Consider the following 111,254-nt stretch of genomic DNA (forward strand, 5'->3'; position numbering starts at 1 on the left):
GCCACTTCGACCGAGCCTGTTCCGCTCACGACCATGGGGCAGCCCTTGGCCATCTCGGTCGCGGCATCGATGCTGTCGGCCTTGATGACGGTAAAGCCCGAGGCCGGGTTGGCGCCGCCATTGTCGACAACGCCACCGGAACTGACCGTATAGGACTGACCCACCGGATTGCCGGGGATGTCCAGCGCGTCGCCCATGTTCTGGAACCACGCGCCCCAGGCGGCCATGGTTGCTTCGATTTCGGCAGGATCGGTGGGTGTGTGACCGCCGTGATAGACAAACAGAAATTGGGGCATTTCTCTTCCTCCGTGATGAATTTCTTAAAACTGAGCTTCCAATTTGCGTAGCGACGAGGTCCAGCCTTGGTTGTGGTTCGCTGCGATCTCATCATCGCCCAGATCGCGATGATCCAGGATCAGGCGCGCGCCCTCGCCAGCCGGTTCGACGGTCAGCGTCACATGGCTTTCGGCACCGCGCTGGTCCTGATCATCATGCCAGCCCCATGTGAACCCGACCGAGTTGGGCGGATCGACATGGGTGACCTGCCCCGAGACTTTGTATTGCTGGCCTTCGGCGTTCTGCATGACCGAATACCACGGTCCAAGTCGCGAGAAATCCAGATCATGCTCGGGCACATGCATCCCTTCGGGTCCCCACCACTGCAACAGCTTTGCACCGTCACTGATCCAGGCAAACAGGTTTTCCGGTGCGGTCGGGAACTCACGTTCCAGTTTCAGGTCGGCCATGAATTCTCCCTTTCAATCAAGTCGTTCAAACGGTCGAGGCTGCTCTCCCAGAACTGCCGTTTCGAGATGGTCCACTCGGCAATCGCCCGCAGCCCTTCGGGCTGGATAGAATACATCCGCTGGCTGCCCTGAACGCGTTGCCGCACCAAGCCAGCTTCGCGCAGCACCTTCAGATGGCGCGAGATCGCGGCACCGGACATGCCGCGCCCTTCGATCAGGTCACCGGCGGGCAGTTCTCCGTCCTGCATCAACTGCTCGACGATCGAGAATCGGGTGGCATCGGACAAGGCCGAGAATGTGGTCAGAAGCGTGTTCATGACCATCGTTTAACATTTTTGTTAAATGAAGGGAAGCCCTAGACGTAAGCCCCTTGCGGTCAGACGTCGGCAAAGGCCGCGCGGGAATAGCCCTGCAGGTACAACAGCGCCGTCAGATCCCCGAAATTGACCCGAATGTCGCATTGCTGCGCGACCGAGGGCTTGGCGTGCAGCGCCACACCAGTTCCGGCCCGGCCCAACATGCCCAGATCATTGGCCCCATCGCCCACGGCCAGCACGTCAGCCTCGGACAGGCCCAGCCGTTTGGTGATCTGTTCCAGAGCGTTCACCTTGGCCTGCTTGCCCAGAATCGGGCGCTGTACATCGCCGGTCAGCTTGCCGTTCTCGGCCAGCAGCGTGTTGGCGCGGTTTTCGTCAAAGCCCAGCTGCTCAGCCACTTTTGAGGTGAACGCCGTAAACCCGCCCGAGACCAAAGCCGCATAGCCGCCGTTCATACGCATGGTTGCAACCAGCTCGGCCCCGCCGGGCATCAGCGTGATGCGTTCCTCAAGCACCTTGTCGATCACCGCCTCATCCAGCCCTTTCAGCAAACCGACCCGTTCAATCAGCGCACCCTCGAAATCCAGCTCGCCATTCATCGCCCGCGCCGTGATGTCTTTGACCCGGTCGCCGACGCCGGCCTCGTCGGCCAGTTCGTCGATACATTCCTGCCGGATCATCGTGCTGTCCATATCGGCCAGCAGCATCAGCTTGCGGCGCTTTCCGAGGGGCTGCACGATCAGGTCGATCTCCAACAGCTGCAGCTCGGCCCAGACCACCTCTTGATTGTCGGTCAGGGCCGGGAACCTGAATTCGGCGGCCTCATTCTCGCTCAGCCAGACTGGATCCGACCCGCCCCAGGCATTGCAAAGCGTCTCGACCACAGCCTCGTCCAGCTTTGGCAGATTCGGGTTGGTCAACAGAGTGGCTACGTACATGGTCGGTCTCCTGCAGGCTGTTCTGCGCATATCGCAGAGACAGCCAATTCACCAGAGACCTTATGCGTTTACCCCAGGATGCCGGGCAGGCGCAGACCATGTGCGCGGGCGCAGTCCTTGGCGATCTCATACCCCGCATCCGCATGACGCCACACGCCTGAGGCCGGATCGTTCCACAGAACCCGCTCCAGCCGTCGGGCGGCGTCTTCGGTGCCGTCGGCGCAGATCACCACGCCCGCGTGCTGGCTGAACCCCATACCGACCCCACCGCCGTGATGCAGCGATACCCAGGTCGCCCCGCTGGCGGTGTTTATCAACGCGTTCAGCAAGGGCCAGTCTGAGACCGCGTCCGAGCCGTCCAGCATCGCCTCGGTTTCGCGGTTGGGGCTGGCGACCGAACCGCTGTCCAGATGGTCGCGACCAATGACAACCGGCGCTTTCAGCTCGCCATTGGCGACCATCTCGTTGAAGGCCAGCCCGGCACGGTGACGATCCCCCAGCCCGATCCAGCAGATACGCGCGGGCAGGCCCTGGAACGCGATCCGCTCCCGCGCCATATCCAGCCAACGGTGCAGGTACTCGTTCTCGGGGAACAGCTCCTTCATCTTGGCGTCGGTCTTGTAGATATCCTCGGGGTCGCCGGACAGGGCGCACCAGCGGAACGGGCCAATCCCCTTGCAGAACAGCGGGCGGATATAGGCCGGAACAAAGCCGGGGAAGGCAAAAGCGTTCTCCAACCCTTCATCCTGCGCCACCTGCCGGATGTTGTTGCCGTAATCCAACGTCGGAACGCCCGCATTCCAGAAATCAACCATCGCAGCCACGTGCTGTTTCATCGAGGCACGAGCGGCCTTTTCCACTGATTTAGGGTCTGTTTCCCGCTTTTCACGCCATTGCGCCATAGTCCAACCCAAGGGCAGATAACCGTTGATCGGATCATGGGCACTGGTCTGGTCAGTGACGATATCGGGGCGCATCCCGCCTTCGGCCATGCGGCGGTAAATCTCGGGGAAAATCTCGGCGGCATTGCCCAGCAGCCCCACGGACTTCGCCTCGCCCGCCTTGGTCCAGCGGTCGATCATCTCAAGCGCTTCGTCCAGCGTTTCCGCCTTTTCATCGAGGTATTTGGTCCGCAGGCGGAAATCGATGCTGTCCGGGTTGCATTCGACTGCCAGACAGCAAGCCCCGGCAAAGACGGCGGCCAGCGGCTGCGCGCCGCCCATGCCACCCAGGCCACCGGTCAGAATCCACTTGCCGGTCAGGTCACCGCCATAGTGCTGACGCCCGGCCTCGGCAAAGGTTTCATAAGTGCCCTGAACGATACCCTGCGTGCCGATATAGATCCACGAGCCAGCGGTCATCTGGCCGTACATCATCAGGCCCTTCTTATCGAGCTCGTTAAAATGGTCCCAGGTTGCCCAGTGGGGCACAAGGTTGGAATTGGCGATCAGCACCCGCGGCGCATCCTTATGCGTGCGGATGATCGCAACGGGTTTACCGGACTGAACGATGAGGGTCTCATCCCCCTCCAAATCCTTCAAACCGGCCACGATAGTATCGAAATCCTTCCAGGTGCGCGCCGCGCGACCGATGCCGCCATAAACCACCAACTCATGCGGGTTTTCGGCCACATCGGGGTGCAGGTTGTTCATCAGCATCCGCAGCGGGGCCTCTGTCATCCAGCTCTTGGCATTCAGCTCGGGGCCGGTCGGCGGAAAGATGTCGCGGGTGTTCTTGCGAGGGTCGGTCATTGCGTAAGCTCCAATGCGGTGTCTTGGATGGCATCCAGAATATCGCGCAGCCAACGGCGCAGGCGGTCGGCTTTGGCGGCGTCATAGCTCCACGGGGCAGCCTCGGTGGACAGGTAGGTAGACTGCGCCAGTTCCATCTGAACGGCGTGTATGCCTTCGGCCGGGCGACCATAGTGTCGCGTGGTCCATCCGCCCCGGAACCGGCCGTTCAAAACGGTGCTATAGGGGGAGGACCCTGCAAATTTCTTTGCAACAGACTCTATTTTTGACGAGCAAGTCGCCCCGCCATCCGTTCCGATATTCATATCCGGCAAAGTGCCGTCGAACAGGTAGGGAATGTGGCTGCGGATCGAATGGCAATCGAACAGGACCGCCACACCATGACGGTCGCGCACGCGCTGCAACTCATCGGCAAGTGCCGCGTGATAGGGCGCGTGATAGGCCTGCCGTCGCAGGCCGATCTCGTCGACTGAGGGTTCCTGGCCATCCAGCCAGATCGGGTGTCCGTCAAAATCGGTCAGAGGCACCAGCGTCGTTGTATTCTGGCCGGGGTAAAGCGACACCCCTTCGGGATCGCGATTGGCGTCGATGACATAGCGATGGACATGGGATTGCACCACGGTCGCATCGGCCAATATCCCTTCATAGAGCCTGTTTATATGCCAATCCGTGTCCGCCAGCGCATGCCCTGTGTCGTTGAGACTGGCCGCGAGGTCTTCGGGCACGAAAGTCCCGCCATGGGGCTGGCCCAGCACAATCGGGCTGTCCCCGCGCTGTACGCTGACCACCTGCATCACGTAAGCTCCGGCATTGGGGTGCCCACGGCCCGTAGGATTGCACCGTCGGCAACCAGTTGTTTTGCGGCCTCCAACTCGGGCGCCAAATAGCGATCCTCGGCCAGCGCGGGAATGTCCGCCCGCACACGGGTGATCACCTGCTGCAACGGGGCGCTGGTGCCGAGCGGTGCGCGAAACTCGACCCCTTGCGCCGCGCAGAGCAGTTCGACCCCAAGAATGTAAGCCAGGTTCTCGACCATGCGGGTCAGACGCCGCGCGCCATGTGCGGCCATCGAGACGTGATCCTCCTGATTGGCCGATGTTGGGGTGCTGTCGGTGACGCAGGGATTTGCCAGATGCTTGTTCTCGCTCATCAACGCAGCTGTGGTAACCTCAGCGATCATCAGACCGGAATTCAGCCCCGGATCGGGGGTCAGGAAGGGAGGCAGGTCAAAGCTGAGCGTCGGATCCACCATCAGCGCGATGCGGCGCTGGGCGATGGCCCCGATCTCGGACAGGGCGAGCGCGATCATGTCGGCGGCGAACCCCACCGGCTCGGCATGAAAGTTGCCGCCCGATACGATCCCATCTTCTAGGACCAGCGGGTTGTCAGTGGCGGCGTTGGCCTCAATCTCAAGCGTCGCGGCCGCCTGGCGCATCACATCCATGGCCGCCCCGGTGACCTGCGGCTGGCAACGGATGCAATACGGGTCCTGCACGCGCGTGTCGCCTTCCCGGTGACTTTCCCGGACTTCCGACCCGGCCAGAACGGCGCGCATGGCGTTGGCAGCCTCGGTCTGGCCGCGATGGCCGCGCAGAGTGTGGATTTCGGGCCGCAGAGGCGCAGTGGATCCCATGATCGCATCGGTCGACAGGGCCGAAATGACCAACGCATTCTGCCCCACCCGCCAGGCCTCGAACAATCCGGCCAGCGCATAAGCGGTAGAAAACTGCGTGCCGTTGATAAAGGCCAGACCTTCCTTGGGACCCAGTTGAATCGGCTCTAACCTGACCGAATTTAGCGCCTGAGCGCCCGGCAGGATGTCTCCGTTCACCTCGGCCTCACCCGCGCCGATGATCACTGCGGTCATGTGGGCAAGCGGCGCCAAATCGCCAGACGCACCCACGGACCCCTGCGCCGGGATCACCGGTGTGACGCCGCGGGCCAGCATCTGCTGCAGCAGCTCGACCAACTCCCAGCGCACACCCGAGGCGCCGCGGCCAAAAGACAACAGCTTGAGCGTCATCATCAGCCGGGCCACGCGGCGGGGCACGGCCGGGCCAACACCGCAACAATGGCTGAGGATCAGGTTGCGTTGCAGGGTCGAGGTATCTTCGGGCGCGATCTTGTGACTGGCCAGTTTGCCGAAGCCAGTGTTGACACCATACACCGCTGCCTCGCCCTGAGCGGCGGCCTGTATGCGCCGCGCCGCCGCCTCGACGGCGGGTTTGCAGCCAGGGTCCAGTGTGGCTGCCGGTTGGTCCCAATATATTTCGGCCAATTGAGCCAACTTCACCTGACCGGGTTGCAATGACAGTGGCATCATTCCCGCCCTCCAAATAGTCGTTTGTGCAGGGGATTGAAGCCGACGCGATAAGACAGCTCGGCAGGATGAGCGATATCCCAGACCGCCAGATCCGCCCGCTGGCCCGAAGTGATCTGACCCGCATCACTGACCCCCAGCGCGCGCGCGGCGTTGCGGGTGACACCAGCCAGAGCCTCCTCGGGCGTCATACGGAACAACGTGCAGCCCATGTTCATCGTCAGCAAAAGCGAGGTCAGCGGAGAGGAACCAGGATTGCAATCCGTCGCCAGCGCCATCGGAACCCGATGCTGGCGCAGCACGTCAATCGGAGGCACCTGCGTTTCGCGCAGGGTATAGAACGCACCTGGCAGCAGTACCGCTGCGGTGCCCGCCTTGGCCATGGCCGACACGCCTTCGGCATCCAGATACTCGATATGATCCGCCGACAAAGCCCCGTAAGAGGCCGCCAGCCGGGCGCCACCCAGATTGGACAATTGTTCGGCGTGAAGTTTCACCGGCAGGTCGAGGTCTTGCGCCACATCGAAAACCTGCGCGATCTGGGCGGGGGTAAAGGCGATCCCTTCGCAGAACCCGTCCACCGCGTCCACCAACCCTTCGGCATGGGCGGCGCGCAGGGTTGGGATACAGACCTTGTGGATGTAGTCATCGGCCCGGTCGGCATATTCGGGCGGCACTGCATGGGCACCCAAAAAGCTGGTTCTGACCCGGATCGGGCGGGCTTCGCCGATCCGGCGGGCCACGCGCAGCATCTTCAACTCGGTTTCCGTATCCAGCCCATAGCCGGATTTGACCTCGATCATGCACACGCCCTCGGCCATCAAGGCATCCACCCGGGTCAGAGCATCGGCAAGCAATTCCGCCTCACTTGCCGACCGCGTGGCATTAACCGTGGACAGGATGCCGCCGCCCGCGCGGGCGATCTCCTCATACGAGGCCCCGTTCAGGCGCATCTCGAACTCGGTGGCGCGGTTGCCGCCGAACACCACGTGGGTATGCGCATCAATCAGGGCGGGCGTGATCAGGCGCGCGCCGAAATCCTCAACCGGCCAAGCGGTGTATTCAGCGGGCAGGGCCTTTTGCTCTCCGGCCCAGACGATATCTGCTCCATCAATGGCAATCGCCGCATCCCGGCAGAGCCCATAGGGCGTATCCCCTTCGGACATCGTGGCCATCACGGCGCTGGTAAGGACCGATTTTCTGGTCATGGCGATTCTTTTCGGCTCCCCTCTTGCTTGATTTTTTTCGTATACTTATAAAAATATAAAGTCTACACAAATTGGAGCCGAAATGCCGATCCATGCAAAAACTGCCTTATTAGGCTCTGATTGGGCTCATGATGTGCGGATCGCGGTCAATCACGGGCGCATCAGACACATACAGACACAGGCCATCGCCGAGCCCGGGGACGAGCGGGTGGATGTGCTGTTGCCGGCCATGGGGAACCTGCACAGCCACGCTTTTCAGCGCGCCATGGCCGGGATGACCGAAACCCGTGCGGCCGGGCGTGAGAGTTTCTGGACCTGGCGCAATCTGATGTACCGCTTTTTGGACCGTCTGACGCCGGAGCAGATCGAAGCCATCGCCGCGCTGGTGTTCATGGAGATGCAGGAGGCCGGGTATGCCTCGGTTGGTGAGTTCCACTATGTCCATCACCAACCCGGCGGTGCGCCCTATGACCAACTGTCCGAACTCAGCCAGCGCATCTTTGCCGCCGCGCAGCAAACGGGGATCGGTCTGACCCATCTGCCTGTGCTCTACACCTATGGCGGCGTCAAACAAGAGTCCCTCTCGGGCGGGCAGCTACGCTTTGGCAATGATGTGGAGCGGTTCCTCGAACTGGTCGACGATTGCCACACAGCATTACCTGAAACAGACTCTAAATTGGGGGTTGCCCCACATTCTTTGCGCGCGACTTCCCCGTCGGACCTGACCGAGCTGCTGAGGGCCGCACCCGAAGGCCCCGTGCATATCCACATCGCCGAACAAGTGCAGGAAGTCCGCGATGTTCAGGCCGTGCTGGGTCAGCGCCCAGTGGCCTGGCTGCTGGACAATGTGCCGGTAGACGCACGGTGGTGCCTGATCCACGCAACCCATATGACTGACGCCGAAACGGCCGCCCTGGCCCGGTCGGGGGCCGTCGCGGGCCTGTGTCCGATCACCGAGGCCAATCTGGGTGACGGTATATTCAACGGCGCTGTTTACACCGCTGAGGGCGGGCGTTTTGGCGTTGGATCAGACTCTAATATCAGAATTTCTTTGCCCGAAGAGCTGCGCACACTGGAATATTCACAGCGCCTGCGCGACCAGCAGCGGGCCGTTCTGGTCAGCGAGGGTTCGGTTGGTCACGCGCTATACACACAGGCAGCACTGGGGGGGGCGCAGGCCCTTGGCCGCGACGCGGGTGAGATTGCCGAGGGTAAACTGGCCGATCTGGTGGCAGTCAACCGCAACCACCCGACCCTCTGCGCGCTCAGCGATGATCAACTGCTGGACGGGCTGTGTTTCGCCGCACCAGACGGGCTGGTCACCGATCTGTGGTCTGCCGGGCGGCATAGGGTGAAACAGGGCCGTCATGTTGCCCGCGACCAGATCATTCCCGCTTACCGATCCGCGATTGCGGACCTGCTGGCCTCGGTCTAAAGCTGCGCCATGCCTCAATCCAGTGACACCACCGGTTACAAAGACATCAAACAGACCGTGCTGGCGCGCATCCGGTCCGGCGAATGGCAGCCCGATGCGCTGCTGCCCAACGAACAGGAACTGGCCGTCGAGTTCTCCTGCACTCGCACCACGGTCAACCGGGCGCTGCGGGAGCTGGCCGATGAAGGTTATCTGGAGCGTCGCCGCAAGGCCGGTACCCGCGTGGCAAGCGCACCGCAACGGCAGGCACGCTTCACCATCCCTATGGTCCGGGATGAGGTCGAGGCACTGGGCGGCACCTATCGCTATGCGCTGGTTTCCTCCAAATCAGAGCCTGCACCCGAGTGGCTCAGCGCCCGCCTGGCCCTGAAACCGGGGCAAAACGTGGTGCATGTGCGCTGTATGCATTTCAATGGCAATACCCCGTTTCAGTACGAGGACCGGTGGATCGTTGCCGACTCGGTGCCGCAGGTGGAACAGGCGGATTTCTCTCAGATCGGCCCGAATGAGTGGCTGATCCAGACCGTGCCCTTCACCAATGTCGAGCTGAGCTTTCTGGCCAGCCGCGCCGATGCTACGGTCGCCGGGTTTCTGGACGTCCCAGAGGGCGAGCCGGTCTTTACCGGCGAGCGGATCACATGGCTGCAGGGGGAACCGGTGACCTTTGCCAAGATGTTCTTTGCCGCGGGCTACCGGATGACCACGGAATTCTGATCCCCGGCCCGATTTCCACTTTACCGCCTACCAATTCCGGGACAGATTCGGCCCGGTATTGAGCAGGCGCAAAGGAATAACGACATGGGCAACCCGCTTTATGACCGGCTGTTTGGCATTCACGCGGGCAAGGACACCCCGTTTCTTTACCTGCCCGATGGTCAGACCCTGACCCATGCCGCCTTTCTGGATATGGCCGCGCAGATCGCCAACGCCCTCAACGGGTATGAGCTGGGCCCCGGCGAGCGGGTGGCCGTACAGGTTGAAAAATCACCCGAGGCGCTGGCGCTCTATGCCGCCTGCGCGCAGACCGGGCTGATCTTTCTGCCGCTGAACACCGGCTACACCACGGCCGAACTACAGTATTTCATCGAAAACAGCGGCGCCAAGCTGGTCGTCTGCGACGATGCGAAAGCTGATGGTCTCGCCCCCATCGCCGCTGCCCAAAGCGCAAGGTTAGAGACGCTGAACGCCGATGGGTCCGGCAGCCTGATGCGGCGGTCCATGGGCATGTTGCCCGCGTTCGAGCCTGTTCGCCGCACCGAAGACGATCTGGCCGCGTTCCTTTACACCTCGGGCACCACAGGGCGATCCAAAGGAGCGATGCTGACACAGGCTAATCTGTTGTCGAACGCCGAGACGCTGGTGCAGGAATGGCGGTTCACAGCCGATGACGTGTTGCTGCACGCCCTGCCGATCTTTCACACCCACGGGCTGTTTGTGGCGACGAATGTGGTGCTGGCCTCGGGCGGGTCGATGATCTTTCTGCCGAAGTTCGATCTTGAGGACATGTTGCGCCTGATGCCGCAGGCCACCTCGATGATGGGGGTGCCGACTTTCTACACCCGCCTGCTGGACGATGATCGCTTCACCGGCGATCTGACGCAGCATATGCGGCTGTTCATCTCCGGCTCGGCCCCGTTGCTGGCGGAAACCCATGAGCGGTTCCAGGCCCGCGCCGGCCACCGCATCCTTGAACGCTATGGCATGACCGAAACCAACATGAGCACCTCGAACCCCTATGACGGCGAACGTCGTGCGGGCACAGTTGGCTTCGCCCTGCCGGATGTGGACCTGAAGGTCACCCATCCCGAAACGGGTGAAACCCTGCCACAGGGTGAGATCGGCATGATCGAGGTGCGCGGCCCCAACGTCTTCGAGGGCTATTGGCAGATGCCCGAGAAAACCGCCGCCGAACTGCGGCCAGACGGGTTCTTTATCACCGGAGACCTAGGGCGTGTGGACGAAGACGGCTATGTCCACATTGTTGGCCGCGGCAAGGACCTTATCATCTCGGGCGGCTACAACATCTATCCCAAAGAGGTCGAACTGGTATTGGATGATCAGCCCGGCGTGTTGGAAAGCGCGGTGATCGGCGTGCCACACCCGGATTTCGGCGAAACCCCGGTGGGTATTCTGGTGCCCGAACCGGGACAGTCCCCGGACCCCGAGGCCATTCTGGCCAATGTGCAGGACGCCTTGGCCCGGTTTAAACATCCCCGCAAGCTGATCGTGCTGGATGAATTGCCGCGCAACACCATGGGCAAGGTGCAAAAAAACGTCCTGCGCGAAGACTACAAGGACCTGTTCACCAAGGGTTAGGGGTCAGCGGCACCCGCCCGGCCTCGGTCAGCAGCCAGCAGTCCCGGCCTTCGAATACCGCAGTGGCCAGTGGACGGCCATAGCCCGCACCCGCGTCCAGATTGATCCGGGTACCGCAATGTTCGGCCCGGTCCACCGGTGTGTGCCCATGCACCACCAGCCATGGATGCGGGCCGGGGTCACGCAGAAACTCATGGCGTATCCAGACCAGATCATCCTCGGCCTGTTGTTCCAGCGGAATGCCGGGGCGGATGCCGGCGTGGACGAACAGCAACTCCCCTTCCTGATGGTACAGCGGCAGCGCATTGATGAAATCGATATGCGCGGGTGGCACCGCGGCGCAGGCGCGTTCATTGACCTGAAAGATGCGGTCTTCATCCACGACCTCAACACCGTATGAACCCAGCGTTTCCCGCCCGCCCAGACGCGGGTGAAGCCAGCTGAGCGTGATGGGCAGGCGATTGTCGGCAATCTCACAATCCTGCACGAACCGGGCCATCATCCGGTCGTGGTTGCCCTTGACCATCACCCAATTCCGACCCGCGCGCTGCCCCTCGATCAACAGGTCCAACACACCACAACTGTCGGGGCCACGATCCACGTAGTCCCCCAGAAACACGACGCGCGCATCCGGCCCGCCATCCTTCTCGATGAGGCGCAGCGCGTTTTCCAGCATCGCAAGCTGACCGTGAATATCGCCAACGGCATAGATGGGCGCGGTCATGAAAAATCCTTGGGCAAAGTGAGTACCCTGCTTTTGGCGCGTTTCCGGCCGCTGGGAAAGAAAATACCCGCGCCTTGAGTGGCGCGGGTACGGATTGTCTCAGAAATTCAACACCGCTCAGGCGACATCGAACTCCAGCGGTTTGATCTGGGTGAACAGCCCGGTTTCCGCCAGCTTGGCGCGTGCTTCGGCCGGAACCGGCTCATCCACATAAAGCAGCGCAATGGCCTCACCTCCGGCCTCGGACCGGCCAAGGGTAAAGTTGGCGATGTTCACGTCATTCTCGCCCATGGTCTGACCCAGAGTACCAATGATGCCCGGCACGTCTTCGTTGGTGGTATAAAGCATGTGCGCGCCCACCTCGGCGTCGATATTGATGCCCTTGATCTGGATGAAACGCGGTTTGCCATCGCTGAACACGGTACCGGCGATCGAGCGTTCTCGCTTGTCGGTGACCACGGTGACCTTGATGTAGCCGTCAAAGACTCCGGTCTTGTCCTGATTGGTGGTAGACAGCTGAATCCCGCGCTCTTTCGCGACAACCGGGGCCGACACCATATTCACTTCCGGGTTGAACTTTTTCATGATCCCGGCAACGACGGAACAGTTCAGGGCGGCCAGGTTCATCTCGGCTGCGACACCGTCATAGAGGATGTTGATCGCCTTAACCGGCTCATCTGTCATCTGACCGATGAAGCTGCCCAGATGACCGGCCAGCTTGATCCACGGCCCCATGACCTTGGCCTCTTCGGCGGTGACGCTGGGCATGTTCAGCGCGTTTTCCACCGCCCCGGTCAGCAGGTAGTTCGAGATCTGCTCAGCCACCTGCAGCGCCACGTTCTCCTGCGCTTCGGTCGTCGCTGCACCAAGGTGAGGCGTGCAGACCACGTTCGGCAGGTTGAACAGGGCGTTGTCCTTCGCCGGTTCCTCGCTGAATACGTCAAAGGCCGCGCCCGCAACATGACCGGAAGTCAGCGCCTCGGCCAGCGCCCCTTCGTCGACCAGACCCCCACGGGCGCAGTTGATGATACGCACGCCCTTCTTGGTCTTGGCGAGGTTCTCACGGCTGAGGATATTGCGGGTTTGATCGGTCAGCGGCACGTGCAGGGTTATGAAATCGGCGCGCGACAGCAGCTCGTCCAGTTCGACCTTTTCGACGCCCATCTTGGCGGCTTTCTCTTCGCTCAGATAGGGATCATAGGCGACCACTTTCATTTTCAGGCCCAAGGCACGTTCACAGACGATACCGCCAATGTTCCCGGCCCCGATGACGCCAAGTGTCTTGTTGGTCAGCTCGATCCCCATGAACTTGGACTTTTCCCACTTGCCCGCATGGGTCGAGGTGCTGGCCTCGGGGATTTGCCGCGCCACGGCGAACATCATTGCAATTGCATGCTCGGCCGTGGTGATCATGTTGCCAAATGGCGTGTTCATTACGATCACGCCTTTCTTGGACGCAGCGTCCTTATCGACGTTATCGGTTCCGATCCCGGCGCGGCCGATGACCTTCAGGTTGTCGGCTTTTTCCAGCAGAGTCGGCGTGACCTTGGTGGCCGAGCGGATGGCAAGGCCGTCATACTGGCCGATCACCTCGGCCAGCTTGTCCTTGTCCTTGCCCAAATCGGGCATGAAATCCACGTCGATGCCGCGATCGCGGAAGATCTGCACGGCGGTTTCGCTGAGCTTGTCAGATACGAGTACTTTGGGGGCCATATTCTCTGGTCCTTGAATTGTAAGAGAAGCCGGGCCTGAAGAGGCCCGGTGAAAAAAGGTCAGGCAGCTTCGGTTTGTGCTGCAATCTCGGCCTCGTAGGCCCAGGCCAGCCAGGGCAGCATCGCCTCAATATCCGAGGTTTCGACCGTACCGCCGCACCAGATGCGCAGGCCCGCAGGCGCGTCGCGATAGGCGCCGATGTCCAGCGCGATATTCTCGACCTCCAGCCGTTTGGCCACGGCCTTGGCGAATGTCGCACCATCCTGAATGCGCGGATCGGTGAATTTCAGGCAAACAGATGTGTTCGACTGCATCGCCGTGTCCTCGGCCAAGTTGGCGATCCAGTCGTTCTGATCGCAGAACGCGTGCACCGCCCCGGCATTGGCATCGGCGCGAGCGATCAGGCCTTGCAGACCACCGACCGAGCGCGCCCAGTCCAGCGCGAAAAGGTAATCTTCGACCGCCAGCATCGACGGCGTGTTGATGGTGGCCCCGGTGAAAATGCCGTCGATCAGCTTGCCGCCTTTGGTCAGGCGGAAAATCTTCGGCAGCGGCCATGCGGGTGTGTAGCTCTCCAGCCGCTCCACCGCGCGGGGGCTGAGGATCAGCATCCCGTGCGCAGCCTCACCGCCCAGCACCTTCTGCCAGCTGAACGTGGTCACATCCAGCTTGTACCAGGGCAAATCCATCGCAAAGGCTGCACTGGTCGCGTCGCAAATCGTCAGACCCTGGCGGTCATCAGCGATCCAGTCGCCATTCGGAACCCGCACGCCCGAAGTCGTACCGTTCCATGTAAACACAACATCATTGGCGAAATCGACCGAGGCCAGATCCACGATCTGCCCGTAATCTGCCGTCTTCACCTCGGCATCGATTTTCAGCTGCTTGACCACATCGGTCACCCAGCCCGAGCCAAAGCTTTCCCAGGCCAGCATCTCGACCTTGCGTTCGCCCAACAGCGACCACAGGGCCATCTCGACCGCGCCGGTGTCCGAGGCGGGAACGATGCCGATCCTGTAATCCGCCGGAATGCCCAGCACTTCGCGCGTGCCTTCGATGGCCGCCTTCAGCTTATCCTTGCCGACCGCGGCACGGTGCGACCGGCCCAGCGCGGCATCGGCCAGTTTGGTCAGATCAAATGTGGGGGGTTTGGCGCAGGGGCCCGAGGAAAAACGCGGATTCGCCGGCCGCGTTGCCGGTTGTTCGATAGTCATGTGTATTACCCTTCCAGATACACGCCCCTCGTTGGGGAGGGGTGTCCCACCTCAACACCTAGAAAGCCCGCCGCGGTGCAGCAAGCAAAAAAGACGCTTTGGAAGCAAAAAACGACGACTTCATTCGTGCCGCTTGCGGTCACAAGTTTCCGATAGGCGGCAAATCGATGCCTTCCGAATGCCACGCCCTAGGCATTTGACTGTTTTTTAGGCAGTGCAGGCGAGACATGGACAGAATCGCGCCCGATCCCTTGTGAACAAGCAACGCGCCGGTGAAAAGAAGCCATGCCAGACACGCTGACCATTGTCGTTGTTGAAGAAGACCGCGAACGCGCGATTGCCATCGTCGACGCGCTCAAGACGTCCGGGTCTTATGATGTGCATGTGATCGGCAATGTCTCGAGCCTGGCGCGGAAGATCGCGGCGCTGGTGCCGGATGTGGTGCTGATCGATATCGACAATCCCACTCGTGACATGCTTGAGGAACTGACGCTGGCCTCGGGCCCCTTGGAGCGCCCGGTGGCGATGTTCGTGTCGGGCGCGGCGGGGGATCTGGCCTCAACCGCGATCGAAGCCGGGTTGTCGGCCTATGTGGTCGACGGGATGCAGCCCGACCGGTTGAAACCGGTGTTGGACGCCGCCATTGCCCGCTTTCAGATCGTCCGCCAGATGCGCCGTGAATTGGCCGAGACCAAACGCGCGCTGGAAGAACGCAAGGTGATCGACCGCGCCAAGGGGCTGCTGATGAAGGCCCGCGGGATCGAGGAAGAAGAGGCCTATGCCCTGCTGCGCAAGGCCGCCATGGATCAGGGCCGCCGCGTTGCCGACGTGGCCGAAGCGCTGGTGACGGCCTCGGGGTTGCTGTCATGAACGCGGTCACCCTGCCCGTCGCCTATGTGCCTTTGGTCGATGCCGCCCCGTTGATCGTGGCGCATGAGATGGGCCTGGCCCGCGCCGAAGGGGTTGAGCTGGAGCTGATTGCCGCGCCCTCCTGGTCATCCGTTCGCGACATGCTGGCCTTTGGCCGGGTGGATGCGGCGCATTTATTATCACCGGTGCCGGTCGCCATGGCGCTTGGACTGGGTGGAGTGACTCAGCCCTTGTCCGCAGTCTCGGTCCTGTCGGTGAACGGCGATGTCATCGGGATCAGCCGGGCACTGGAAACGCGACTGCGTGAGACGGGCTACGGCTTCGACTTCCATGACCCGTTCAAGGCCGCCACTGCGTTGGCTTCGGTTGCGGATCGGCCTTTGGTGTTTGGCGTGCCCTTCCCGTTCTCGCTACATGTGGAACTGCTGCATTGCTGGCTTGAGGCCACCGAACTATCAGCGGTCGGGATCGAGGTACGCACCATTCCCCCGCCATTGATGGCGCAGGCGCTGGCCGAAGGGGATGTGGACGCGTTCTGCGTGGGCGAGCCCTGGGGCTCGGTCGCGGTGGAATCGCAGGCGGGGGCGCTGTTGTTGCCCGGTCAGGCGATCTGGGCCTTTGCCCCGGAAAAGGTGCTGGCCGTGCGCACCGAATGGGCCGAGACCGAACCGCACCTGCTGGGCAAGCTGATGCGGGCTGTCTGGCGGGCCGGTCGCTGGCTGGGCCAGCCGGGCAGCCAAACCGCCGCCGCAGAGATACTGGCGCGCGATACCTACCTGAACCTGCCGTCGGAGTTGATTGACCGGGCCTTGTCGGGTCGCTTCACCATCTCGGGGCAGGCGGAACAGCGCAAAGTTCCCGGCTTCCTCGAATTCCACGACGGGGCGGCGAACTTTCCATGGCGCAGTCAGGCCAAGTGGATCGCCCAGCGTCTGGCCGCACGGTACGGTCTGGACCCACATCTGGCGCGGGCGCAGGCAGGGAGCGTATTTCGCAGCGACATCTACCGCAATCAACTGGCCGATATCGGGGCCGACCTGCCCGGTGCGTCGGAAAAACTTGAAGGCGCGATTCGGGAAACCACCCCGGTCGCCTCGCATAACGGGCAATTGTCACTGAAACGGGACGCGTTTCTGGACGGGCGCATTTTTGACCCTCAGGATATCTGACGCCTAAAAATTAGGCAGCCTCCAGCGCCATACAGCGCAATCGCAGAAAATTACGCTGCATTGCAGCAAAATTGCTTGAGCCGCGCCCTGGTTTCTTCGAACCTGATCCCAACGGCACGCAATGGCGTGTGTCGATGAAATTCTTCCCGAAGTTTGGGATCGACTGAGCAAAGCCGCTCACACTCTGACCACGTCCTCCCGGTCAGAGCGTGCAGCGGCTTTTTTTGTTTTTCACCCCCGGTGACCCGGGAACATACGCAAGGGACAGACCCACATGAACAGACTGATTGCAGGCCTTGTCGCCACCACCGCCCTGATTAGCCCGGCCATGGCCGAGACGCTGGAACTGGAAAAAGACGAACTGACCTTCGGCTTTATCAAACTGACCGACATGGCCCCGTTGGCCGTGGCTTATGAGAACGGCTATTTCCTGGACGAGGGCCTGTTCGTGACGCTTGAGGCGCAGGCCAACTGGAAGGTTCTGCTGGACGGCGTGATCGACGGGCAGCTGGACGGCGCGCATATGCTGGCCGGTCAACCGCTGGCCGCGACCATCGGCTATGGCACCAAGGCGCATATCGTCACCCCTTTCTCGATGGACCTGAACGGCAACGGCATCACCGTGTCGAACGCGATCTGGGAAGAGATGAAGCCGAACATCCCGGTCATGGATGACGGTCGTCCACAACACCCGATCTCGGCCGAAGCGCTGGCCCCGGTGGTCGAGAAGTACAAATCCGAAGGCAAGCCGTTCAACATGGGCATGGTCTTTCCGGTCTCGACCCACAACTACGAGCTGCGCTACTGGCTGGCCGCCGGTGGTCTGAACCCGGGTTATTACAGCCCCGAAGACGTGACCGGCCAGATCGGTGCGGACGTGTTTCTGTCGGTCACCCCGCCGCCGCAGATGCCTGCGACGCTCGAGGCTGGCACCATCTATGGCTACTGCGTGGGTGAGCCGTGGAACCAGCAGGCCGTATTCAAGGGCATCGGTGTTCCGGTGATCACCGACTATGAGCTGTGGAAGAACAACCCCGAGAAAGTCTTCGGCATCACCGCCGAGTTCGCCGAGGAATACCCCAACACCGCCCGCGCCGTCACCAAGGCTCTGATCCGTGCCGCGATCTGGTTGGATGAAAACGACAATGCCAACCGCCCCGCCGCGGTCGAGATGCTGAGCCAGCCGGAATATGTGGGCGCCGATTTCGACGTGATCGCGAATTCGATGACCGGGACCTTTGAATATGAAAAGGGTGACAAGCGTGATGTGCCCGATTTCAACGTGTTCTTCCGCTATAACGCGACCTACCCGTTCTATTCGGACGCCATCTGGTACCTGACCCAGATGCGCCGCTGGGGCCAGATCGCCGAGCCGCAGACGGACGCGTGGTATGACGAGGTCGCCAAGTCGGTCTATCGCCCCGACATCTATCTGGACGCCGCGCGGATGCTGGTGGACGAGGGTCTGGCGAACGAGACCGACTTCCCCTGGGACAGCGATGGTTACAAAGCCCCGACGCCTGCCGAGGATATCATCGACGGCATTCCTTATGACGCCCGCCAGCCCAACGCCTACCTGCAAAGCCTGCCGATTGGCCTGAAGGGCGAGCAGGTCGTCGTTGGAACCGAAGTTCAAGGCTAAGGCTTTCTCCCCGGCCTGTGTGGCCGGGGTCTTCCACATCAACAGAATTCCACCCCGCCCGGACACCGATCCGGGCCAGGAGACCGCAAGATGACCGCCATCGACCACGACACGCTATCAAATGAGGCTGAACGCGAGGCGCGCCGTGCCCGCCTGTTCACCCGGATCAATGCCGCCGACAAATGGTTTCAGGTTCTGGGCCTGTCCTGGATCACCCCCGTCCTGCGCGCCGCCGCAGGAGACAATCCCCGCGCCCAGATGGGTGAAATCTGGCGCCTGCTGGCCGTGCCTTTGCTGGCCATCTGCGCCTTTTTGCTGCTGTGGGGCACGCTGTCGCCCAAGGTGCAGACCTCTCTGGGGGCCGTCCCCGGACCGGCTCAGGTCTGGTCCGAAGCCGTCAGCCTGCATCAGGACGCACAGGCCAAAGCCGCCAAGAAGGCCAAGTTCGAGGCGATGGTCGAAAAGCGGAACCAGAAATTCATCGACGCAGGTCAGCCTGAGAAGGTCAAAGAGGTCGCCTATACTGGCGCGCCGAGCTATTACAACCAGATCTGGACCTCGATCAAAACCGTCTTCTTCGGTTTTCTGATCGCCACCATCGTCGCCGTGCCGCTGGGCATTGCTGCCGGCCTGTCGCCCACTGCAAATGCCGCGCTGAACCCGCTGATCCAGATTTTCAAACCGGTCTCGCCACTGGCGTGGCTGCCGATCGTGACGATGATCGTCTCGGCCGCGTACGTCACCAATGACGGCTGGTTCGCAAAGTCCTTCCTGATCTCGGCCATCACCGTGACTTTGTGTTCGCTGTGGCCGACGCTGATCAACACCTCGCTGGGTGTGGCCTCGATCGACAAGGATCTGGTGAACGTCTCCAAGGTTCTGAAAATGAACACATACACCAAGATCACCAAGCTGGTACTGCCCTCGGCCCTGCCGTTGATCTTCACCGGCCTGCGCCTGAGCTTGGGTGTCGGCTGGATGGTTCTGATCGCAGCCGAGATGCTGGCGCAGAACCCCGGTCTGGGCAAATTCGTCTGGGATGAGTTCCAGAACGGCTCCTCCAGCTCGCTCGCCAAGATCATGGTGGCCGTCTTCACCATCGGCATCATCGGCTTCCTGCTGGATCGCGTGATGTACGCGCTGCAGTCGCTGTTCACCTTCTCGAACAACCGGTGATCGACATGGCTGTGATGGAATTCAAAAACGTCAGCAAATCCTTCGGCACCGGTACTGCTGCGACGGATGTGCTGAAAGACATCAACCTCTCGGTTCAGGAAGGCGAGTTCGTGGTGCTGCTAGGCTTTTCCGGCACTGGCAAAACCACGCTGATCAACCTGATGGCGGGGATCGAATTCCCGTCAAAGGGCAGCGTCACCTTCCGCGGCGCCCCCATCACCGGCCCCGCGCCGGAACGGGGGGTGATCTTCCAGAACTACTCGCTGATGCCGTGGCTGACGGTGACGGGCAATGTGCGGCTGGCCGTGGATGCGGTTTTCCCTAGGATGCCCAAGGCCGAGAAAGAGGAAAAGGTTGCGCATTACATCCGCATGGTCGGCCTCAGCCACGCCGCCACCCGCCGCCCCGCCGAACTGTCGGGCGGGATGCGGCAGCGGGTGAACGTGGCCCGCGCTTTGGCGATGGACCCCGAGGTTCTGTTGCTGGACGAGCCGCTCAGCGCGCTGGACGCGCTTACCCGCGGCAATCTGGCGGAAGAGATCGAAAAGATCTGGGAAGAGAACCGCAAAACCTGTGTCCTGATCACCAATGACGTGGACGAGGCGATCCTGCTGGCCGACCGTATCATCCCGCTGAATCCCGATGGCACTTTGGGGACCGAATTCAAGGTCTCGATCCCCCGCCCCCGCGACCGCTCGGCCATGAACCATGACGAGACGTTCAAGACGCTGCGTGGTGAGGTCACCAAATACCTGATGGATGTGGGCATCGAGGCCAAGGTCGAAGGTACCAAGACTCTGCCCGATGTGACCCCTATCCACGGTGTGCCTGCTGCGGTGAAAGAGGCGCAGACGGGCCTGATCGACGAGCGCTATCTGGATTTCAGCCAGTTGCACAAGGTCTACCCCACGCCCAAGGGCCCGCTGACCGTGGTCGAGGATTTCAACCTCAAGCTCAATCGGGGCGAGTTCATCTCACTGATTGGTCACTCGGGCTGTGGCAAGTCCACGGTACTGACCATGGCCGCCGGTCTGAACGACATCTCAAACGGCGCGATCAAGCTGGATGGCCGCCATGTCGAAGGCGCAGACCCCGAACGCGCCGTGGTGTTCCAGTCGCCCTCGCTTTTCCCATGGCTGACCGCCAAGGAAAACGTCTCGGTCGGTGTGGATCGCGTCTATCCGCGCGCCAGTCAGGCTGAACGTCAGGATGTGGTGGAATACTATCTGGAGCGGGTCGGTCTGGCCGATGCGATGGAAAAATCCGCCGCTGATCTGTCGAACGGAATGCGCCAGCGCGTCGGCATCGCCCGTGCCTTTGCGCTCAGCCCGAAACTGCTGTTGCTGGATGAACCCTTCGGGATGCTCGACAGCCTGACGCGATGGGAGTTGCAGGAGGTTCTGATGGAGGTCTGGTCCCGCACCAAAGTGACCACCATCTGTGTCACCCATGACGTCGATGAGGCGATCCTGCTGGCCGACCGTGTGGTGATGATGACCAACGGCCCGCAGGCCACGATCGGCAAGATCACCAATGTCGATCTGCCGCGCCCGCGTACCCGCAAGGCGCTGCTGTCCCATCCCGACTACTACAAATACCGGCAAGAGGTGTTGGATTTCCTCGAGGAATACGAGCACGGCGCAAAGCCCAAGCCCAAGACCCCTGCCCCCAAAGCCATTGCCGCGGAGTGAATGACATGAAACAGAAACTAGTGGTCATCGGAGCCGGCATGGCCTCGGGCCGGGTGCTGGAGCATCTGACCGACGCCGCCCCCGATGCGTTCGACATCACCCTGTTCAACGCCGAGCCGCGCGGCAATTACAACCGCATCATGCTCAGCCCGGTTCTGGCCGGTGATCAGACCTATGAAGAGATCGTGACCCATGACGACGCCTGGTATGCCGAACGTGGCATTACCTGTCGGTTTGGCGAGAAAGTGGTCAAAATCGACCGCGAGCTCAAAGTCGTCGAGGGCGAAAACGGTCATGTGCCTTATGACAAGCTGATCTTTGGCACCGGCTCGAACCCGTTCATGATCCCGATGCCGGGGCATGATCTGGATGGTGTGATCGCCTATCGCGATCTGGAAGACACGCAGCAGATGATGGGCATGGGCGCGGGCAACAAGGTCGTCGTGATCGGTGGCGGCTTGCTGGGCCTTGAGGCCGCGGCAGGCATGGCCGCGCGCGGTGCCGACGTGACCGTGGTGCATATCATGGGCCACCTGATGGAGCGTCAGCTGGACCCCGCCGCAGGTTACCTGTTGAAGAAATCGCTGGAAGAAAAAGGCATCACCGTTCTGCTCAACGCCAAATCGACCAAGATCGCTGGCAAGAACGGCAAGGCCCGTGCGTTGCTGCTGGACGATGGGACCGAATTGCCCTGCGACCTGCTGGTAATGGCGGTGGGCATCCGCCCGAATACCGCACTGGCGCAGGACACGGGCCTTGCCGTTGGGCGGGGCATCCATGTGGACGATCAGATGATCACCTCGGATGCCGATATCTATGCCGTCGGCGAATGCGTCGAACATCAGGGCGAGGTTTTCGGCCTTGTCGCGCCGCTCTACGATCAGGCGAAAGTGCTGGCGCAAACCCTGCTGGGAGAAGAGGCCGCGTTCAAACAGCGCTCGCTGTCCACCAAGCTGAAGGTCACCGGCTGCGACCTGTTCAGCGCCGGTGATTTTGCCGAAGGCGAGACCCGCGAAGACATCGTTTTCCGCGATCCGGCCCGTGGCGTCTACAAACGGCTGGTGCTGGAGGACGACAAGCTGGTCGGCGCGGTCATGTACGGCGATACCGGCGACAGCAACTGGTTCTTCGGCCTGATCCGCGATGGCGAAGACGTGTCCGAGATGCGTGAGACGTTGATCTTTGGTCCGGCCTATCAGGGGGGCGGCTCTGCGGACCCTCTCTCAGCCGTTGCAGCATTGCCGCCTGAGGCGGAAATCTGTGGCTGTAACGGCGTGTGCAAATCCGACATCACCGCAGCCATTGAAGGCGGCGCCGAAGACCTGGGCGCTATCCGCGCGACCACCAAGGCCAGCGCCTCCTGCGGGACCTGCACCGGGCTGGTCGAACAACTGTTGCAGGTCACGCTGGGCGACGATTTCCAGATGCCCATCGCGCAGCCTATCTGCGGATGCTGCGATCTGACCCACGAAGACGTCCGCCGCCTGATCAAATCGCAAGAGCTGAAAAGTCAGGAGGCCGTCTGGCAAGAGCTGGGCTGGAAGACGCTGAACGGCTGCCATGTCTGCCGCCCGGCGGTGAACTTCTATCTGCTGGCGGACTGGCCGGTGGAATATCAGGACGACCCACAAAGCCGTTTCGTCAACGAACGCAAACATGCCAACATCCAGAAGGATGGCACGTTCAGCGTGGTGCCCCGCATGTGGGGCGGTATCACCAATCCGGCCGAGCTGCGCGCCATTGCCGATGCGGCCGAGAAATACGACGTACCCACCGTCAAAGTCACTGGTGGCCAGCGGATCGACCTGCTGGGCGTGAAAGGGTCCGACCTGCCCTATATCTGGTCCGATCTGAACAAGGCCGGGCTGGTCTCGGGCCATGCCTATTCCAAGGGGTTGCGCACGGTGAAAACCTGTGTGGGCACCGATCACTGCCGGTTCGGCACGCAGGACAGTACCGGGCTGGGCGTGAAGCTTGAGAAAATCCTGTGGGGATCGTGGACGCCGCATAAGCTGAAGCTGGCGGTTTCGGGCTGTCCACGCAACTGCGCCGAGGCAACCTGCAAGGATATCGGTGTCGTCTGCGTGGACTCGGGCTATCAGATCAGCATCGGTGGTGCTGCCGGCATGGATGTGAAGGAAACCGAACTGCTGGTGCAGGTGCCGACCGAGGACGAAGCCATCGAGGTCGTCATGGCCATCACTCAAGCCTATCGCGAGGGCGGCAAGTATCTGGACCGTCTTTACAAATGGATGGTCAAGGTTGGCCTAGACTGGATCAAGGAAACCGTGGTGGATGATCTGGATAACCGCCGCGCGCTGGTCGAGCGGTTCGAGCTCAGCCAATCCATCTATCGCAAAGACCCATGGGCCGAGCAGGCCAAAGAGGCCCCGCGCTTTGCGCCACTGGCCGATCTGACACTGGAGGCCGCAGAATGAGCTGGATCGACATCGGACATATCAACGACATCCCCCTGCGCGGCGCGCGGGTTGTGAAAACCCCGGTGGGTTGCATCGCCCTGTTCCGCACGGCAGAGAATGAGGTCTTTGCCGCCTCGGACCGCTGCCCCCATAAGGGCGGCCCGCTGTCCGAAGGCATCGTGCACGGGCAGTCCGTCACCTGCCCGCTGCACAATTGGGTATTCGACCTGAACTCAGGAAAGGCCCAAGGCGCGGACGAAGGCCAGATCGCCACCTATCCGGTGCAGCTGGACGGCGACCGCATCCTGCTCGACAGCACCTCGCTGGGGCAAAGGAGCGCCGCGTGAAGGACCTGACCGCCTGCGCCAAGCGCTCGACCTGCCCCTATTGCGGGGTCGGCTGCGGTGTTCTGCTGCAGCCGGACAGTGCCGGGGGCCTGACGGTCACCGGCGACCCGGACCACCCGGCCAATCAGGGGCGACTCTGTTCAAAGGGTTCCGCGCTGGCCGAGACCATCAGCCTGTCGCACCGCCTGCTGGCCCCCCGTGTGTCGGGCGTCGAGACCGGTTGGGATGACGCGCTGCGATTGGTCGCCGACCGGTTCCGCGACACCATCTCGGAACACGGGCCGGATTCGGTGGCCTTCTATGCCTCGGGCCAGTTGCTGACCGAGGACTATTATGTCGCCAACAAGCTGATGAAAGGCTTCATCGGGTCGGCCAATATCGACACTAACTCGCGGCTTTGCATGGCCTCGACCGTGGCGGGGCACAAACGGGCTTTCGGCACAGACACCGTCCCCGGCACCTATGAGGATATCGACGAGGCCGATCTGGTGGTTCTAGTCGGGTCCAATCTGGCGTGGTGCCATCCGGTTCTGTATCAGCGTCTGATGGCTGCACGGCAGGCACGCGGGACAAAGATTGTGGTGATCGACCCACGTCGCACGGCCTCCTGCGACAGCGCCGATCTGCATTTGCCACTGGCAGCGGGCAGCGACGTGGCGCTGTTCAACCACCTGCTGGCTCAGATCGACGCACGTGGGCTGGTGGATACGAATTTCCTGCCGCATACCACCGGCTTTCATGCGGCGCTGGACAGTGCAAAGGCCGACGATGTGTCGGTCACCGGGCTGGCCCCGGAAGATATCGCGACGTTCTGCGACATGTGGACTGGCACCGAAAACGTGGTGACCATTTTCAGCCAGGGCGTGAACCAATCGACTGCGGGCAGTGACAAGGTCAACGCCATCCTCAACTGCCATTTGGCGAGCGGCCGGATCGGCAAACCGGGCTGTGGGCCGCTCTCGGTCACCGGGCAACCCAACGCCATGGGCGGGCGCGAGGTCGGGGGTCTGGCCAATATGCTCGCCTGCCATCTGGACATCGAGAACGCCGACCACCGCGCCGCCGTGCGCGATTTCTGGTCGGCGCCGAGGATACCCGAAGCCCCCGGCCTGAAAGCGGTGGACATGTTCCGCGCCATCGGCGACGGGCAGATCAAGGCGCTGTGGGTGATTCATACCAACCCCGCCGTGTCGATGCCCGAGGCTGATGCGGTGCGCGACGCCATCGCAGCCTGCCCGTTCACCGTGGTCTCGGACATCACCGACCGCACCGATACGGCACGGCTGGCCGATGTGCTGCTGCCCGCCGCGGCCTGGGCCGAGAAAGAGGGCACCGTCACCAATTCCGACCGCACCATCAGCCGCCAGCGTGCGGTTCTGCCCGCCCCCGGAGAGGCCCGCGCCGACTGGGACATCCTGTGCGAGGTCGGGCGGCGGATGGGCTGGGCCTCGGTCTTCGATTACCAAAGCCCCGGCGAGATTTTCCGAGAACATGCGGCGCTGTCAGGCGTGGCGGCGCGGTTCGGCAAGGATTTCGATATTTCGGGCCTCGCCGATCTGAACGCCGCGGGTTATGACGCGCTGGAACCGACGCGCTGGCCTGTGTCAACCACAAGGCAGGGTGGGCGGTTCTTCGCGGATGGGCAGTTCTTTCACCCTGATGGCAAGGCCCGGCTGTTGCCTGTCAAATGGCGCCCCCCGGCGGCGCAGACCGGTCCGCGCTATCCGTTCTGGCTGAACACCGGCCGGCTGCGCGACCAGTGGCACACGATGACTCGCACCGGGCTATCTCCCCGCCTGTCGGCGCACCTGCCCGAGCCATTTCTAGATATCCACCCGGACGACGCCCGGGTCCACAAGATTTCCGCCGCCGATCTGGTCGAAGTGACCAGCCCCCATGGCAAAGCCATTCTGCGCGCGCGGATCAACAGGGATGTCTCTCAGGGTCAGGTTTTCGCCCCGATCCATTGGACCGGAGAAATCGCGCCCTCGGCCCGCATCGACGCGGTAGTGGCGGCGGCGACCGACCCAGTTTCAGGCCAGCCAGAAAGCAAGGCATCGGTCGTGAATGTCACCCGGTTCAACGCTGTATGGTACGGCTTTGCGGTTTCCGACCGGGAGATGAGCCCAAGCTGCGACTACTGGGCCCAAAGCCCGACGAAATCCGGTTATCGCGCAGAACTGGCGGGGCTGCACCCCGTCGAAGACTGGCACGCCGCAGCCCGAGACCTGTTCGGGTTACCGGATGCCGAAATCACTGCGGTCGAGGACCCGGCCCGAGGCGTGGCCCGTCTGGCCTGCCACCAAAACGGACGGCTGGTTGCGGCGCTGTTTGTCTCGCCCCAACCGGTCGCGGTGATGCGCGACTATCTGGCGACACTGCCACAGGTGCCCAATCTGGGCCTGCTTTCGGGCCGCGCCCCGGCAGACATGCCGGACCCGGGGCCAATCCTGTGTTCCTGCTTTGATGTCGGGGTGAACACGATCCTGACAGCGATCGAGACCCAGAGACTGATCTCGGTCGAAGCCATTGGCGAGGCACTGCAGGCCGGAACCAATTGCGGATCCTGCCGCCCGGAACTTGCCACGCTTCTGGCCTCGGCCCAACAGAAAGAGGCCGCCGAATAGAAAAACCCCCGCCTTGGCGGGGGTTTTGATTTGGAGCTTTTCACTCGGCGGCGTCTTGGTATGCGTCCATTGGGGGGCATGTGCAGACGAGGTTTCGGTCTCCGTATGCGTTGTCGACGCGGTTGACGGGGGACCAGTATTTGTCGACGCCCATGGAGCCCGGCGGGAAGCAGGCCTGTTCGCGGGTGTAGGGGCGGTCCCAGTCGCCGACCAGATCGCGCACCGTGTGGGGGGCGTTTTTCAGCGGGTTGTTTTCCGCGTCGATCTTGCCGTCGATGATGTCCTGCGCTTCCGCCCGGATCGACAGCATCGCGTCGCAGAAGCGATCCAGCTCGGCCTGCGGCTCGGACTCGGTCGGTTCCACCATCAGCGTGCCCGCCACCGGCCAGGACATGGTCGGCGCGTGGAAGCCGCTATCGACCAGTCGCTTGGCGATGTCGTCGACGGTGACATGCGCCTCGGCGTCCAGCGGACGGGTGTCGAGGATGCATTCATGCGCCACGCGGCCCGACTCGGAAGTGTAGAGGATCGGGTAGGCCTCGCTCAGACGTGCGGCGATGTAGTTGGCGTTCAGGATCGCCACCTTGGTCGCCTGCGTCAGACCTGCACCACCCATCAGCAGCACATAGGCCCAGCTGACTGGCAGGATCGAGGGCGAACCGAAGGGCGCCGCCGAGACCGGACCCACGGCGGTGCCGTATTCCGGGTGGCCGGGCAGGTGTTCCTCGAGATGCGCCTTGACGCCGATCGGACCCATGCCGGGGCCGCCACCGCCATGCGGGATGCAGAAGGTCTTGTGCAGGTTCAGGTGGCTGACGTCGCCGCCAATGTCACCGGGACGCGACAGACCCACCATGGCGTTCATGTTGGCGCCGTCGATATAGACCTGGCCGCCGTGATCATGGGTGATCTGGCAGACCTCCTGCACGGTGGTTTCGAACACGCCATGGGTCGAGGGGTAGGTGATCATGCAGGCGGCCAGATGGTCGGAATGCTTTTCCGCCTTGGCACGGAAATCCGCGATATCGATATTGCCGTTCTCATCTGATTGCACCGGCACAACCTGCCAGCCCACCATCTGCGCCGAGGCCGGGTTGGTCCCGTGCGCCGAGGTCGGGATCAGGCAGACATTGCGGTGCCCTTCGCCGCGGGCGAAGTGATAGTTGCGGATGGTCAGCAGGCCTGCATATTCGCCCTGCGCGCCCGAATTGGGCTGCTGGCTGATCGCGTCATAGCCGGTGATCTGGCACAGCTTGTCGTTCAGGTCGGCAATCATCTCGTGATAGCCCTGCGCCTGATCTTCGGGAACGAAGGGGTGCAGGTTGCCGAACTCGGGCCAGGTGACCGGGATCATCTCGATCGTGGCGTTCAGTTTCATGGTGCACGACCCCAGCGGGATCATCGCCCGGTCCAGCGCCAGGTCGCGGTCGGCCAGACGGCGCATATAGCGGGTGATCTCGGCCTCGGCCCGGTTCTGGTGGAAGATCGGGTGGGTCAGATAGGGCGTCTCGCGCAGCGCGTAATCCGGCAGGCGGTATTGTTTGTTCGAGCTGTCATCCTTGCGGTCGATGCCGAAGGCACCCCAGACGGCCTCGATGGTCTCGGGGCGGGTCTGTTCGTCGAGGCTGATGCCCACGCGGCTCGTCCCCACCTTGCGCAGGTTGACGCCACGGGCCACGGCGGCCTCCATCACCACGGTCTGCAGGTGGCCGACCTCAACGGTGAGGGTGTCGAAGAACACTTCCGGTTCGACCGAGAAGCCCGCCTCTTCCAGACCGGCGGCCAGGCGCGAGGTCTTGCGGTGCACCGATTGCGCGATGGCCTTGATGCCGTCGGGGCCGTGATAGACCGCATACATCGAGGCAATCACCGCCAGCAGTGCCTGCGCGGTGCAGACGTTCGAGTTCGCCTTCTCGCGCCGGATATGCTGTTCACGAGTCTGCAGCGACAGGCGGTAGGCCTTGTTGCCGCGGCTGTCGATGCTGACACCGATGATCCGGCCGGGCATCGACCGCTTCAGCTTGTCGGTGGTCGCCATATAGGCGGCGTGCGGGCCACCAAAGCCCATCGGCACGCCAAAGCGCTGGGTCGAGCCGATGGCGATATCCGCGCCCATCTCACCCGGCGACTTCAGCAGCGCCAGCGACAGGATGTCGGCGGCGACGATGGCAATCGCCTTATGTTCGTGCAGCGCCGCGATCTCGGCGGTGTAGTCGCGCACATGGCCGTGGGTGCCGGGGTACTGGAAGATTGCGCCAAAGACGGCACCGGCGTCGAGGCTGTCGGGATCGCCCACCTGCACGTCGATGCCCAGAGGCTCGGCGCGGGTTTTAATGACCGCGATGGTCTGCGGGTGGCAGTTGCGGTCGACAAAGAAGGCCGCGTTATTGGCCTTGGACCGGCCGCCGCGCTTGGCCATCGCCATGGCTTCGGCGGCGGCGGTGGCTTCGTCCAGCAGGGATGCGTTGGCCACGTCCAGCCCGGTCAGGTCGCTGACCATGGTCTGGAAGTTCAGCAGCGCCTCAAGCCGGCCCTGGCTGATCTCGGGCTGATAGGGGGTGTAGGCGGTGTACCAGGCCGGGTTTTCCAGGATGTTGCGCAGGATCGGCGCCGGGGTGGTGGTGCCGTAATAGCCCTGACCGATCAGCGAGGTCAGAACCTTGTTCTTGCCCGCCACCTGCCGCATGTGAAAGAGCGCGTCGCGTTCGGTCATCGCCGGACCCCAGTCCAGCGGCTCTTTCTGGCGGATCGCAGGGGGAACGGTGGCGTCGATCAGTTCGTCCAGCGTCTTGAAGCCGATCACCTTGAGCATGTCGCGCATCTCGGTGGGCGACGGGCCAATGTGGCGGCGATTGGCGAAGTCATAGGCTTCGTAGTCGGTCAGTTTGAAGGCCATTGCAGCGCTCCTGTCGAATAGGTCAGGTCCGGCCGGGCAGGCGGGTGCCTCCGGCGGGGAGTGAGGGCCGTCCCGGAACCTGTCCGGTGGACAGGTTCAGGCCCGAACGGGCGGAGCCCCAGATCGGAAGCCCCAAGTGAAGGGGCGGATCCGCGCCGGGACCCGCCCGCAAGAGTTAACCGATGAAAGCCTTGTAGCCGGCCTCGTCCATCAGGTCTTCCAGCTGCGCGGCGTCTGCGATCTTGATCTTGTAGATCCAGGCTTCGCCTTCGGGATCGTCGTTCAGCGCGCCGGGATTGTCGGCCAGCGTCTCGTTCACTTCGACGATCTCGCCATCCACCGGCGCATAGAGCTCGGAGGCCGCCTTGACGGATTCGATCACGCCGATCTCGCCGTCCTTCTCGAACTCGTCGCCCGCTTCCTGCTGCTCGACGAAGACCACCTCGCCCAGCTGTTCGGCTGCGTGTTTGGTGATGCCCAGAGTGGCCACGTCCCCTTCGACGGTCAGCCATTCATGCTCTTCGGAATAATAGGTTGCCATGTCTCTCTCTCCTGACTTCAACGCTTGTAATTCTGTGTGACGAAGGGCAGCGCCACGATCTCGGCCGGTTGCGCCTTGCCCCGGATGATCAGGTTCACCTTCTCGCCCGGCGCGCCATGGCCTTTGCTCACATAGCCCATCGCCACCGGTCCGCCGACCGTGGGGCCAAAGCTGCCCGAGGTGATCTGGCCAATCGTATTGCCTTCAAGGCATTGCACTTCGACACCCTGACGGGCGGGCGCACGGCCTTCGGGCTTGATGCCCACCAGCTTGCGTGCGGGGCCTTCGGCCAATTCCTTCTGCACCCGCTCGGCGCCCGGAAAGCCGCCCTCTTCCTTGCGGCGCTTCTGGATCGCCCAGCCCAGCGAGGCCTCGATCGGCGAGGTGCTCTGGTCGATATCATTGCCATAAAGGCACAGACCCGCCTCCAGCCGCAGGCTGTCGCGCGCGCCCAGACCGGCGGCTTCGCAATCCTCATGCGCCAGGAAGGCGCGGGTGATCTCGATGGCCTTGTCCTCGGGGATCGAGATCTCGTACCCGTCCTCGCCGGTATAGCCCAGACGCGAGATGCGGCATTCCACGCCGTTGATATCGGCCACGGTGGTTTCCATGAACTTCAGGTCACGGGCCGCAGGGCACAGCGCGCCCACCACATCCTCGGCCTTGGGGCCCTGCACCGCCACCAGCGCGCGGTCGAAGATCTCGGTCACTTCGACGCCGTCCAGATTGGCCTGCATGTGCGGAATGTCCTGATGCCGCAGCGCTGCGTTCACGACGACGAAATAGTGATCCCCCGCGTTCGACACGATCAGGTCATCCATGATCCCGCCTTCCGGGTTGGTGAAAAACCCATACCGCGCCTTGCCTTCCTTCAGCGTCGCATAGGCCTGCGGGCAGATCGCCTCGAGCTTCTCACCCACATTCTCGCCCCGCAGGATCACCTGACCCATATGAGACACATCAAACACCGCCGCCTTCTCACGGCACTGCTTATGCTCCCCCATGATCCCCAGCGGATACTGAACAGGCATCTCCCACCCAGCAAAATCAACCATCTTACCGCCCAACTCAACATGCAAGTCATACAACGGTGTGCGCTTAATATCGGTCATGGGTCCAACCTTTCTTAGGTCATAATCTCTGAATGTCGCACTTGTTCGCCCTACGTCCAAACTGTTTGCCGCCCAGATTCTCACGACTGTGTCGCAAGTCAACAGTCATGGAACTTTGATCTGTGTCAGAGCAGACCCCTGAGAGCCGGGTAAAGAGTATACGCCCGTATGCTGTATTCGTGTTTCTGATAGGAAACTTTTCCCCCTTAAGCAACATCAAAATGACAATCACCGACAGCTCGCCCAAGCACGCGCCATAAGTCGCTGACATTTTTGCCGGATGCCCGCGCAACACCTCTGGTCCCTGCCTACAACCTGCCCTAAGACTCCGCCCGAGAGGGACCGCCATGTCACATATAACACTGGTTCGCCACGGCCAGGCCAACACCGATGCGCGTGATGAGGAGAGCTATGACAAGCTCAGCGATCTGGGTCACCAGCAGGCGCGCTGGCTGGGTGACCATCTGCAATTCACGCGGACCAGCTATACGCGGGTCTATTGCGGCACCCTGACCCGACACATCGAAACCGCGTCCAGCATGGGACTGGCGGAACCGATCCGCGACCCCCGCCTGAATGAGGTCGAGTACTTCACCATCGCCAAGCTGTTCGAAGAGCAGCACGGCGTGATAGTCCCGACCGACCGCGAAGGCTTTGTGGAACACCTGCCCCGCACATTTGCTGCTTGGGCCAAGGGCGAGATCAGGGACACCCCCGAGACCTTCGAAGACTTCGAGGCCCGTGTCTCTGGTGCGTTGCGCGATATCGGTACCGAGGGCGGACCCGCGATTGTGGTGACCTCGGGTGGGTTGATCTCGATGGTGGTGCGGCAGGCGATGGGGTTGGACATCCCGTCGATGGCACGGGTGGCCCTTGCCATCATGAACACGTCAATGCATCGTCTGCACCCGATCGGCCCGCAACTGAGTCCGGTCCTGTTCAACGCCGTTCCGCATCTGGAAGCGCCCGAGCGCCAATACGCCCAGACCCATCTGTAACCCCGGAGGCCCTCTGATGCAGCTTTACTATGCCCCCCGGACGATCTCGGTCGCCGTTGCCATTGCCTTGGAAGAGGCCGGACTGGAGTTTGAAGCGATCCGGCTGGACTTTGCCGAGGGTGAGCAGACAAAACCGGCGTACAAGCAGATCAACCCCAAGGGCCGCGTTCCGGCGTTGGTCGTAGAGGGCGGCATTCTGACAGAAACCGGGGCTCTGCTGGAATATATCGCAGCGAAGGCCCCCGAGGCCGGGCTGGTGCCTGCCGATCCGGTCTTGGCTGCCCGCATGCGTGAAGTGATGTTTTACCTCGCCTCGACCATGCATGTGAACCACGCCCACAAGCTGCGCGGGCCGCGTTGGGCCGACAAGAAATCCAGCTGGAAGGACATGAAAGACAAAGTTCCCCAAACGATGACCGCGTCCTGTGGCTATATCTCGTCCAACGGGCTGCGCGGGCCGTTTGTGCTGGGTGAGGCGTTCTCGCTGGCCGATGCCTATCTGTACGTGGTCTGCAGTTGGCTGGAAGGTGACGGCGTAGATGTCTCGGCCTTTCCAAAAATTCTCGCCTTCCGTGAGGCGATGGAGGCTCGGCCTTCGGTTCAGGCGGTGCGCGCTGCAGGAATGCTCTGACAAAAGGAAGTACGATGACACATCTCTGGGTCCGGGCAGAACAGCGCCCGAACGAAGAACGGGTGGGGCTGACCCCCGAAGGCGCCGCCGCGCTGATCGCTGCGGGCATCCGCGTGACGGTCGAGGAAAGCTCGGTCCGTGCCATTCCGATTGACGGCTACAAGGATGCGGGCTGCGAGATCGCGGCTGAAAACTCCTGGCCCGAGGCCCCGCTGGATGCAATCATCTTTGGCCTGAAGGAGCTGCCCGAGGATGGCACGCCACTGCCCCACCGCCACATCATGTTTGGCCACGCCTATAAAGGCCAGCATTCCGGCCGCGCGCTGCTGGAACGGTTCAAGGCTGGCGGCGGCACGCTGTATGACCTGGAATATCTGGTGGACGAAAATGGCCGCCGCGTGGCTGCCTTCGGCTATTGGGCCGGGTACGCGGGCGCTGCCGTGACGCTCAAGACATGGGCCGCGCAGCAACGCGGTCAGGAATGCCCGCCGGTTGGTGTCTATCCCAGCAAGGACGCGCTGAATGCCGAGTTGCTGTCCGAGGTGGACGCGACCGGAGCCGAGCGCCCCCGCGCCATCGTTATCGGCGCTTTGGGCCGTGTCGGAACCGGGGCTGCGGACCTGTGCGAAGCGATGGGTGTCAGCGTCACCAAATGGGACATGGCCGAGACCGCCAGAGGCGGGCCATTCCCGGAAATCCTCGACCACGACCTGTTCCTGAACTGCATCTTTGCCCGCCCCGGCACCCCGGTCTTTGTTCCGCAAGCGGCGCTGACCGCCCCGCGCAACCTGACCGCTATCGGCGACGTGGCCTGCGACCCGGACAGCGATTACAACCCGGTGCCGGTCTACGACCGTGCTACCACTTGGGACGCCCCCGCCCTGCGCGTCGCCACCGACCCGGTGATGGACGTGATGGCAATCGACAACCTGCCGTCGATGCTGCCGGTCGAAAGCTCGGAAGATTACGCCGCGCAACTGCTGCCTTCTCTGCTGACCCTGACCAATCTGAACAGCGGCGTCTGGGGCCGGGCAGAAGCAACCTACAAAACACATATCGAAGGGATCTGAGCGATGACGATTCACTGGTGTGGCACCGGCCTGTCGGCCATCCCCGGCCTGCGCCGCCTGATCGAAGGCGGGCACAAGGTCACCGTCTGGAACCGGACCATCGACAAGGCCAAGGCCGAGATCGGAGACCTGACCGACGACATCCGCGCCTTCGACATCGACGCGCTTGGCACAGTGCTGGAAAAGGGCGACGTGATCGTGTCGATGCTGCCGGGTGATTGGCACGTGCCGCTGGCGGAACTGGCGATCTCGAAAGAGGCCAACTTTGTCTCATCGTCCTACATCGCGCCCGAGATGCGCGCGCTGGACGACAAGGCGCGTGAGGCCGGCGTCGCGCTGGTCAACGAGGTCGGGCTGGACCCGGGCATCGACCACCTGATGGCGCACGCTCTGGTCGCCGACTACCGCGCCTCGGATGCGTTCGATCCGCAAAACCACCTGAGCTTTATTTCGTATTGCGGCGGCATCCCCAAAAACCCGAACCCGTTCCGCTATAAATTCAGCTGGTCGCCTTTGGGTGTGCTCAAGGCGCTGCGCTCGCCATCGAAATCAATCCGCGATTACGCTCCGCTGGACGTCGCCCGCCCTTGGGACGCGATCACCAGCTATATCGCGCCGCTGCCAACACCGGAAAGCTTTGAGGTCTACCCGAACCGCGACTCGATCCCTTTCATGTCCGAATACCAGTTCGAGGAACACTGGCCGGTCAAGGAGTTCGTCCGCGGCACCCTGCGGCTGAACGGCTGGGCCGACGCATGGTCGGACGTGTTCACCGAGATCGAGACCCTGTCGGGCCCCAAAGGTGACGCGCGACTGAAAGAGATGTCGGATCAGTTCTGGGCCGACAACGCCTATAACGAGGGCGAGCCGGACCGCGTGGTTCTGTGCGTGGGCCTGAAGGCAGAAAAAGACGGCGTCCCGGTCTGGAACAAGACCTATGTGATGGATGCCTGGGGCGATGCACGTGGCACCGCCATGGCGCGCCTGGTGTCAATTCCAGTCTCGTTGGCAGTCGAGGCCGTTCTGAACCGCGCCATCCCGGCCGGTGTCCACGCCGCCCCCAGCGACCCGAAACTGGTGCAGGACTGGATGGCCGAGATCGACACACTGGCCCAGCATCTGCAGGTGGTGGATCACTTGGGCTGAACGATTGGCACCGCCCTTATCAAGACCAGGGCGGTGTCATCAGTTCAATGCGGTCTGCGCCAGATCAACAAGGTTGTGGCGCAGTTGCGGGCTGAAGATATACTCATTTGTGTATTTCCACCCCGCTTCATTTTCTTGTTCAAACCCCTCATAATAAGAAACTTTGCCGTCATTCACGCATTCAAAAACGCGATGATGGATCAAGAACCGGGGAGCATGTTCCAATGATTTGTTCGGCCAGTCGACCCCTCCCAGAAAGGCCCACTGAAACACCTGTTTGGATTTCCAATCGTTCCGCTGAACCAATTCTGTAAGGGTTTTAGCGCCCGTGTCCCGCAACGCTTTTTCGCGCCGTTCCGGGTTAAACTCCGCCCATTTTTTCAATGCCTCATCGCAGCTTAAATCCGGATAGTCGGAGCGGTGCTCGGGAAATAGGGGCGGGCAGTCAGGTCCTGCAAACATACACGCTTCAAAAAAACCTTCCGCCGTTTGATCGTGTGTCAAATCCAACCGATACGCTTCTCTGAATGCCTCTGCCGCTGGCCCATACTGCTTCAATTCAAGCCGCATCCGCCCAAGTTCGCGTGGCATCCATAACAAGCGCTCATCTTCCGCAGCCGGATATTTCTCCATCAACCGAGTATAATATGCATCGGCCTCTTCGTATCGCTCCAACTTTTTCAAAAGGCGAAAACGCTGTTGCATCGTGTAGGTGTTCGCGGGGCCCAGACGATGGGCCTTTTCGATAGCGTCAAACGCGGCCTCATCATCCCCTAATTCGCCCAGTACAAAACTGAACCACTGCCAGGCCTGATGTTCATCTGCGTTGATAGCTGCGGCGGTATTGAAGTCCTTCAACGCGCGCGGCAGGTCCTCATTTTCCACGTAAGCCCGCCCGCGATAGATATGGAGGACCGCCAACTCCCTTGGCGTGTACTTTGCGGTTTCCAACAGCCTGCTGCAGCCCTGAACAGTCGTCTCTGGCGCGGCTTCTGGGCTGTGGCATCCCCCCGCAAGCATATCTGCGGCCAAATCATTACGTTGATTTTGCTGATGCAAAATAAATGCAGCGGCCAAAATCAGGCACGCCGCTGCCAGCCTCACAAATCGCCAACTCAATTGCCTGCCCCTACAATGCGCCAATCAACTTTAACGCGTTCTTTCTGGCATAGCTTCTTATGAGTGGCCATCTACCTCTTCGCAAATCGGCTGACAAAAAAGCCATCCCGAAATGTCGGAATGGCTTTGTCTCAGGCCCTGATCCGTCAGATATAGCGTTCGATCACGTCGTCGATATCGCTGCGGTTGATGCCCAGCTCGGCCAGGTCCTGATCAGATAACCAATTCAGTTCCTGCGCGGCGCGCACGATATCCGATCTGATCGCCTGCAGCCGCATTGCCCTGTCGAACAACAACACGGAACTGGCGTTGACCGACGGTTCGCGGTTTGGTTTTGAATCCAGCATCCTCTCCTCCATGTTTGACGCCCGGCACGGCGCCTGGATCACTGCACGTGACGGTTAAAGGGCTGCTTGTGGTAGACGCTTTCATAGGCGCGTCGATTGATGTCACTGCGCGGAATGCCGATGTCTTCCAGCTGCCTGTCGGTCAGGTTTTCCAGTGACCGGACGGTTTTGGCATAAATCCCGCGGCGGAAATGCTCGACCCGGGCTTCGGCGTAATTCGAAAACAGACCGAAGAAGAGCCCCTTCTGCGGAGTAACTGTTTGTGCGTATCCCATGACTTTCTCCTTTTACTCTGAATTGCGTTTGTCGTTGCTGAAACAGATAAAAGAAGCCCGCGTTAACGCGGCCAGAGGATTGGATTAAGACTGGTTAATGTGTTGGGTCAGGGCGCGTTGCTGGGTGTGTTCAGGTACACATAGGCCAGATCGAGCAGGTTTTGGCGCAGTTCCGGATTATACAATCTTTCCGCTTCGTTCCGTAGCTTTTCCGCCGAAACTGCACCACCTTCTGGAAAGTGGAATATGCCCCCGGACACGCACTCGAACACCCGGGCCTCGACCAATAGCCTGCTTGCCTTTTCCGGCGTAGCATTCTGAGCAAACGAGAAAATGGCCGTCGTGTACACAAACTGAAGCAGCAAATCTGCTGTTCGGCCTTGTCCTTCAGCCGGTTTACTCAATGTCAACTTGCCAGCGTCTTCAAAAAGTAGTTCAGCCAGGTTCGGATGCAGGGTCGCAAACTCGGCACCTGCCTGATCACAGCTTATGGAAGGGTAAGCTTCGCGTGCCTCGGGAAACAACGCCGGGCAGTCCGATCCGGCAAGACCACAGGTTTCAACGAATTGTCTGCGCGCATATGCATCCTTGGGATCTTTTCTGAGAGCTTGAGCAAACGCCTGTGCGGATGATGCATACTCATGGGCCTTCAACCGGAAGAAACCAGCATATTTCCAAGCCCATGGCCCAACTTCATAGTGCTCTACCGCGTATTCCACCAAAGGTTCAATTTCATTCAACCTCTCCAACGTGCGCAGAAGTTTGGCCTTGGTCTCCAGCGAATAGTCATTCCCCGGGGCGACTTTCAGCGCGTCATCTATCACTGTCAAAGCCTGCGGATAGTCTTCGCTCCTGATAAAAATCATGGCCTTCCACTGCAGCGGCACCTCGCTTTCGGGGTCGGCTTCAACCGCCAGATCGGCCTCACGCTTTGCGGCCTCCCAATCCTTCACCCCCATGTAAAGCCGCATTTTGTTGCGATACGCCAAAGACCGCTCAGCCGGGTCGAAGACGGCCCAGTCCAACAGCAGGTCGCAGGCATCGAGGGTGGTCTGCAGGTCGCCCTTATCTGAGCTACAGATATCAACCAACGTGTCATGCTTTTTGCGCAAAATCGGCAGCGCCACGAGGCACAGCACGACCAGAATAATGGCCACGCGGACAAATGTCAGTTTGCGTTTCGGGGGATCAACAGAAATGTCTGCGTTCATTCAATCAACCAGAAGTAAATTCTGTCGAACTGAACCAAACCTGCACGGGTTTGTAAACGGCCTTCAAAACAATGCCCGCATATATCGCGGGCATCGTGTTTACATCAGATCGTTTTCCACGTCCTCGGCTGAAATTCCCAGCGCATCCAAACCGTTCTCAAGATGGTCCGACAGGTGCGGCGTGCCGATCAGATAGTCGGCGCATGGGGTCGAGGCCTCGGATTTGGCGGTTGCAATTGCTTCGGCCAGATCCTCGGCGAAAAAGCTCTCGCGCCCGATCCACATGACAGCAACCAGCTCGGCCTGCTCATCCTCGCCCATACGGTCTATGAAGGCGCGCAGCTCGCCCTCGGCGCGGTTCAATTCGCGCCCCATCATGGCAACCTGAGCGATTTTTCTTGCCGAGATTTCCAACATGACCAACTCCTCGTGTTCGCGGTTTCCATCCTAGCACAAACATTCTGAGGTGCCCGAGTCTTTGATCTTACGCAAACAAAGATGCTTTAGGGCTCGCGGATGCGGGAAACCGGATGATCGGGAATAGGGGCAGTGCGAAACGGGCGGAACCTGGCTTTTTTGACCCACAATTTAAGGGCCTGCCACAGGATCAGAACAAACGCGCGGCGGGCGCCAAACGGGCGGCGCAGCAGCGACCACAGGATTTTGCCGTCACTCAGCGGCGCACGCGGCCCGGTCAGCGTTGCAATCAGGCCGCCGCCCTCGCGCCCGTAATCGATCCAGACGCCCACACGGTCGGGGCGATAGTCGAACCGGAAGGTATAGGTCCCTTCGATCTTCTGAAACGGAGAGACATGCATCAGCTTGCCCGCCACGATCCGGTCCGAGGGCTGGATCGGCGCGAAGTCGGGATTGTGGCACAGGTAACTGTGGCGCGTGCCATAGGTATTCGTGACCTCGGCCGCGACTGCATAAAGCTGCTCTTCCGTGTCGAAACAGAACCAGAAGCTGACCGGGTTGAAAACATGGCCGAATACGCGTGGCTGGGTCAGAAGGGCAATCCGGGTAGGTTGGGTAACCCTCATCTGGTCGAACTGCTTCCGCAGCCAGACCGCACCGTGCCCCTGCCCCGGCTCGCCGCCGTGGTCGCGATCCCGCCAGTTGGTGACATTGGCACGGTTCAGGGAAAACAGCAGCGGAGTGCTCGGGCAACCTTCGGGGTCCAGCAGGATGTAGTCGACGGAATAGCGAAAGGCGTTTTGCACGGTCCCTTTCCGCCCGTGAAAAGTGTGGCCCGCAATATGGTCGATCCTGTTCACACCGCTTTCCCCGATCTTTCTGTAAGCCGTTTAAACGGCATTCTTTTCCTAGTCAGCTTGTACCAGATGATACGCAAGCTAGCCCGAAACGGATCAAAAACCGCAAACAAAGTGATCCGCCTTTGGCTGGCCCGCGTATTGTGGTTATGTTTACCGAGATCGATACCGTGACCTTGGATGAACCGGCGGCCGAAGGGCCAGCACTCAGACCTTGGCGCGCACAGAAACGCACCAGGGGTAAGCCGGTGAACAAAGCGGATGGCAGTTGCGACACCAGAACTGAGTGGGTGAGCCACGTCAGACGCATTCGGGACGCGCAGGATCAGGCGGCCTTTGCCGAGCTGTTTCAGCATTTCGCGCCACGGATCAAGGCGTTCCTGATCAAGTCGGGGGCAGATGCGGCGCTGGCCGAGGAATGCGCGCAAGAGGTGATGGCGACCTTGTGGCACAAGGCGCATCTGTTCGATCCCGCCCGCGCGACCGTCGCCACCTGGGTGTTCACGATCGCAAGGAACAAGCGCATCGACGTCCTGCGCAAACAACGCCGCCCCGAGCCCGAGGACCTGGGATGGGGGCCCGAGGCGGAACCGGAACAGGACGACGTGATCGCGCTGCAACAGGAAACCGCGCAGTTGCGCGACGCCATGTCGGCGTTGCCCGAGGCGCAAAGGGAACTGATCGAAAAGGCCTATTTCGGCGATCTCAGCCACCGCGAGATTGCCTCTGCAACCGGATTGCCGCTGGGCACGATCAAATCACGTATACGGCTGGCGCTGGACCGCTTGCGCCACGCGATGAACTGAGATGATGACGATGAGCAACAAGATCAAACATCACCTGACAGACGACCTGCTGATGGCCTATGCCGCCGGCAGTCTGCCCGAAGCGTTCGACCTGATGGTCGCCACGCATCTGTCCCTGTGTGACCACTGCCGTGCACGGGCCGAAAGCTTTGACGCCGTTGGTGGCTGTGTTCTGCAGGATCAGGACACTTCGGCCAGCATGAGCGATGGCGCTTTGGCCGCAACCATGGCGCTGATTGCCCAGAGCGCGCCGATTGCGAAACCGGCCCGTCCGGGATGTTCGGTGCTGCCTGCGCCTCTGCAGGATTATGTGGGCGGAGATGTAAATGACATCAAATGGCGTTCCATCGGCATGGGTGTGAAACAGGCGATCCTGCCGACCACACGCGAGGCCACCGCGCGCCTGCTGTTCATCCCCGCCGGTGCCGCGGTGCCCGACCACAGCCACAACGGCATCGAACTGACGATGGTCCTGCAAGGCGCGTTCTCGGACGAGGTGGACCATTTCGCCCGCGGCGATGTCGAGATTGCGGATGAAGACCTGCACCACACGCCGACGGCGGATATCTCGGAAGATTGCATTTGTCTGGCCGTCACCGACGCGCCGCTGAAGTTCAACAAGCTGATGCCGCGTCTGTTCCAGCCTTTTCTGCGTATCTGAACCACCTGGACCATCTGTGGTACACTGCCCCGACACCCTGATAGTTGGAGTATTTTGTCATGAAGAATATTCTGGTCTTTGTCCTCATTCTGTTTGGAATTTCCTCACTAGCCTCTGCGCAACAGACGGCAGATGTAAAATTCGAACCGGGCAACTATGGCACGATGGTCAGCGGCACGGTCACTGGCGACGAGTATTTTGACTACAAGCTGGGCGCGTCGTCAGGTCAGGAAATGTTCGCCGAGCTTCAGGTCAGCGACACCAACGGCAACGGCGTGATCTATTTCAACATCCTGCCGCCGGGTAGCGATGGCGTCGCAATTTACAATGGCTCAATCAACGGCAACACCGCCCGGATCGACCTGCCCGAGGACGGAGATTACACGATACGGGTCTATTTGATGGGCAATGACCGCGATACCGGCAAGACGGTCGGTTACAATCTGGACCTGTCGATCCAGTAGGGTTCAGGCTTCGGATTTACCCAGCGGCACCACGTTGGGGTGTTCGTCCGGGGCCAGTTCCTCGAAATCGAAATTGTCCAGCCGCTGCGCCCGGCGCCCCGCCTTTTCGGCGCTGATCTTGATTTCCGAGATGTCCTTGGCCGCCTGCCCGAAATGACGGTCAAGGTTCGAGACACGATCGCCCAGACGCTCCACATCCTTGTGCAGCAAACCCAGTTCCTTGCGGATCGCGCCCGCCTGCTCGCGCATCCGCGCGTCTTTCAGGATCGCGCGCATGGTGTTCAGCGTCGCCATGCAGGTGGTGGGCGAGACGATCCAGACGCGTTTGCTGAAACTTTCCTGCACCAGTTCGGGGAACTTTGCGTGCAACTCGGCATAGACCGCCTCGGAGGGCAAAAACATCAGCGCGCCGTCCGCGGTTTCGCCATCCAGAATGTACTTCTCGGCAATGTCGTTGATGTGCTTGCGCACGGTGCTGCGGAACATCTGCACCGCTGCTTTCAGTTCGGCATCATTGGTCGAGCCGATCAGTGCCTCATACGCTTCCAGCGGGAATTTGCTGTCGATCACGATTGGGCCCGGCGGGTTCGGCAGGTGGATCAGGCAATCCGCGCGGCGCCCGTTCGACAGCGTTGCCTGTAACTGAAAACTGTCCGAGGGCAGTGCCTTCGACACGATATCGTTCAGCTGAATCTCTCCAAATGCCCCGCGCGTCTGCTTGTTCGACAGGATATCCTGCAGCGACAGCACATCGCCGGACAATTTGGTGATATTGTCCTGCGCCTTGTCGATGGCGGCCAGCCGTTCCTGCAACTGCGTCAGCGAGGTCGCGGTCTGTTTCGACGAGCCATGCAGCGATTCCTTCATCCGCTCCTGCATCTCGGCCAGCGCACGCGCCGACTTCATCGCGTTGTCGGCCAACCGGTCGTTCATCTGCTGCTGCACCGAGGACAGGCGCGATTCGACCGTCTGGATCACCTGCACCTGCGCATTCGCCTGCGTGTCCGAAACATGCTGCAATCCGCCGCGTAGCTGCTCCTGTCCTTGCCCCAACTGCTGCACATGCTGGCCCAGATGCGCCATCTGCCGGGCCAGAGGTTCCGCCATCCGGGCCGAGCGCTGCGCCGCCCGCATGGACATCAACAGCAGCAACAGGATCAGCGCCACCACTCCGCCGCCGATCAGGATCACGGGGTCGTTCAATGCAACTTGGGTGCCAGCAATCTCGATCATGTCGCCTCGAATGTTCTTGTTTTATTCTTCATAACCCGGCAGAGCCACCGGATCAACTGCGGCCGAACAGACGCTCGATATCGCTCAGCTTCAGTTCTACGTAAGTCGGCCGCCCATGGTTGCACTGCCCGGAATGGGGTGTCGCCTCCATCTCACGCAGCAGGGCATTCATTTCCTCGGCCCGCATCCGGCGGCCCGATCGGACCGAACCGTGACAGGCCACCCGGCTGAGGATCGCTTCGATCCGCGCCTGCACCGTCTGGCTTTCGCCCTGATCGGCCAGTTCATCAAGGATATCCAGGATCATCGCACGGGCATCGACCTCCCCCAGAATGGCTGGGGTCTCACGCACGGCGATGGCGCCGCCGCCGAAGGGTTCCAGCGTCAGTCCAAGGCGTGACAGGTCGTCGGCCACGGTCATCAGGCGCGCGCAGTCGCCTTCTGAAAGCTCGACAATTTCAGGGATCAGCAGCGCTTGTGCGGCGACGCCATTCTCGGCCATCTGGGTCTTGAGCTTCTCATAGACCAGACGTTCATGCGCCGCGTGTTGATCGACGATCACCATGCCGTCGGCGGTCTGGGCGATGATGTAATTCTCGTGCACCTGCCCGCGTGCCGCGCCCAAGGGCAGGTCCTGCGGTGCAGGCTCTTCAACCGCAACCGGAGCCGCCGGGGCGGGGTCAACAACACTGCCGCTATAATCCTGGGACAGCTCGGCAAAACCCGGGGCCTGCGCGCGATACACAGCCTGACGCGTGGCAGGCGATGGCCGGTCCATCTGATACACCCGCGCAGGTGCAGGCTGCGCCGGTTCGGGCCGCATCGCGCCCAACGTGGCATTGGCGACGGTCGTTGAGGCCCGGTGACCCGCCTCGGCCAGCGCGTGACGCAGCGCCGAGACGATCAGCCCACGCGCCACGCCGGGATCGCGAAACCGCACCTCGGATTTGGCCGGGTGGACGTTCACGTCCACCAGCGTCGGGTCACAGTCGATGAACAGCGCCGCCGCCGGGTGGCGGTCACGGCTGAGAAAATCGAAATAGGCCGCCCGCAATGCACCGGTCAGCATCTTGTCACGCACCGGGCGGCCATTGACGAACAGGTACTGTGCCACCGCCGCACCTCGGGAATAGGTTGGCAAGGCGGCATAGCCATAGAGCCGGATGCCCTCGCGCGTGGCATCGATCTGCAGCGCGTTCTCGGCAAATTCACGCCCGATCACCCGGGCCAGACGGGCGTGCAGCGCGTCGAACAGATCACCATTCTCGTGGTCGGCACGGAAGGTCACGCGGCCCTCGCCCCCGCCCGAGACATCGCGCAGAGAGAAGGTGATGGCGGGCTCGGCCATCGCCAGACGTTTGACCGTATCACCAATCGCCTGTGCCTCGGCCCGGTCGGTGCGCATGAATTTCAGCCGCGCAGGGGTGGCAAAGAACAGATCGCGCAGCTCCACCACCGTGCCTGCGCGCAATGCGGCGGGCTTCACCGCCTCCATCTTGCCGCCGGCCACGTGGATCTGCGCCGCATCCGCGCCCGGCACCCGACTGGTGATCGTCAACCGACCCACCGCGCCCAGTGACGGCAGCGCCTCGCCCCGGAACCCGAACGTGTGGATGTTGAGCAGATCCGAGCCATCAATCTTCGAGGTCGCATGGCGCGACAGGGCCAGCGGCAGGTCCTGTGCCGAAATCCCGCAACCATCATCGGTAACGCGAATCAACGTTTTGCCGCCATCAGCAATATCGATGGCAATCCGCGTCGCACCGGCATCAACGGCGTTTTCCACCAGTTCCTTGACTGCCGAGGCCGGGCGTTCCACCACCTCACCCGCTGCAATACGGTTGATAGCAGCATCATCCAGCTGTCGAATTACGGGTGGATTTTCGCTGATATTGGGGTGTGTCTGCGCCATACCACCAGACCTAGCACAGGCGCGCACGATTCTGCCACCGGTTTGGATCTATCAATTTTAAGGAGGGGGCGTTCGAACAATCGCGCCGAACCGATGCTGTCACACGGCAAACCGGATCGCGATTGTCCGAACGATCCGAAGTGAGTGGTGGTCATTCAGAAAAATCTGGCGAGGGCTTAGCACGATTAAAGCATTGAAAGTCATTAACTCTGCCCGCGCAGGAATTCTGAGCGAGTTTCAGCCGACCGCTCGCAGACAGGGGTGGCGGGAACACGCCGTGTCAAGAGGCCTGGGGCGCTCCGGCGCGGGTTCGGCACGGTCCCCATAGCGCGGCAGCGGCCAGGATCAGGCCGGACATGGTGGCAATCATGCCTGCCGCGCTGACAGCGTCCGCTCTGCCCAGCCACAACGGCCCATATCCCGCCAGCACATAGCCCGACACCGCCGAGACGGTGGCGAAGACAACGCTCCACGTGATCTGGGTTTCCAGCCGGTTGGTCATCAGGCGCGCGGCAGCTGGCGGGCAGATGAACATGGCGATCACGATGATCGACCCCACCGCGTCAAAGGCTGCCACGGCGGAAATCGCCGCAACGATCACCAGCGCCATGCCCAGCGCGCCGGTGCGAATGCCGATGGTGCGGGCAAAGCCCTCGTCAAAGGTAGAGATTTTCAGCGGGCGCCAGAACAGCCAGATGAACAGGATCACCCCCGCCAGCGTCAGTGCAATACGCGGCAGTTCCGGTGGCAAACCAGCCAGGGCCGTCAGGTCCAGCACGGATGACCAGCCCGCCGCATCCAGCCAAATCAGGCTTTCCAGATTGCCGTAAAGCGCATGTTCCACGTCCAGATGCACGGTCGAAGTGTCGGTCTGTTCCAGCAACAGCACACCGCCAGCGAACATGGTGGTAAAGACCACCCCCATCGCAGCGCCGGGTTCGATCTGTCCCAGCCTCCGGATCGCCTCGATCATCACCACGGCCACAATCGACGCACCCGCCGCGCCCAGCATCATCGGCCAGGTCGAGATCGCTCCGGTCAGTATAAAGGCCACCACGATGCCCGGCAGCACCACGTGGCTGATCGCGTCGCCGATCAGGGCCTGTTTGCGCAGCACCAGAAAGTTGCCGGGCAGCGCGCAGGCAATTGCCGCAAAAGTGCCGATCAGCAAAGGCGTCAGAGACAGGGGGACAAACTCTTCACCGCTCATGAGGGCACCCCCTGCGGGCCGCCGATCTGGCGGTCGATCTCGGCGATCTGGTCACGCGTCAGCACCGTTTCGATATCGCGCAGCCCGTCATAGAGCGCCGCCGTCGCCTCGTGCGCCTGATCGGCACGGACCACTTCCCACCGTTTTTCATCGCGCAGGGCCTTGGCGGCGCGGGCCTTGCCGGCCTCGGTCGCGACGCCGTCGGCGCGGGCCAACCCGGCGCGTTTCAACAGGCGCAGAGTCAGCGGTTCATAGATTTTCTGATCCTGAGCCAACGCCAACAGACCCTGCCGGATGTGGACGCGGCGCTGGAAGCGCAGATGTTTCAGCACCGCCGCCAGAACACCCCGCACCGGAGCCAACAGCAGGGACAGGGCAAAGAACCCAAAGCTGACCAGCACGATGATCGGACCGGTGGGCAGGTTTGGGGCCGAGGCCGACAGCGCCGCCCCCAGATAGCCCGCCAGACCGCCCGCCAGACCGGCCAACAGGACAACCCGGTCCGACCGCTCGGTCCAGAACCGGGCCGTGACGGCGGGAATAATCAGCAGTGCCACGATCAGAATCAGCCCGACGACTTTCAGTCCGACCACAGTGACGGCCATCACCAGCCCCATCATCGCCAGATCGATGCGATGCACCGGCAGCCCCCGCGCCGCGGCGTATTCCGGATCGAAGGCCACCATGGTCATCGGGCGCCGGATGATCATCACCAGAGCCAGCGTCGCAGCACCTCCAATCGCGATGATCAGCGCATCGGCCCAGAGCATCCCAGCGGTCGAGCCCAGCAGGAACCCCTCCAACCCGGCCTGCCGCCCGACGCCCATGGTCTGAATGACGGTCAGCAGCACCACACCAAAGCCGAAAAACACCGAAAGAACCGCCCCGATGGCCGCATCTTCGGCCAGTCGAGTGCGGCGGGTCAGCCAGTTCATGCAGAGCAGACCGATCCAGGCCGAGATCGCCGATCCGGCCAGCAGGCCGATCAGATTGCGCCCATCGCCGCCAAAGGCAACCAACACCATGAAGGCCAGGCACACGCCCGGCAGTGTCGCGTGGCTGATCGCGTCGCTGACCAGCGCGCGCTTGCGCAGAAACAGGAACGTGCCGGTCACCCCGGCCGAAATGCCAAGCAAGGTCGCACCGATGGCAACCAGCGTGGCGTTATAGCCAAGCTGCAGGGTCAGAGCATCCCAAAGCATGATTTACCCCAGTGCGCGCGAAATCTGGTCGATCTGGGCGGTGGCCAGACGGCCTCCGTAGGCCGATTGCAGGGTCTCGGCGGTGAAGGCTTCGGCCACCGGTCCCTCGGCCACTTTGCGGGTGTTGATCAGGAAAACGTGGTCGAAATAGTCGGTGACGGTTGCCAGATCGTGGTGCACGACGACAACGGTCTTCCCGGCCTCTCTCAGCGATTTCAGCACCGCGATGATGGCTTTCTCTGTGGCCGCGTCGACCCCGGCAAAGGGTTCGTCCAGAAGATACAGGTCAGCCTCTTGCGCCAACGCACGCGCCAGAAACACCCGTTGCTGCTGACCGCCGGAAAGCTGGCCGATCTGACGGTCCGCGAAATCGTGCATTCCAACGCGGTTCAGGCACTCCATCGCCCGAGCCATGTGCCGGGCGCGAATACGCCCCAGCAGGCCCAGTTCCCGCGACAGGCCCATCAGCACCACGTCAATCACACGGGTCGGGAAATCCCAATCCACACTGGCGCGTTGCGGTACATAGGCGATGCGGGCGCGTTGCTGCTCCAGCGGCTTGCCGTAGACGGTGACCTGCCCGGACAGCGGCGTCACGATCCCCAAAGCAGCCTTGAGCAGGGTCGATTTCCCGGCCCCGTTCGGACCGATAATCGCAGTCATCGCGCCGGGCTGGACGGTCATGTCCACCGAGAACACCGCTGGCTTCTGGCCGTAGGAAACCGTCAGGCCACGAATGGCCAGAGGGCTGTCATCCAGGCTGTTCTCAGCAACCGCAACACCCTGATTTGTGGCCAGCTCCAGCATCACTTAAAACCCCGCCGACAATTTGCCGTTCATGCCGCGATCGGGCACTTCCGCGCCCAGCGCGCCTGCGATGACGGTGATGTTGTGGTCCAGCATGCCGATATAAGTGCCCTCATAGGTGCCCGGTTCGCCCATGGCGTCGGAATACAGCTCACCGCCGACACCCACATCATGACCTTTGGCCGCAGCACCTTCGATCAGCGCGCGCATCGACCGGTCGGAAACCGAGCTTTCAACAAATACCGCCGTCAGCTGTTGATCGACCAGCGTATCCACCAGCTCTCCGATCCGGTTCAGCCCGGCCTCGGACTGGGTCGAGATGCCCTGAATGCCCATCACCTCATAGCCGTATGCCGCGCCGAAATAGCCAAAGGCGTCATGCGCGGTGACCAGCACGCGGTTGCTTTCAGGAACGGAAGCAAGGGCCTGAGCGGCATAACCCTCCAACTGATCGATCTCGGCCAGATGCGCCTGCGCGTTCGCAGCAAAGATGTCGGCTGCGTCAGGGCGCGCTTCGGTCAGCGCCTCTTGCACTTCGACCACCACATCGCGCCACAGGGCCGGGCTCATCCACACATGCGGGTCGTATTTGTCGGCATAATCGTCATGGGCGCGCAGTTTCGACGTGTCGATCCCTTCGGCCACGGCCACCACCGCCCGCTTGCGGCCCAGATCGTGGAAGAAGTCTTCCATCTGCGCTTCAAGATACAGACCATGCCACAGGATCAAGTCCGCGCGGGTCATGGCAACGATATCGCTGCGGGTCTGGCGATAGGCATGCGGATCGACGCCGGGACCCATCAGGCCCTTCACCTCGACCTGATCTCCACCCACCTGACGCGCGGCATCGGCGATCATGCCGGTGGTGGCAACCACCTTCAGCGGCGCCTCGGCCCAGGCCGTCAATGGCAATGCAACGGCAAAGGCCAATGCTGCAAGAAAGCTGCGACGAATCATTTCAGACCCCGATTTGGTAAACTGTTAAGAATGAATATGCGAACCATTCGCAACTAAGTCAACGCTCTTGCGAATTATTCGCAAGAAAATGCCAATTTTGTCCATTTGGTCAAAAAATATACAGCCGCAGCTCCTGTATGCCTTCCATTTATGCGCAACCCGTGCGAATTTGGCGCAAACCTCCCAAAGGATGTGATTATGGAAACGCAGAGCTCAGACAGCCCCGTGCGCACCGCGCATCTGCCGCAAGTGACCGAGCCCAGAAACCCCGGTATGGACCTTGATCTGGACTGGGTGCGCGCCGTGCAGGCCAACACTTCGGCCATCGAACGCCGCTCGGCGACCCTGCCCGGTCGGCGGTCGGTGAAGAAAGACTATCAGGCCGCGTGGCTGCTGAAGGCGGTCACGATGATCGACCTGACCACACTGGCAGGTGACGACACCGTTGGCCGCGTGCGCCGCTTGTGCGCCAAGGCCCGCCAGCCTGTCACACCCGCTTTGCTTCGGGCGATGGACATGCCGCCGATCACCACTGGCGCGGTCTGCGTCTATCACGACATGATCGAAACCGCGGTTGCGGCGCTGAAGGGCACCGGCATTCCAGTGGCCGCCGTTTCCACCGGGTTCCCCGCGGGCTTGTCTCCGTTTCACCTGCGCGTGGCCGAGATCGAGGAAAGCGTGAAGGCCGGGGCCGAGGAGATCGACATCGTGATCTCGCGCCGCCATGTGCTGTCGGGTGACTGGCAAGCCCTGTATGATGAAATGAAAGCCTTCCGCGTGGCCTGCGGCGATGCCCATGTCAAAGCCATTCTGGCAACCGGCGAACTGGGCAGCCTGCGCAATGTCGCCCGCGCCTCGCTGGTCTGCATGATGGCCGGGGCGGATTTCATCAAGACCTCGACCGGGAAGGAAAGCGTCAACGCCACCCTGCCCGTGTCGCTGGTGATGATCCGCGCGATCCGCGACTATTATGACCGTACCGGGTATCGGGTGGGTTACAAACCTGCGGGTGGCATCTCAAAAGCCAAGGACGCGCTGGTTTACCTGTCGCTGATCAAGGATGAGCTGGGCGACCGCTGGCTGGAGCCGGACCTGTTCCGCTTTGGCGCGTCGTCGCTGCTGGGCGATATTGAACGGCAGTTGGAACACTATGTGACGGGCGCGTATTCCGCCGGTTACCGTCACTCCATGGGCTGAGGGCAGAACAATGACAGTCAAAGAAATCTTCGAAACCATGGATTACGGCCCCGCACCGGAAAGCGCAGCCGAGGCGCTGGCCTGGCTGGTCGATCAGGGCGACAAGTTCGGTCACTATATCGACGGCGCCTTTACCAAGCCCGGCAAAGGGTTTGACAGCCGCAACCCGGCGACCGGAGAGGTGCTGGCCAAGCTGACGCAGGCGAAACAGGCTGACGTGGACGCTGCCGTTTCCGCCGCCCGCAAGGCGCAGCCGAAATGGGAGAAGCTGGGCGGCGCAGGCCGTGCGCGGTACCTTTATGCCATTGCGCGCCTGCTGCAGAAACACGCGCGGCTGTTTGCGGTGCTGGAAAGCCTGGATAACGGCAAACCGATCCGGGAATCGCGCGACATCGACATCCCTCTGGCGCAGCGGCACTTCTACTACCACGCCGGAATGGCGCAGTTGATGGAGAGCGAACTGCCCGACGCGCAGGCATTGGGTGTGTGCGGCCAGATCATCCCGTGGAACTTCCCGCTGCTGATGTTGGCGTGGAAAATCGCGCCGGCAATTGCGATGGGCAACACGGTGGTTCTGAAACCGGCCGAGTACACCTCGCTGACCGCGCTGCTGTTCGCCGATATCTGCTCGCAGGCCGGTTTGCCCAAGGGCGTGGTCAACATCGTCACTGGCGATGGCGCCGTGGGCGAGATGATCGTGTCCTCGGACGTCGACAAGATCGCCTTTACCGGCTCGACCGTTGTCGGTCGTCGTATCCGCGAGGCGACCGCAGGTTCGGGCAAGGAGCTGACCTTGGAACTGGGTGGCAAGTCCGCCTACATCGTGTTCGACGACGCCGATATTGATTCAGCTATCGAAGGGCTGGTCGATGCGATCTGGTTCAATCAGGGTCAGGTCTGCTGTGCAGGCTCTCGCCTGCTGGTGCAGGAGGGCATCGCCGATCGCTTCCACGACAAGCTGCGCGCGCGGATGGACAAGCTGCGCGTCGGTGATCCGCTGGACAAATGCATCGACGTGGGTGCGGTTGTGGACCCGGTCCAGTTGCTAACCATCAAGGGCATGGTCGAAAGCAATACCGCAGGTCATGTCCATCAGGCCGCGTGCGAGCTGCCTGAAAACGGCTGCTACTACCCGCCGACTCTGATCTCGGGCCTAGAAACCTCCGATCCGCTGATGCAGGAGGAGATCTTTGGCCCGGTTCTGGTGTCCTCGACCTTCCGCACCCCGGAAGAGGCAGTTGAGCTGGCCAACAACACCCGCTACGGACTGGCCGCGACTGTGTGGACCGAGAACGTGAACCTCGCGCTGGATATCGCGCCCAAGCTGGTTGCCGGTGTGGTCTGGGTGAATGCCACCAACCTGTTCGATGCCGCTGCCGGGTTCGGCGGCGTACGCGAAAGCGGCTTTGGCCGTGAAGGCGGCTGGGAAGGGCTGAGCGCCTACACCAAGCCCAAAGGCAAGGCCAAGCCGCTGACCAAGGTCGAGGCGACCATGGGCGAAGGTGCTCCGGTCGATCCCATTGACCGCACCGCGAAAATGTATGTGGGCGGCAAGCAAACGAGGCCCGACAGCGGCTATTCCAAGCCGGTCTGGGGCAAATCCGGCCTGCTGGGCCATGTCGGCCTTGCCAACCGCAAGGACGTGCGCAACGCGGTTGAGGCCGCGGCAGGTGCCAAAGGCTGGTCCAAGACCACCGGCCATCTGCGCGCGCAAATCCTGTACTACATCGGCGAGAACCTCTCGGCCCGTGCTGAAGAATTCGCCGCCCGTATCGACACCATGACCGGCAAGAAGGACGGCGCAAAAGAGGTCGAGGCCTCGATCCAGCGCCTGTTCACCGCCGCCGCCTGGGCCGACAAGTATGACGGTCAGGTGCATGGCGTTCCGATCCGGGGCGTTGCCATTGCCATGAAGGAACCGGTCGGCGTGATCGGTGCGCTCTGTGCGGATGAGGCACCTCTGCTGGGTCTGGTCTCGGCCATGGCTCCGGCGATTGCGATGGGCAACCGGGTGGTGCTGGCAGCAAGCGAGCCCTATCCGCTGGCAGCCACGGATTTCTACCAGATCCTCGAAACCTCGGACGTGCCCGCAGGTGTGGTCAACATCCTGACCGGCAGCCATGCGGAACTGGCGAAACCTCTGGCCTCTCATCTGAACATGGATGCGGTCTGGTCGTTCTCGTCCACCGATCTGTCGAAAGAGATCGAGGTCGTCTCGGCCGGGAACCTGAAACGGACCTGGGTCAATAACGCGACGGCATTTGATTGGGGCGTGGACCATTCCCGCCGCTTCCTGCAGGCTGCGACCGAAATCAAGAACATCTGGGTGCCCTACGGCGAGTAGGGCTCCCGCATCACGGGAGGCCTACATGGATTTTGCAAACAAAACCGTCATCGTCATTGGCGGAACCAGCGGTATCAATCGCGGCATTGCCGAGGCCTTTGCGGCCTCGGGTGCCAAGCTGGCCGTCGCCAGCCGGTCACAGGAAAAAGTGGATGACACTGTCGCCGCGTTGAAGGCTGCGGGCGCGGCTGACGCCATTGGTGCCGCCTTTGATGTGCGTGACCCCGAGGCTGTGGCCGAGGGCCTTAAGCAATTCCACGACGCATTCGGTGACTTCGACGTTCTGGTGTCTGGCGCGGCAGGCAATTTCCCGGCACTGGCGGCCGAGATGTCGGTCAATGCGTTCAAAACGGTTATCGATATCGACCTGATGGGCACCGTCCACGTGATGAAAGGGGCCTATCCGTACCTCAAACGCCCCGGTGCCAGCATCATCAACATCTCGGCGCCGCAATCCTATCTGCCTTACGAGGGGCAAGCCCATGTCTGCGCCGCCAAGGCGGGCGTTGATCAGATCACCCGCACCCTGTCGATGGAATGGGGTGTCGAGGGCATCCGCGTGAACTCGGTCGTGCCGGGCTTCATCGAAGGGACCGAAGGCGCGAAACGTCTGGCCCCCACCGAAAACGCCCATGAAGAACTGCGCCGCGATGTGCCTTTGGGCCGCTGGGGTCAGCCGCAGGATGTGGCCAATGCCTGTCTGTTCCTCAGTTCGGACCTGGCCAGCTATATCAGCGGCACGGTACTGGCCGTGGATGGCGCGCTGTATCAGCGCGGGTCAGGCAAATTTGGTCAGATGATGGGGCAGATGCTGCGCAGCGCGGCGGGGAAAAAGGGCTGAGGCGCACTCAGCCCCCTTTCATCAGTTGGTGGTTTCCAGACCTTCGGGTTTACCGACAACGGTGAAATGCAACCCCTCGGGGTCGAGCAGTTCACCGGCCACACGGTTCACATCTTCCAGCGTCACCGCGTTCACCTTGTCGTTGCGGGTGGTGATATAGTCGATGGGCAGATCATCCATCTGCATCCCGACCATGATCCCGGCGATCTGCCCGTTGCCATCAAACCGCAGCGGGTAGGCCCCGGTCAGATAGGTCTTGGCATCATCCAGTTCCTTCTGCGTCACGCCCTCGGACGCGGCCCGGGCCCATTCGTTGCGGATCACCTCGACCGCTTCGGCGATGCGGTCATTGCCCGAGGACACTGAGCCCAGATAGACCGAGGCCAGATCCTTGGGCACCAGATAGGTCGCCACACCATAGGTCAGGCCGCGCTTTTCGCGCACTTCCTGCATCAGGCGGCTTTCAAACCCACCACCGCCAAGAATGTGGTTCAGCACAAAGGCGGCAAAGAAATCGGGATCATGCCGGTCAATGCCCGCATGGCCAAACAGGGCCACCGATTGAGGCGTGTCGAATTCAACCACGCTGACCCCGCCGGGGATACCTACGTCAGCACGATCCGGAATGGGCTTGCCGGTCTCGGGCAGATCGGCCAGCAGCTTGTCCAGCAACGCGCCCAGTTCCTCGGGTGTGATATCGCCCACGGCACCGACATAGAGCCGATCCTTGGCAAAGACATTGTCATAGGCGGTCACAACATCGTCGCGGCTCAGCCCAGAGACGCTTTCGATCGTGCCCTTACCTTCGGTGCCATAAGGGTGGTCACCATAGGCCATCCGCGCGAAATTGCGGCTGGCTATGTCGTTGGGGTCGGTCTGATCGGACCGCAGCCCGGACATAATCTGCGCCTTCACCCGTTCCACCGCGTCCTCGTCAAAGCGCGGCTCGTGAATGGTGGTACGCAGCAAGTCGATCACCTCATCGCGGTTCTCGGTGAGGAATTGCGCTGAGATCGACATCGTGTCGTCAGACGCGTTGTAACTGAACGAGGCCGCCAGCGATTCCAGCTCGCGCGCATAAGTGCGGGCATCCATGTCGCCTGCGCCCTCTTCGATCAGGCCGCTCATCAGGTAGGTGGCGCCACGCTTGCCGGGCTCGTCCAGCGAGGTACCGCCGCGAAAGCGCAGCTCCAGCGCGGTGAAGGGGATCGAGTGATCCTCGACCAGCCAGGCGGTGATGCCGCCGGGCGAGGTCACCTCTTCGATCTCGATCTCGGCCCAGGCGGGCAGTGCGATGACGAAAGCGATCAGGGTTGCGAATATGCGTTTCATTGCGTCACCTCATCGTCGCGCATCAGCCATCCGGTGACCGACGCCTCGGGTTGCAGCACCTCGCGGGCGGCGGCGATGATCTCATCCCCCGTCACGGCCTGCAGGATATCGGGCCAGGCCTGCACATCCTCGACCGTCAACCCGCTGGTCAGGGCGCGGCCATAGCGGTTGCCGATCCCGTCCACATTATCGCGGGCATAAGTCTGGGCCGCGCGCAGTTGCATCTTGATGCGGTCGAGATCTTCTTCGTTCACACCTTCGGTGATGAAATCGGCCACCGCCTGATCCATCGCGTCCTCGGCCTCTTGCAAAGACACGCCCTGCGCCGGAACAACCAGCAGATCGAAGGTCGTGTCGTCCAGCGAAACGCCGCGGTAGAAGGCCCCGGCATAAACGACCATTTGCTGCTCGAACTGCAGCTTTTCGTTCAGGTACGACGTGGTGCTGCCACCCAGCAGCTCGGCCAGAAGGAACAGCGCTGCGGCTTTCTGCTGCTCACCCGGATCGCGTTCGGGCGCCAGATAGCTGCGCTGAACATAGGGCTGCGACACCCGCGCATCCTTGAAGGTCAGGCGACGTTCGGAAGTCTGCGGCGGCTCTTGCGAGCGCACCCGTTCGGGCAGGTCCGGGTTGGCCGGGATGACACCGTAATACTGCTCGGCCAGTGCTTTGACCGCATCGGGCTCCACATCGCCGGTCACCACCAGAATGGCGTTATTGGGCGCGTAATGGGTCTGGTAGAAGGACAGCGCGTCCTCCATGTCCAGCGTCTCCATCTCGTGCCGCCAGCCGATGATCGGCACGCCATAGCGATGGTTAAGATATTGTGACGCGCCCATCTGCTCGCCGAACAGGGCGCGGGGGCTGTTGTCGGTGCGCTGGTTGCGTTCCTCAAGGATCACATCGCGTTCGGTGACGATGTCCTCTTCGCTCAGGCGGATGTTGCGCATCCGGTCCGCCTCCATCCGCATCATCAGCTCCAGCCGGTCGGCGGCGACGCGTTGGTAATAGGCAGTGTAGTCATAGGACGTAAACGCATTGTCATTGCCGCCATTGGCCGCAACGGTGGCCGAGAACTCACCCGGGGCCAGCGTATCGGTGCCCTTGAACAGAAGGTGTTCCAGAAAATGCGCCACACCGGACGATCCGACCGGCTCATCCGCTGACCCGGCCCGATACCAGACCATATGCTGCACGACCGGCGCGCGGTGATCTTCTACCACAACGACATCCATGCCGTTATCCAGCGTGAAGGTTGTGACCGCCTCGTGCCCTTCTTTGGCAATCAAGGGGGTGGCGGCGACAAGGGCGGCAGACAAGGCCAGAGCCCGAACCATGGGGCGTCCTCCGTTTCGTTCAATGGTGTTCAAACTACGGTGGTGCAGCGCAGGTTCAAGGCCGATGACGGAAAGTTAAGATTTATTCATCCGCCGGAGGCGCCGATGGCGTCTCAATCCCTGCGCGGCGCGCCGCTTCGTTTTGCGCATCGGCATCAAGCGCCTGACGGTCGTATACCTGCGAATAGCGGTCCACCTTGAACAGGCGCAGACGGGTCAGGCGGCCCTGCTTTCTGCGGAATTCGGCGTCTTCGGCTTCAACCACCTGCCGCGTGTTGGACGGCACGCCATAGCGGCTGGATGCAGTCACAAGCGCCGCGTCGGAGGACGGGATGGCGGCATTCGGATTCAACGCCGCCTCACTGCCGCCCAGTGCCACAATTGCATCCGCCTTCGGATTCGGGTCGGTCAGGTTTGTCCCGCCCGGCGTGGGGGCAGGCAGAAACTTGTAGTCTTTGGGCTGCGTCAGCGGTTCCACTGGCATGACCGAGAATTCATCTGGCCCCTGTCCCGGCGCCTCAAGGTGGCGCAGACCGACATCGGAACATCCCGCAACCGCAAAGGCCAATGTCACAACAAGTATGGAACGCGGCAACCGCATCAGAGTCTCCAGCCAGTTTCAGGCGCTTGTATCGCATATCACCCGGCGCGTCACGAGGGCTTTTTGCCCTCGAACAGCACAAGCCCGATGGCGCCTGCAAAGATGAACACATCGGCCAGATTGAACACAAACGGGTTGTTGATGCCACAGCAGGACATGTTCAGGAAATCCAGAACATAGCCATAGATCACCCGGTCCAGCACATTTGCCAGCGCCCCGCCGATCAGCAACCCGCCGCAGAACAGCATCAGCTTGGACGGGGTCGTGCGGATCAGCCAGATCAGCACGCCGATCGAGATGGCCAGCGAGATACCGATCAGCACCCAGCGGGCGGCGTCGGTATCACCCTGAAACAAACCAAAGTTGATGCCCCGATTCTCACCGTATTTGAACACCAGCAAGGGCGGCAGTACGTCGATAGTGCCCTCGGCCACGCGCATCACGTGAACGACCAGATACTTGCTGACCTGGTCGATCAGAAACGCGGCCAGCGCAGCCCAGAGCAGAAGGCGATAGCGCATCAGTGACGGAAATGGCGCATGCCGGTGAAGACCATGGCCAGACCGGCGTCATCCGCAGCTGCAATCACTTCGTCGTCGCGCATCGAGCCGCCGGGTTGGATGACGCAGGTGGCCCCCGCCTCGGCGGCCTCCATCAGACCGTCGGGGAAGGGGAAGAACGCGTCAGACGCCACGGCCGAGCCGATGGTCAGCGGTTGGGCAAGGCCCAGCGTTTCAGCCATGCGTTCGGCTTTTTTGGCAGCAATAAGCGCCGAGTCCACGCGGCTCATCTGGCCCGCACCTACACCCACGGTGGCGCCGTCCTTGACGTAAACGATGGCGTTGGACTTGACGTGTTTCGCCACTTTCCACGCAAACAGCAGGTCGCGCATCTGCTCCTCGGTCGGGGCCTTCTTGGTGACAACTTTCAGGTCATCCATACCGACAAAGCCGTTATCCTTGTCCTGTACCAGCAGGCCACCGGCCACCTGACGCACGGTTTTGCCGCCTGCGGTCACGTCCGGCAGGCCTTCGGTGGTCAGCAGGCGCAGGTTTTTCTTGGCGGCAAAGATCGCCTTGGCCTCGTCCGATGCGCCGGGGGCGATCACGACCTCGGTAAAGATCCCGGTGATTTCCTGCGCGGTTTCAGCGTCCAGCGGCTGGTTCAGCGCGACGATGCCACCAAAGGCCGAGGTACGATCGCAGTCAAAGGCCGCTTTGTAGGCCTCCAACAGAGTCGCGCCTTTGGCTACGCCACAGGGATTGGCGTGTTTGATGATGGCACAGGCGGCGCCTTGTGCCGGGTCGAACTCTGCCACCAGCTCAAACGCCGCATCGGTGTCGTTGATGTTGTTGTAGCTCAGCTCCTTGCCCTGATGCTGTACGGCGGTCGCAACGCCGGGGCGGTTGGTGCCATCGGTGTAGAAGGCAGCCGACTGGTGGCTGTTCTCACCATAGCGCAGGGTCTGTTTCAGCTCACCGGCAAAGGCGCGGCGTTTCGGGGCCTCAAGCTCCAGCGCGTCGGCCAGCCAATTGGACACGGCGGTGTCATAGGCGGCGGTACGGGCATAGGCCTTTTGCGCCAGTTTGCGGCGGAATTTCGGGCAGGTCGCGCCATTATGCTGGTCCATGTCACCCAACAGTTTCTGATAATCCTCGACGTCTACGACGACGTTGACGAAAGCATGATTCTTGGCCGCGGCGCGGATCATCGCCGGGCCGCCGATGTCGATGTTTTCGACACATTCATCGTAATCGGCGCCCTTGGCCACGGTGGCCTCGAACGGGTAGAGGTTCACCACCAGCAGGTCGATCGCACCAATGCCGTGCTCGGTCATAGCCGCAACGTGGGTGTCGTTGTCGCGCAGCGCCAGCAGGCCGCCATGCACCATCGGGTGCAGGGTTTTCACGCGGCCATCCATCATCTCGGGGAAGCCGGTCACCTCGCTCACATCCTTTACCGAAAGTCCGGCATCGCGCAGCGCCTTTGCGGTGCCGCCGGTCGACAGCAGTTCGACCCCGCGCTCGGACAGCGCCTGTCCCAGTTCGATCAGTCCGGTCTTATCGGATACGGAAAGCAACGCGCGGCGCACGGGGTGAAGGTCGGTCATGGGTCCAAAGGTCCTTTTGGCGTCAGTCAAACTCGGGCTCGTCCCGGTGCAGGTCGCGCACGGCATAGGCTGTATCCTGTGCCTTGCTCAACGTCCACTGGATGCGGGTCGCATACTCCATTGCGCGCCCGGATAGAACGATCTGTTTTGTCGCGCGGGGCTTTAATCGGCCTTTTTCAAGATAAACGCTTGGTTCGACGGCCAATTTTGCAACACCGTCATGGCGGAAAACCCAGATCTCACCGCTTTTGAGCGCCATCGACACCGCCGCGCCGCCCAAATCGATGGCCGCATCCACATCCGGATGCAGGTGAAACCGGACGTCATAGCGAACGCCCTTGAGGCCCGAAGCATCCATCGCCTTGTCGAACTGCCGCTTGGCCTTGTCGGTGGCAGTCAGCAGAATATCCTCACCCGTCAGCTCGCGCCCGTCAAAGCGCAGCTCGAACGTGCGGGCATGGGTCAGGCCAAAAGTCCTGGTGTAGCCGTCATGCCCGACCATAAAGCGCGTGCCCTCAAAAGCCTCTTCGAAGTCGACCGGCACTTCCTGCGGCGCATCGACCAGCGCTTCGTTTTCGCCGCCATTCCCCGCCGGGGCCAGCCGGGCACTGGAATAGCCATCCAGGCACAGGGTCGAATGCGATGGCGTCGCGCGCCCGGCCCGCCGCCATTCCGACCCGAAACTCTCGCCCGAGCCGCAATTCACGATCAAGGGTCGCCGCCCCGAAGTCAGCTCGAACGCAAGGGTCGAGGCATGGGCATTGAGGGACGCGGCCCCCTTGGGTGGCACGCTTGCATCCACGATCACGCTGGTCCGCGCGGCATAGAGCCGGGAAAACCCCATCGCCAAACCATTCGCGTGCTGTGGCCGTACGCCGCTTTGGGCCAGCGCCTGATCCAGCCGCCCTTCGACCCCGCGCCCGCCACCGTGAAACCGGGCCAGCGCACCATCGGAATGGCGCAGGCTGCGCAGCGTTGGCGCCATCCGCTTGATTGCCTCGGCCTGCGCCGCCGGTGTTCCCCGCCCCAGATCGCCCAGCGCGGCCGAGGTCCAGGACAGCAGGGTGAACACATCCAGCAACTCTTCGGGGTTGCGGGTGGGAATGCCGCCCTGCGCGTCGATCTGTTTTTCACATTCTTTCGCCAGCGCACGCAGGGCCGGATCGGCCATCTGCTCCAACCCTTTCAGCGCAAGCCCCGCCTGAACCAGCCCGGCCAGCGCCTCGAACCGGGGCAACCCCGGTGTGGCCGCGTGCCAGCGTTTGGACAGGAACCATGTCTGCTGCGCCAGCGCGCGGAAGAAGGCTTTGGCCTGCGTCTCATCCATCCCGCGCAGCAGGAACGCCGCGTGATTGATCCACCGCATCACCCGCCGTCCGGTCAGGTCGGGTGCCCATCCCGGCCCCTGCCCGCGACCGTGCGCATCAATCCAGCCCCAGACCCAGCGCTGCGCCTTTTCGCGGGCGCGCATGTCGCCGACCGCAGCCAGATCGTCCAGCCAGGCAAACCCATGGCGTTCGTTGTCAAACCCGGTGCTTGGCGCGGTGACATCCCAAAGGTTGGTGTCCTGCGCCTCAACCAGATACCCGGCAAACAACAGATTGCCCGCCACCAGCTGCCGCCCGCGCGCGAAGGACCCGACAGTGCGCGGCTCAGGCTCGGTCACAAACCCGCTGACCGCCTTGCGCCGCTGGCTGAGCCGCGCATAGAGACGGTTCCGGAACCGCGCCCATCGGTTGGTCATGGTATCTGAATTCGACATGACGCTCGTTACTCTGCCCCTTGCGCTCTGCTGGCGCTTGAGACCCAACGATAGACCGCACAGATCGTCAAGTCACCGAAAAGCGTCGTGTCAGGCGGATTTGTTCAGGCAGGCCACGTAGAACCCGTCCATCCCGCCGCGATCCGCCCAATAATCGGGCCGCAGACGCAGGCCACCTTCCTCGGTGATCCATTCGGGTTCAACCCCGGTAATGTTCAGCGCATCGCGGTTCACGGCCATGTCGGGGTATTGGTCCAGCGCCTCTTCGACCTGTACTTCGCCCTCATCGGGCAGCAGGGAACAAGTGCAATAAACCAGCCGCCCGCCGGGTTTCAGCAGGGTCCAGGCATGGGCCAGCATTTGCGCTTGCAGCTCGATCAGCCCGCCGAATTCCGAGCCGTCCTTAGCAAAGGGCAAATCCGGGTGACGGCGAATGGTGCCCGTCGCGGAACAAGGCGCGTCCAGCAGGATGGCGTCGTACTGGCCCTGATGCTCCAGTGCATCGCCCGCAATAACCTTGGCCTTCAGACCGGTGCGTTTGAGGTTCTCGCGCACCCGCTCCAGCCGCGTTTTCGAAATATCCAGTGCGGTGACCTTGGCTCCGGCTGCGGCCAGTTGCAACGTCTTCCCTCCCGGCGCGGCGCAAAGGTCCAGCACGGCTTCCCCGGCTTTGGGTGCCAATACCTGAACCGGCAAAGCCGCCGCCGCGTCCTGCACCCACCAGTCGCCGGCGGTGAACCCCGGCAGGGTCGAGACCTGACCTGCATCCTGCACCCGCAGCGACCCGGTCGGCAGCGCGTCTCCGGGGCCGCTCGCGCCCGGCTTTACGGTAATATCCAGCGGTGCACCGGTGAAATGGGCCTGCTCCATGCCCGTGACGGCCTCGGCGCCCCAAGCCATGATCAAAGGCTCACGCAACCATTCGGGCAGGCGCGGTACCCGCATCTTGGGCCACGCATCGGGCCCTTCGGCGGCCACTTTGCGCAGAACCGCATTCACCAGCCCCTTAAGGCGGCCATGCTTACGCGACCGGCCCACGATCTCGACCATGGAATTGACCACGCCATGCGCCGCCTCTCCGTGGCACAGTTCGACCGCGCCAAGGCGCAGGGCATTGCGCACGGTCAGAGCGGGCGTCCGGTTCAGGTGGTTGTCCAACAGACGGTCGGCACGTTCGAGCCCGCGCAGGGTTTCCAGCGTCAGCCGCTGCGCCCGCGCGCGGTCCTCGGGGTCCAGCCGATCCAGCGCACCTGCGGCCAGACATTCGGACAGCAACCGGCCTTCTCCCAGAATCTGATCCAGCAGATAGATCGCGCTGCGTCGCGCCGCTGTTGCGTTGTCGGACATGGAACCGCCTTTGATGTGACCCTCGCCCGCATTGCCAAATGCGGACGGGGGCGTATATCAAGACCCTGCACGGAAAGGAACCCGATGTCATGAGCGACGACCGCAAAGACCTGCCCCCTGCGGCCCAGCGCGCTTTGGCCGAGGCCGAAGAGCGCCGCAAAAAGGCCGAGGCTGAGGCAAAAGAGATGCCAAAGGAACTGGGTGGACGCGACGGTCCCGACCCGGCCCGTTATGGCGACTGGGAGAAGAAAGGCATCGCGATCGACTTCTGATCGCTCACTCCCGCAGCGCCTGCAGAAAATCGTCAATCAACGCGCGCTGCTTCTTCGACCGCACCCGATCTTCGGGCCAGGTCAGCCAATACCCTTCGCGCGTGTCCAGTTTTGGCAGGTCCAGCCTGCACAATTGCCCGCTGCGCAAGTGCCCTGATGCCAACGGCACTGAGCCCAGAACCACCCCCATACCTTGCCGGGCCGCCGCAATCGCGTGGCCCATTGAATCAAAGCTGACACGTGCGGGTGGCAATTCGCCGGCCCCTGTTGCCGAGGCCCAGTCGCGCCATCCCGGACGTTCGCCACGCTGATCAACCAGAGGCGCCCCCCACGCAACGCCGGGCGCAGCCATCGGCACCAGAACCTCCTGCGCGATCAAAGCCGCCTCTCGCCCCGGCCAGGCGCCTCGGCCATAGCGGATTTGCAGCCAGGTCTTTTCCTCATCCAGCGAAGACCGGCGTGCGACAGAATCCGTCAGAACCTGCACCTTGGGCCGCATCCTGAGAAATTCAGGAAGGTTCGGGAGGACCAGCGCGTAGATATGGGACGACAGGCCCGCGACGCGCAGCTCACGGGGGGACTTCCCAAACAGATCTTCGGTGTTGCGCTCCAACGCCTGCAAACTGTCCTGAACAAGTGGCAGATAGCTTTCGCCCTCAACCGTCAGCGACACTCCCCGCGCCTCGCGCACGAACAGCGTCCGGCCCAGCCAGGTTTCAAGATTTGCGATCCGCTGGCTGACGGCGGCCTGTGTCAGCCCGAACTCTTTGGCGGCGGCGGAAAATCCACCCAACCGACCGGCTGCTTCGAACACGCGCAGCCAATCCAAAGGCGGCAATCCGATCTTTTTCTTAGCCATAAGATTTTCCAAGCCTCAGCAGAAAGAAGGATTAATTGTCGTAATGCCACGGGGCGCGTATTTCCTCAAGCAAAGCCGCGCCGAACAGGAGACCCCCATGCTGCGCACCGCCACCCATGATGCCTCGATCGTGACCGTTGAATTTGACACCGGCACCCAGGCCCGCTTCCACGCCATCTGGCTGCGCGACAACGCGCTGGACCCCGAGACCCGCGCGCCGGGCAACGGCCAACGTCTGATCACCATTGGCGACATTCCCGCCGCTACCGCGATCAGCGCTGCAGAGATTCTGGACGGCGATCTGACCGTCACTTTCCAGCCGGAAGACAAGACCGTGATCTTCCCTGCCTCTTGGCTGGCCGATCACATCTATGATCGCGACCCGGCGCAAGAAACCGGTCGTATCGCCCCTGGCATCACCACATGGGAACGCGGGATCGATGCGCCCAGCGCGGATTGGGACGCGGTGCACGCCAACCCCGCCGCCAAGCGCGATTGGCTGGCTGCCGTGGCCGAGTTCGGCTTTGCCAAGCTGACCAACGGCCCGACCGAGCCGGAATCGCTGCTGAAAGTGGCCGACCTGTTCGGCTATGTCCGCGAGACAAACTATGGCCCCTATTTCGAGGTCCGGACCGAGGTGAATCCGACCAACCTCGCCTTTACCGGGCTGGGTTTGCAGGCTCATACCGACAACCCTTATCGCGACCCGGTGCCGACGCTGCAGATCCTGTATTGCCTGGAGAACAGCGCCGAGGGCGGCGACTCGATCGTGGTCGACGGTTTCCGCGCCGCCGAGAAACTGCGCGACCAGAACCCCGAGGGATTTGCCCTGCTGGCGGGCTATCCGGCGCGGTTCGAATACAAGGGCTCGGACGGCGTCTGCCTGCGCTCGCGTCGTCCGATGATCGAGCTGTCGCCGGATGGCGAGCTGATCGGTATCCGGTTCAACAACCGCTCATCGGCTCCGTTCGTGGACATCCCGTTCGACCAGATGGAGGCCTACTACGCCGCTTACCGTCAACTGGGCGAGATCATCGACGACCCGGCGATGGGCGTGTCGTTCAAGCTGGAACCGGGTGAAAGCTTCATCGTCGACAACACCCGCATTCTGCACGCGCGGCTGGGCTATTCCGGCGCAGGCTCACGCTGGTTGCAGGGCTGCTACGCCGACAAGGACGGGCTTCTGTCGACACTGGCGGCAATGGACATGGCACAACCGGAGGCAGCGGAATGAAACCGGATTTTTCGACCCTGAACCGGGACAATATCGTGGCTTTCATCGGTGACATCTTCTCCCGCCGCGGTGGAGAGGAATATCTGGGCGAACCCGTCACCATGGCTGAACACATGCTGCAAGGCGCCACCATCGCCGAACAGAACGGGATGCCCGAGGAAATCATCGTTGGCGCGCTGCTGCACGACATCGGCCATTTCACGTCCGAGTTCGGCACTTATCACCCCGACGACACCGAAGACCGCCACCACGAGGACGCGGGCGCAGAGGTGCTGGAGCAGTTCTTCCCCTCGGTCATCACCGATTGCTGCCGTTACCACGTGGCGGCCAAACGGTATCTCTGCGCCACCAAGCCCGAGTATTTCAACCGCCTGTCCGACGCCTCGGTCCACACGCTGGAACTGCAGGGTGGCCCGATGAGCGCCGAGGAGGTGGCCGCGTTCGAGGGCAACCCGAACCTGAAAGAGATCATTCAGGTCCGCTATCTGGACGAGGCAGGTAAGCGCGCCGATATGGAGACACCCGACTTTGCCCATTTCGCACCGATGGTGCAGCGTATGGTCGACAAACACATGGGGGCCTCATGAACGCGCCGGAATATATCTTTGAAGCCAGCACCAAACCCTCGCTGCCGTGGCACGAGGTTCCCCTGATCCGCGCCACCGACGAGTCGGTCAAGGGCTATGGCTGTCTGGTCGATGATCCCGAGGGGTTCGAGCTCGAGATTACCCGCTGGCCGCAGCAAGGCTGGCGCCCCATCGACGAGGGCACCGGTGACGAAGGCGGCTGGGTCGAGGGCACGTTCCACGGCGAATGGAAAGGCGATGTGCTTTATGGCCGGAACGAAGCGGTGAACGGCCACTATGTTCTGGGCTGGTCCACCGATCCGCAGCAGGCGCAGGTGGAAAGCCAAACCGCGCCGCGCGATCAGGTGTTGCTGTGGCACATGAACTACCACCCCGATGGCGGACAGATGTTCTGGCCGCTGGACAACAAACCCTTCATCATCCCCGCTGCCCTGCCCGGAGATAACCTGACGCCTGAAAAAGTGGTGGCATTCTGGTGTGATGGCTCGCGCGGGCTCTATATCCATCCCGGCATCTGGCACGAGGGGATTTTCCCGGTCGAAGACAACCAGCGTTTCCTTGACCGGCAGGGCGCGGTCCATGCGCGGGTCAGCGCCGATATCGGCAAGGAATTTGGCGTCTACCTCGCCTGTCCGCTGCGCGCAGACAAGATAAGGGACCTCTGACGCCGCTTTCAGAAACCCTTAACCTTTGCCGCCAACATCTGTGATACGCTCGAACCAGTCCAAATTGGCATGGGAGGCATCAGATGGGACTGAACAGACGTAGGGTGGTCCAGTTGGGAACTGCGGCAACGGTCGGCACGCTGCTTCCGCGCGTATCACTTGCGGCAGCCGACCAAAATGAGGCGTTCGAACAGAGCTTCAGCGATACGCTCATGCGCCTGAGAACACTATTCGCAGAGCTTGGGTTCACCGAGTCCGAGCCGCTCTCGATTGTATCGGGGGTCGCGGACTATAACGGTGGGCTGCGGCACGATTTCGACCAGTCCGCCCTGCCCTCCAATGCCTTCGTCATTCAACCCTTGGCGCGGGTAGCGGATGTGGACGAACAACACCGCCCGGACGTGCTGCCCCTGTTCCACGAGGTCGGCTGTCACCCCACGGACGCCGATGGTCAGGCCACGACCCGCCTGATGATGCGCCTATTGACCGAAGGATTCGGCCTCGACCCGGCGCGCATCGCCTTTGTCAGCGTGCCGCAATCCGAAGACATGCGCCCGGTGTTGGACGATATGGGCCTGCCTTTTGCCGAAAAAGTCCTGCTGCGAGACGAGGCCAAAGCCCTGGCGGCCCGCGATGCGTCCGGCTTTTTCTTCCCCGATCCGTTTGGCGAAGACTATATCGTGACCATGGGTGTCTATTACCGCGTCGGCGACACAGACGAACCCGCCCCCGACGCTTATCCGCCATCAGCCAACTGGACCGAGATCGGCGAGATCGTCATCGGCGGAGAGGCCGCGCCGCTGGGCATTTCCATCGGAGCCGAGCGTCTTACTTATGCGGTGACCGGCCAGTTCCCGACCTGGGATCAGCGGCTGGGCGCATTATTCGCACAAGTCGAACAGGACGGCGCCGAGCCACCCGGTCTGACCGCATTCAGGTGACGGAGCTTAAAGCCCCAACACATCCACCATGTCATAATGACCGGGCGCCTTGCCCTGACCCCACAGCGCCGCTTTCAGCGCGCCGCGGGCAAAGATAGCACGGTCGGTGGCCAGATGGCGCAGGACGATACGCTCGCCCGGTGCAGCGAACAGCACGTCGTGTTCGCCGACGATGTCTCCGCCACGAATGGCGTGGAAGCCGATATCGCCGCGTTTGCGGGCGCCGGTGATACCGTCACGACCCCGGTCGGACACGTCCGCCAGGTTGACCCCGCGCCCCTCGGCGGCGGCTTCACCCAGCATCAGCGCGGTACCCGAGGGCGCATCGACCTTGTGGTGGTGGTGGCCTTCGATCACTTCGATGTCGAAATCCTCATCCAGTGCAGCGGCGACCTTTTTGGTCAGTTGCACCAGAAGGTTGACACCAAGGCTCATGTTCCCGGCCCGTACGATCACTGCGTGGCGCGCCGCCGGTTCCAGCGCGGCAATCTGTTCGTCGCTCATGCCGGTGGTGCCGATCACGTGGACGCACCGCGCCTGTGCGGCCAGAGCGGCGAACTCCAACGTCGCCTCGGGCGCGGTGAAATCGATCACCGCCTGCGCCTGCGCAAACGCCTCCAGCGGGTCGTCGGTGACGGTGACGCCCAGCGCCTGACCGCCCATTGCCTCGCCCACGTCCTGACCGATCCAGTCATGACCCGCACGTTCGACCACGCCAACCAGACGGGCCTGATCGCTGTCCGTCACGGTCTTGATCAGCATCTGCCCCATACGGCCCGAAGCCCCTGTGATGACGATCCCCGGAATATGGGTCATTGCGCTGGTCCTTTTCGATATGATTAGCACGTGGTCGGCTCAAAGCCTCCTACCCCGTTCGCGCCCGCTTGGCAAAGCCCCGCTTTGCGCTTAGATCGGGTTGTATGGCAAAGAACAAATTCCACGATGGCCCCGGCCCGTCCCAACGACAGCTGCGCGTCGGCGAACTGATCCGCCGCACCCTGTCCGAGGTTCTGGCGCGCGGAGATGTCCACGACCCCGACCTGAACCGAATGTCGATCACCGTAGGTGAGGTGCGAACCTCGCCCGATCTGAAGATCGCCACCGCTTATGTACTGCCGCTGGGCGGCAAGGGCCAAGAGGACGTGATCGACCTGCTGGCCCGCAACAAGGGTGAGCTGCGGCGCGTGATCGGCAAGAAGCTGAACCTGAAATTCTCGCCCGATCTGCGGTTCCGGCTGGATGACACGTTTGACCGTCTGGACGACACCCGCCGCATGTTCGAACAGGACGCGGTGCGCCGCGATCTGGACGAGTGATCCGCGCACTGGCCACTTTGGGCGCGGCCCTTTGGGCGGCGCAAGCCTCTGCGGTCACCTGTGAAAAGCTGACCCATGAGGACAAGCGGTATACCATCTGCGAGGTGGATGCCGCGTCCGAAGACCTGCGCCTGTTCCTGAACGATGAAAACGGCGATCTTCTGGGGCATTTCTCCTCGGTGAACGAGGCGCTGGCCCCCGGCGGCAAACGGCTGGCTTTCGCAATGAACGCCGGCATGTATCACGACGACCGCTCACCCGTGGGCCACTATGTCGAAGAGGGTCAGGAGCAGATGCGGGTGATCCCGAATGCGGGCCCTGGCAATTTCGGTCTGCTGCCCAACGGCGTGTTCTGTATCCGGGAAGGTCGCGCCGATGTGTTCGAAACGCTCGGTTATGTTGATCAGGCACCTGCCTGCCGCTTTGCCACCCAATCCGGCCCGATGCTGGTGATCGACGGAGAGTTGCACCCGCGTTTCCTGCCTGATTCGACCTCGCGCTATGTGCGCAACGGGGTAGGCACCAGCGCCGACGGCACGCGCGCGGTGTTTGCGATCTCGGAGGATTACGTCACTTTCCACGAGTTCGGCAGCCTGTTTCGGGATGTGCTGGGCACGCCGAACGCGCTGTTTCTGGATGGCAATATCTCGCGGATGTATGAACGGGCGGGCAACCGGTCAGATGTGGGCTTCTCGCTGGGGCCAATTGTGGGTGTGGTTGAAGACGTCCCGACAAATTGACAGCGACAGGGTGATCCGCTAACTCGCGCGCCTCAGCAAGAATCTAGGTGAAGCATGGGACGCAAACGCAAGGGCCGCGACATTTCCGGTTGGCTGGTGGTGGACAAGCCTGCGGGCATGACCTCGACCGCCGTGGTCAACAAGGTGCGTTGGGCGATGGACGCCAAGAAAGCGGGCCATGCGGGCACGCTGGACCCCGAAGCAACCGGCGTTTTGGCCGTGGCTTTGGGTGAGGCGACCAAGACCGTTCCCTACATCACCGACGCTTTGAAGGCTTACACCTTCACCGTACGCCTGGGTCAGGCCACCAACACGGACGATGCCGAGGGCGAGGTGATCGCGGAAAACGATGCGCGCCCGTCGGATGACGACATCAAACAGGCGCTGTCCCCGTTTCTGGGCGACATCAAGCAGGTGCCACCCAAGTTTTCGGCGGTGAAGATCGACGGCCAGCGCGCCTATAACCTGGCCCGCGATGGCGAGGACGTAGAACTGTCCGCTCGCCCTTTGTGGGTTGAGGAGCTAATTCTGGTCGACCGCCCCGACAAAGACCACGTCGTGCTGGAAATGACTTGCGGCAAGGGCGGCTATGTCCGCTCGATCGCGCGCGATCTGGGTGAGGCACTGGGCTGCCACGGCCACGTCCGGGAACTCCGCCGTATCTGGTCTGGCCCGTTCGAGGTCGAGGACGGCCTGTCCATCGCGCAGATCGACGAGATGGCCAAGACCACCGCGCTGGATGAGTATCTGCATCCGCTGGAAACCGGCCTCGCCGACTTGCCCGAACTGAAATGCACCCCCGAAGGCGCCACCCGCCTGCGCAACGGCAACCCGGGCATGGTGCTGGCCTCGGACGTGGAATACGGCGACGAGGCCTGGGCCTCGCTGGATGGCAAGGCCGTGGCCGTGGGCATCTATAAATCAGGCGAATTGCATCCCAGCCGGGTGTTCGTCGCCTGAATGGCGTGCTAGGCGGGTGGCATGATCACCCGTTCGCATACCAAGGGCGATGCGCCCTCGACCGCCATTTATTCCAACTGCGAAAAGTATCGCTATAGCCTGACCCGCGTTTGGGACTCTGAAGGGCGAAAGGCGCTTTTCGTGATGCTGAACCCTTCGACCGCGACCGAGGTGCAGAACGACCCCACGGTGGAACGCTGCGAACGCCGTGCCCGGGCGCTGGGGTTCGGGGCGTTTCAGGTCACCAACATCTTTGCCTGGCGCGACACCGACCCGCGCAAGATGCGTGCCGCGGCCGATCCGGTAGGCCCCGAGAATGACGCAGCGATTCTGGATGGTGTTGAATGGGCCGATCAGGTCATCGCCGCCTGGGGCACCCATGGCGCGCATCTGGACCGCGGCCCGGCGGTAGAAACCCTGCTGCGTGGCACCGGCCAGCCGCTGTTTCATCTGGGGCTGACCAAGGACGGGCACCCGAAACATCCTCTCTATATCGCCTATACGCAGCAGCCCGAAGCGTGGTGACGAAAGGTTAACCACAAGATCAGTCCGGCTTTGACCAAGTGGCTGATCCCATGAGACATTTACCCTCGGACCAGTGCGTTCACGGAGGGTTCCCATGTTTATGATCGGTTTGCTTGGACTGGCCGCCGTCGGTGGCGCCGCCTACGCCATGAGCGACGTGTTCGAGCCCGATGACGCACCCGAAGACGACGACATTTCCGAAGACCAGATCGATGAGGTGACCAAGGGCAATTTCCTCGAGATTGATGACAGCGTCGAAGACCCCTCGACCCCTGATATGATCGGTGAAGTGGACGAAACCGCCAAGCCCGAGGACCCCGACCCGTCGACCGGGACCATCATCTCGGAATTTCAAGGCGATCTGGTCATTGCCGGGACCGAGGAAACAGATGTCTTGACCGGGCAGGACGGCGTCGACCAGATCAACGGTTTCGGCGCGGATGACGTGATCTTTGGCGGCGCGGGCAATGACGTACTGCACGGGGGCGAAGGCGCGGATACCGTCTCGGGCGGTGACGATGACGACATTCTTCACGGTGAGGGCGGCGATGACCTGCTGAACGGGGATGCAGGGGACGATCAACTTTACGGCCATTTCGGCGCGGACCAGCTGGATGGCGGTCAGGGCGACGATACGCTGCATGGCGGCCAGGACGATGATACGCTGGACGGTGGCGAAGGCGATGACGCGCTGCATGGCGGCTATGGCGACGACACGCTGTACGGCGGCGCGGGTGAGGATGTTCTGTTCGGCGGGGACGGTGATGACATCCTGACCGGCGAGGATGGGGAGGGCGAACAGGCCCCCGACTTTCTGAATGGCGGCGCCGGAGAGGACACGATCCTGGCCGACAGCGGGGATATCGTCACCGGCGGAGAGGATGCCGATGACATCATACTCGACCCCGAACCCGAGGATGAAGCCGTGACGGTGATGGATTTCCAGCCTGGTCAGGACAAGCTGTTCGTGTCCTGGGACGGTGCCGAAGACCCCGATATCCGGATCGAGACCGACGCCGAGAACGAAAACCTGACCCATGTGCTGGTCGACGAACAGGACGTGGCGCAGCTGCTGGGGGCCGAGGGCTTGACCGCCGACGACATTCAGCTGATCTCTGAGGCCGAGCTGGCGCAGCTGACCGCGCTGGGCTGACCCGACAGAATCCCTTTGCCATTTACCCAAAATGCGCATATACGCGCGCATCCGCATCGGAATCGGTGCGGTTCTCTCCATGGGCCTGCGCTGGACGACATCCCGGCCTGCGCCATCAACTCTAACCTTTAAAGGAGACCCCGATGTCGATCACTGCCGCTGAAAAAACACGCGTCATGAAAGAATTCGGCACCAAAGAGGGCGACACCGGTTCGCCTGAAGTACAGGTTGCCATCCTGACCTCGCGCATCAACACCCTGACCGAGCACTTCAAGACCCACAAGAAAGACAACCACGGTCGTCGCGGTCTGCTGAAAATGGTCGCCCAGCGCCGTAAGCTGCTGGACTACCTGAAAGGCAAGGAAGAAGCGCGCTATCAGGACCTGATCAAAAAGCTGGGCATCCGCCGCTAAGTTCGGATCGCACTGCTTGCAGATTTCAGACGCCCGCCAATTTGGCGGGCGTTTTTCTTCTGGATGGCCACAGAGCCGCCGTTCGCTGCTAGAGCAGCACTAGGCCTCAGCAATGACGACAATGCACAGGAAGCGGACTTTAGACTAAATACGCGGTGTTTTGGAACCCTGGACAGCGGCTATGCGGACAAAGCCGAACTCGGCAAGCACGTACTCAACAGCGGAGCTGAGGTTGATGTTTACTCCAAGACGCGGCACAAAGTTGAGGTGACTTGGAATTGGAAGCATTAAGGTGAATCAAACCCTTACGAGAACATTCCTGTTAGTAGCGAGTGTAGGCCAAGCAAACTTATTGACCACTCCCGCTATTGCCAACGACGGGTTAGCCTTTAGTGTTCCTGATGAGTACCGGGGGTGTGTCGAAACGCCTTACCTGTTTGGGGAAAACACATTCGATGAAGACGGTAAAATTATCGCATTCCCTTATTATGCTGCGCTAGAAAAGAGCCCAGAAGTAGTTTTAGTTCCATCTACAAACAACGAAAACTCTCACCAAAAGCGAATACGTTTGAGTTGTTCTGGGTTCGAGGAGATCCGCAGTAATATCGACGTAGTCTTTGAATATGATGAGACTTTTTCATTTAGGGTCGGTTACTACGCGTGGGTCGAGCTCTTGTTGTTGTATAGTGAAGCAGAGGCCAAAAACCGGAGGTTTGGCCGCAGTTTCTATTACGTTGCAGCGGCATCAGAAACGATTAGAGACGGAGCTGACGCGTGTGCAAATTTCCAATCTCCCAATCCGTCATGGGACATGTTCTGCACACAAATAGACCTGCTTCATCAAGTGGAGATGATTCAGACGTTTCATGATCAGCTTATTGCCACAGACTATGACGACAATGAAGTTAATCCAGATGCGGTAGTAGAGTTTGACAAGATTGTTGCTTCTTCACTTGCTAGCGCGAAAGCAATCGCAGTTGGGTTACCGAATTAGAGCAGGCCTGTCTAAAACAAACAGGCGCAATCCATACGCCCTGTGATGGTCTATTTGGGCTCAAACCAGACATCTGACGCTTTCTGTCGGGCTTGCGGTCTGTCCCAACGTGGCTAACGGCGGCTGTGCGGACGGAGCTGCCGTTGGTTATATGGATTACTCGGCGATCATAAAAAATTTGTGCAACGTATCCGTGATCTCCCAGATACATTTTGTTCCCTTGGAGATAAAAAATGTATCCCCACCAGAAAATGTGTGCGGTGTACCTTCATCATCGGTGATCGTTACAGAACCAGAAATAACCGTCATCATCTCGTTCACCGGATAGGCATCAATTTCTTCCCGGCACGGGGCGCATTTCCAAACCCCTGACGAAATTCCCGAGTTTTCATCAAGATGGTCGTAGTGGATAAGTTCCGTCGCGTCGCTTGTTGTAAACGCCTCTGTCGGAACAAGATCAGAAGGTTCAAGCTGATCTCCCGCAGGATTTAATCTATGAATACCCATGGATCTTATCCCCCGCATTTCTTCTGATGTTGAATCCAATAAATCGCCAGTAGTGTAACCGCCGCGTAAATTCGGTCAATTCGAGCGCTGCACCTAGCCAAAAACAGTGTCCGGTACGGGCTCATCCTGCCTGTCTATGCTTGCCGCAGAGAACGACCGTCAAGAACCCAAACTGTTCATTCGTCAGAAAGCAGCGAACGATTGGATTCGAGAATTTTATGGGCTACCGATCAACCCTTGTTAAAGCAAGGCCGACACCTGATCCAAAGAACAGAACGCCTGTCAGTTTGTGGCGAAGCCGCCCTAGCCTGGCCAATAGCGGGCGCGCAGTCTGGGCAGAAGCCGCCCATATGAGATCACCGAAAAATATCACGGCAAGGTAGATCGCCGCTGTAACCAGCAGCGCACCCGAACCTGATCCGGGCGCGACGAACTGCGGAAGAAAGGCAGCGTTGAATATCAACGTCTTCGGATTGATGGTTGCCAGAAAAAGACCCTGCCAAAAAAGGGTTTTGAGCGGTTTCCTACTCGCTTTACGCTCTTCAAGGTCTGCGACGCCCTGCCGCCAAGCAATGATGCCTAGGTAGAGCAGGTAAGCTACGCCGACCCATTTCAGCCAAAGAAAGGCAGACGCCGCAAATTCCAAAAGTGCTGCCAGCCCAAGAACTACGACCGCGAGTTGCAATGCTACACCGATAGTCGTGCCCAACACCGTCACAGCGCCGAAGCGGAACCCGAAAGCTAGCGTGTTTGCGACGATAAGAGCGACATTGGGGCCAGGTATGGCGACGAGAAAGGCGGTTGCGCTCACAAGCGCGAATGCAAGGCTTAGATCCATGAGAAACTCCTGTAAGGACTGTCATAAGCTGACATTGGCGGTTTGTCAGTAAAGTCCGCGCCACCGCCATCTGCACACCACACAGAGAATGTCCGATTTACGTGGTTCGCGACCTGCTGCATGAGCGAAAGACCGAAGTGTGATCAAGGTCTGGTAAGGGCTCATTGCCTCAATCGACGCCGCGATTTGAAGCGATTTGCTTATTTGACAAAGGGGGGGGAATCCACTGAATCGGTTCACATGACCTCTGCCTGCCTTGGCCATCTCATTCTTCATTTGCTTCTCAATGACGCTGGGCTATCCCAGCCATTCTCGCTAGGAATTAAGCCAATGAGGGTTCGGACAAAACAGTAGTCCAGACTTAGAAAACTCATCCGGTGAGGCAAAATACATGGCTAAAGAACTCGACTCTGACCGCGCTGTAGAAGCCAACGACGATGATGAGTTTGGTTTCGTGGGTATCGCTGAGAAGCTCGCGCCGCGCATTGTAGAGGCTTCCAAGGGCGATGGGATGGTCATCGGCTTAGAGGGGCGTTGGGGGTCCGGCAAAACCTCTTTGCTGAACTTCCTCCGCTCAGAACTTACAGAGGTTGAAGCGGAGAAGATTTACACAATCACAGTCGCGCCCTGGCTGAACGGCGATGCGGCATCACTGGTCAATTCGGTTTTGGAACCAATAGCGGACGTACTTCAACGCATCGAAAACGAGAATGCTACGCCTGAGCAGCAAGCTGGTGCTCAAGTCGCGGAAAATGTCAGCCAGCTTCGCGAGTTGATTTCATCCTATGGAAGCCAAACGGCGCGAAAACTTGCGCCGGTAGCTACCTTGGCGGGATACGTAGTGCCCGGCATGCAAGCGGTGGGTGACGCCATCGGAGCCGCCGCCAACGTCATGGAAAACGCGGCAGAGCGTCCCCCGACGCCTACCGAATTGAAGGCGACGATCATTGAAAAAATTCGCGCATTGGATGTCGGCTTCGTCGTAATATTGGACGACCTTGACCGGCTGGAACCGGCGCAAGCTGTGGAAGTCGTTCGACTAGTTCGGTCGGTCGCGGATTTCCCAAAAGTGGCCTACCTTATGTGCTATGACAGAGATGTCTTGGCCGATGCATTGAGTGAAGGCCTCAAAGTCAAAGACGGTGATCTTTTCCTGCAAAAGATCGTGCAACTGACCTTCGCTATTCCGCTTCCCGAACCATTTGATCTGCGAACGCAGTTTCGAAAAGAGGCACTCAAGCTCTATAGAGACGTGCACGGCGTTGACCTAGCAGGTGATGCTTTGGGAGACCTCAAGAGTGGTGTTGATCAAGAAGGCCAAGGTCTGGCTACCCCACGCGAAGTCAAGCTGGCACTCAACGGGATAAGATTCACCTATCCGTCCGTTAAGGATGACGTTTACTTCCCAGATTTCTGTAGGCTGCACCTCATAAAGACCACGCACTTCAAGTTTTTCAAGTGGTTAGAAGACTACCTCTCTGTTCGCTCCATCATTGTCAGCGGCGACGGTATGGTCGGTACAGATGAAAAGAAGCGATACGGCAAAGAACTGAAAGCACTTCTTCCTTCAAAGAAGCCGGATTCCTACCGATCCATTTGGCATGCGTCTACTTTTGTTCCCGGCATAGCGGCAGTGAATCCTGCGAAAAAAAAGGTGTTTGCTGCAACGCCCCAATACAAGGACGAGAAATTTGTTTCCCTCAAGCGGTTAGGGAGCCCTTTTCACTATCGGTTCTACTTTGCCCTTACCGGTCCCAAGACTGTAATGTCAGATGCCGACTTTGACGAAGTTCTCCGACAGTCGCGAGAAGATGTCCGCGGTCTGATTGAAAGCCTTGCAAAGTATGCAGGAGAAACAAGGCAGTCCGGGAAAACGTGGTTTGAACACATTCTTGACAGGCTAGACGATGGTGTAATTGGCGGGCTGGATGAGAAACAACTAATCGGAATGGTGACCGGTATCTGTGAGGTCATGGATACGGTTCTTGAGATCGATAATGTACCGAGGTTTTTTGCACCTTCGCTTGAGCGTCTCGCTGGCAGAGTTGTCGGGGAATGCTTGCGCCGACTAAATGGCATAAACCCCGAACAACACTACGGACTTGCACAATGGATTGCGGCTGATTGCACTTCGATAAACTGGATTGTCGGTGGCTTGCTTCGAACTGAGCTATTCCATCATGGTCACGCCGGAGGCGGCGAGCAAAGGACTTCGCCGGATGAATGGGTGTTCTCAGAAAATCTACTGCAAGAGCTACTTGATATCGCCCACAAGCGGATATCGGATAAGGAGTTGCAGGACCGGATTCTCGTCATGCCAGATGTAGTCGGGTTCATGTACGGTTGGCTCGATATGTCTGGTGACGCAGAGCCGAAGGCATGGGTCACACAAGTGACGAATGACGACGAAGTCTTCCTCAAATTCCTACAAGAGATGCGCGGCTATGCTGTCAGTGATCGAGTTTACTACCCGCTCCATCGACGGACGCTCGAAACCTTCTTTGAGGATGCTGACGCAGTTGTTCAGCGCTTAAACGCGCTTACCGAAGGTAAGCATGCAACGGAAGCGCTAGATTTACTGGAAGCAATCAGACAGGCGAAAAACTTCTAGCCAAACTTCCCGTTCAGTGCTGCGAGCAATAAGCCGAGATCACGAGCCAAGAAAACCGTCCTATGCGGTCAATGAAAACTCGCACTGCATCTCGGCTCGCCAATGAGTTTAATTCGCTTGCGTTCGCAGATCAGAAAACGTGTGAGAACAAGGCATTGTCTGCGCCGCGCTTAAACGTCCGGTTTACGTGGTTCGCGACGTGCTGCATGAGCGACAGACCGAGGTGTGATCAATGGCAGCTCAGGGCTCATAGCATTCCGCAACCCGCACAAAAAAACGCCCGCCAAATGGCGGGCGTCTTGGATTGGCGATACCAAAGCTTACATCTTCGCCTTTTCCGATTTCAGCGCCAGCCACAGGCAGTAGCACATCATCAGAACCACCAGCGTGAAGGGAATGCCGGTGGACACCGCCGCGCCTTGCAGAGCTGACAGACCACCTCCCAACAGCAGGGCGATAGCGACGAGGCCCTCGAGCGTGCACCAGAACACACGCTGGATCACCGGGGCATCCATCTTGCCGCCTGCGGTGATCGTGTCGATCACCAGCGAGCCGGAATCCGACGAGGTGACAAAGAACACCACGATCAGGATCAGCGCGATGGGGGCGATGATACCGTAAAGCGGCAGCTCTTTCAGGAACCCGAACAGCGCGCCTTCGGGGGCATAGCTGTCGATCACCGTGGCCCGGACACCTTCGGCTCCGCCCACGTTCAGCATGTCGATTGCGGCGCCACCAAAGGTTGACATCCACAGGGCGCAGACCGCCGTGGGCGCCAGCAAGGCGCAGGTAACGAACTCACGTACCGTGCGCCCTTTCGAGATACGTGCGATGAACATGCCCACGAACGGCGACCATGCGATCCACCACGCCCAGTAGAAGGTTGTCCAGCCGTGGAAATAGCTGGTGTCTTCTCGTCCGAATGGGTTGGACAACGAGGGGAGGTGGAACACGTAATCCACCATCACGTTGAAATACCGGGCGATGGCAGTACCGACACCCGTCACCACGATCACAAAAATAAACAGGCCTACGGCCATGATCATGTTGATCTCACTCAGCCGTTTGACGCCCGCATCCATCCCCAGCAGGACCGAGCCCAACGCGATCATCGTGATGCCGATGATCAGCAGAACGACGACAGTCGGGCTGGGTTCGATGCCGAACACTTCGTTCAAACCGGCCGCAACCTGTTGCGCGCCCAGACCAAGGGATGTGGTCAGGCCAAACAGCGTGGCGAACACCGCCAGCGTATCGATGATATGGCCCCACCAACCCCAGACACGTTCACCCAAAATCGGGTAAAAGGCCGAACGCAAGGTCAATGGCAAACCAAGGTTATAGCTGAAGATTGCAAGGCTCAGACCGACAGCGGCGTACACCGCCCAGCCTTCAAGGCCCCAGTGGTGGATGGTGCCCACGATACCGATATATTCATTGCCCGGAACCGCGATATCGATACCCAAGGGGCGCGCGTTCCCGTCCTCGGCAAAGTTGTAGTAAACCGGCTCCATCACACCAAAAAACAGCAGACCGATACCGATACCGGCCGCGAACATCATCGCGATCCAACCGGCATAGGAATAGTCGGGCTTGGCGTCCTTGCCACCGATGCGCACCTTGCCCACCGGCAGGATGATCAACACCAGACAGAACAGGGTGATTGCGTCAACCGACAGGACCAGGAACCAGTCAAACGTGCTGGTCAGCCAAGGCCGGAGCCAGCCAAAGAACGATGCCGCAGCTTCCTGATTGGCCAATGCGATCAGAACGAAGGCAAAGATCAGGATACTGGATATCAGGAAGACCGGATTGTGTATGTCCAGACCGAACGGGCGGACGTTATCCTGCCCCAGCTCGTATTCTGTTTCGAAGTCATAGATCCGTGGATCCGGATCCAGCATTTTCTTGCTTTGAGCCATTCGAAGCCCCTCCGTTCGCCAGATGCAAACGCCAAGGTATTCGGGCGGCCGACGGATATGAGTGTTCTACTCCCTGGCGCGCTTCCGTTCTTTCGACCGCGGGTTCAATGGTAACAACCTACACTGCAACCACTTTTTTACAAAACGCATTCGCGTATCAGAATGTATTAACCTAACCCCACCTCTTGCAAACAACTCTCCTTCAAGTAGTTTCGCGCTTTGATATTTCGGTAGTTTTGACAGGCACTTTCCCCATGATGCTTATCCTCAACTCTCTTTTGCTGTCGATCCGCGTGATGTTGCGCATGGTCGTTCCGGTCCTTGTGATCAGTCTTGCCTCGATTGTTGTTTGGACGGTTCTGGGGATTTTGACGCTCGGCATGGCCAGCTATGTCAGTGAGCCGATCACAACCGCGTTTTTTACCCTGTTTGGCATACGCACAGCGCTGGAACTGAAAGGGGATAAGCGACACACGGATTACCGAGCCATGGCCTTGTACTCGGTGATGTATGGGTTGTTCTGTGCTGCGGTACCGACCATTCTGGCTCTTGTCGTCAACTTATCCGCGATAGCTTTTGCCATGTGGCAGGTGGGTGAGCCTTTTTCGTGGACCGCAATTCAGGATGCCGCGAAATCCACGCAGGTTGCGTTTGCATTCATCACCGTAGGCAGCAGTCTGATCGTTATGTCCATCGTACTGGCCGCGTTCTACGCAGCAATGGCCGTGCCCGTTGCCAGCGCCGCACATTCCGCTGGTCACCGCGCCCCAAGTCACGCGTTTTTCAACGGGTTCGGACGCAGCTTTGTGCCGTTGTTCTGCGTGTTTTTCGTCTCGATCTTCTTGCAGCTCTATTTCGGGTTTTTCACAGCTTTGTACGCCCTGATGCCGATCCTTGTGTCGCTTGTCTCGATCCTTACCACGCAAAGTTTGCCTAATTTCGACCTTGAGATCATTCTCAGAGGGGTCGCTGCAAGCGGGGCATTGCTGTGGCTGTATTCCTGGCTTTGGTCGATCGCGGCAGTGGCGTTTCTAAAGTCCCAGGACACCGACACAGAACAACGGGCCCAGACACCCGAGGCAGAACCCGCGAAAGACATCCGGGCGCTGCGTAAATCGCGTGAGCGGCCCTTTTAAGGCGCGATCACGCCATTCCAACGCTCCTTGGCGTTTTCCCCTATTCGGTTTCGCTTTCCTTTATCCGCATTCTCATGTATGCGCGCGGGTATCTGAGACGTTGTGCCCTGACCCCGGCACTCAGACCGAGACAAATTGGGGTCGGCGGCAATGGGGCCGCCATGCAAACGGGAGACCCGGAGGGCCGGGAGTGCTCCCTTCTAGGATACGCATATGTTTGATGTAACGAAGAAATCAATGCAGTGGGGCGAAGAGACGCTGACACTGGAAACCGGCAAGGTTGCCCGTCAGGCTGACGGCAGCGTGATTGCCACGCTGGGCGAAACCAGCGTCATGGCAAACGTGACCTTTGCGCGGGCGCAAAAACCCGGTCAGGACTTTTTCCCGCTGACCGTACATTATCAGGAAAAATACTATGCCGCCGGCAAGGTTCCGGGTGGCTTCTTCAAGCGCGAGGCGCGCCCGACCGAGAAAGAGACGCTGACCGCGCGTCTGATCGACCGTCCGATCCGCCCGCTGTTCGTTGACGGCTTCAAAAACGAAGTTCTGGTGATGTGCACCGTGCTGAGCCACGATCTGGTCAACGACCCCGATATCGTTGCGATGATCGCCGCGTCGGCTGCGCTGACCATTTCCGGCGCGCCGTTCCGTGGCCCGATCGCTGGTGCCCGTGTTGGGTTTGAGGATGGTGAATACGTCCTGAACCCGACCGTCGATGACATGCAGGACCTGCGCCTGAACCCCGAACAGCGTCTGGATCTGGTTGTTGCCGGCACCAAAGACGCCGTGATGATGGTTGAATCCGAAGCGTACGAACTGTCCGAAGCTGAAATGCTGGGCGCGGTGAACTTTGCGCATGAACAGATTCAGCCGGTGATCGATCTGATCATCTCGCTGGCTGAAGAAGCCGCGAAAGAGCCGTTCGACTTCCAGGCGCCGGATTACTCCGAGCTGTCCGCTGCCGTTAAAGCCGCCGGTGAAGAGCAGATGCGCGCCGCTTTCGCAATCACCGACAAGCAGGAGCGCACCGCCGCTGTTGCCGCTGCCCGTGAAGCGATCAAAGAAGCGCTGACCGAAGAGCAGCTGGAAGACGGCAACCTCGGTTCCGCGATGAAAAAGCTGGAAGCCGGCATTCTGCGCGGCGACGTCGTCAAGGGCGGCAAGCGGATCGACGGTCGTTCGACCACCGATATCCGTTCGATCGTAGCAGAAACCTCGATGCTGCCCAGGACCCACGGTTCCGCCCTGTTCACCCGCGGTGAAACGCAGGCGCTGGCCGTGACCACTCTGGGCACCGGTGACGATGAACAGTTCATCGACGCGCTGCATGGCAACTTCAAATCGAACTTCCTGCTGCACTACAACTTCCCTCCGTATTCGGTTGGTGAAGTTGGCCGCGTGGGTGGCCCGGGCCGTCGCGAGATCGGCCACGGCAAGCTGGCATGGCGCGCCCTGCAGGCGGTTCTGCCTGCGGCGACCGATTTCCCCTACACGATCCGCATCGTGTCGGAGATCACGGAATCCAACGGCTCCAGCTCGATGGCGTCGGTCTGCGGCGGTTCGCTGTCGATGATGGATGCGGGTGTTCCGCTGAAAGCACCGGTTGCCGGTGTGGCCATGGGCCTGATCCTGGAAGATGACGGCGAATACGCCATCCTGTCGGACATTCTGGGTGACGAAGACCACCTGGGCGACATGGACTTCAAGGTTGCGGGTACCGAAAACGGCATCACCTCGCTGCAGATGGACATCAAGGTTGCGGGCATCACGCCCGAGATCATGGAGAAAGCCCTGGCGCAAGCCAAGGACGGCCGGATGCACATCCTGGGTGAGATGGGCAAAGCCCTGTCCGAGACCAACGAATTCTCGGTCCACGCCCCGCGCATCGAGACCATGAACATCCCGACCGACAAGATCCGCGAAGTGATCGGCTCGGGCGGCAAGGTCATCCGCGAGATCGTCGAGGTTTCGGGTGCCAAGGTCGACATCAACGACGACGGCGTCATCAAGATCGCATCGCCGGACGGTGAATCGATCCAGAAGGCCTATGACATGATCTATTCGATCGTGGCCGAGCCGGAAGAAGGTCAGATCTACACCGGTAAAGTGGTCAAGATCGTCGACTTCGGAGCCTTCGTGAACTTCTTTGGCAAGCGCGACGGTCTGGTCCACGTGTCCCAGATCGAAAACCGCCGCCTGAACCACCCGTCGGATGTTCTGAAGGAAGGTCAGGAAGTAAAGGTCAAGCTGCTGGGCTTTGACGATCGCGGCAAGGTCCGCCTGTCGATGAAAGTTGTCGATCAGGAAACCGGCGAAGAGATCGTGCCCGAGAAGAAAGAAAAGAAAGAGGAAAGCGCAGAGTAATCTGTCCCCCTTTCAAGTCACGAAGCCCCGGTGGAAACGCCGGGGCTTTTTTCTTGCCAGAAAGGAAAGCGAGTCCGTCTTCTTGAAAGTACTTTTTGGAGACTTTTATGAAAAATCGGCTTTGTTGCCCTGAGAGCGACCCTCGCTGGCTTATTCTGCGTTGTCGCCGCATGCACAATTCAACTGGTTCCGTCCTATGACGCGGAGCTCGAAGAGAAACTGAATGCAACGCACGAAAGCACACTGGCGTTATTCAGTGGATTATGCAGCTGCCCCAAGTCATGCAATTTCAGCGCGTATTCGGACAAGAACGGTGACTTTATTGGCGCGTTTGGCGCAGGACAAGGCGAAGGCTCGTCCAACGCCCCCGCTTGGGGTCAGGTTTTCACAATCGCCGCTGCCTGAAGAGGCGTGCCAAAACAGCTCACCGCAGGATTGTCTGAACACGACCCCGGAAAAGCTCCAGCTTGTCGTCGAAAACTTGTCACAGCTGCGGGATGCTCATCGCCTGGGTCCGCTTCAAGCCGGGACCGTGGAGCTATTTCAATTGGACTATGTCACTGCCATTGAACCGACGCTGATCATGGAAGCTGCATTAAAACGATAAGGAATTCACCTCATGAAAGTATCTGAAATCGTGCCCAATATTCTGGGTGATCTCAGCGACGAAATTGGCGATGGGATTGCTAGTGTAGGTACATTTGCAAAAAACCAGTCAGAGAATATAGCGGAACTTGCCGTCATTATTACCCGCGAACGGGCCACCGGCATTCTCAAAACCAACAACCAGATGTTCAATCGGTTCATCGAACGACTGTAAAAGTACGTGGATCTCTTTGCCCGTGATTTGGCGTTGCTGACAGTTCTAACCATTGAAAAGGCTTGGAATTTGGTCGTGAACGAGGTTTGGGGAGCGATAAACCCGGCGATCAGCGGTGCCGGTTCACCGCTCAAACTGCCTTTGCCACTGAAATAGTCGGGCACATCGGCAAAACTCGGGCTAGAATTCAGGCAGAACGGTCCGCCACGCCTGCGGCGGGTCATTGCTGCCATTCGGTCCGCAGCCGGAACTGGCATCGATCCAGGGGGTACAAGATGGAACGCACGCGCGCCGAACAATTAGCCGAACGATACCTGCATGCCATCGAAAGCGGTGATTTGTCCGTGATGCTTGGCCTGTTTGCCGAGGACGCGACGGCAACTTCGCCGATTTCAGGAAAGCAACCAGCCAGGGATTTTTACACCAACGTGATGCGGATCACGCGCGACCGTTCCATCGTGCACAAGAACACCTTTACCGACACGTCCGGAGCGCCGCTGATGGCCGTGCATTTCGACTACACCCGCACCATCCGCGACGGCCACCCCGAAACGATCGAATGTGTGGACCTGTTTGAACTGACCGAGGATCAGAGCCGTTTCAGATCCGTTCGGATCATCTATGACACCGCCCCTGTCCTGGTGGATGTCGGCGAGGCCTGATCTGCTGCGTAAACTTTGGTTCAATTTCCCCCAAATCAACCAAAAGCCAATCGCAACACCCTCGCCCCACCCCCAGCTCGATCGCATCGCCACAACGCAAAAAGGAGATGCGATATGGAAACCTTGAAACTGCTGACCCTGACCGGTTTGATCGCAACTGCGCCCGTTCTTGCGCTGGCCAATGTCGGGCTGGGTGACAAACTGGGCACCACCGAGGCTGACATCCGCACGGCCCTGGAAGCGCAGGGATACCAGATCGAAGAGATCGAGTTCGAAGACGGCGAGATCGAGGTTGAACTCATCAAGGATGGCGTGGAGACTGAACTGGTCCTGTCCGAGACCGACGGCGTGATCACCGCCATCGAACTTGAAAAGGACGACGACTGATCGAATGATTTCACAGGGGCCGTATGAAGCTCTCTCAAACGTCGCTGCTTTGGCTCCTTCTGGTGGTGCAGGCCGTCTGCGCCGCCTTTTTCATGACCGATGCAATGCTGGACTGGACCGGCGGGGAAAGCGCGGGCTTTCGCCACCTGCACAGTTTTGAACTGGCTCTGTCACTGGCCCTGATCGGAGGCCTCGCCGCGACCATCGCATTGATCCGGTCCCAGAACAGGCGAGTCCGCCAGATGCAGCGGCAACTGAGCGTGGCGCAGGGCGCGTTTGCGCAGCTCATCGATGCCCAGTTCAGCGACTGGAACCTCAGCGAAGCCGAACGCGACGTTGCCCTGTTGTCGATCAAAGGGCTGTCGATCGCGGAAATCGCCCGGTTACGACAGACCAAAGAGGGCACGATCAAAGCCCAAAGCGCCGCAGTCTATCGCAAGGCGGGCGTCGCGGGACGGTTGCAGTTGCTCAGTTTTTTCATAGACGAGCTGCTGTCCGAACCTTTAGTCAAACACGGGGCCGACGGGTCCAATTCAGCACCCTGACCCAACTGGCCGCGGTTCCAGACGGTAGCGGATTTATTCACTCACACGGCCCCAAAAACCTGTGAAGCGAAGTGATGGCCCCGCGCCTTTCCTTCCTGCCTGTCTCGCCCACATCTGCGCCATACCAACTACGGAACAAAGGACATGGTTATGGTTACGCGTCTCATTTTGGCCTCGGCGGCCCTGACGGTCAGCGCATCGGCACTGGCCGCGCAAAGCCTGTCGAACGGCCTGTATATTCAGGGCTTCGCCGGGTACAGCCAGCTGCAGGACAGCGACTTTAGCGGCACGGTCAACGGGTCGTCGCAGTCGGTGGATACGGATTTCGACGCCGGCTATGGTTTGGGTGTCGCGGTCGGGACCGAAATCCCACAATGGTCCAACGACCGGATCGGCACTCGGGTCGAACTGGAGCTATCCTACCGCGACAGCGACGTGGATGGCGTGAACTTCTCGGGCAATGGCCCGGGCGCCGAAGGCAACATCTCGGGTGACGTCACGCAGACCTCGCTGTTTGCCAATGTCTTGGTTGATTTCAAACAGGCCGGTGCGTTCACCCCTTATGTCGGCCTTGGTCTGGGGGCCACCTATTCCGATGTGGATTTCGCCTATGGGCCGGGTGTGGCATTGGATGACAGTGATACAAACTTCGCCGCACAGGTTATCGCCGGCGTCGCCTACGAGATCGAGTCGAACGTCGCTCTGACGCTGGACACCCGCTATACCCGCGCCTTCGACGTCTCGTCCGAGCGCCTGGCCCCCAACGGTGCCCCGACCGGCACGGTCGAAGACGATATCGACGCGTTCAGTGTCAATGTCGGCCTGCGCTACGGCTTCTGAGTGCAAAAGGGCGAGGAGTTTCTCTCCGGTTTCTCTTCCCCCCCATGGTCCCGTGTTCTATGCACGGGACCATGCGTTCCTTCGTTATCCATATGTCATCCAGCACGGCCCGGCGGCCCAACGCTGACCGGCTATGTGCCGACCTGCCCAATGCCGAGCTGTTCGAGGCCGTGAACGGCCGCGACCCGGACCAGATCGCTGGCGTTCAGCTGCATCCGGGCAACCTGCACCGCCCCCACTACCCCTTTGCCCTGCACCCGGCCGAGATCGGCGTCTTCGAAAGCCACCGCCGCATCTGGCGCAAACTGGTCGAGGAAAAGATCGATTTGGCCATCATTACCGAGGATGACCTTCGTGTTGACTCCGCCCGCATGGCCGAAGCGCTGGACATGCTGGCCCCTATCGCGACGCCCGATCACTATATCCGCATCCCGGTGAAGCAACGCGAAGTGCCCGCGCAAACCCTGGCCGAACAAAACGGGCTGCGCCTGATCCTGCCCAAAGTGATCGGCCTGCAATGCGTATGCCAACTTGTGGGCCGCCGCGCCGCCGAACGCCTGCTGGCCGCAACCAATCAGATCGACCGCCCGGTGGACACGTTCCTGCAGATGCACTGGCTGACCGGCCAGCCCATCCATGCCCTGCAAGGTAGCGGCAATCAGGAGGTTGCGGGCGAAATCGGCGGTTCGACCATCCAGACAAAACCGCCGCTGTCGGACAAGCTGACCCGAGAGTTAAAACGCGCGACCTACCGGGCGCAGCTCCACCTGCACCCACAACGCCCGCCTGCTTCATCTGGCTGAAAATATCCTCGGGGGGAATCGCGCCCCGGCGCGATGGGGGGCAGACAGCCCCCCTGACCCGGCCGCGTCTTAGGACGGCGCCTTGGTCTTGCGCAGATAGGGGAAGATCGTCTCGAACTCGCCGAATTTCTCTTTTGCTTCGTCATTCGACACCGCAGGCGGAATGATCACATCCTCACCCGGCACCCAGTTGGCAGGCGTGGCGACCCCCTTGGCCGACATTTGCAACCCGTCCAGCGCACGCAGAATCTCGGCAAAGTTCCGGCCCACGGTCATCGGGTAGGTCATCGACAGTTTCAGCTGCTTGTCCGGCCCGATGATAAAGACCGAGCGCACTGTGGCACTGTCCGCAGGCGTACGGCCATCGGGCAGATAGGCTTCGGCGGGCAGCATGTCGAAGGCCTTGGACACGGCCAGCCCGTCATCAGCGATGATCGGGAAGCCTGGGTTGGCGTTGCCGTATTCTTCGATGTCTTTCTTCCATTTCTTGTGGTCCTCGACATTGTCCACGGACACACCGATCACTTTGGTGCCGCGGGACGCCCATTCGTCGTTCAGCTGCGCCACGGCCGAGAACTCGGTGGTGCAGACAGGGGTGAAATCCTTGGGGTGCGAGAACAGGATTGCCCAGCTGTCACCGATCCAGTCGTGGAACTGAATGGTGCCCTGATCCGTTTCTGCGGTGAAATTCGGAACCGTATCGTTGATGCGCAAACCCATTGTGAATCTCCTTTTCTGTCAAAACCCGAGTCGGTTGCCGTAAACCTAAACACTTTGCGCAATTGTTAAACCATCTAGGCTTGCGAAAAAATTTGATCAAATTATTGCTTGCCGTGCCCCGGCACCGGTGCCAGAGTGGCCGCGACACCCCGGTTTCGGGCTGCTGGCACAGGAGGATGCGCCATGATCGAAAAACGCGATTTCTACATCAACGGTCAGTGGGTCGCCCCGTCGGCGGCCAATGACCATCACGTGATCAACCCCTCGACCGAGGAGCCCTGCGCAGTGATCTCGCTGGGCGCGCAGGCGGACACGGACGCCGCTGTCGCCGCCGCCAAAGCTGCCCTGCCCGGCTGGATGAACACACCGGTCGCAGAGCGGATAGCGCTGGTGGAAAAGCTGGCCGAGATCTACCAGACCCGTTCCGAGGATCTGGCGCAGGCGATGTCGCTTGAGATGGGCGCGCCGCTGGACCTGTCGCGCACTTCGCAGGCGGGCGCGGGGATTTACCACCTGATAAACTTCATCCGCGCCGCCAAGGAATTCCAATTCGAACGCCCGCTGGGCGACCATGCCCCCAATGATCGCATCATCTATGAGGCCGTTGGTGTCGCTGCCTTGATCACGCCCTGGAACTGGCCGATGAATCAGATCACGCTCAAGGTTGGTGCAGCGGCGATTGCGGGCTGTACCATGGTGCTGAAACCATCCGAACAAAGCCCGCTGAACGCGATGATCTTTGCCGAGATGATGGACGAGGCTGGCTTTCCGCCCGGTGTCTTCAATCTGGTCAACGGCGATGGTGTCGGCGTGGGCTCGCACCTGTCGGCGCATCCGGATGTGGATATGGTCAGCTTTACCGGCTCGACTCGTGCCGGAACCGCGATTTCCAAAGCTGCTGCCGATACCCTGAAGAAAGTGCATCTGGAATTGGGCGGCAAGGGCGCGAATGTGATCTTCGCCGATGCCGATGAAAAGGCTGTCAAACGCGGCGTGCTGCACATGATGCAGAACACCGGCCAAAGCTGTAACGCCCCCAGCCGCATGCTGGTGCAGCGGCCGATCTACGATCAGGCGGTTGAGACAGCAGCCGAGGTGGCAAACATGGTCAAGGTCGGACCGGCCCTGGAAGAAGGTCGCCATATCGGCCCGGTGGTGAACGAGGTTCAGTGGACCAAGATTCAGGATCTGATCCAGAAAGGCATCGATGAAGGCGCCCGGCTGGTCGCGGGCGGCACCGGGCGGCCCGAGGGGCTGAACAAGGGCTACTATGTGCGCCCCACGGTTTTTGCCGATGCCAACAACCAGATGACCATCGCGCGCGAGGAGATTTTTGGCCCGGTCCTGACCATGATCCCCTTCGACACCGAAGAAGAGGCGGTCGAGATCGCCAATGACACGCCCTTTGGCCTGACCAACTATGTCCAGACACAGGACGGTGCGCGGGCCAACCGCATGGCCCGCGTGTTGCGGTCCGGCATGGTGGAATTGAACGGCCAGTCGCGCAGCGCGGGCTCTCCGTTCGGTGGAATGAAACAATCCGGGAACGGGCGCGAAGGCGGTGTTTTTGGTCTCGAGGATTTCCTTGAGGTCAAAGCCGTCGGTGGCTGGGCAGCGGAGTAGACCAATCCCAGATTTCTGAAAAACCGGGCGAGGCCTTGTGCCTCGCCCTTATTTATTCCGGACGCACCACAAGTTGCGGTTCGCCGTCCGATGTTTGCCGAGCAGATCGACCATCCCAACCTATTTCACCCGTCACTCGCTGCCGAAAGGATGAAAAACTGTCGAACCGGACAACATCAACCGGTTCGTCAAATTGCAGCGTCAGACGGCGGTGGGAACCATCGCCTAACATAGTCATCCCACGGATTTCGGCAGTAAAAGGCTGACCCAGGTAACGCCCGGAAACACGATCACCCACGCGCAGGTGCATCCGGTTCCCAGCCTGCGCATGAAGGGTATTCCAGTCGCGGACACCATATTGGTGTGCGATCAGTTCCAGAGCTTTGCTGTGGGTTATCTGGACGCCTTCACCCAGCAGTTTTTGGCGCAAGCGTTTTGCCTGCGCTTTAAGCTCCTCGAGCGGAGCAATAGTAGTAGTTTCATTCATCATCTGCCTCGTTTCCTTGAACGGGCGCGAGAATTGGACGGGGTTCGCATTGCCATCCGCGCGCCGTGAAAGGGCAACAGATGATTTTCGACAGGGTTTCACCAAAGCCTTAGGCCGCGAACGGCAGGGGACCCAAACCTGCCGCGATCTTTGGCACCGGCCAGGCCATCTGTCAATCAGGCATCCGCCTGAGCGGCTTCATAGGCCAGCATGGCCCGTTTGACCGGCAGGCCCCAGTGATAGCCACCCAAACCTCCGGATTTCCGCAGTGCCCGGTGGCAGGGGATCAACCAGCTAACCGGGTTGCGCCCGACCGCTGTGCCCACGGCCCGCACCGCCTGCGGCGAGCCCACCCGTTCCGCGATCTCGGAATAGGTGGTGACCTGACCGGAGGGGATATGCATCAGCGCCTCCCACACTTTGATCTGCAGGGGTGAGCCGATCAGGTACAGCGGTGTCGGTTCCAGCCGGTCGCTGACCGAACCAAAGGCGCTCAGCACCCAAGGACGCAGGCGCATCGGGTCCTCAACAAAACCCGCCTGCGGCCAGCGACTGAGCATGTCCTCCATCGCTTCCTCCTCACCGGTCTCGGCGCCGAAAGCCATGCCGCAGATACCCTTGTCGGTGCCCATGACCAGTGCCGGGCCAAAGGGGCTTTCGAACCAGCCCCAATAGATCGTCAGGCCCGCGCCCTTGCGGGCGTATTCGCCGGGGCTCATGGATTCCCATTTCAGGAACAGATCGTGCAAACGACCACTGCCGGAAAGCCCCACGTTATGGGCGGTTTCCAACGTGGTGAACCGTTCGCGCAACAGCGCCTTGGCATGGCCCAACGTCAGATATTGCTGGTAGCGCTTCGGCGATACGCCGGTCCAGCGTGAGAACAGGCGCTGGAAATGCGCCGGGCTCATGTCCATCTGGCGGGCCAGTTCCTCAAGGCTGAGGCATTCGCCGCCCTGATCGATCAGCTCGATTGCGCGCCGCATGACGTTGTAGTGATAGCCGCTTTCAGGGGTCTGGACGTTCATGTCTTTCACCTCATTGTCTGGGGTTTAACATAGCGCGCCGGTCACGCCGCCGCGACCCGGAACATGCGCATTGGCTTTGGGCTTGTGTCACACGTCCCTGATCGGCATTAAGGCCCGGATGGCAAAACAACTCGGATATCACAAGATCCGCGAGATCTTTACCCGCTTTCACGAGGCCGACCCCGAACCCAAGGGCGAGCTGGACCATGTGAACGTCTATACGCTGGTCGTGGCCGTGGCGCTGTCGGCGCAGGCAACCGATGCGGGCGTGAACAAGGCCACCAAAGAACTGTTCAAGATCGCCGACACGCCGCAAAAGATGCTGGACCTGGGCGAAGAGGGCCTGATCGAACACATCAAGACCATCGGTCTTTTTCGCCAGAAGGCCAAGAATGTCATCAAGCTCAGCCGCATTCTGGTTGAAGAGTATGGTGGCGAGGTCCCCAATTCGCGCGCCGCGCTGCAATCGCTGCCAGGCGTCGGGCGCAAGACGGCCAACGTGGTGCTGAACATGTGGTGGCGCTATCCGGCGCAGGCAGTGGACACGCATATTTTCCGCGTCGGCAACCGTACCGGCATCTGCCCCGGCAAGCATGTGGACGCGGTTGAACGCGCCATCGAGGATAACATCCCAACCGATTTCCAGCTCCATGCACATCACTGGCTGATCCTGCATGGCCGCTATCACTGCAAAGCCCGCAAACCCATGTGCGGCACCTGTATCATCCGCGATCTCTGCGAATTTGAGGACAAGAACCTATGAAAACCTACCAATTGACTGGCATCGGCAATGCCGTTGTGGACGTGATTTCCCAGGCCGATGACAGCTTTCTGGAACTGATGGGCATCGAAAAAGGCATCATGCAGCTGATTGAGCAGGAACGCGGCGAAGTTCTGTATGCTTCGATGGAAGGCCGCGTGCAGACGCCCGGTGGTTCTGTGGCCAACACCATCGCCGGGGCCGGTGCGCTGGGTCTGGACGCGGCCTTTATCGGCCGGGTGCATGACGACGCTCTGGGCCGGTTCTACGCGGACGCGATGAACGAGGACGGTGTGGACTTCGTGAACCCTCCGGTGCCGGGTGGTGAGCTGCCGACCTCGCGGTCGATGATCTTTGTCTCGCCCGATGGCGAGCGGTCGATGAACACCTATCTGGGGATCTCGTCCGAGCTGTCCTCGGCCGACGTGTCCTCGGACGTAGCAGGCAAAAGCCAGATCATGTTCCTTGAGGGCTATCTGTTCGACAAGGAAAAGGGCAAGGCTGCGTTCCTTGAGGCCGCCCGCACCTGCCACGCTGGCGGGGGTAAGGCCGGGATCGCCATTTCCGATCCGTTCTGCGTGGAACGCCACCGCGTCGATTTCCTGCTGCTGATCGAGAATGAGTTGGATTTCGTGATCGGCAACGAGGCCGAGATCAAATCGCTGTTCGAAACCGACGATCTGGAAGAGGCGCTGGCGAAAACCGCCGAGATTTGCCCGCTGGTCGTTTGCACCCGCTCGGGCGACGGTGTGACCGTCCTGCATGGCGGTCAGCGCATCGACGTGCCGGTGGAAAAGGTGGTGCCAGTGGACGCGACCGGCGCGGGTGATCAGTTTGCCGCCGGGTTCCTGTTTGGTATGGCCACGGGTCGCGACTATGAGACCTGCGCAAAGATCGGCAATGTCTGCGCCCGCGAGGTCATCAGCCATATCGGCCCGCGCCCCGAGGCAAACATGCAGGAGCTGCTGCGCGCCGAAGGGTTCCTCTGACTCCTCAGAACGCCGCAGCTGCGTCGTTCAAGGCCCAGTTGTATTTATACCCTTTGACGCGCGCGGCGTTCTGCAGCCGCGCGCGTAATTCCGGATCGGCCGCCGTCTGGAGATAGTCCAGAACTGCCTGCTCATTCGGCCCGAAATCTTCTTGGAACCAGATGTAAATTTTCGACAGGATCAGCCCACCGCGGTCATCGAACCGAACCCCGCGCGGGTCGTTGATATAGGCGCGTTCGGCGGCGGCAAAGTCCCGCTCCAGCGTCTCGGCCTGCCAGGCGCGGTCCATCAGGTTTGGGCAGCCTACAGCGGCGCAGTTCAATGCGTAATGGATGCGCGGCTCGTCGAAAGTGGGCCGGATGATGCGGTGTTCGATATCGTTCAGGCTCAGGGTCTGCCCCGCAACCTGCACCAGCGGGCGGTTCCAGGGGCCTATGGAGAGGGGGCCATCCTTGATGACGCGGATTGAGGTGACGGGGTAATTGTCGAGAACCACAACGACCGTCACCGCATTATACAGGTTGATCCAATAGGCCAGTTGCTGATCACGTGTCAGCCGCGTTGGGTCCACGGCTTGCAGATCGGTCAGATACCCGTCCAGCCGCACCCGATCCGCCGGGGTTACTTGCCCATACGCCACTCGATTCACACCCATCGCATCCGGGGCGACATAGCGGGACAGAAAAGCGCTCCAGTCCTGGTGGTCGAGCCGCTGACCCGGCGCGGAGGCGAAACGGGTCAGGGTTTGCCCCGGAAGCACCTTGGGGGCCGGCAATGCCAGACGTTCGACACTGGCGCAGGCGGCCAACAGGGGCAGCAACATCACGATCAGCAGCTTTTTCATGAGGCATCCTTTAGGGCCTGACGCACCGCCCGCATCTGCCCCTTCAACCGCTTGAGAGGCGCCAATGTGGGATCGTTCAGGTCGGGCAAGTCAGAACACGCAGATAAACGGGGCACCGCCGCGTTCCACCATCTTGGCCCGGTGGGCCCGTCGATCCGGTCCGGGCTGGCCAGATGCTGATCGCGCTGCGCGTTGTGCACGCACATCGACAAGGGGCCCTTCGCCGTCGCCACCATGAATACGCAAGAGGCGCAGCGGTCGTCCTCCAACGCGTCGGCGGCCATGAAGTTGTGGATGAACACAGCCTGCCGTCGCACCGGACCACGCAACAAACCCGTCCCCAGACGCGCCACGCAAACGGCCAGATGCCCAAGAACGCGCAGCGCCAACAACGGATGACGCCGGATCGTGCGCCGCAGCTTGGCTTGGATACGGATGTGGGCATCCTGCCTGTCATCCACGCCTTCCAACGCGGCGATCACCCGATGCACCAGACGCCGGTTCGACAGCAGCGAGACCGCGCGCCCTCCGGCGGTGACGACACTGGCATAGCGGTTGCACTTGGAATGCCCCACCGCCGCCGTGCCGAAATGCAGCGGCACCTCATAGCCCGCCTCAATCGCGCGCGCGACGCTGTCCTGCGTGATCGCATCGGGCCGCGCGCGCAGGACGCCGCGCCCGGTATCGGCCTGCATCTGGAATGAGACAAAGGCGACCTCGGGGCAATCCCGCAGAAACCGTGCCAGCATCGGAAGATCGTCGAAATTGCCCGCGAATACGGTGGTGTTGAACAGAATCCGCAACCCCAGCCCCTGCGCCCGGCGGATATAGGCGCGGCGCACGGTGTTCAGCTCGACCTCACTGCCAAAGGCTTTGCGGCCCTGTGTCATGTCCACATGAAAGGCCACATCGTCCAGCCCTGCCGCCGCCAGCCGTGTCAGCATCGCCCGGCTGGCGCGGATACCGTTTGTCATCAGGCAGGATCGCATCCCCAAGCGACGGATCTCGCGGCACAACGCCTCTAGATCCGCGACTTTGCGCAGGGTCGGATCACCCCCGGTCAGCTGCACCGAAACCCCGGTGCCGTAGTGGCTGCGGATCGTTGCCAACCGCGCAAACAGGACCGAGAGCGGCGGATCATAGGTCATCTCGGCCCGATCCGAGAGGTAACACAGCGTACAGTCCAGATTGCAGCGCTGTGTGACCTCAAGCGCGACGCAGGCGATCGGAAAGAACCGCCCCGCCGTCTGGCCCGCACCGTATTCCCCGCAGCTTTGCAGCCCAGCACGCAACGGCGCGCGCCGATCGGTGCCGGTGAATGTGCGTCCTGCAGGCGCTATGACGGGATGATCTTTCATGCCGCCAAGCTAGAGAGGCCGGAAGCCTACGGCCACGCCCTCTCACGCCAACGTGCGGGTCGGTGATCAAATTAACCGCAACAGCCGCTGGACTGTTGGATCTGCGGCGTGGCTGGTGCCTCGTCCACGTTAGCCCCGCGGCCCACCCATGTTCGATCCGCAAGATAGAAATCGGCAAAGCGGGCGTCGAAATCATCGGACACGGATTTCTGCGCGATACCCGTAGCCAGCAGGGCCTGCTGCCATGCCTTCACTCTGGGGTACTCTGCCAGCATGTCGTGTCCGCTGTGATCGGCCACAATCGCGGCGCGGTGCAATAGAGGCAGCCAAGCCATGTCGACATTACCCAGCGCCTCGCCTGCGAAGAACGGGCCATCGCCCAATTGTTTTTCCGCCTTGGTGAAAGAGGCGTTCAGCCTGTTCATACGCTCGGCAAACACTGCGCTGTCTGCACTTTGCATAGCGCTGCACTGAACCAGGTAATGCTTGCTGGCCTGATAACTCCAGGCGCGGTTCAGCGCGCGTTGTTCAGGCGTCAGATCGGGTTGCAGCGGGGCGGCGACCTCGTCGAGGTATTCGACAATTGCGTCCGACTCGAACAGGGGTATGCCGCCTTCGGTCACCAGCACCGGCACCTGGCCCGTGGGTGATAGCTCCATAAACCAGTCCGGCTTGTCGCTGAGGCTGATAAAGTCGATTTGATACGGAACCCGCTTGGCCTCGAGCAGCGCGGTGACACGCTGAACGAACGGGCAGATTTTAAAGCTGATGATACGGATCATTGGTCTTTCCTTTTGGTTGCTTCACCTGTCAGACGAAGCCCACGCCAAAAAGACGACGATCAGATCAACATTTTTTGCAGTCGGTGGTTTTTTCCTGCACGTCCGAGATGTTTCCACGTACGTCCATCGAGATATCGCAGCAGTCTTCGAACACCTTGCGCAGCTCGGCCCGGCCCTTCTGAACGCGGGATTTGAGCGTTGAATAGGACAGGCCCTGTGCCTGTGCATAGTCGCGCTGAGACATACCGTTGATGTCGATTTCCATCAGCATATCCGCAGTTTCCTGCGGCAGGCCGCGAATGAAGGGCTCGACACAGCCTTCCAGATCCTGACGGATTTCGGGATCGTCGCGGTGATACCATAGGTCATCCGGGTGCGCTTCGGCCCGGCCCGATTTCCGATAATAGTCAATGATCGTGCGGTCGGCTGTTTGAAACAACCAAGGCTGCAGTTTTGCCGGGTCCTTCAGGTTGGGCAGGCCGGTGAAGACTTTGACAGAGATCTCTTGCAGCAGGTCATCCACATCCGCTGCGTTGGGCACACGCGAATGCAGGAACGCCTTCAGGCGTGCGCGGTACTTGGGCCAGATTTCTTCGATCTGCATGCCGTCTTATGACAGGTGACCGGCAAAGGCGGCAACCACCTGCTGATACACCTCCCGTTTGAAAGGCACGATCTCTTCGATCAGGCGGGATGGCTCCTGCCATTTCCAACGGGTGAACTCCGGATGGTCGGTTTCGATATTGATCTGATCGTCGCGGCCGGTGAAGCGCAGCAGGAACCATTTCTGCTGCTGCCCGCGATAGCGGCCTTTCCAGATGTTTGGCACGATGTCATGCGGCAGATCATAGGGCAGCCAACCGGGGGTCTCGGCCACGACCTCGACCAGATCGGCGGTCACGCCGGTTTCTTCCCACAGCTCGCGCAGGGCCGCATCGCGGGGGGCTTCGCCCTTGTCCACGCCGCCCTGGGGCATCTGCCAGGCGTCCGCGTGGCGGTCGTTGCGCTGACCGACGAAGATCTTGCCCTCGGCATTCATCAGCATCAGCCCGACGCAGGGGCGATAGGGCAGTTTGGCGATTTCTTCGGGGGTCATACGCGGCCTCGTACATTGCTCTGGCAACTCTGTATCAAGCGGTTCAGGAACAGCAAAGGGTGTGACGTTAGGTTCTGCGTGACAAAGGTGACGTGAACGTCAATCTAACACCGAAGAATCGGGAGGGAGAGTTCGCCATGACTGCGTACCCAAACATGCTGGCCCCGCTGGATCTGGGCTTTACCACGTTGAAGAACCGCGTCCTGATGGGCTCGATGCACACGGGGCTGGAAGAAACCGGCGACTGGAACCGCGTGGCCGAGTTTTATGCCGACCGGGCCCGTGGCGGTGTGGGGCTGATGGTGACCGGTGGGATTGGCCCGAACCTCGAAGGTTCGGTTCTGCCCGGCGCGTCGATGATGACCAACGACAAAGAGGTGGCGAACCATTCCATCATCACCCAGCGGGTGCATGAAGCGGGCGGCAAGATCGCCATGCAGATTCTGCACGCGGGGCGCTATGCCTATGGTCCGAAATGCGTGGCCCCCAGCCCGGTGAAATCTCCGATCTCGCCCTTCCCACCCAATGAGCTGGACGAGGAAGGCATCGAGAAACAGATCAGCGACATCGTGAACGCCGCCGTTCTGGCCCAGAAAGCAGGCTATGACGGGGTCGAGATCATGGGCTCCGAGGGGTATTTCCTGAACCAGTTCCTTGTGACCCATACCAACAAACGTACCGACCGCTGGGGCGGGTCTTATGAGAACCGGATGCGCCTGCCGATCGAGGTGGTGCGCCGCACGCGTGAGGCGGTCGGCACCGATTTCATCATCATCTACCGCCTGTCGATGATTGACCTGATCCCCAATGGCTCGACCCATGACGAGGTTGTGGAACTGGCCCAGCGCATCGAACAGGCCGGGGCCACGATCATCAACACCGGCATTGGCTGGCACGAGGCCCGTATTCCCACCATCGCCACCAGCGTGCCGCGCGCAGCCTTTGCGTGGGTGACGAAGAAATTGATGGGCAAAGTGTCGATCCCGGTGATCACCTCGAACCGGATCAACACGCCTGAAGTGGCCGAAGAAGTTCTGTCTACCGGCTGTGCCGACATGGTGTCTCTGGCGCGTCCGATGCTGGCGGATGCCGAGTTCGTGAACAAGGCGATGGCCGGTCAGTCGGCACAGATCGCGCCCTGTATCGCCTGTAACCAGGCCTGTCTGGACCACACCTTCAGCGGCAAGCTGACCTCATGCCTGGTCAACCCACGCGCCTGCCACGAAACCGAGTTGGAGATTGGCAAGGCCGAGACGCCAAAGACCGTTGCCATCGTCGGCGCGGGTCCGGCGGGCCTGTCCACCGCGATGACAGCCGCTCAGCGCGGCCATGACGTGACCCTGTTCGACCGCGCCACCGAAATTGGCGGCCAACTGAACATGGCCAAACAGGTGCCGGGCAAGGAAGAATTCTGGGGCCTGGTCGACTGGTACCGCACCATGATGGCCGATCTGGGCGTGAAGCTGGAACTGAACCGCGAGGTCAGCGCCGAAGATCTGACCGGCTTTGACGAGGTGGTCATCGCCACCGGTGTCACGCCGCGCGATCCGCAGATTCCGGGGCAGGACCGTGACAACGTCATCAACTATATCGACGTGCTGCGCGACAAGGCCGAGGTTGGCAAATCCGTCGCCGTCATCGGCGCGGGCGGCATCGGCTTCGACGTGTCGGAGTTTCTGCTGGAGAACGGCCACAGCATCACCACCGACCTGCCCGCCTGGATGAAGGAATGGGGCGTGACCGACCCGGAACAGCACCGCTCAGGGTTGGCGCCGGAAGGCCCGCAACCCGAAGCCCCTGCGCGCGACGTCACGCTGCTGCAACGCAAGAAACAGGCGCATGGCAAAGGCTTGGGCAAAACGACGGGCTGGATCCACCGTGCAACGCTAAAGATGAAAGACGTCAATTTCGTGGGCGGTGTGAATTACGAACGCATCGATGACGACGGCCTGCATATCAGCTTTGGCGAAGAACGCGCCGACCCCACCGTCATCGCGGCGGATACAATTGTCCTGTGTTCCGGCCAGGTGTCCGAGCGCAGCCTTGCGGATGCGCTGATCGACCGCGGCATCACTCCGCATGTGATTGGCGGCGCGGATGTGGCGGCGGAACTGGACGCCAAACGGGCGATCAATCAGGGCACGCGGCTGGCTGCGGCTCTCTGATCACTCAGAGAGCGCCAGCTTGACGCCCAGCGCACCGAACGTTGTCGCGAAACACCGTTTTATCCAGGCCATCACGGATGGTCTGCGAATGACGTAATCCCGTGCAAGGGCTGCACAGGCACCGTACCCGACAAAGACCACAAAGGTCATCGCCATAAAGGTGGTGGCCAGCCTGACCAGTTCCAAACCGGCATTCGCTGTGCCGGCCGGCAGAAACTGAGGCAGGAAGGCCAGAAAAAACAGGGACAGCTTGGGATTAAGAACATTGATCAACGTCCCGGTTACCGCAATCTTGAGGTGACCCACCGAGGACTTCTCGGCGTTTACTTCCAAAGCTCCGCCTTCTTTGACAATACCCCAAGCCATATAGAACAGGTAAAGGACACCCAGATACTTGATGATCTGAAAGGCCAGCGCGCTGGTATGTAAAAGAGCTGCAAGCCCGATGATACTGGCCAGAGCTGCCGGGACGATCCCCAACGTGCATCCCGCCGCCGCCGCAAGGCTGGCGCGAAACCCACGCCCTAGGCCCACAGCCAATGTGTAGATCACTCCGGTTCCCGGCAATAACACCACAATTAAGGATGTCAGAAAGAACTCCAGCGACATATAGGCCTCCTGTTTTGGCCGACAGAGTTTCCGACATTCAGATTGTTGTAAACCGGTTTCGTGAACGATCTCGGCAACTATTCCACTGTAATCGTAATCACCTCGGACACAATCGGCGTGGCGTGCGGGACGTGACCCGCATCACCCAGCACCAGTTGCAGCGTATACTCACCGGGGGCCAGGTCCAGCGTCACTTCGGTCTGGCCGCCACCGAAATGCAGGTGGTTGTCGTCTGCGGGCAGGCCATAGGCCAGCTCATCCGCGCCGTCCTCGCCCTCACCCAGCGGTGGGCGGTCGATCAACAGGTGGTGATGGCCGGTGTTTTCCTTCTCGGTCCCGGCGGGGGCCACCCCCATGCCGCTGAGGCCAAAGACCACGGTGACCGGGGATTGCACGGTGTCCCCATCGGCCAGGTTCACGAAATAGACCTTCGCGTCTGGGTTGGATGCGGTTTCCCCTCCGGCCAGCGCAAGGGTTGCGGACAGGCACAGGGCAGCTAAGGCAAGCAAGGCTTTCATGATCTCCTCCGTGGTCACAAATTTGCCATGCTCATCTTAACACATTCGGGCAAAAACGCCGAAATTCCTAGGCTTGCAGGCCCTGCAGCGGCACCGGAAACCATTGTTTCCGCGTTTCCCATCTGCAAACGATCTGATTCAAATCCCTGATATTATCCCATGTCTGCCCTGTTTCCGCCCAGATTGAAGGCGAAAGTCGGGCAAAGACTATGCACCCGGGGAACGAGAATGGATCGACTTACCGAAATGGAAGCCTTTGCCAATGTGGTGGACCAGGGTGGATTCACCGATGCGGCCAAGAAGATGGGCATCTCCAAATCGGCCGTGTCAAAGCACGTGTCCAGCCTTGAGGCCCGCCTGGGCGCACGGCTGCTGAACCGCACGACACGCCGTGTTTCCCCCACCGAGATCGGGCTGGCCTATTACGACCGCGCGCGCCGCGTGCTGAATGACGCAGGCGAGGCAGATGCGCTGGTGACCTCGATGCAGTCCGCCCCCTCAGGTCTGCTGAGGATCAGCGTGGCGACGGATTTCGGCGTGAATCACCTGTCGCCGGTTCTTTCGGATTTCCTCGCCGCCTATCCGGACATCACCGTGAACATGGTGCTGAACAACCGTTATGTTGAGTTGATCTCGGAAGGGTTCGACGTCGCCGTGCGTATAGGCGAGCTGGAAGACAGCACCCTGCGCGCCCGCAAGCTGACCGAAACCGTGAAACGCATGGTTGCCGCGCCCAGCTATATCGAGAAATTCGGGCGTCCGCAGAAGATTGACGACCTGAACGAACACAAGCTGCTGCACTACTCCAGCCAATCCTCGGGCAATGTCTGGAAACTGACTGCACCTTCAGGTGAAAAGCGGCAGGTCCGCACCGCTGGCTGGCTGAGCGTGAACGACGGCCAGTCGCTGTTGAACGCAGCCATGTCGGGTCTGGGGATCGCGTATCTGCCCAGCTACCTATATGCAGACGCGCTGAAATCCGGTGCAGTTCTGGATGCGATGCCGTCGCTGCCGGATGAGGTGCAGGGCATCTACGCCGTCTACCCGCCCGGCCGCTTTACCCAGCCCAAAGTGCGGGCATTCATTGATTTTCTTGTCGAGTCCTTCAACGAAAAGGGCCCGATGGACTGGTAATATCTCCCCGGTGAACCTCGACGGCCCGCGCATCTGTGCGGGTCTTTTTTTGTCCGCTCAGAACCGTTCGACCCAGGGGCGCAGGGTCAGTTCGTCACTCCAGGCGGACCGGTCCTGATGGATCAGATGCATATATTCCCGCGCGATGGCATCCGGGTCCAGCATCGAATCGGGCGTGTCGCCCGCCGCAACCCGGTCCGGATTGCGGATACCACCATCGATATTGATCCAGGCCACATGGATGCCTCGGGGGTGCAATTCGCGCGCCATGGATTGCGCCAGTCCCCGTTGCGCGAACTTGCCCATGGCAAAAGGCGCCGACAGCGGGAACCCTTTGACCCCGGCCGAGGCACCGGTGAACAGGATCGTGCCACGCCGGTTGTCACGCATCGGCTGATCCAACATGCGCCGGGCGGCGGCCTGACCCAGCAGAAAAGCCCCATGCGCGGTCACCTCAACCGCCTTGCGGACGGTTTCCGGGTCAAGCTCGGTGATCGGGCCGCGTTGCCGGGCCGAGGGGTTATAACACGCAACCCGCAGCTCACCCGGCAGGCCGTCAACCAGCGCTGCCACGCCGTGGGCATCCGTGCCATCCAACTGATGCAGCGTCGCTCCTGTCTCGGCGGCCAAGGGGCCCAGATCCGACACGTCGCGGGCGGCCAGGTGCACGGCATAGCCGCCCTGCGACAGGGCCCGCGCGAAAGACGCCGATAGACCGGCCCCCGCACCTATGATCAATGCCTGCGGCGTAGGTGTCTGGTCGGGCATGTGGGCTCCTTTCGTTTTTGTCGGCGCGCCTATCTGACCTATGTCACAGGGGTCAATTGACCAGCAAAACCGCCTCGACCCGGCGATTCAGATCACGGCCTTCGGGCGTGGCGTTCGAGGTCAGCGGGGCCAGATACCCGATACCACGCGCCTCGATCCGGTCGGCGGCAACCCCATGGGCCTCGATCAGACGGGCCCGGACCGCCTGCGCCCGGCCCGTGCTTACCGAGATATTGGCGTCCAGCGCGCCAGTGTCATCCGTGTGACCCACCAACGCCAGCCGTGTATCGGGATTGTCGGCCAGATAGGTCGCGATCAGGCCCAGCGAGGCAAAAGGACCTTCGCCCAGCGTGATCTCTCCGGTACGGAAATGCAGATCGTCCAAAATGACATGCCCATTCTTTTCCAACGCCGCCAACATCCCGGTGGACGAGCGGACCGTTTCCTCGATCACCAAAGGCGGCGGGGCCTCTGCCTCAGCCGGAGTGACACGGATCAACTGAATGTACCCGCTGGGCGGGTTGCGGCTGACCAGCAGGCTCAGCACGTCATCGCCGCGGGTGGCGGACAGAAAACGGTAATCCTGGATCGCCACATACATGTCGGGGGTCGGAACAACTTCGGTTCCGAACCGGAAATCGAACCCGCCACAGGCGCGGGCCTGGCATTCGAACAGCACGTCATAGCCTTGCGCGACGATCTGATCGCGCAGCGGCGCCAGCAGTTGCAACGTCGTGCTGGATCCCGATTGCAGGCGCCAAGTGATCCGCTCGACCCGCCCCTCAACCTGCCGCGTGGGCAGGGTGCCGTCGGCAAAAGGGCCGGTGGGCAGGTCATAGCTGTCCAGCAGGCTGATCCGGTCGCTGATCTGGCGTGCGCCCGAAGGCAGCGTCAGGTCCTGGGCAACACCCGGCCCGGCCAACAGCAACAGGATCAATGAGGCTAAGCGGATCATCGGGCCTGCGCGTGGTACTGGTCGTTCGGAACCATCGCCGTGGCACTGGCAACCCGGTTCGACATATTGAAAAAGCCGGTCACGTTGGCGATGTCCCAGATATCGCGATCCGTGAACCCCACATCCCGCAGGCGCTGGCGGTCGGGTTCCTCGATCTCGGTACTTGCCGAGGTCATCTTGGCGGCAAAGTCCAGCATCGCCCGCTGGCGCGTGTCCAGAGGCGCAACGCGGTAGTTCATCACCAGCATCTCGCCCAGCTGTGGATCACCCGACAACTGCCGCACCGCTGCACCATGGGCCACAAGGCAGTAAAAGCACTTGTTGATAGCCGACACGACCACCGCGATCATCTCGCGCTCCAGCTTGCTGAGGCCGCTGTCACCCAGCATCAGGTCGTTATACATCGCGGTGAAGGCGTTCAGCTTTTCGATGTCAAAGGCATAGGCTTGCAATACATTTGGCACAAAGCCCAGTTTCTCTACACAGATATCAAAGTATTTCTGCGTCTCGGGCGGCAGCGGGTCCACCATCGGCAGGTCCAGCGCGGTGGGGGCAGTTTGGTCGGTCACGTCGGGCTTTCTCCTTAAACAAGCTGACGGTAGTGGTATTCGCCGACAATCTCCATCCCGAGCGCGCGATAAAGCCCGTTGGCCCCCGCGTTTGCCTTGGTGCAGATCACGCTGAGCGTTTCTGCCCCGTTATCCCGCGCCCAGAAGGCGGCGGCCCGCATAGCCCAGCCACCCTGACCTTGACGGCGATGATCGGGCAGGATTTCCAGCGCGTGCACCATTGCGACCCCATCGTGAATCGCAACAAAACCGGTCCCGGCGGGCTGATCATTGTGGCGCAGCAGCAGGCCGGTCTTGGGCCCCTGCGCGCGTTCCATCACCGCTACCCGCTCGGGGCCAATGCCGCCCTTCGCCCAGATCTCACGCATGATCGCCAGCGGCTCGGGCGTGAGGAACACCGTGACACGAGGGATCGGCGTATCCGTCAGGTGATCGGTCGGGCAGGCATAGATATTGACCGGATCCAGAACCTGATACCCGCGCGTGGCCAGTTGCGCATCCAGCGCCTCGTCCCCTGGGCGCAGGCAGAAGATGCGCTTTTGCCCCATTGCCTGCATCGCGGCCTCGGCGGCGTCGATATCCGCGTCACCTGCCGGCTTCAGAGCATTGGCCGCCGACACACGTGATCCGCCGCCCTGCCCTTGCCGCAGTTGAAACGGCCCCAGCCGCTCGTACCCGGCAGCAGGCCAGGTTCCGTCAACGATGTCGGCCCAGTTGACGCTCACAGATCAAGCTCTTTCGCAAGCCGGGTGGTGGCGGCATCGATACGCGCACCATCGGTCCCGCGCACCACGACATTGGCGCCAAAGACACCGTTGATCTGGAACGGGTAACAGCCGATCGACAGGTCCGCGAAATCATCGGCCAACGCGGAAAGCGTGGCAGCGATATCGCCTTCGCCCCGGTCCACCCGCAGGGTTTGCGACAGCAGCGGGCTGCCCCCGGTCAGACCGGGCAACACACTGGCGAGCATGGCCTGAAATACCGAAGGCACCCCGGCCATCACATGCACGTTTTCAATGATGAACCCCGGCGCGGTCGAAACCGGGTTGTCGATCAGCACCGCCCCGTCCGGAATACGCGCCATGCGCAAGCGGGCCTCGTTCAACACCAACCCTGAATTGTCGTAATGCGCCTGCAGCAGCGCGCGGGCATCGTCGCGAATATCGATCTGCGCCCCAAAGGCGCGCGCAATGCAGTCGGCGGTGATATCGTCATGGGTCGGACCGATGCCACCGCTGGTGAACACATGGTCGTGGCCCTCGGACAGCGCTTTGACCGCCGTCTCAATCGCCGGGGCATCGTCGCTGACGATGCGTACCTCTTTCAGGTCAATGCCGTGCTTGCTCAGTTCCCCGGCCAGATAATGCATGTTCGCGTCGCGGGTGCGGCCCGAGAGAATCTCATCCCCGATCACCAGCATTGCGGCGGTTGGATTGGCCATGGTGCGTGCCTCCCTCTTGATCGACCGTTAGGGCAGGTATAGGCCCTGAGACATGCGATTTGAAACCCCCCTTGTCCCCGCCCGCCTGATCCGCCGCTACAAACGCTTTCTGGCGGATTGCACATTGGAGGACGGGCGAGAGGTCACCGCCCACTGCGCCAATCCGGGCTCGATGATGGGGCTGGCCGAGCCGGGTGAGAAAATCTGGCTTGAACCCAATGACGACCCGAAGAAAAAGCTGAAATACGGCTGGCGGCTGGTCGATCATGAAAACGGGTATTTCACCGGGGTTGATACCTCGGTTCCGAACAAAGCCCTGCGCGTGGCGCTGGAGGCGCGCGAAATCCCCGAACTGGCCGCTTATGAAACCGTCCGCCCCGAGGTCAAGTACGGCGAAAACAGCCGCATCGACTTTCTGCTGACCCAGCCCGGCCTGCCGGATGCCTATGTCGAGGTCAAAAGCGTCACCCTGTCTCGCGAACCCGGTCTGGCCGAGTTCCCCGACAGCGTCACCGCGCGCGGCACCAAGCACCTGGGCGAGTTGGCAGCAATGGCGACACAGGGGCACCGGGCGATCATGTTGTATCTTGTTCAACGTACGGACTGCGACCGGTTCACATTGGCAGCGGATGTCGATCCTGCCTACGCAGCAGCTTTTGAAGAGGCACATTTGAAGGGCGTCGAGCGGATGATATGCGCGACCCGGATTTCTCCGGAAGGCGTCGAAGTCGACCCAACTCGAAAACTGGATATTGCGTGAAGCGTCGAAACAATGCTCTGAGTGTCCACAAGGCCCTATCGTCGGGCAAAATAACTCAGGAGGGGCACATGGAACTCGATCTCGCGGAATTGATCTCGCTGAGGCGTGACTTTCACCGGCACCCCGAGCTTGGATTTGAAGAGACGCGAACAAAAGCCAAAGTTGCAGAGTATCTGCGCAATATCGGTCTTGAAGTTCATGAAGGCGTTGGCGTCGTCGGCATCTTGCGGGCTGGGTCAGGTAACCGGGCGATTGGGTTGCGTGCCGACATGGATGCCTTGCCGATCAATGAGGCCAGCCAGCACGGCTATGTTTCGGAAAGCCCTGGCGTGATGCATGCATGTGGTCATGATGGCCACACGACGATGCTATTGGGCGCGGCAAGCGTTTTGGCCTATAGTCCAGAATTTGATGGCACCGTCGTTTTTTTGTTCCAACCCAACGAAGAACACGGGTTGGGCGCGCGTGCCATGATCGACGAAGGTGTGTTGGAAAAGTTCCCGGTGGACGAAGTGTACGCAATCCACAATCTGCCGGGTGCGCCAGTCGGACAGGTTTCGACCCGCTCCGGATTGATCTGCTCGTCCGAAAGCCTGTTTGAAATCAGCATCAAAGGCCAAGGCGGGCACGCGTCGATGCCACAGGTCGGGCGCGATGCAATCACCATCGGCGCGGAAGTGGTTCAGGCCCTGCAAACCATTGTATCGCGCAAGCTGGCCCCCGGATCGGGGGCTGTCGTTTCCGTCACCGAGTTCCTGACTGACGGCCAACGCAACGTCTTGCCGGGGAACGCAACCCTCAAGGGCGATGTCAGAACCCGCAGTCCCGAAGACCGGGAAACTGTGGAACAGCTGATGCGTCAGATCGCTGACGGCATCGCCCTTGCCCATGGTGTGAGCGTCGACGTGACCTTTAACACGGAGTTCATCGAAACGATCAACTCTTACGAACCTGTGCAGGCGACGACACGGGCCGCATGTTCCCTTGGGTTAGAGACGATTTCAGACCGGACGCCCATGAGTTTCTCGGAAGACTTCGCACATTTCTGCGCTGCTGTTCCCGGGTGTTTCCTCCTGATGGGCAATGGGATCGACGGGGCCAATGGGCAGCCGCTGCATTCTGACGATTACGATTTCAACGATGATCTGCTGGAGACCGGCGTGAACTTCTGGACCGCACTTGTCCGCGACCGCTTGCCGATACGCAGCTGAGGAATAGCTTCCCCGTATGTGGAAGGCATGACTCTGCACCCTCTGGTACTTTCTGCGCAAGCAGCGTAAAAGGAGTGCTGCGCGAAACATTTGGAGCTTAGCGTCGATGAAAGAACATCGTGGCCGCCTGACCAAGGACGGTATCCGCATTTATGAACAGGGTGACTTTGCCGGCATGCACGCGGCAGGGGCCTTGGCTGCGCGGATCCTCGACGACATTGCCAGCCATGTCTTTCCGGGCCAAACCACGGGCGTGATTGACGGGCTCATTACGCAAATGGTCGAGGACGCGGGCGCAACTTCGGCAACCATCGGCTACAAGGGCTATCAGCACGCCAGCTGCATCAGCGTGAATCACGTGGTCTGTCACGGAATTCCCGGCGACAAGCGGCTGAAGGATGGGGACATCCTGAACATCGACGTTACCGTCATTGTTGACGGCTGGTTCGGCGATACTTCGCGCATGTATGTGGCGGGTAAACTGCCCCGCAAGGCCGAGCGTCTGATCCAGGTGACCCATGATGCCCTCTTCAAGGGGATCGAGATGGTCAAACCGGGCAACACGTTCGGGGATATCGGCCACGCCATTCAGGCCTATGTCGAGGCGCACCGGATGAGCGTTGTCCGCGATTTCTGCGGTCACGGGCTGGGCCGGGTGTTCCACGCACCGCCCAACGTGCTGCATTATGGCCGCCCGGGTACCGGTGCCGTTCTGGAAGAGGGCATGTTCTTCACTATCGAACCAATGGTCAATCTGGGCCGCCCCGAGACCAAGACGCTGGCCGACGACTGGACCGCGGTGACCCGCGACAAGTCGCTGTCGGCGCAGTTCGAACATTCGGTAGGTGTTACGGCAGATGGGGTCGAAATCTTTACCCTGTCACCGGGTGACATGTTTCATCCCACCTATTCCTCCTGATCGGCGGCCTGATCACGCATCAGTTTCAGCAAGAGGGTTTCCTGCCCCCATGGCGTGACCGCGTCGTGGATGAACACCGGCGCGCGCATGGGTTTCCGCTCGGGTCCGGTGGTTGCGTCGGTTTCCTGCGGAACTGTCCAGATCGGAGGTTTCAGGGTGCGGTCCATGCGCCGATACTAGCACGGTCTGGTCAAATCCCCAAAAGCGCCGGCACCTCGGCCATGTCAGTGATCACCTCGGCGCCGAGCTGGGCCAGTTTTTCACCGTCCCCCTGCGGCGCATAGGCCAGACAGCGCATATTGGCGCGGATTGCGGCGATGACACCGCTGGCGCTGTCTTCGATGACCACGGGCTGCAAGGCACCGAACTGTTTCGCCGCCGTCAGGAACATGGTCGGGTCGGGCTTGCCGACACCCAACGTATAGGCCGAAAACACCACGTCCTTGAACCGATCCCAAAGGCCGTTCTGCCCCAGCGTGACCCGCATTTTGTCCGGTCCGCCATTGGAGGCAACGCAGTAAGGCACGCCGCGTTCGTCCAGAAGCGTCAGCAATTCCAACACGCCAGGAACCAAAGGCACGCCCTGCCGAAGGTGGGCATCGGTTTCGGCATCGAATTCCTCAATCCAGTTCGCGGGCAGATCAGCCCCCAGACCGCGAGCGATCTCCTGAACTTCCGGCATGGTCTTGCCGGTAAAAATCCTGTGGCACTCGTTCGCCGTCAAAGACAACCCGTGCCGAGCTAGGTTTGCGACCATCACCTGATTGGACAGCGGCTCACTATCGACCAGAACGCCGTCGCAATCGAAGATGACCAGATCATGCATTCGGGGCATCGCTCCACATCAGGGTGATATGCGTGTCTCCGTATTTGCGGCTGTCCTGCAGGGTGAACCCCCCGGGCGCTTGCATCGGGGCGTTTTCTTCCCACACGATAAGGGCATCGTCAGCGATCCATCCTTGCGACAAGGCGGCGATGGCCTTCTGTCCCATGGACTTGCCATAAGGCGGGTCCAGAAAGATCAGATCATACGGCGCGCCCGGGTTTTCACCCAGCCGTGTGGCATCCCGGCGGATCAGGTCGGTGCGGTCGGCGCTGCGTGTCAGGTCGATATTCTTGCGGATCAGACCCTGCGCCACACGCCCGTCATCCACGAAGGTCACGTGTGCGGCCCCGCGCGACAGCGCTTCAAGCCCCAGCGCGCCGGTGCCCGCGAACAGATCCAGCACGCGCAGCCCGTCAAAGTCGATCTGGTGTCTGAGCACGTTGAACAGGCTCTCGCGCACGCGGTCGGTGGTGGGGCGCAGATGTGCGCCCGCATCCCCCTTGCCGACCGAGGCCAAGGCGCGGCCCCGAAACTCTCCGGCGATGATCCTCACGCCTTGAGCAGCGGCTTCAGGTCCGCATCAGGGTTGGCCACGATGGCAGGATCAGCTGTCTTACCCGATTCAATCAGGCGTTTGCCGACCATATAAGCGCGCGGATCATTCATCGCGTCCACCGCAATCAGCTGATCACCCTTGTAGTACCAGAAGGAGACGGTCTGGCCGTCTCCCTGCCGCGTCACCACGCGGTCGTACCCGGTATTCAGGCCCGCAATCTGCAGCTTGACGTCATACTGATCTGACCAGAACCACGGCGTCGCCACATAGTCCTTGGCCGCGCCCAGCATGTTCTGGGCCACGATCTCGGCCTGATCGATTGCGTTCGGCACACTTTCCAGCCGGATGCGGGCATCGCCATGTGGAAAAGAGGCACAATCGCCCGCCGCCCAGATCGACGGGTCCGAGGTGCGGCCATGGGCGTCGGTCTTGATGCCGTTGTCCAGTTCCAGCCCCGCCATCTCGGCCAGTTGGGTCGAGGGGGCAATGCCGACGCCGACGACGACAAAATCGACCTGCAACTCAGTGCCATCTGTCAGAACCGCGCCCACCACCTTGCCGTTTTCACCGAGAAGACGCTCCAACCCGACGCCTTCGCGGATATCGGCGCCGTATTCGGTATGCAGCGCACGGAAGTAATCGCTGGTCTCGGGCGCGGCCACCCGTTGCAGGATGCGGTCGGCCATCTCAACCAAGGTCACCTTGACCCCGCGCTTGGCACAGACCGCTGCGGCCTCGAGCCCGATATAGCCGCCACCGACAATCAGCGCACGCGCACCGTCGGTCACGCGGGGCTCCATCTCATCGATATGGGCCAGATCGCGCACCACATGCACGCCGTCCAGATCGCCACCAATCGCAGCGGGCAGGCGGCGCGGGTCCGACCCGGTGGTCAGTGCCAATTCGTCGTAAGAGAGGACCTCATCCCCTACGGTCACAGTCTTGGCCTGCGGGTCAATCGCGGTGACACGCTGGCCCAGACGCAGGGTGATATTGTTCTCGGCATAGAAACTCTCGGGCCGCAGGAACAGGCGTTCCAATTCCATTTCACCCAACAGATAGGCCTTGGACAGCGGCGGGCGCTGATAAGGCAGATGCGGCTCGGCTCCGATCAGGGTGATGTCCCCGTCAAACCCGTCCTTGCGCAGCCTGGCGACAAGCGAAGACCCCGCCTGCCCTGCACCGATCACGACAATATGGCTCATGTTCCTCCCGCCCTGTCGAATTCCCGTGGTCTCATCCACACGACAACCTATATTGCGGCTAAGCCCGACTCTGCAAATCCAAACGACAGGAGCTTAAAATGATTTCAACAGGTGATACGCTGCCCGACGCCACGCTGACCCAACTGGGCGCAGACGGCCCCGAAGAAGTGCGGATTTCAGACAAGACCAATGGGCGCAAAGTGGTGATCTTTGCGGTGCCCGGCGCCTTTACGCCGACCTGCCATTCGGCCCATGTGCCCAGTTTCATGCGCACCAAGGACCAGTTCGACGCCAAGGGCGTGGACGAGATCATCTGCGTCTCGGTCAACGACCCCTTCGTGATGAAAGCATGGGGCGAGGCCACCGGCGCGACCGAGGCCGGTCTGACCATGCTGGGCGACGCCTCATCCGAATTCACCAAGGCCATCGGCATGGATTTCGACGCCCCGCCCGCCGGGCTGATCGCACGGTCCAAACGCTATGCCATGCTGGTCGAAGACGGTAAGGTGGTCGCGTTGAACCTAGAAGAAAACCAAGGTGCTTGCGAAATTTCGGCGGGTGAGGGTCTGCTGGACGTCATCTGATACCAGTTGGCCTCGGGTGCCCCGGGGCCAAGACTGCCATTTAACTTGATGCAACGCCCTGATCTGCCAATATTTGAATAATACAATCAGGGAGTTTGTTTGATGAAACTGAAAATCATTACCCTATTGCTGGGCACTGTGGGGGCGCTGGCCGCCTGCGGCCCGGCCCCGACCCCGCAACAACAGGCGGCGCGCCAGCACGAAATTGCTTGCCTCAGCGGCTCGCTGGGCGGTGCGCTGATCGGCGGCGCCATCGGCAACCAGTTCGGCGGCGGATCAGGCAAATCCATCCTGACAGCGGCAGGCGCGGCCGCCGGCGCTGTCGAAGGCAACAGATACGCATGTTGAGGAGAGCCGGAATGACACGTGGATTTATTATCGCTGCAGCCGTTTTGATGGCCGGTGCCGTCTCGGCCGAAACCGTAGGCGAGCTGCATGAAAACGAGCTGAGAGCCATCGACAAAAACAACGACGGGTTCCTGTCCCGGGAAGAGTTCGACGCCTTTTCCGACTATGCGTTCCAGGCGATGGATGAAAACAAGGACAGTTCGGTGGGACTACAGGAGGCCAAGCCGCATCTGGACGAAGACCAGTTTCGGGACGTTGACCGCGATAATGATGGCTTCATCTCAAGGTCGGAATACGACGCACAGATGAACGACGATTTCCTATCGGCCGACAAGAACCAGAACGGCCAGCTGGATTAAATCGGACGGCCTCGCGTTTGGCGGGGCCATCCACATGGGGGCCTATCATGCAAAAATGGGGACTTCTCGGCATTCTGGGCCTGTTGGCGGCCTGCAACGTCTCACAAGCCCCGGTGGTGACCGGGCCGGACGGACAGGCGCGCATTCAGATCAATACGTCCGGGCTGACCTGCTATAACAACCGCTGTCTGGACATTAACCCGGCCGCACGCAGCGTGCGCCAGATCGGCAATCGGACGACACGAATTCCTGCGGGCATTGATGTCAGCAATGGCACCGTAACTCCCGCAGAGTTTGCGCAGATGGGCACCGCCGCATCGCTGGCGGGCGGTGTCGGTTCAGGCAATCGTTAACAGAGGCTGTCCATTTTGCGGGCCAGCTTGGCGTCCAGCGCCGACAGGCCACCTACGTCATGGGTGGCCAGCGTCACCTCGACCGTGCGATAGACGTTGGTCCACTCGGGGTGGTGGTTCCATTTCTCGGCGAAAATCGCCACCTGTGTCATCCAGCCGAAGGCATGTACGAAATCCTCGAAGATAAAGGTCTTGGTCATCGCATCCCGGCCTTCGACCATGGTCCAGCCATTCTTGAACAGCGGGTCCAGCAGCGGCCCGCGGGTCTCGGTCGACAAAAGTTCGGTCATTGCTGTTCCTCCGGGTTCAATTTCCTGAACGGGCCGTATTCCGTCAGGATCTCGATCTCTTCTCCCACTGCGGCGGCCTCGGCGTCCAGATATTTTCGGATCGCATCGGCAAAACCCGGGTCACCGACCCAATGCAAGCTATGCGTGCGCGTGGGCAAATAGCCTCGCGCCAGCTTGTGTTCGCCCTGCGCCCCGGCCTCAACCCGGGCCAGGCCATGGGCAATGGCAAAATCAATCGCCCTATAGTAGCACAATTCGAAATGCAGGCAGGGGTGATGTTCGACGCAGCCCCAATAGCGGCCAAAAAGGGTTTCGCGCCCGATGAAATTCAGCGCCCCTGCAATCGTGTAACCGTCGCGTTCCGCCAGCACCAAGGCCATGTCACCCGCCATAGTTTCCTGAGCGATATCAAAGAATTGGCGGGTCAGGTAGGGCACCCCCCATTTGCGCGACCCAGTATCCTGATAGAACCGCCAGAAGGCATCCCAATGCTCCGGGCGCAGCTCGTCGCCGGTCAGCGTGCGTATCTCACC

The 111,254-nt window shown here is 60.9% G+C and carries 114 protein-coding genes (2 of these 114 only partly in view); 55 read left to right on the forward strand and 59 right to left on the reverse strand.

Annotation, left to right across the window (positions count from 1 at the left end; all coding sequences use genetic code 11):
- From GOX88_RS10300 to hutI, 8 genes are all read right to left on the reverse strand, one after another.
- Positions 1–296 carry the 5' portion of a YciI family protein gene (locus tag GOX88_RS10300; RefSeq protein WP_170383832.1) on the reverse strand. It extends 25 nt beyond the left edge of the window, so the window shows 296 of its 321 coding nt (coding positions 1–296); its start codon is at positions 294–296; its stop codon lies beyond the left edge, outside the window.
- A 24-nt stretch (positions 297–320) separates the two neighbouring features.
- Positions 321–746, reverse strand: coding sequence for an SRPBCC family protein (locus GOX88_RS10305; RefSeq protein ID WP_170401079.1), 426 nt, complete (start codon positions 744–746; stop codon positions 321–323).
- Positions 734–1,063, reverse strand: a complete 330-nt coding sequence (locus GOX88_RS10310) for an ArsR/SmtB family transcription factor (protein WP_170401080.1) — start codon at positions 1,061–1,063, stop codon at positions 734–736. Before GOX88_RS10310 ends, GOX88_RS10305 begins: the two co-directional genes overlap by 13 nt.
- Positions 1,064–1,122: 59 nt before the next feature.
- A complete protein-coding gene (serB, locus tag GOX88_RS10315) occupies positions 1,123–2,001 on the reverse strand; it encodes a phosphoserine phosphatase SerB (RefSeq protein ID WP_170401081.1) in 879 nt (292 codons plus the stop codon).
- Positions 2,002–2,069: 68 nt separating this feature from the next.
- Positions 2,070–3,752 (reverse strand): urocanate hydratase, encoded by a 1,683-nt coding sequence (gene hutU, locus GOX88_RS10320; protein ID WP_170401082.1) that lies wholly within the window; start codon positions 3,750–3,752, stop codon positions 2,070–2,072.
- Positions 3,749–4,546, reverse strand: a complete 798-nt coding sequence (hutG, locus tag GOX88_RS10325) for an N-formylglutamate deformylase (RefSeq protein WP_170401083.1) — start codon at positions 4,544–4,546, stop codon at positions 3,749–3,751. The genes hutU and hutG overlap by 4 nt, the downstream gene beginning before the upstream one ends.
- Positions 4,546–6,075 carry a histidine ammonia-lyase gene (gene hutH / locus GOX88_RS10330; protein WP_437436422.1) on the reverse strand — a complete coding sequence of 510 codons (1,530 nt, stop codon included), beginning with the start codon at positions 6,073–6,075 and terminating at the stop codon, positions 4,546–4,548. The genes hutG and hutH overlap by 1 nt, the downstream gene beginning before the upstream one ends.
- Complete coding sequence (gene hutI, locus GOX88_RS10335) at positions 6,072–7,280, reverse strand: imidazolonepropionase (RefSeq protein ID WP_170401084.1); 1,209 nt, start codon at positions 7,278–7,280, stop codon at positions 6,072–6,074. The genes hutH and hutI overlap by 4 nt, the downstream gene beginning before the upstream one ends.
- Before the next feature lie 82 nt (positions 7,281–7,362).
- Between hutI and GOX88_RS10340 the strand changes: the two genes are divergently transcribed.
- From GOX88_RS10340 to GOX88_RS10350, 3 genes are all read left to right on the forward strand, one after another.
- Complete coding sequence (locus GOX88_RS10340; protein ID WP_170401085.1) at positions 7,363–8,715, forward strand: formimidoylglutamate deiminase; 1,353 nt, start codon at positions 7,363–7,365, stop codon at positions 8,713–8,715.
- A gap of 9 nt (positions 8,716–8,724) precedes the next feature.
- The gene (locus tag GOX88_RS10345) at positions 8,725–9,429 is read left to right on the forward strand and encodes a GntR family transcriptional regulator (protein WP_170401086.1); all 705 of its coding nucleotides are present in this window, start codon (positions 8,725–8,727) and stop codon (positions 9,427–9,429) included.
- An 84-nt stretch (positions 9,430–9,513) separates the two neighbouring features.
- Positions 9,514–11,031, forward strand: a complete 1,518-nt coding sequence (locus GOX88_RS10350) for a malonate--CoA ligase (RefSeq protein ID WP_170401087.1) — start codon at positions 9,514–9,516, stop codon at positions 11,029–11,031.
- Here GOX88_RS10350 and GOX88_RS10355 read toward each other — a convergent pair.
- The 3 genes from GOX88_RS10355 to GOX88_RS10365 form a co-directional block, all read right to left on the reverse strand.
- Positions 11,018–11,755, reverse strand: a complete 738-nt coding sequence (locus GOX88_RS10355; protein WP_170401088.1) for a metallophosphoesterase family protein — start codon at positions 11,753–11,755, stop codon at positions 11,018–11,020. The two genes, GOX88_RS10350 and GOX88_RS10355, sit on opposite strands and share 14 nt — an antisense overlap.
- Positions 11,756–11,872: 117 nt before the next feature.
- On the reverse strand, positions 11,873–13,468 hold the full coding sequence (gene serA, locus GOX88_RS10360) for a phosphoglycerate dehydrogenase (RefSeq protein WP_170401089.1): 1,596 nt from the start codon (positions 13,466–13,468) through the stop codon (positions 11,873–11,875).
- Positions 13,469–13,527: 59 nt separating this feature from the next.
- Complete coding sequence (locus tag GOX88_RS10365) at positions 13,528–14,682, reverse strand: phosphoserine transaminase (protein ID WP_170401090.1); 1,155 nt, start codon at positions 14,680–14,682, stop codon at positions 13,528–13,530.
- A gap of 285 nt (positions 14,683–14,967) precedes the next feature.
- Here GOX88_RS10365 and GOX88_RS10370 point away from each other — a divergent pair, with 285 nt between their 5' ends.
- From GOX88_RS10370 to GOX88_RS10405, 8 genes are all read left to right on the forward strand, one after another.
- Entirely contained in the window at positions 14,968–15,552 is a 585-nt protein-coding gene (locus GOX88_RS10370; protein WP_170401091.1) for an ANTAR domain-containing response regulator, read from the forward strand.
- A complete protein-coding gene (locus GOX88_RS10375; RefSeq protein WP_170401092.1) occupies positions 15,549–16,721 on the forward strand; it encodes an ABC transporter substrate-binding protein in 1,173 nt (390 codons plus the stop codon). The genes GOX88_RS10370 and GOX88_RS10375 overlap by 4 nt, the downstream gene beginning before the upstream one ends.
- Before the next feature lie 274 nt (positions 16,722–16,995).
- The gene (locus GOX88_RS10380; RefSeq protein WP_170401093.1) at positions 16,996–18,363 is read left to right on the forward strand and encodes a CmpA/NrtA family ABC transporter substrate-binding protein; all 1,368 of its coding nucleotides are present in this window, start codon (positions 16,996–16,998) and stop codon (positions 18,361–18,363) included.
- 90 nt (positions 18,364–18,453) lie between these two features.
- Complete coding sequence (locus GOX88_RS10385) at positions 18,454–19,539, forward strand: ABC transporter permease (RefSeq protein ID WP_170401094.1); 1,086 nt, start codon at positions 18,454–18,456, stop codon at positions 19,537–19,539.
- 5 nt (positions 19,540–19,544) lie between these two features.
- Positions 19,545–21,230, forward strand: a complete 1,686-nt coding sequence (locus tag GOX88_RS10390) for an ABC transporter ATP-binding protein (protein ID WP_170401095.1) — start codon at positions 19,545–19,547, stop codon at positions 21,228–21,230.
- A gap of 5 nt (positions 21,231–21,235) precedes the next feature.
- Positions 21,236–23,668: a nitrite reductase large subunit NirB gene (nirB, locus tag GOX88_RS10395; protein ID WP_170401096.1), complete on the forward strand. Its 2,433-nt coding sequence runs from the start codon at positions 21,236–21,238 to the stop codon at positions 23,666–23,668.
- Positions 23,665–23,997, forward strand: a complete 333-nt coding sequence (gene nirD / locus GOX88_RS10400; RefSeq protein WP_170401097.1) for a nitrite reductase small subunit NirD — start codon at positions 23,665–23,667, stop codon at positions 23,995–23,997. Before nirB ends, nirD begins: the two co-directional genes overlap by 4 nt.
- Positions 23,994–26,624 carry a molybdopterin-dependent oxidoreductase gene (locus tag GOX88_RS10405; RefSeq protein ID WP_367648068.1) on the forward strand — a complete coding sequence of 877 codons (2,631 nt, stop codon included), beginning with the start codon at positions 23,994–23,996 and terminating at the stop codon, positions 26,622–26,624. Before nirD ends, GOX88_RS10405 begins: the two co-directional genes overlap by 4 nt.
- Before the next feature lie 40 nt (positions 26,625–26,664).
- Here the strand turns inward: GOX88_RS10405 and gcvP are convergent, their stop codons facing one another.
- The 3 genes from gcvP to gcvT form a co-directional block, all read right to left on the reverse strand.
- Positions 26,665–29,520, reverse strand: coding sequence for an aminomethyl-transferring glycine dehydrogenase (gcvP, locus tag GOX88_RS10410; RefSeq protein WP_170401098.1), 2,856 nt, complete (start codon positions 29,518–29,520; stop codon positions 26,665–26,667).
- Between the two features lie 175 nt (positions 29,521–29,695).
- Positions 29,696–30,061 carry a glycine cleavage system protein GcvH gene (gene gcvH / locus GOX88_RS10415; RefSeq protein ID WP_170401099.1) on the reverse strand — a complete coding sequence of 122 codons (366 nt, stop codon included), beginning with the start codon at positions 30,059–30,061 and terminating at the stop codon, positions 29,696–29,698.
- 17 nt (positions 30,062–30,078) lie between these two features.
- Positions 30,079–31,173: a glycine cleavage system aminomethyltransferase GcvT gene (gene gcvT / locus GOX88_RS10420; RefSeq protein ID WP_170401100.1), complete on the reverse strand. Its 1,095-nt coding sequence runs from the start codon at positions 31,171–31,173 to the stop codon at positions 30,079–30,081.
- Between the two features lie 347 nt (positions 31,174–31,520).
- Between gcvT and GOX88_RS10425 the strand changes: the two genes are divergently transcribed.
- Genes GOX88_RS10425 through GOX88_RS10440 form a run of 4 tightly spaced genes read left to right on the forward strand, consistent with a single transcriptional unit; the run spans position 31,521 to position 35,018 of the window.
- Positions 31,521–32,171 carry a histidine phosphatase family protein gene (locus GOX88_RS10425; protein WP_170401101.1) on the forward strand — a complete coding sequence of 217 codons (651 nt, stop codon included), beginning with the start codon at positions 31,521–31,523 and terminating at the stop codon, positions 32,169–32,171.
- A gap of 16 nt (positions 32,172–32,187) precedes the next feature.
- Positions 32,188–32,802 (forward strand): glutathione S-transferase family protein, encoded by a 615-nt coding sequence (locus GOX88_RS10430; protein ID WP_170401102.1) that lies wholly within the window; start codon positions 32,188–32,190, stop codon positions 32,800–32,802.
- A 14-nt stretch (positions 32,803–32,816) separates the two neighbouring features.
- Positions 32,817–33,872 (forward strand): saccharopine dehydrogenase, encoded by a 1,056-nt coding sequence (locus GOX88_RS10435; RefSeq protein WP_170401103.1) that lies wholly within the window; start codon positions 32,817–32,819, stop codon positions 33,870–33,872.
- 3 nt (positions 33,873–33,875) lie between these two features.
- Positions 33,876–35,018, forward strand: a complete 1,143-nt coding sequence (locus tag GOX88_RS10440; RefSeq protein ID WP_170401104.1) for a saccharopine dehydrogenase family protein — start codon at positions 33,876–33,878, stop codon at positions 35,016–35,018.
- 39 nt (positions 35,019–35,057) lie between these two features.
- Here GOX88_RS10440 and GOX88_RS10445 read toward each other — a convergent pair whose 3' ends face one another.
- The 6 genes from GOX88_RS10445 to GOX88_RS10470 all read right to left on the reverse strand — a co-directional run bounded on the left by GOX88_RS10445 (position 35,058) and on the right by GOX88_RS10470 (position 39,247).
- Positions 35,058–36,137, reverse strand: coding sequence for a tetratricopeptide repeat protein (locus tag GOX88_RS10445; protein WP_170401105.1), 1,080 nt, complete (start codon positions 36,135–36,137; stop codon positions 35,058–35,060).
- A 146-nt stretch (positions 36,138–36,283) separates the two neighbouring features.
- Entirely contained in the window at positions 36,284–36,484 is a 201-nt protein-coding gene (locus GOX88_RS10450; RefSeq protein WP_170401106.1) for a DUF1127 domain-containing protein, read from the reverse strand.
- Positions 36,485–36,522: 38 nt separating this feature from the next.
- A complete protein-coding gene (locus GOX88_RS10455) occupies positions 36,523–36,759 on the reverse strand; it encodes a DUF1127 domain-containing protein (RefSeq protein ID WP_217354207.1) in 237 nt (78 codons plus the stop codon).
- A gap of 107 nt (positions 36,760–36,866) precedes the next feature.
- A complete protein-coding gene (locus GOX88_RS10460) occupies positions 36,867–37,970 on the reverse strand; it encodes a tetratricopeptide repeat protein (RefSeq protein ID WP_170401107.1) in 1,104 nt (367 codons plus the stop codon).
- Positions 37,971–38,069: 99 nt separating this feature from the next.
- Positions 38,070–38,387, reverse strand: a complete 318-nt coding sequence (locus GOX88_RS10465; RefSeq protein WP_170326413.1) for a DUF3775 domain-containing protein — start codon at positions 38,385–38,387, stop codon at positions 38,070–38,072.
- Between the two features lie 86 nt (positions 38,388–38,473).
- A complete protein-coding gene (locus tag GOX88_RS10470) occupies positions 38,474–39,247 on the reverse strand; it encodes a DUF1365 domain-containing protein (protein WP_170401108.1) in 774 nt (257 codons plus the stop codon).
- A 146-nt stretch (positions 39,248–39,393) separates the two neighbouring features.
- On the opposite strand from GOX88_RS10470, the gene GOX88_RS10475 reads away from it, so the two are divergent.
- From GOX88_RS10475 to GOX88_RS10485, 3 genes are read left to right on the forward strand one after another with little or no spacing between them, the layout of a single operon-like run.
- Positions 39,394–40,050: a sigma-70 family RNA polymerase sigma factor gene (locus GOX88_RS10475; RefSeq protein WP_170401109.1), complete on the forward strand. Its 657-nt coding sequence runs from the start codon at positions 39,394–39,396 to the stop codon at positions 40,048–40,050.
- 10 nt (positions 40,051–40,060) lie between these two features.
- A complete protein-coding gene (locus tag GOX88_RS10480) occupies positions 40,061–40,711 on the forward strand; it encodes a ChrR family anti-sigma-E factor (RefSeq protein WP_170401110.1) in 651 nt (216 codons plus the stop codon).
- 59 nt (positions 40,712–40,770) lie between these two features.
- Positions 40,771–41,175, forward strand: a complete 405-nt coding sequence (locus GOX88_RS10485) for a hypothetical protein (protein ID WP_170401111.1) — start codon at positions 40,771–40,773, stop codon at positions 41,173–41,175.
- A 3-nt stretch (positions 41,176–41,178) separates the two neighbouring features.
- On the opposite strand, the gene GOX88_RS10490 is transcribed toward GOX88_RS10485, so the two are convergent.
- The 6 genes from GOX88_RS10490 to GOX88_RS10515 all read right to left on the reverse strand — a co-directional run bounded on the left by GOX88_RS10490 (position 41,179) and on the right by GOX88_RS10515 (position 48,496).
- A complete protein-coding gene (locus tag GOX88_RS10490) occupies positions 41,179–42,408 on the reverse strand; it encodes a DNA recombination protein RmuC (RefSeq protein WP_170401112.1) in 1,230 nt (409 codons plus the stop codon).
- Between the two features lie 52 nt (positions 42,409–42,460).
- Positions 42,461–44,320: a DNA mismatch repair endonuclease MutL gene (gene mutL, locus GOX88_RS10495; RefSeq protein ID WP_170401113.1), complete on the reverse strand. Its 1,860-nt coding sequence runs from the start codon at positions 44,318–44,320 to the stop codon at positions 42,461–42,463.
- Between the two features lie 280 nt (positions 44,321–44,600).
- The gene (locus tag GOX88_RS10500; RefSeq protein WP_170401114.1) at positions 44,601–45,530 is read right to left on the reverse strand and encodes a metal ABC transporter permease; all 930 of its coding nucleotides are present in this window, start codon (positions 45,528–45,530) and stop codon (positions 44,601–44,603) included.
- The gene (locus tag GOX88_RS10505) at positions 45,527–46,732 is read right to left on the reverse strand and encodes a metal ABC transporter permease (RefSeq protein ID WP_170401115.1); all 1,206 of its coding nucleotides are present in this window, start codon (positions 46,730–46,732) and stop codon (positions 45,527–45,529) included. The genes GOX88_RS10500 and GOX88_RS10505 overlap by 4 nt, the downstream gene beginning before the upstream one ends.
- 3 nt (positions 46,733–46,735) lie before the next feature.
- Entirely contained in the window at positions 46,736–47,539 is an 804-nt protein-coding gene (locus GOX88_RS10510) for a metal ABC transporter ATP-binding protein (protein WP_170401116.1), read from the reverse strand.
- Positions 47,540–47,542: 3 nt separating this feature from the next.
- Positions 47,543–48,496 (reverse strand): metal ABC transporter solute-binding protein, Zn/Mn family, encoded by a 954-nt coding sequence (locus GOX88_RS10515; RefSeq protein WP_170401117.1) that lies wholly within the window; start codon positions 48,494–48,496, stop codon positions 47,543–47,545.
- Positions 48,497–48,694: 198 nt separating this feature from the next.
- Here GOX88_RS10515 and deoC point away from each other — a divergent pair, with 198 nt between their 5' ends.
- From deoC to GOX88_RS10530, 3 genes are read left to right on the forward strand one after another with little or no spacing between them, the layout of a single operon-like run.
- Positions 48,695–49,693: a deoxyribose-phosphate aldolase gene (deoC, locus tag GOX88_RS10520; protein WP_170401118.1), complete on the forward strand. Its 999-nt coding sequence runs from the start codon at positions 48,695–48,697 to the stop codon at positions 49,691–49,693.
- 10 nt (positions 49,694–49,703) lie between these two features.
- The gene (locus GOX88_RS10525; RefSeq protein ID WP_170401119.1) at positions 49,704–52,037 is read left to right on the forward strand and encodes an aldehyde dehydrogenase family protein; all 2,334 of its coding nucleotides are present in this window, start codon (positions 49,704–49,706) and stop codon (positions 52,035–52,037) included.
- 25 nt (positions 52,038–52,062) lie between these two features.
- Positions 52,063–52,878, forward strand: coding sequence for an SDR family oxidoreductase (locus GOX88_RS10530; protein ID WP_170401120.1), 816 nt, complete (start codon positions 52,063–52,065; stop codon positions 52,876–52,878).
- Positions 52,879–52,899: 21 nt separating this feature from the next.
- On the opposite strand, the gene GOX88_RS10535 is transcribed toward GOX88_RS10530, so the two are convergent.
- The 7 genes from GOX88_RS10535 to GOX88_RS10565 all read right to left on the reverse strand — a co-directional run bounded on the left by GOX88_RS10535 (position 52,900) and on the right by GOX88_RS10565 (position 61,367).
- Positions 52,900–54,210 carry a M16 family metallopeptidase gene (locus tag GOX88_RS10535; protein WP_170401121.1) on the reverse strand — a complete coding sequence of 437 codons (1,311 nt, stop codon included), beginning with the start codon at positions 54,208–54,210 and terminating at the stop codon, positions 52,900–52,902.
- Complete coding sequence (locus GOX88_RS10540; protein ID WP_170401122.1) at positions 54,207–55,547, reverse strand: M16 family metallopeptidase; 1,341 nt, start codon at positions 55,545–55,547, stop codon at positions 54,207–54,209. Before GOX88_RS10540 ends, GOX88_RS10535 begins: the two co-directional genes overlap by 4 nt.
- Positions 55,548–55,629: 82 nt before the next feature.
- Positions 55,630–56,148, reverse strand: a complete 519-nt coding sequence (locus tag GOX88_RS10545; protein ID WP_170401123.1) for a DUF3035 domain-containing protein — start codon at positions 56,146–56,148, stop codon at positions 55,630–55,632.
- Between the two features lie 50 nt (positions 56,149–56,198).
- Positions 56,199–56,669, reverse strand: a complete 471-nt coding sequence (gene lspA, locus GOX88_RS10550; protein ID WP_170401124.1) for a signal peptidase II — start codon at positions 56,667–56,669, stop codon at positions 56,199–56,201.
- The gene (gene purH / locus GOX88_RS10555) at positions 56,669–58,258 is read right to left on the reverse strand and encodes a bifunctional phosphoribosylaminoimidazolecarboxamide formyltransferase/IMP cyclohydrolase (RefSeq protein ID WP_170401125.1); all 1,590 of its coding nucleotides are present in this window, start codon (positions 58,256–58,258) and stop codon (positions 56,669–56,671) included. The genes lspA and purH overlap by 1 nt, the downstream gene beginning before the upstream one ends.
- Before the next feature lie 22 nt (positions 58,259–58,280).
- The gene (locus GOX88_RS10560) at positions 58,281–60,020 is read right to left on the reverse strand and encodes a heparinase II/III family protein (RefSeq protein WP_170401126.1); all 1,740 of its coding nucleotides are present in this window, start codon (positions 60,018–60,020) and stop codon (positions 58,281–58,283) included.
- Positions 60,021–60,110: 90 nt separating this feature from the next.
- Positions 60,111–61,367: an RsmB/NOP family class I SAM-dependent RNA methyltransferase gene (locus GOX88_RS10565; protein WP_170401127.1), complete on the reverse strand. Its 1,257-nt coding sequence runs from the start codon at positions 61,365–61,367 to the stop codon at positions 60,111–60,113.
- Positions 61,368–61,456: 89 nt separating this feature from the next.
- Between GOX88_RS10565 and GOX88_RS10570 the strand changes: the two genes are divergently transcribed.
- Positions 61,457–61,639 carry a DUF1674 domain-containing protein gene (locus tag GOX88_RS10570; protein WP_170326393.1) on the forward strand — a complete coding sequence of 61 codons (183 nt, stop codon included), beginning with the start codon at positions 61,457–61,459 and terminating at the stop codon, positions 61,637–61,639.
- 4 nt (positions 61,640–61,643) lie between these two features.
- Here the strand turns inward: GOX88_RS10570 and GOX88_RS10575 are convergent, their stop codons facing one another.
- Positions 61,644–62,498: a LysR family transcriptional regulator gene (locus tag GOX88_RS10575; RefSeq protein WP_170401128.1), complete on the reverse strand. Its 855-nt coding sequence runs from the start codon at positions 62,496–62,498 to the stop codon at positions 61,644–61,646.
- Between the two features lie 97 nt (positions 62,499–62,595).
- On the opposite strand from GOX88_RS10575, the gene tmpA reads away from it, so the two are divergent.
- The 4 genes from tmpA to GOX88_RS10595 all read left to right on the forward strand — a co-directional run bounded on the left by tmpA (position 62,596) and on the right by GOX88_RS10595 (position 65,925).
- Positions 62,596–63,732, forward strand: coding sequence for a 2-trimethylaminoethylphosphonate dioxygenase (tmpA, locus tag GOX88_RS10580; RefSeq protein ID WP_170401129.1), 1,137 nt, complete (start codon positions 62,596–62,598; stop codon positions 63,730–63,732).
- Positions 63,729–64,319: a (R)-1-hydroxy-2-trimethylaminoethylphosphonate oxygenase gene (gene tmpB / locus GOX88_RS10585; protein WP_170401130.1), complete on the forward strand. Its 591-nt coding sequence runs from the start codon at positions 63,729–63,731 to the stop codon at positions 64,317–64,319. The genes tmpA and tmpB overlap by 4 nt, the downstream gene beginning before the upstream one ends.
- Positions 64,316–64,984, forward strand: a complete 669-nt coding sequence (locus tag GOX88_RS10590) for an ureidoglycolate lyase (RefSeq protein ID WP_170401131.1) — start codon at positions 64,316–64,318, stop codon at positions 64,982–64,984. The genes tmpB and GOX88_RS10590 overlap by 4 nt, the downstream gene beginning before the upstream one ends.
- Positions 64,985–65,067: 83 nt before the next feature.
- Positions 65,068–65,925 (forward strand): hypothetical protein, encoded by an 858-nt coding sequence (locus tag GOX88_RS10595; RefSeq protein WP_170401132.1) that lies wholly within the window; start codon positions 65,068–65,070, stop codon positions 65,923–65,925.
- A gap of 6 nt (positions 65,926–65,931) precedes the next feature.
- Here the strand turns inward: GOX88_RS10595 and dapB are convergent, their stop codons facing one another.
- Positions 65,932–66,741, reverse strand: a complete 810-nt coding sequence (dapB, locus tag GOX88_RS10600; RefSeq protein ID WP_170401133.1) for a 4-hydroxy-tetrahydrodipicolinate reductase — start codon at positions 66,739–66,741, stop codon at positions 65,932–65,934.
- A 104-nt stretch (positions 66,742–66,845) separates the two neighbouring features.
- On the opposite strand from dapB, the gene rbfA reads away from it, so the two are divergent.
- From rbfA to GOX88_RS10635, 7 genes are all read left to right on the forward strand, one after another.
- Complete coding sequence (gene rbfA / locus GOX88_RS10605) at positions 66,846–67,241, forward strand: 30S ribosome-binding factor RbfA (RefSeq protein WP_170401134.1); 396 nt, start codon at positions 66,846–66,848, stop codon at positions 67,239–67,241.
- On the forward strand, positions 67,238–67,981 hold the full coding sequence (locus tag GOX88_RS10610; protein WP_170401135.1) for a phosphodiester glycosidase family protein: 744 nt from the start codon (positions 67,238–67,240) through the stop codon (positions 67,979–67,981). The genes rbfA and GOX88_RS10610 overlap by 4 nt, the downstream gene beginning before the upstream one ends.
- Before the next feature lie 54 nt (positions 67,982–68,035).
- On the forward strand, positions 68,036–68,941 hold the full coding sequence (truB, locus tag GOX88_RS10615) for a tRNA pseudouridine(55) synthase TruB (RefSeq protein WP_170401136.1): 906 nt from the start codon (positions 68,036–68,038) through the stop codon (positions 68,939–68,941).
- Positions 68,942–68,962: 21 nt separating this feature from the next.
- On the forward strand, positions 68,963–69,466 hold the full coding sequence (locus tag GOX88_RS10620; protein ID WP_170401137.1) for a DUF1643 domain-containing protein: 504 nt from the start codon (positions 68,963–68,965) through the stop codon (positions 69,464–69,466).
- A 94-nt stretch (positions 69,467–69,560) separates the two neighbouring features.
- Positions 69,561–70,619: a calcium-binding protein gene (locus GOX88_RS10625; protein WP_170401138.1), complete on the forward strand. Its 1,059-nt coding sequence runs from the start codon at positions 69,561–69,563 to the stop codon at positions 70,617–70,619.
- 143 nt (positions 70,620–70,762) lie between these two features.
- Entirely contained in the window at positions 70,763–71,032 is a 270-nt protein-coding gene (rpsO, locus tag GOX88_RS10630) for a 30S ribosomal protein S15 (RefSeq protein ID WP_170401139.1), read from the forward strand.
- 292 nt (positions 71,033–71,324) lie between these two features.
- Entirely contained in the window at positions 71,325–72,026 is a 702-nt protein-coding gene (locus GOX88_RS10635) for a hypothetical protein (RefSeq protein WP_170401140.1), read from the forward strand.
- Positions 72,027–72,182: 156 nt separating this feature from the next.
- Here the strand turns inward: GOX88_RS10635 and GOX88_RS10640 are convergent, their stop codons facing one another.
- Positions 72,183–72,533, reverse strand: coding sequence for a cupin domain-containing protein (locus tag GOX88_RS10640; protein WP_170401141.1), 351 nt, complete (start codon positions 72,531–72,533; stop codon positions 72,183–72,185).
- 223 nt (positions 72,534–72,756) lie between these two features.
- The gene (locus GOX88_RS10645; protein WP_170401142.1) at positions 72,757–73,371 is read right to left on the reverse strand and encodes a LysE family translocator; all 615 of its coding nucleotides are present in this window, start codon (positions 73,369–73,371) and stop codon (positions 72,757–72,759) included.
- Positions 73,372–73,762: 391 nt separating this feature from the next.
- Between GOX88_RS10645 and GOX88_RS10650 the strand changes: the two genes are divergently transcribed.
- Positions 73,763–75,982: a KAP family P-loop NTPase fold protein gene (locus GOX88_RS10650; protein WP_170401143.1), complete on the forward strand. Its 2,220-nt coding sequence runs from the start codon at positions 73,763–73,765 to the stop codon at positions 75,980–75,982.
- A 320-nt stretch (positions 75,983–76,302) separates the two neighbouring features.
- Here GOX88_RS10650 and GOX88_RS10655 read toward each other — a convergent pair whose 3' ends face one another.
- Entirely contained in the window at positions 76,303–77,904 is a 1,602-nt protein-coding gene (locus GOX88_RS10655) for a BCCT family transporter (protein WP_170401144.1), read from the reverse strand.
- A 254-nt stretch (positions 77,905–78,158) separates the two neighbouring features.
- Here GOX88_RS10655 and GOX88_RS10660 point away from each other — a divergent pair, with 254 nt between their 5' ends.
- From GOX88_RS10660 to GOX88_RS10705, 9 genes are all read left to right on the forward strand, one after another.
- Entirely contained in the window at positions 78,159–79,040 is an 882-nt protein-coding gene (locus GOX88_RS10660) for a hypothetical protein (protein ID WP_170401145.1), read from the forward strand.
- Positions 79,041–79,253: 213 nt separating this feature from the next.
- Positions 79,254–81,404, forward strand: a complete 2,151-nt coding sequence (gene pnp, locus GOX88_RS10665) for a polyribonucleotide nucleotidyltransferase (protein WP_170401146.1) — start codon at positions 79,254–79,256, stop codon at positions 81,402–81,404.
- Between the two features lie 223 nt (positions 81,405–81,627).
- On the forward strand, positions 81,628–82,011 hold the full coding sequence (locus GOX88_RS10670) for a hypothetical protein (RefSeq protein ID WP_170401147.1): 384 nt from the start codon (positions 81,628–81,630) through the stop codon (positions 82,009–82,011).
- A gap of 12 nt (positions 82,012–82,023) precedes the next feature.
- Positions 82,024–82,224, forward strand: a complete 201-nt coding sequence (locus GOX88_RS10675; RefSeq protein ID WP_170401148.1) for a hypothetical protein — start codon at positions 82,024–82,026, stop codon at positions 82,222–82,224.
- A 275-nt stretch (positions 82,225–82,499) separates the two neighbouring features.
- On the forward strand, positions 82,500–82,886 hold the full coding sequence (locus tag GOX88_RS10685) for a nuclear transport factor 2 family protein (protein WP_170401150.1): 387 nt from the start codon (positions 82,500–82,502) through the stop codon (positions 82,884–82,886).
- A gap of 114 nt (positions 82,887–83,000) precedes the next feature.
- Complete coding sequence (locus GOX88_RS10690) at positions 83,001–83,273, forward strand: PepSY domain-containing protein (protein ID WP_170401151.1); 273 nt, start codon at positions 83,001–83,003, stop codon at positions 83,271–83,273.
- Positions 83,274–83,296: 23 nt separating this feature from the next.
- Positions 83,297–83,818: a helix-turn-helix transcriptional regulator gene (locus GOX88_RS10695; protein ID WP_170401152.1), complete on the forward strand. Its 522-nt coding sequence runs from the start codon at positions 83,297–83,299 to the stop codon at positions 83,816–83,818.
- Positions 83,819–83,968: 150 nt separating this feature from the next.
- Positions 83,969–84,658, forward strand: coding sequence for an outer membrane protein (locus tag GOX88_RS10700; RefSeq protein WP_170401153.1), 690 nt, complete (start codon positions 83,969–83,971; stop codon positions 84,656–84,658).
- Positions 84,659–84,729: 71 nt separating this feature from the next.
- A complete protein-coding gene (locus GOX88_RS10705) occupies positions 84,730–85,461 on the forward strand; it encodes a glycosyltransferase family 25 protein (RefSeq protein ID WP_170401154.1) in 732 nt (243 codons plus the stop codon).
- 69 nt (positions 85,462–85,530) lie between these two features.
- Here GOX88_RS10705 and GOX88_RS10710 read toward each other — a convergent pair whose 3' ends face one another.
- A complete protein-coding gene (locus tag GOX88_RS10710; RefSeq protein WP_170401155.1) occupies positions 85,531–86,181 on the reverse strand; it encodes a peroxiredoxin in 651 nt (216 codons plus the stop codon).
- 183 nt (positions 86,182–86,364) lie between these two features.
- Here GOX88_RS10710 and GOX88_RS10715 point away from each other — a divergent pair, with 183 nt between their 5' ends.
- Positions 86,365–87,804 (forward strand): aldehyde dehydrogenase family protein, encoded by a 1,440-nt coding sequence (locus tag GOX88_RS10715; RefSeq protein ID WP_170401156.1) that lies wholly within the window; start codon positions 86,365–86,367, stop codon positions 87,802–87,804.
- 52 nt (positions 87,805–87,856) lie between these two features.
- On the opposite strand, the gene GOX88_RS10720 is transcribed toward GOX88_RS10715, so the two are convergent.
- A complete protein-coding gene (locus tag GOX88_RS10720) occupies positions 87,857–88,294 on the reverse strand; it encodes a glyoxalase superfamily protein (protein WP_367648069.1) in 438 nt (145 codons plus the stop codon).
- Positions 88,295–88,467: 173 nt separating this feature from the next.
- A complete protein-coding gene (locus GOX88_RS10725; protein ID WP_170401157.1) occupies positions 88,468–89,319 on the reverse strand; it encodes a methylated-DNA--[protein]-cysteine S-methyltransferase in 852 nt (283 codons plus the stop codon).
- Between the two features lie 118 nt (positions 89,320–89,437).
- Here GOX88_RS10725 and nth point away from each other — a divergent pair, with 118 nt between their 5' ends.
- Both nth and GOX88_RS10735 read left to right on the forward strand, forming a co-directional pair.
- On the forward strand, positions 89,438–90,082 hold the full coding sequence (gene nth, locus GOX88_RS10730; protein WP_170401158.1) for an endonuclease III: 645 nt from the start codon (positions 89,438–89,440) through the stop codon (positions 90,080–90,082).
- Positions 90,079–91,068, forward strand: a complete 990-nt coding sequence (locus GOX88_RS10735) for an adenosine kinase (RefSeq protein ID WP_170401159.1) — start codon at positions 90,079–90,081, stop codon at positions 91,066–91,068. The genes nth and GOX88_RS10735 overlap by 4 nt, the downstream gene beginning before the upstream one ends.
- A 4-nt stretch (positions 91,069–91,072) precedes the next feature.
- On the opposite strand, the gene GOX88_RS10740 is transcribed toward GOX88_RS10735, so the two are convergent.
- From GOX88_RS10740 to GOX88_RS10760, 5 genes are all read right to left on the reverse strand, one after another.
- Positions 91,073–91,912 (reverse strand): DUF547 domain-containing protein, encoded by an 840-nt coding sequence (locus GOX88_RS10740; protein ID WP_170401160.1) that lies wholly within the window; start codon positions 91,910–91,912, stop codon positions 91,073–91,075.
- Positions 91,909–93,270 carry a radical SAM protein gene (locus tag GOX88_RS10745; RefSeq protein ID WP_170401161.1) on the reverse strand — a complete coding sequence of 454 codons (1,362 nt, stop codon included), beginning with the start codon at positions 93,268–93,270 and terminating at the stop codon, positions 91,909–91,911. Before GOX88_RS10745 ends, GOX88_RS10740 begins: the two co-directional genes overlap by 4 nt.
- Positions 93,271–93,341: 71 nt before the next feature.
- Positions 93,342–94,052: a glutathione S-transferase family protein gene (locus tag GOX88_RS10750; RefSeq protein ID WP_170401162.1), complete on the reverse strand. Its 711-nt coding sequence runs from the start codon at positions 94,050–94,052 to the stop codon at positions 93,342–93,344.
- 64 nt (positions 94,053–94,116) lie between these two features.
- Complete coding sequence (gene sigZ, locus GOX88_RS10755; protein WP_170401163.1) at positions 94,117–94,656, reverse strand: RNA polymerase sigma factor SigZ; 540 nt, start codon at positions 94,654–94,656, stop codon at positions 94,117–94,119.
- A gap of 6 nt (positions 94,657–94,662) precedes the next feature.
- Positions 94,663–95,148 carry an RNA pyrophosphohydrolase gene (locus GOX88_RS10760; RefSeq protein WP_170401164.1) on the reverse strand — a complete coding sequence of 162 codons (486 nt, stop codon included), beginning with the start codon at positions 95,146–95,148 and terminating at the stop codon, positions 94,663–94,665.
- 137 nt (positions 95,149–95,285) lie between these two features.
- Between GOX88_RS10760 and GOX88_RS10765 the strand changes: the two genes are divergently transcribed.
- Complete coding sequence (locus GOX88_RS10765) at positions 95,286–97,313, forward strand: NADPH-dependent 2,4-dienoyl-CoA reductase (protein ID WP_170401165.1); 2,028 nt, start codon at positions 95,286–95,288, stop codon at positions 97,311–97,313.
- Here the strand turns inward: GOX88_RS10765 and GOX88_RS10770 are convergent, their stop codons facing one another.
- Positions 97,314–97,922 carry a LysE family translocator gene (locus tag GOX88_RS10770; protein ID WP_170401166.1) on the reverse strand — a complete coding sequence of 203 codons (609 nt, stop codon included), beginning with the start codon at positions 97,920–97,922 and terminating at the stop codon, positions 97,314–97,316.
- 77 nt (positions 97,923–97,999) lie between these two features.
- Positions 98,000–98,440 (reverse strand): DUF4399 domain-containing protein, encoded by a 441-nt coding sequence (locus GOX88_RS10775; protein ID WP_170401167.1) that lies wholly within the window; start codon positions 98,438–98,440, stop codon positions 98,000–98,002.
- A 228-nt stretch (positions 98,441–98,668) separates the two neighbouring features.
- On the opposite strand from GOX88_RS10775, the gene GOX88_RS10780 reads away from it, so the two are divergent.
- Positions 98,669–99,574 (forward strand): LysR family transcriptional regulator, encoded by a 906-nt coding sequence (locus tag GOX88_RS10780; protein WP_170401168.1) that lies wholly within the window; start codon positions 98,669–98,671, stop codon positions 99,572–99,574.
- 57 nt (positions 99,575–99,631) lie between these two features.
- On the opposite strand, the gene GOX88_RS10785 is transcribed toward GOX88_RS10780, so the two are convergent.
- The 5 genes from GOX88_RS10785 to GOX88_RS10805 are packed head-to-tail and all read right to left on the reverse strand — an operon-like array spanning position 99,632 to position 103,310.
- The gene (locus GOX88_RS10785; protein WP_170401169.1) at positions 99,632–100,342 is read right to left on the reverse strand and encodes an SDR family NAD(P)-dependent oxidoreductase; all 711 of its coding nucleotides are present in this window, start codon (positions 100,340–100,342) and stop codon (positions 99,632–99,634) included.
- A gap of 52 nt (positions 100,343–100,394) precedes the next feature.
- Positions 100,395–101,297 (reverse strand): OmpA family protein, encoded by a 903-nt coding sequence (locus GOX88_RS10790; protein WP_170401170.1) that lies wholly within the window; start codon positions 101,295–101,297, stop codon positions 100,395–100,397.
- Positions 101,294–101,866, reverse strand: coding sequence for a peroxidase-related enzyme (locus tag GOX88_RS10795; RefSeq protein WP_170401172.1), 573 nt, complete (start codon positions 101,864–101,866; stop codon positions 101,294–101,296). Before GOX88_RS10795 ends, GOX88_RS10790 begins: the two co-directional genes overlap by 4 nt.
- Positions 101,867–101,880: 14 nt before the next feature.
- The gene (locus GOX88_RS10800; RefSeq protein ID WP_170401174.1) at positions 101,881–102,591 is read right to left on the reverse strand and encodes a GNAT family N-acetyltransferase; all 711 of its coding nucleotides are present in this window, start codon (positions 102,589–102,591) and stop codon (positions 101,881–101,883) included.
- A complete protein-coding gene (locus GOX88_RS10805) occupies positions 102,588–103,310 on the reverse strand; it encodes a competence/damage-inducible protein A (protein WP_170401176.1) in 723 nt (240 codons plus the stop codon). The genes GOX88_RS10800 and GOX88_RS10805 overlap by 4 nt, the downstream gene beginning before the upstream one ends.
- A gap of 52 nt (positions 103,311–103,362) precedes the next feature.
- Between GOX88_RS10805 and sfsA the strand changes: the two genes are divergently transcribed.
- From sfsA to map, 3 genes are all read left to right on the forward strand, one after another.
- A complete protein-coding gene (gene sfsA / locus GOX88_RS10810; protein ID WP_170401178.1) occupies positions 103,363–104,070 on the forward strand; it encodes a DNA/RNA nuclease SfsA in 708 nt (235 codons plus the stop codon).
- Between the two features lie 68 nt (positions 104,071–104,138).
- Positions 104,139–105,281, forward strand: coding sequence for an amidohydrolase (locus tag GOX88_RS10815; protein WP_170401180.1), 1,143 nt, complete (start codon positions 104,139–104,141; stop codon positions 105,279–105,281).
- 106 nt (positions 105,282–105,387) lie between these two features.
- Positions 105,388–106,200, forward strand: a complete 813-nt coding sequence (map, locus tag GOX88_RS10820; protein ID WP_170401182.1) for a type I methionyl aminopeptidase — start codon at positions 105,388–105,390, stop codon at positions 106,198–106,200.
- Here the strand turns inward: map and GOX88_RS10825 are convergent.
- From GOX88_RS10825 to GOX88_RS10840, 4 genes are read right to left on the reverse strand one after another with little or no spacing between them, the layout of a single operon-like run.
- Positions 106,188–106,367, reverse strand: coding sequence for a hypothetical protein (locus GOX88_RS10825; protein WP_170401184.1), 180 nt, complete (start codon positions 106,365–106,367; stop codon positions 106,188–106,190). The genes map and GOX88_RS10825 overlap by 13 nt on opposite strands.
- A 23-nt stretch (positions 106,368–106,390) precedes the next feature.
- A complete protein-coding gene (locus GOX88_RS10830; RefSeq protein ID WP_170401186.1) occupies positions 106,391–107,026 on the reverse strand; it encodes an HAD family hydrolase in 636 nt (211 codons plus the stop codon).
- Positions 107,019–107,579: a 16S rRNA (guanine(966)-N(2))-methyltransferase RsmD gene (gene rsmD / locus GOX88_RS10835; RefSeq protein WP_170401188.1), complete on the reverse strand. Its 561-nt coding sequence runs from the start codon at positions 107,577–107,579 to the stop codon at positions 107,019–107,021. Before rsmD ends, GOX88_RS10830 begins: the two co-directional genes overlap by 8 nt.
- A complete protein-coding gene (locus GOX88_RS10840) occupies positions 107,576–108,787 on the reverse strand; it encodes an NAD(P)/FAD-dependent oxidoreductase (RefSeq protein ID WP_170401190.1) in 1,212 nt (403 codons plus the stop codon). The genes rsmD and GOX88_RS10840 overlap by 4 nt, the downstream gene beginning before the upstream one ends.
- A 98-nt stretch (positions 108,788–108,885) precedes the next feature.
- Here GOX88_RS10840 and GOX88_RS10845 point away from each other — a divergent pair, with 98 nt between their 5' ends.
- From GOX88_RS10845 to GOX88_RS10860, 4 genes are all read left to right on the forward strand, one after another.
- Entirely contained in the window at positions 108,886–109,371 is a 486-nt protein-coding gene (locus GOX88_RS10845; RefSeq protein WP_170401192.1) for a peroxiredoxin, read from the forward strand.
- 102 nt (positions 109,372–109,473) lie between these two features.
- Positions 109,474–109,719 (forward strand): glycine zipper 2TM domain-containing protein, encoded by a 246-nt coding sequence (locus GOX88_RS10850; RefSeq protein ID WP_170401194.1) that lies wholly within the window; start codon positions 109,474–109,476, stop codon positions 109,717–109,719.
- A gap of 11 nt (positions 109,720–109,730) precedes the next feature.
- Positions 109,731–110,078, forward strand: a complete 348-nt coding sequence (locus tag GOX88_RS10855) for a hypothetical protein (protein ID WP_254436255.1) — start codon at positions 109,731–109,733, stop codon at positions 110,076–110,078.
- A gap of 47 nt (positions 110,079–110,125) precedes the next feature.
- A complete protein-coding gene (locus GOX88_RS10860; protein ID WP_170401198.1) occupies positions 110,126–110,431 on the forward strand; it encodes a hypothetical protein in 306 nt (101 codons plus the stop codon).
- Here GOX88_RS10860 and GOX88_RS10865 read toward each other — a convergent pair.
- Together GOX88_RS10865 and GOX88_RS10870 are read right to left on the reverse strand one after the other, a co-directional pair.
- Positions 110,428–110,721, reverse strand: coding sequence for a 4a-hydroxytetrahydrobiopterin dehydratase (locus tag GOX88_RS10865; RefSeq protein ID WP_170401200.1), 294 nt, complete (start codon positions 110,719–110,721; stop codon positions 110,428–110,430). The genes GOX88_RS10860 and GOX88_RS10865 overlap by 4 nt on opposite strands.
- Positions 110,718–111,254, reverse strand: the 3' end of a protein-coding gene (locus GOX88_RS10870; RefSeq protein WP_170401202.1) for a GNAT family N-acetyltransferase. Its footprint extends 651 nt past the window's final position; the window shows 537 of its 1,188 coding nt (coding positions 652–1,188); the start codon falls outside the window, past its right edge — the gene reads right to left on this strand; it ends in the stop codon at positions 110,718–110,720. The genes GOX88_RS10865 and GOX88_RS10870 overlap by 4 nt, the downstream gene beginning before the upstream one ends.

It is taken from the genome of Ruegeria arenilitoris, assembly GCF_013030985.1.
Classification (GTDB): Bacteria; Pseudomonadota; Alphaproteobacteria; order Rhodobacterales; family Rhodobacteraceae; genus Ruegeria; species Ruegeria arenilitoris_B.

Coding starts and splice junctions, on each gene's coding strand:
- GOX88_RS10305 (WP_170401079.1), bottom strand. CDS start 746: ATGGCCGACCTGAAACTGGAACGTGAGTTCCCGACCGCACCGGAAAAC.
- GOX88_RS10310 (WP_170401080.1), bottom strand. CDS start 1,063: ATGAACACGCTTCTGACCACATTCTCGGCCTTGTCCGATGCCACCCGA.
- serB (WP_170401081.1), bottom strand. CDS start 2,001: ATGTACGTAGCCACTCTGTTGACCAACCCGAATCTGCCAAAGCTGGAC.
- hutU (WP_170401082.1), bottom strand. CDS start 3,752: ATGACCGACCCTCGCAAGAACACCCGCGACATCTTTCCGCCGACCGGC.
- hutG (WP_170401083.1), bottom strand. CDS start 4,546: ATGCAGGTGGTCAGCGTACAGCGCGGGGACAGCCCGATTGTGCTGGGC.
- hutH (WP_437436422.1), bottom strand. CDS start 6,075: ATGATGCCACTGTCATTGCAACCCGGTCAGGTGAAGTTGGCTCAATTG.
- hutI (WP_170401084.1), bottom strand. CDS start 7,280: ATGACCAGAAAATCGGTCCTTACCAGCGCCGTGATGGCCACGATGTCC.
- GOX88_RS10340 (WP_170401085.1), top strand. CDS start 7,363: ATGCCGATCCATGCAAAAACTGCCTTATTAGGCTCTGATTGGGCTCAT.
- GOX88_RS10345 (WP_170401086.1), top strand. CDS start 8,725: ATGCCTCAATCCAGTGACACCACCGGTTACAAAGACATCAAACAGACC.
- GOX88_RS10350 (WP_170401087.1), top strand. CDS start 9,514: ATGGGCAACCCGCTTTATGACCGGCTGTTTGGCATTCACGCGGGCAAG.
- GOX88_RS10355 (WP_170401088.1), bottom strand. CDS start 11,755: ATGACCGCGCCCATCTATGCCGTTGGCGATATTCACGGTCAGCTTGCG.
- serA (WP_170401089.1), bottom strand. CDS start 13,468: ATGGCCCCCAAAGTACTCGTATCTGACAAGCTCAGCGAAACCGCCGTG.
- GOX88_RS10365 (WP_170401090.1), bottom strand. CDS start 14,682: ATGACTATCGAACAACCGGCAACGCGGCCGGCGAATCCGCGTTTTTCC.
- GOX88_RS10370 (WP_170401091.1), top strand. CDS start 14,968: ATGCCAGACACGCTGACCATTGTCGTTGTTGAAGAAGACCGCGAACGC.
- GOX88_RS10375 (WP_170401092.1), top strand. CDS start 15,549: ATGAACGCGGTCACCCTGCCCGTCGCCTATGTGCCTTTGGTCGATGCC.
- GOX88_RS10380 (WP_170401093.1), top strand. CDS start 16,996: ATGAACAGACTGATTGCAGGCCTTGTCGCCACCACCGCCCTGATTAGC.
- GOX88_RS10385 (WP_170401094.1), top strand. CDS start 18,454: ATGACCGCCATCGACCACGACACGCTATCAAATGAGGCTGAACGCGAG.
- GOX88_RS10390 (WP_170401095.1), top strand. CDS start 19,545: ATGGCTGTGATGGAATTCAAAAACGTCAGCAAATCCTTCGGCACCGGT.
- nirB (WP_170401096.1), top strand. CDS start 21,236: ATGAAACAGAAACTAGTGGTCATCGGAGCCGGCATGGCCTCGGGCCGG.
- nirD (WP_170401097.1), top strand. CDS start 23,665: ATGAGCTGGATCGACATCGGACATATCAACGACATCCCCCTGCGCGGC.
- gcvP (WP_170401098.1), bottom strand. CDS start 29,520: ATGGCCTTCAAACTGACCGACTACGAAGCCTATGACTTCGCCAATCGC.
- gcvH (WP_170401099.1), bottom strand. CDS start 30,061: ATGGCAACCTATTATTCCGAAGAGCATGAATGGCTGACCGTCGAAGGG.
- gcvT (WP_170401100.1), bottom strand. CDS start 31,173: ATGACCGATATTAAGCGCACACCGTTGTATGACTTGCATGTTGAGTTG.
- GOX88_RS10425 (WP_170401101.1), top strand. CDS start 31,521: ATGTCACATATAACACTGGTTCGCCACGGCCAGGCCAACACCGATGCG.
- GOX88_RS10430 (WP_170401102.1), top strand. CDS start 32,188: ATGCAGCTTTACTATGCCCCCCGGACGATCTCGGTCGCCGTTGCCATT.
- GOX88_RS10435 (WP_170401103.1), top strand. CDS start 32,817: ATGACACATCTCTGGGTCCGGGCAGAACAGCGCCCGAACGAAGAACGG.
- GOX88_RS10440 (WP_170401104.1), top strand. CDS start 33,876: ATGACGATTCACTGGTGTGGCACCGGCCTGTCGGCCATCCCCGGCCTG.
- GOX88_RS10450 (WP_170401106.1), bottom strand. CDS start 36,484: ATGCTGGATTCAAAACCAAACCGCGAACCGTCGGTCAACGCCAGTTCC.
- GOX88_RS10455 (WP_217354207.1), bottom strand. CDS start 36,759: ATGGGATACGCACAAACAGTTACTCCGCAGAAGGGGCTCTTCTTCGGT.
- GOX88_RS10460 (WP_170401107.1), bottom strand. CDS start 37,970: ATGAACGCAGACATTTCTGTTGATCCCCCGAAACGCAAACTGACATTT.
- GOX88_RS10465 (WP_170326413.1), bottom strand. CDS start 38,387: ATGTTGGAAATCTCGGCAAGAAAAATCGCTCAGGTTGCCATGATGGGG.
- GOX88_RS10475 (WP_170401109.1), top strand. CDS start 39,394: ATGTTTACCGAGATCGATACCGTGACCTTGGATGAACCGGCGGCCGAA.
- GOX88_RS10480 (WP_170401110.1), top strand. CDS start 40,061: ATGAGCAACAAGATCAAACATCACCTGACAGACGACCTGCTGATGGCC.
- GOX88_RS10485 (WP_170401111.1), top strand. CDS start 40,771: ATGAAGAATATTCTGGTCTTTGTCCTCATTCTGTTTGGAATTTCCTCA.
- GOX88_RS10490 (WP_170401112.1), bottom strand. CDS start 42,408: ATGATCGAGATTGCTGGCACCCAAGTTGCATTGAACGACCCCGTGATC.
- mutL (WP_170401113.1), bottom strand. CDS start 44,320: ATGGCGCAGACACACCCCAATATCAGCGAAAATCCACCCGTAATTCGA.
- GOX88_RS10500 (WP_170401114.1), bottom strand. CDS start 45,530: ATGAGCGGTGAAGAGTTTGTCCCCCTGTCTCTGACGCCTTTGCTGATC.
- GOX88_RS10505 (WP_170401115.1), bottom strand. CDS start 46,732: ATGCTTTGGGATGCTCTGACCCTGCAGCTTGGCTATAACGCCACGCTG.
- GOX88_RS10510 (WP_170401116.1), bottom strand. CDS start 47,539: ATGCTGGAGCTGGCCACAAATCAGGGTGTTGCGGTTGCTGAGAACAGC.
- GOX88_RS10515 (WP_170401117.1), bottom strand. CDS start 48,496: ATGATTCGTCGCAGCTTTCTTGCAGCATTGGCCTTTGCCGTTGCATTG.
- deoC (WP_170401118.1), top strand. CDS start 48,695: ATGGAAACGCAGAGCTCAGACAGCCCCGTGCGCACCGCGCATCTGCCG.
- GOX88_RS10525 (WP_170401119.1), top strand. CDS start 49,704: ATGACAGTCAAAGAAATCTTCGAAACCATGGATTACGGCCCCGCACCG.
- GOX88_RS10530 (WP_170401120.1), top strand. CDS start 52,063: ATGGATTTTGCAAACAAAACCGTCATCGTCATTGGCGGAACCAGCGGT.
- GOX88_RS10535 (WP_170401121.1), bottom strand. CDS start 54,210: ATGAAACGCATATTCGCAACCCTGATCGCTTTCGTCATCGCACTGCCC.
- GOX88_RS10540 (WP_170401122.1), bottom strand. CDS start 55,547: ATGGTTCGGGCTCTGGCCTTGTCTGCCGCCCTTGTCGCCGCCACCCCC.
- GOX88_RS10545 (WP_170401123.1), bottom strand. CDS start 56,148: ATGCGGTTGCCGCGTTCCATACTTGTTGTGACATTGGCCTTTGCGGTT.
- lspA (WP_170401124.1), bottom strand. CDS start 56,669: ATGCGCTATCGCCTTCTGCTCTGGGCTGCGCTGGCCGCGTTTCTGATC.
- purH (WP_170401125.1), bottom strand. CDS start 58,258: ATGACCGACCTTCACCCCGTGCGCCGCGCGTTGCTTTCCGTATCCGAT.
- GOX88_RS10560 (WP_170401126.1), bottom strand. CDS start 60,020: ATGTCGAATTCAGATACCATGACCAACCGATGGGCGCGGTTCCGGAAC.
- GOX88_RS10565 (WP_170401127.1), bottom strand. CDS start 61,367: ATGTCCGACAACGCAACAGCGGCGCGACGCAGCGCGATCTATCTGCTG.
- GOX88_RS10570 (WP_170326393.1), top strand. CDS start 61,457: ATGAGCGACGACCGCAAAGACCTGCCCCCTGCGGCCCAGCGCGCTTTG.
- GOX88_RS10575 (WP_170401128.1), bottom strand. CDS start 62,498: ATGGCTAAGAAAAAGATCGGATTGCCGCCTTTGGATTGGCTGCGCGTG.
- tmpA (WP_170401129.1), top strand. CDS start 62,596: ATGCTGCGCACCGCCACCCATGATGCCTCGATCGTGACCGTTGAATTT.
- tmpB (WP_170401130.1), top strand. CDS start 63,729: ATGAAACCGGATTTTTCGACCCTGAACCGGGACAATATCGTGGCTTTC.
- GOX88_RS10590 (WP_170401131.1), top strand. CDS start 64,316: ATGAACGCGCCGGAATATATCTTTGAAGCCAGCACCAAACCCTCGCTG.
- GOX88_RS10595 (WP_170401132.1), top strand. CDS start 65,068: ATGGGACTGAACAGACGTAGGGTGGTCCAGTTGGGAACTGCGGCAACG.
- dapB (WP_170401133.1), bottom strand. CDS start 66,741: ATGACCCATATTCCGGGGATCGTCATCACAGGGGCTTCGGGCCGTATG.
- rbfA (WP_170401134.1), top strand. CDS start 66,846: ATGGCAAAGAACAAATTCCACGATGGCCCCGGCCCGTCCCAACGACAG.
- truB (WP_170401136.1), top strand. CDS start 68,036: ATGGGACGCAAACGCAAGGGCCGCGACATTTCCGGTTGGCTGGTGGTG.
- GOX88_RS10620 (WP_170401137.1), top strand. CDS start 68,963: ATGATCACCCGTTCGCATACCAAGGGCGATGCGCCCTCGACCGCCATT.
- GOX88_RS10625 (WP_170401138.1), top strand. CDS start 69,561: ATGTTTATGATCGGTTTGCTTGGACTGGCCGCCGTCGGTGGCGCCGCC.
- rpsO (WP_170401139.1), top strand. CDS start 70,763: ATGTCGATCACTGCCGCTGAAAAAACACGCGTCATGAAAGAATTCGGC.
- GOX88_RS10640 (WP_170401141.1), bottom strand. CDS start 72,533: ATGGGTATTCATAGATTAAATCCTGCGGGAGATCAGCTTGAACCTTCT.
- GOX88_RS10645 (WP_170401142.1), bottom strand. CDS start 73,371: ATGGATCTAAGCCTTGCATTCGCGCTTGTGAGCGCAACCGCCTTTCTC.
- GOX88_RS10650 (WP_170401143.1), top strand. CDS start 73,763: ATGGCTAAAGAACTCGACTCTGACCGCGCTGTAGAAGCCAACGACGAT.
- GOX88_RS10655 (WP_170401144.1), bottom strand. CDS start 77,904: ATGGCTCAAAGCAAGAAAATGCTGGATCCGGATCCACGGATCTATGAC.
- GOX88_RS10660 (WP_170401145.1), top strand. CDS start 78,159: ATGATGCTTATCCTCAACTCTCTTTTGCTGTCGATCCGCGTGATGTTG.
- pnp (WP_170401146.1), top strand. CDS start 79,254: ATGTTTGATGTAACGAAGAAATCAATGCAGTGGGGCGAAGAGACGCTG.
- GOX88_RS10670 (WP_170401147.1), top strand. CDS start 81,628: ATGCAACGCACGAAAGCACACTGGCGTTATTCAGTGGATTATGCAGCT.
- GOX88_RS10675 (WP_170401148.1), top strand. CDS start 82,024: ATGAAAGTATCTGAAATCGTGCCCAATATTCTGGGTGATCTCAGCGAC.
- GOX88_RS10685 (WP_170401150.1), top strand. CDS start 82,500: ATGGAACGCACGCGCGCCGAACAATTAGCCGAACGATACCTGCATGCC.
- GOX88_RS10690 (WP_170401151.1), top strand. CDS start 83,001: ATGGAAACCTTGAAACTGCTGACCCTGACCGGTTTGATCGCAACTGCG.
- GOX88_RS10695 (WP_170401152.1), top strand. CDS start 83,297: ATGAAGCTCTCTCAAACGTCGCTGCTTTGGCTCCTTCTGGTGGTGCAG.
- GOX88_RS10700 (WP_170401153.1), top strand. CDS start 83,969: ATGGTTACGCGTCTCATTTTGGCCTCGGCGGCCCTGACGGTCAGCGCA.
- GOX88_RS10705 (WP_170401154.1), top strand. CDS start 84,730: ATGCGTTCCTTCGTTATCCATATGTCATCCAGCACGGCCCGGCGGCCC.
- GOX88_RS10710 (WP_170401155.1), bottom strand. CDS start 86,181: ATGGGTTTGCGCATCAACGATACGGTTCCGAATTTCACCGCAGAAACG.
- GOX88_RS10715 (WP_170401156.1), top strand. CDS start 86,365: ATGATCGAAAAACGCGATTTCTACATCAACGGTCAGTGGGTCGCCCCG.
- GOX88_RS10720 (WP_367648069.1), bottom strand. CDS start 88,294: ATGATGAATGAAACTACTACTATTGCTCCGCTCGAGGAGCTTAAAGCG.
- GOX88_RS10725 (WP_170401157.1), bottom strand. CDS start 89,319: ATGAACGTCCAGACCCCTGAAAGCGGCTATCACTACAACGTCATGCGG.
- nth (WP_170401158.1), top strand. CDS start 89,438: ATGGCAAAACAACTCGGATATCACAAGATCCGCGAGATCTTTACCCGC.
- GOX88_RS10735 (WP_170401159.1), top strand. CDS start 90,079: ATGAAAACCTACCAATTGACTGGCATCGGCAATGCCGTTGTGGACGTG.
- GOX88_RS10740 (WP_170401160.1), bottom strand. CDS start 91,912: ATGAAAAAGCTGCTGATCGTGATGTTGCTGCCCCTGTTGGCCGCCTGC.
- GOX88_RS10745 (WP_170401161.1), bottom strand. CDS start 93,270: ATGAAAGATCATCCCGTCATAGCGCCTGCAGGACGCACATTCACCGGC.
- GOX88_RS10750 (WP_170401162.1), bottom strand. CDS start 94,052: ATGATCCGTATCATCAGCTTTAAAATCTGCCCGTTCGTTCAGCGTGTC.
- sigZ (WP_170401163.1), bottom strand. CDS start 94,656: ATGCAGATCGAAGAAATCTGGCCCAAGTACCGCGCACGCCTGAAGGCG.
- GOX88_RS10760 (WP_170401164.1), bottom strand. CDS start 95,148: ATGACCCCCGAAGAAATCGCCAAACTGCCCTATCGCCCCTGCGTCGGG.
- GOX88_RS10765 (WP_170401165.1), top strand. CDS start 95,286: ATGACTGCGTACCCAAACATGCTGGCCCCGCTGGATCTGGGCTTTACC.
- GOX88_RS10770 (WP_170401166.1), bottom strand. CDS start 97,922: ATGTCGCTGGAGTTCTTTCTGACATCCTTAATTGTGGTGTTATTGCCG.
- GOX88_RS10775 (WP_170401167.1), bottom strand. CDS start 98,440: ATGAAAGCCTTGCTTGCCTTAGCTGCCCTGTGCCTGTCCGCAACCCTT.
- GOX88_RS10780 (WP_170401168.1), top strand. CDS start 98,669: ATGGATCGACTTACCGAAATGGAAGCCTTTGCCAATGTGGTGGACCAG.
- GOX88_RS10785 (WP_170401169.1), bottom strand. CDS start 100,342: ATGCCCGACCAGACACCTACGCCGCAGGCATTGATCATAGGTGCGGGG.
- GOX88_RS10790 (WP_170401170.1), bottom strand. CDS start 101,297: ATGATCCGCTTAGCCTCATTGATCCTGTTGCTGTTGGCCGGGCCGGGT.
- GOX88_RS10805 (WP_170401176.1), bottom strand. CDS start 103,310: ATGGCCAATCCAACCGCCGCAATGCTGGTGATCGGGGATGAGATTCTC.
- sfsA (WP_170401178.1), top strand. CDS start 103,363: ATGCGATTTGAAACCCCCCTTGTCCCCGCCCGCCTGATCCGCCGCTAC.
- GOX88_RS10815 (WP_170401180.1), top strand. CDS start 104,139: ATGGAACTCGATCTCGCGGAATTGATCTCGCTGAGGCGTGACTTTCAC.
- map (WP_170401182.1), top strand. CDS start 105,388: ATGAAAGAACATCGTGGCCGCCTGACCAAGGACGGTATCCGCATTTAT.
- GOX88_RS10825 (WP_170401184.1), bottom strand. CDS start 106,367: ATGGACCGCACCCTGAAACCTCCGATCTGGACAGTTCCGCAGGAAACC.
- GOX88_RS10830 (WP_170401186.1), bottom strand. CDS start 107,026: ATGCATGATCTGGTCATCTTCGATTGCGACGGCGTTCTGGTCGATAGT.
- GOX88_RS10840 (WP_170401190.1), bottom strand. CDS start 108,787: ATGAGCCATATTGTCGTGATCGGTGCAGGGCAGGCGGGGTCTTCGCTT.
- GOX88_RS10845 (WP_170401192.1), top strand. CDS start 108,886: ATGATTTCAACAGGTGATACGCTGCCCGACGCCACGCTGACCCAACTG.
- GOX88_RS10850 (WP_170401194.1), top strand. CDS start 109,474: ATGAAACTGAAAATCATTACCCTATTGCTGGGCACTGTGGGGGCGCTG.
- GOX88_RS10855 (WP_254436255.1), top strand. CDS start 109,731: ATGACACGTGGATTTATTATCGCTGCAGCCGTTTTGATGGCCGGTGCC.
- GOX88_RS10860 (WP_170401198.1), top strand. CDS start 110,126: ATGCAAAAATGGGGACTTCTCGGCATTCTGGGCCTGTTGGCGGCCTGC.
- GOX88_RS10865 (WP_170401200.1), bottom strand. CDS start 110,721: ATGACCGAACTTTTGTCGACCGAGACCCGCGGGCCGCTGCTGGACCCG.